At 72.1% G+C, this 96,865-nt stretch carries 97 protein-coding genes, 1 tRNA gene and 1 riboswitch; of the genes, 42 read left to right on the forward strand and 56 right to left on the reverse strand.

From position 1 onward, the window contains the following. From AC162C_RS04100 to AC162C_RS04130, 7 genes are all read left to right on the forward strand, one after another. Nucleotides 1-788: dihydroxy-acid dehydratase domain-containing protein (locus AC162C_RS04100; protein ID WP_484096439.1), on the forward strand; the 788-nt coding region annotated here is incomplete at its 5' end. 93 nt (nucleotides 789-881) lie between these two features. Then, nucleotides 882-973, forward strand: a riboswitch (SAM riboswitch). Nucleotides 974-998: 25 nt separating this feature from the next. After that, complete coding sequence (gene thrC / locus AC162C_RS04105; RefSeq protein WP_484096440.1) at nucleotides 999-2,216, forward strand: threonine synthase; 1,218 nt, start codon at nucleotides 999-1,001, stop codon at nucleotides 2,214-2,216. Between the two features lie 69 nt (nucleotides 2,217-2,285). Beyond that, nucleotides 2,286-3,695, forward strand: coding sequence for a 3-isopropylmalate dehydratase large subunit (leuC, locus tag AC162C_RS04110; RefSeq protein WP_484096441.1), 1,410 nt, complete (start codon nucleotides 2,286-2,288; stop codon nucleotides 3,693-3,695). Then, the gene (leuD, locus tag AC162C_RS04115) at nucleotides 3,692-4,285 is read left to right on the forward strand and encodes a 3-isopropylmalate dehydratase small subunit (RefSeq protein WP_462972284.1); all 594 of its coding nucleotides are present in this window, start codon (nucleotides 3,692-3,694) and stop codon (nucleotides 4,283-4,285) included. Before leuC ends, leuD begins: the two co-directional genes overlap by 4 nt. Nucleotides 4,286-4,316: 31 nt before the next feature. Beyond that, nucleotides 4,317-5,309: a 3-isopropylmalate dehydrogenase gene (gene leuB / locus AC162C_RS04120; RefSeq protein ID WP_484096442.1), complete on the forward strand. Its 993-nt coding sequence runs from the start codon at nucleotides 4,317-4,319 to the stop codon at nucleotides 5,307-5,309. Between the two features lie 144 nt (nucleotides 5,310-5,453). Next, complete coding sequence (locus AC162C_RS04125) at nucleotides 5,454-6,317, forward strand: prephenate dehydratase (protein WP_484096443.1); 864 nt, start codon at nucleotides 5,454-5,456, stop codon at nucleotides 6,315-6,317. Nucleotides 6,318-6,328: 11 nt separating this feature from the next. After that, nucleotides 6,329-7,234, forward strand: a complete 906-nt coding sequence (locus AC162C_RS04130; RefSeq protein ID WP_484096444.1) for a hydroxymethylglutaryl-CoA lyase — start codon at nucleotides 6,329-6,331, stop codon at nucleotides 7,232-7,234. 25 nt (nucleotides 7,235-7,259) lie between these two features. On the opposite strand, the gene AC162C_RS04135 is transcribed toward AC162C_RS04130, so the two are convergent. The 3 genes from AC162C_RS04135 to AC162C_RS04145 form a co-directional block, all read right to left on the reverse strand. Continuing rightward, nucleotides 7,260-7,787 (reverse strand): HNH endonuclease, encoded by a 528-nt coding sequence (locus tag AC162C_RS04135; protein ID WP_462972288.1) that lies wholly within the window; start codon nucleotides 7,785-7,787, stop codon nucleotides 7,260-7,262. A gap of 95 nt (nucleotides 7,788-7,882) precedes the next feature. Continuing rightward, complete coding sequence (locus tag AC162C_RS04140) at nucleotides 7,883-8,353, reverse strand: DUF4446 family protein (protein ID WP_462972289.1); 471 nt, start codon at nucleotides 8,351-8,353, stop codon at nucleotides 7,883-7,885. A 6-nt stretch (nucleotides 8,354-8,359) separates the two neighbouring features. Then, a complete protein-coding gene (locus tag AC162C_RS04145; protein ID WP_484096445.1) occupies nucleotides 8,360-9,505 on the reverse strand; it encodes a hypothetical protein in 1,146 nt (381 codons plus the stop codon). A 150-nt stretch (nucleotides 9,506-9,655) separates the two neighbouring features. On the opposite strand from AC162C_RS04145, the gene AC162C_RS04150 reads away from it, so the two are divergent. The 9 genes from AC162C_RS04150 to pdxH are packed head-to-tail and all read left to right on the forward strand — an operon-like array spanning nucleotide 9,656 to nucleotide 19,947. After that, nucleotides 9,656-11,320, forward strand: a complete 1,665-nt coding sequence (locus AC162C_RS04150; RefSeq protein WP_484096446.1) for a serine/threonine-protein kinase — start codon at nucleotides 9,656-9,658, stop codon at nucleotides 11,318-11,320. Between the two features lie 29 nt (nucleotides 11,321-11,349). Continuing rightward, nucleotides 11,350-12,180, forward strand: coding sequence for an FhaA domain-containing protein (locus AC162C_RS04155; protein WP_484096447.1), 831 nt, complete (start codon nucleotides 11,350-11,352; stop codon nucleotides 12,178-12,180). Further along, nucleotides 12,177-12,656 carry an FHA domain-containing protein gene (locus AC162C_RS04160; RefSeq protein ID WP_462972293.1) on the forward strand — a complete coding sequence of 160 codons (480 nt, stop codon included), beginning with the start codon at nucleotides 12,177-12,179 and terminating at the stop codon, nucleotides 12,654-12,656. Before AC162C_RS04155 ends, AC162C_RS04160 begins: the two co-directional genes overlap by 4 nt. Nucleotides 12,657-12,670: 14 nt before the next feature. Continuing rightward, complete coding sequence (locus AC162C_RS04165) at nucleotides 12,671-13,567, forward strand: Stp1/IreP family PP2C-type Ser/Thr phosphatase (protein ID WP_484096448.1); 897 nt, start codon at nucleotides 12,671-12,673, stop codon at nucleotides 13,565-13,567. Further along, nucleotides 13,564-14,871, forward strand: a complete 1,308-nt coding sequence (locus AC162C_RS04170) for an FtsW/RodA/SpoVE family cell cycle protein (protein ID WP_484096449.1) — start codon at nucleotides 13,564-13,566, stop codon at nucleotides 14,869-14,871. The genes AC162C_RS04165 and AC162C_RS04170 overlap by 4 nt, the downstream gene beginning before the upstream one ends. Next, nucleotides 14,868-16,346 carry a peptidoglycan D,D-transpeptidase FtsI family protein gene (locus AC162C_RS04175; protein ID WP_484096450.1) on the forward strand — a complete coding sequence of 493 codons (1,479 nt, stop codon included), beginning with the start codon at nucleotides 14,868-14,870 and terminating at the stop codon, nucleotides 16,344-16,346. Before AC162C_RS04170 ends, AC162C_RS04175 begins: the two co-directional genes overlap by 4 nt. Nucleotides 16,347-16,356: 10 nt before the next feature. Continuing rightward, entirely contained in the window at nucleotides 16,357-18,327 is a 1,971-nt protein-coding gene (gene pknB / locus AC162C_RS04180) for a Stk1 family PASTA domain-containing Ser/Thr kinase (protein WP_484096451.1), read from the forward strand. Continuing rightward, complete coding sequence (locus AC162C_RS04185) at nucleotides 18,324-19,352, forward strand: D-alanine--D-alanine ligase family protein (protein ID WP_484096452.1); 1,029 nt, start codon at nucleotides 18,324-18,326, stop codon at nucleotides 19,350-19,352. The genes pknB and AC162C_RS04185 overlap by 4 nt, the downstream gene beginning before the upstream one ends. Before the next feature lies 1 nt (nucleotide 19,353). Further along, nucleotides 19,354-19,947 (forward strand): pyridoxamine 5'-phosphate oxidase, encoded by a 594-nt coding sequence (gene pdxH, locus AC162C_RS04190; protein ID WP_484096453.1) that lies wholly within the window; start codon nucleotides 19,354-19,356, stop codon nucleotides 19,945-19,947. Here pdxH and AC162C_RS04195 read toward each other — a convergent pair. Then, nucleotides 19,937-21,133: a putative glycoside hydrolase gene (locus AC162C_RS04195; protein WP_484096517.1), complete on the reverse strand. Its 1,197-nt coding sequence runs from the start codon at nucleotides 21,131-21,133 to the stop codon at nucleotides 19,937-19,939. The genes pdxH and AC162C_RS04195 overlap by 11 nt on opposite strands. A 128-nt stretch (nucleotides 21,134-21,261) precedes the next feature. Here AC162C_RS04195 and dcd point away from each other — a divergent pair, with 128 nt between their 5' ends. After that, nucleotides 21,262-21,834, forward strand: a complete 573-nt coding sequence (gene dcd, locus AC162C_RS04200; protein ID WP_484096454.1) for a dCTP deaminase — start codon at nucleotides 21,262-21,264, stop codon at nucleotides 21,832-21,834. A gap of 360 nt (nucleotides 21,835-22,194) precedes the next feature. On the opposite strand, the gene AC162C_RS04205 is transcribed toward dcd, so the two are convergent. From AC162C_RS04205 to sufC, 11 genes are all read right to left on the reverse strand, one after another. Further along, entirely contained in the window at nucleotides 22,195-22,794 is a 600-nt protein-coding gene (locus tag AC162C_RS04205) for an O-methyltransferase (RefSeq protein ID WP_484096455.1), read from the reverse strand. Between the two features lie 74 nt (nucleotides 22,795-22,868). After that, nucleotides 22,869-23,189 carry a Rieske (2Fe-2S) protein gene (locus AC162C_RS04210; protein WP_484096456.1) on the reverse strand — a complete coding sequence of 107 codons (321 nt, stop codon included), beginning with the start codon at nucleotides 23,187-23,189 and terminating at the stop codon, nucleotides 22,869-22,871. Nucleotides 23,190-23,269: 80 nt separating this feature from the next. Then, nucleotides 23,270-23,704 (reverse strand): Fe-S cluster assembly sulfur transfer protein SufU, encoded by a 435-nt coding sequence (gene sufU, locus AC162C_RS04215; protein ID WP_462972303.1) that lies wholly within the window; start codon nucleotides 23,702-23,704, stop codon nucleotides 23,270-23,272. A gap of 88 nt (nucleotides 23,705-23,792) precedes the next feature. Next, nucleotides 23,793-25,037, reverse strand: a complete 1,245-nt coding sequence (locus AC162C_RS04220) for a cysteine desulfurase (protein WP_484096457.1) — start codon at nucleotides 25,035-25,037, stop codon at nucleotides 23,793-23,795. Between the two features lie 21 nt (nucleotides 25,038-25,058). Next, entirely contained in the window at nucleotides 25,059-27,401 is a 2,343-nt protein-coding gene (locus tag AC162C_RS04225; protein WP_484096458.1) for an HAD-IC family P-type ATPase, read from the reverse strand. 3 nt (nucleotides 27,402-27,404) lie between these two features. Continuing rightward, a complete protein-coding gene (locus tag AC162C_RS04230) occupies nucleotides 27,405-28,022 on the reverse strand; it encodes an LON peptidase substrate-binding domain-containing protein (RefSeq protein WP_484096459.1) in 618 nt (205 codons plus the stop codon). 83 nt (nucleotides 28,023-28,105) lie between these two features. After that, entirely contained in the window at nucleotides 28,106-28,840 is a 735-nt protein-coding gene (locus AC162C_RS04235; protein ID WP_484096460.1) for a hypothetical protein, read from the reverse strand. Nucleotides 28,841-29,075: 235 nt separating this feature from the next. Then, nucleotides 29,076-30,251, reverse strand: a complete 1,176-nt coding sequence (gene sufD / locus AC162C_RS04240) for a Fe-S cluster assembly protein SufD (RefSeq protein WP_484096461.1) — start codon at nucleotides 30,249-30,251, stop codon at nucleotides 29,076-29,078. Continuing rightward, the gene (locus AC162C_RS04245; protein ID WP_462972309.1) at nucleotides 30,248-30,616 is read right to left on the reverse strand and encodes a VOC family protein; all 369 of its coding nucleotides are present in this window, start codon (nucleotides 30,614-30,616) and stop codon (nucleotides 30,248-30,250) included. The genes sufD and AC162C_RS04245 overlap by 4 nt, the downstream gene beginning before the upstream one ends. Further along, nucleotides 30,613-32,025 (reverse strand): Fe-S cluster assembly protein SufB, encoded by a 1,413-nt coding sequence (gene sufB, locus AC162C_RS04250; protein WP_484096462.1) that lies wholly within the window; start codon nucleotides 32,023-32,025, stop codon nucleotides 30,613-30,615. The genes AC162C_RS04245 and sufB overlap by 4 nt, the downstream gene beginning before the upstream one ends. Further along, a complete protein-coding gene (gene sufC, locus AC162C_RS04255) occupies nucleotides 32,022-32,804 on the reverse strand; it encodes a Fe-S cluster assembly ATPase SufC (RefSeq protein WP_484096463.1) in 783 nt (260 codons plus the stop codon). The genes sufB and sufC overlap by 4 nt, the downstream gene beginning before the upstream one ends. 170 nt (nucleotides 32,805-32,974) lie before the next feature. On the opposite strand from sufC, the gene tatA reads away from it, so the two are divergent. From tatA to AC162C_RS04280, 5 genes are read left to right on the forward strand one after another with little or no spacing between them, the layout of a single operon-like run. Further along, entirely contained in the window at nucleotides 32,975-33,223 is a 249-nt protein-coding gene (tatA, locus tag AC162C_RS04260; RefSeq protein ID WP_484096464.1) for a twin-arginine translocase TatA/TatE family subunit, read from the forward strand. 12 nt (nucleotides 33,224-33,235) lie between these two features. Further along, the gene (tatC, locus tag AC162C_RS04265; protein ID WP_484096465.1) at nucleotides 33,236-34,006 is read left to right on the forward strand and encodes a twin-arginine translocase subunit TatC; all 771 of its coding nucleotides are present in this window, start codon (nucleotides 33,236-33,238) and stop codon (nucleotides 34,004-34,006) included. Continuing rightward, nucleotides 34,003-35,280 carry an amidohydrolase family protein gene (locus tag AC162C_RS04270; RefSeq protein ID WP_484096466.1) on the forward strand — a complete coding sequence of 426 codons (1,278 nt, stop codon included), beginning with the start codon at nucleotides 34,003-34,005 and terminating at the stop codon, nucleotides 35,278-35,280. The genes tatC and AC162C_RS04270 overlap by 4 nt, the downstream gene beginning before the upstream one ends. Further along, nucleotides 35,277-36,062, forward strand: coding sequence for a tetratricopeptide repeat protein (locus AC162C_RS04275; protein WP_484096467.1), 786 nt, complete (start codon nucleotides 35,277-35,279; stop codon nucleotides 36,060-36,062). Before AC162C_RS04270 ends, AC162C_RS04275 begins: the two co-directional genes overlap by 4 nt. Before the next feature lie 12 nt (nucleotides 36,063-36,074). Further along, nucleotides 36,075-36,830, forward strand: a complete 756-nt coding sequence (locus AC162C_RS04280; RefSeq protein ID WP_484096468.1) for a c-type cytochrome — start codon at nucleotides 36,075-36,077, stop codon at nucleotides 36,828-36,830. 38 nt (nucleotides 36,831-36,868) lie between these two features. Here AC162C_RS04280 and AC162C_RS04285 read toward each other — a convergent pair whose 3' ends face one another. The 5 genes from AC162C_RS04285 to coxB are packed head-to-tail and all read right to left on the reverse strand — an operon-like array spanning nucleotide 36,869 to nucleotide 41,976. Then, a complete protein-coding gene (locus AC162C_RS04285; RefSeq protein WP_484096469.1) occupies nucleotides 36,869-37,513 on the reverse strand; it encodes a hypothetical protein in 645 nt (214 codons plus the stop codon). 9 nt (nucleotides 37,514-37,522) lie between these two features. Then, on the reverse strand, nucleotides 37,523-38,167 hold the full coding sequence (locus AC162C_RS04290; RefSeq protein ID WP_462972317.1) for a cytochrome c oxidase subunit 3: 645 nt from the start codon (nucleotides 38,165-38,167) through the stop codon (nucleotides 37,523-37,525). Further along, nucleotides 38,164-39,021: a hypothetical protein gene (locus AC162C_RS04295; RefSeq protein ID WP_484096470.1), complete on the reverse strand. Its 858-nt coding sequence runs from the start codon at nucleotides 39,019-39,021 to the stop codon at nucleotides 38,164-38,166. The genes AC162C_RS04290 and AC162C_RS04295 overlap by 4 nt, the downstream gene beginning before the upstream one ends. After that, nucleotides 39,018-40,964 (reverse strand): cytochrome c oxidase subunit I, encoded by a 1,947-nt coding sequence (locus AC162C_RS04300; protein WP_484096471.1) that lies wholly within the window; start codon nucleotides 40,962-40,964, stop codon nucleotides 39,018-39,020. Before AC162C_RS04300 ends, AC162C_RS04295 begins: the two co-directional genes overlap by 4 nt. 4 nt (nucleotides 40,965-40,968) lie before the next feature. Continuing rightward, complete coding sequence (gene coxB, locus AC162C_RS04305) at nucleotides 40,969-41,976, reverse strand: cytochrome c oxidase subunit II (RefSeq protein ID WP_484096472.1); 1,008 nt, start codon at nucleotides 41,974-41,976, stop codon at nucleotides 40,969-40,971. Nucleotides 41,977-42,304: 328 nt separating this feature from the next. Between coxB and AC162C_RS04310 the strand changes: the two genes are divergently transcribed. After that, complete coding sequence (locus AC162C_RS04310; RefSeq protein WP_484096473.1) at nucleotides 42,305-42,574, forward strand: hypothetical protein; 270 nt, start codon at nucleotides 42,305-42,307, stop codon at nucleotides 42,572-42,574. A 298-nt stretch (nucleotides 42,575-42,872) separates the two neighbouring features. Here AC162C_RS04310 and AC162C_RS04315 read toward each other — a convergent pair. Beyond that, nucleotides 42,873-42,945: transfer RNA gene (locus AC162C_RS04315), tRNA-Lys, on the reverse strand. A gap of 51 nt (nucleotides 42,946-42,996) precedes the next feature. Here AC162C_RS04315 and wecB point away from each other — a divergent pair. The 4 genes from wecB to AC162C_RS04335 are packed head-to-tail and all read left to right on the forward strand — an operon-like array spanning nucleotide 42,997 to nucleotide 47,035. After that, a complete protein-coding gene (gene wecB / locus AC162C_RS04320; RefSeq protein ID WP_484096474.1) occupies nucleotides 42,997-44,028 on the forward strand; it encodes a non-hydrolyzing UDP-N-acetylglucosamine 2-epimerase in 1,032 nt (343 codons plus the stop codon). Nucleotides 44,029-44,070: 42 nt separating this feature from the next. Next, on the forward strand, nucleotides 44,071-45,381 hold the full coding sequence (locus AC162C_RS04325; protein ID WP_484096475.1) for a nucleotide sugar dehydrogenase: 1,311 nt from the start codon (nucleotides 44,071-44,073) through the stop codon (nucleotides 45,379-45,381). Next, on the forward strand, nucleotides 45,378-46,379 hold the full coding sequence (locus tag AC162C_RS04330; RefSeq protein ID WP_484096476.1) for a Gfo/Idh/MocA family protein: 1,002 nt from the start codon (nucleotides 45,378-45,380) through the stop codon (nucleotides 46,377-46,379). Before AC162C_RS04325 ends, AC162C_RS04330 begins: the two co-directional genes overlap by 4 nt. Next, nucleotides 46,376-47,035 (forward strand): acyltransferase, encoded by a 660-nt coding sequence (locus AC162C_RS04335; protein WP_484096477.1) that lies wholly within the window; start codon nucleotides 46,376-46,378, stop codon nucleotides 47,033-47,035. The genes AC162C_RS04330 and AC162C_RS04335 overlap by 4 nt, the downstream gene beginning before the upstream one ends. Here AC162C_RS04335 and AC162C_RS04340 read toward each other — a convergent pair. From AC162C_RS04340 to AC162C_RS04380, 9 genes are all read right to left on the reverse strand, one after another. Then, nucleotides 47,027-48,673, reverse strand: a complete 1,647-nt coding sequence (locus AC162C_RS04340) for a S8 family serine peptidase (protein WP_484096478.1) — start codon at nucleotides 48,671-48,673, stop codon at nucleotides 47,027-47,029. The genes AC162C_RS04335 and AC162C_RS04340 overlap by 9 nt on opposite strands. Next, a complete protein-coding gene (locus AC162C_RS04345) occupies nucleotides 48,670-50,046 on the reverse strand; it encodes a SpoIID/LytB domain-containing protein (RefSeq protein ID WP_484096479.1) in 1,377 nt (458 codons plus the stop codon). The genes AC162C_RS04340 and AC162C_RS04345 overlap by 4 nt, the downstream gene beginning before the upstream one ends. Nucleotides 50,047-50,078: 32 nt before the next feature. Next, nucleotides 50,079-51,068, reverse strand: a complete 990-nt coding sequence (gene rfbB / locus AC162C_RS04350) for a dTDP-glucose 4,6-dehydratase (protein ID WP_462972328.1) — start codon at nucleotides 51,066-51,068, stop codon at nucleotides 50,079-50,081. Nucleotides 51,069-51,106: 38 nt separating this feature from the next. Next, a complete protein-coding gene (gene rfbD, locus AC162C_RS04355) occupies nucleotides 51,107-51,949 on the reverse strand; it encodes a dTDP-4-dehydrorhamnose reductase (RefSeq protein WP_484096480.1) in 843 nt (280 codons plus the stop codon). After that, a complete protein-coding gene (locus AC162C_RS04360; protein WP_462972330.1) occupies nucleotides 51,898-52,377 on the reverse strand; it encodes a dTDP-4-dehydrorhamnose 3,5-epimerase family protein in 480 nt (159 codons plus the stop codon). The genes rfbD and AC162C_RS04360 overlap by 52 nt, the downstream gene beginning before the upstream one ends. Then, nucleotides 52,364-53,140 carry a sugar phosphate nucleotidyltransferase gene (locus tag AC162C_RS04365; RefSeq protein ID WP_484096481.1) on the reverse strand — a complete coding sequence of 259 codons (777 nt, stop codon included), beginning with the start codon at nucleotides 53,138-53,140 and terminating at the stop codon, nucleotides 52,364-52,366. The genes AC162C_RS04360 and AC162C_RS04365 overlap by 14 nt, the downstream gene beginning before the upstream one ends. A 12-nt stretch (nucleotides 53,141-53,152) precedes the next feature. Then, nucleotides 53,153-53,818, reverse strand: a complete 666-nt coding sequence (locus tag AC162C_RS04370) for a YczE/YyaS/YitT family protein (RefSeq protein WP_484096482.1) — start codon at nucleotides 53,816-53,818, stop codon at nucleotides 53,153-53,155. 28 nt (nucleotides 53,819-53,846) lie between these two features. Then, entirely contained in the window at nucleotides 53,847-56,018 is a 2,172-nt protein-coding gene (locus tag AC162C_RS04375) for an MMPL family transporter (protein ID WP_484096483.1), read from the reverse strand. Between the two features lie 81 nt (nucleotides 56,019-56,099). After that, nucleotides 56,100-56,246, reverse strand: a complete 147-nt coding sequence (locus AC162C_RS04380; RefSeq protein WP_462972334.1) for a hypothetical protein — start codon at nucleotides 56,244-56,246, stop codon at nucleotides 56,100-56,102. A 71-nt stretch (nucleotides 56,247-56,317) separates the two neighbouring features. On the opposite strand from AC162C_RS04380, the gene AC162C_RS04385 reads away from it, so the two are divergent. Further along, nucleotides 56,318-56,812, forward strand: a complete 495-nt coding sequence (locus AC162C_RS04385) for a hypothetical protein (protein ID WP_484096484.1) — start codon at nucleotides 56,318-56,320, stop codon at nucleotides 56,810-56,812. Here AC162C_RS04385 and AC162C_RS04390 read toward each other — a convergent pair. The 6 genes from AC162C_RS04390 to polX all read right to left on the reverse strand — a co-directional run bounded on the left by AC162C_RS04390 (nucleotide 56,809) and on the right by polX (nucleotide 63,626). After that, nucleotides 56,809-58,224: a choice-of-anchor P family protein gene (locus AC162C_RS04390; RefSeq protein ID WP_484096485.1), complete on the reverse strand. Its 1,416-nt coding sequence runs from the start codon at nucleotides 58,222-58,224 to the stop codon at nucleotides 56,809-56,811. The two genes, AC162C_RS04385 and AC162C_RS04390, sit on opposite strands and share 4 nt — an antisense overlap. Continuing rightward, the gene (locus AC162C_RS04395) at nucleotides 58,221-58,616 is read right to left on the reverse strand and encodes a sulfite exporter TauE/SafE family protein (protein ID WP_484096486.1); all 396 of its coding nucleotides are present in this window, start codon (nucleotides 58,614-58,616) and stop codon (nucleotides 58,221-58,223) included. Before AC162C_RS04395 ends, AC162C_RS04390 begins: the two co-directional genes overlap by 4 nt. Then, nucleotides 58,613-59,176: a sulfite exporter TauE/SafE family protein gene (locus AC162C_RS04400; protein WP_484096487.1), complete on the reverse strand. Its 564-nt coding sequence runs from the start codon at nucleotides 59,174-59,176 to the stop codon at nucleotides 58,613-58,615. Before AC162C_RS04400 ends, AC162C_RS04395 begins: the two co-directional genes overlap by 4 nt. Further along, nucleotides 59,097-60,530 carry a DHA2 family efflux MFS transporter permease subunit gene (locus AC162C_RS04405; protein WP_484096488.1) on the reverse strand — a complete coding sequence of 478 codons (1,434 nt, stop codon included), beginning with the start codon at nucleotides 60,528-60,530 and terminating at the stop codon, nucleotides 59,097-59,099. Before AC162C_RS04405 ends, AC162C_RS04400 begins: the two co-directional genes overlap by 80 nt. Nucleotides 60,531-60,597: 67 nt before the next feature. Then, complete coding sequence (locus AC162C_RS04410) at nucleotides 60,598-61,911, reverse strand: pyridoxal phosphate-dependent decarboxylase family protein (RefSeq protein ID WP_484096489.1); 1,314 nt, start codon at nucleotides 61,909-61,911, stop codon at nucleotides 60,598-60,600. Then, nucleotides 61,908-63,626 carry a DNA polymerase/3'-5' exonuclease PolX gene (polX, locus tag AC162C_RS04415; RefSeq protein WP_484096490.1) on the reverse strand — a complete coding sequence of 573 codons (1,719 nt, stop codon included), beginning with the start codon at nucleotides 63,624-63,626 and terminating at the stop codon, nucleotides 61,908-61,910. Before polX ends, AC162C_RS04410 begins: the two co-directional genes overlap by 4 nt. Before the next feature lie 61 nt (nucleotides 63,627-63,687). On the opposite strand from polX, the gene AC162C_RS04420 reads away from it, so the two are divergent. The 4 genes from AC162C_RS04420 (at nucleotide 63,688) to AC162C_RS04435 (ending at nucleotide 67,426) form a co-directional block, all read left to right on the forward strand. Next, on the forward strand, nucleotides 63,688-64,413 hold the full coding sequence (locus tag AC162C_RS04420; RefSeq protein ID WP_484096491.1) for a polyprenol monophosphomannose synthase: 726 nt from the start codon (nucleotides 63,688-63,690) through the stop codon (nucleotides 64,411-64,413). A 61-nt stretch (nucleotides 64,414-64,474) separates the two neighbouring features. Next, a complete protein-coding gene (locus AC162C_RS04425) occupies nucleotides 64,475-64,816 on the forward strand; it encodes a thioredoxin family protein (protein WP_484096492.1) in 342 nt (113 codons plus the stop codon). Beyond that, nucleotides 64,800-65,189, forward strand: coding sequence for a nuclear transport factor 2 family protein (locus AC162C_RS04430; protein WP_484096493.1), 390 nt, complete (start codon nucleotides 64,800-64,802; stop codon nucleotides 65,187-65,189). Before AC162C_RS04425 ends, AC162C_RS04430 begins: the two co-directional genes overlap by 17 nt. Further along, nucleotides 65,186-67,426 (forward strand): DEAD/DEAH box helicase, encoded by a 2,241-nt coding sequence (locus AC162C_RS04435; protein ID WP_484096494.1) that lies wholly within the window; start codon nucleotides 65,186-65,188, stop codon nucleotides 67,424-67,426. Before AC162C_RS04430 ends, AC162C_RS04435 begins: the two co-directional genes overlap by 4 nt. Nucleotides 67,427-67,514: 88 nt before the next feature. Here the strand turns inward: AC162C_RS04435 and AC162C_RS04440 are convergent, their stop codons facing one another. The 14 genes from AC162C_RS04440 to AC162C_RS04505 form a co-directional block, all read right to left on the reverse strand. Continuing rightward, the gene (locus AC162C_RS04440) at nucleotides 67,515-67,967 is read right to left on the reverse strand and encodes a TIGR00725 family protein (protein ID WP_484096495.1); all 453 of its coding nucleotides are present in this window, start codon (nucleotides 67,965-67,967) and stop codon (nucleotides 67,515-67,517) included. A 64-nt stretch (nucleotides 67,968-68,031) separates the two neighbouring features. Continuing rightward, complete coding sequence (ligD, locus tag AC162C_RS04445; RefSeq protein ID WP_484096496.1) at nucleotides 68,032-70,329, reverse strand: DNA ligase D; 2,298 nt, start codon at nucleotides 70,327-70,329, stop codon at nucleotides 68,032-68,034. Nucleotides 70,330-70,455: 126 nt separating this feature from the next. Further along, a complete protein-coding gene (locus AC162C_RS04450; protein ID WP_484096497.1) occupies nucleotides 70,456-71,388 on the reverse strand; it encodes an acetyl-CoA carboxylase carboxyltransferase subunit alpha in 933 nt (310 codons plus the stop codon). After that, a complete protein-coding gene (accD, locus tag AC162C_RS04455; RefSeq protein ID WP_484096498.1) occupies nucleotides 71,385-72,239 on the reverse strand; it encodes an acetyl-CoA carboxylase, carboxyltransferase subunit beta in 855 nt (284 codons plus the stop codon). The genes AC162C_RS04450 and accD overlap by 4 nt, the downstream gene beginning before the upstream one ends. Before the next feature lie 17 nt (nucleotides 72,240-72,256). Then, entirely contained in the window at nucleotides 72,257-73,057 is an 801-nt protein-coding gene (locus tag AC162C_RS04460) for an arginase family protein (RefSeq protein ID WP_484096499.1), read from the reverse strand. Nucleotides 73,058-73,084: 27 nt separating this feature from the next. Then, on the reverse strand, nucleotides 73,085-73,606 hold the full coding sequence (locus AC162C_RS04465; RefSeq protein ID WP_484096500.1) for a GNAT family N-acetyltransferase: 522 nt from the start codon (nucleotides 73,604-73,606) through the stop codon (nucleotides 73,085-73,087). Then, nucleotides 73,582-74,019 (reverse strand): N-acetyltransferase family protein, encoded by a 438-nt coding sequence (locus AC162C_RS04470; protein ID WP_484096501.1) that lies wholly within the window; start codon nucleotides 74,017-74,019, stop codon nucleotides 73,582-73,584. Before AC162C_RS04470 ends, AC162C_RS04465 begins: the two co-directional genes overlap by 25 nt. A 51-nt stretch (nucleotides 74,020-74,070) precedes the next feature. Further along, nucleotides 74,071-75,324, reverse strand: a complete 1,254-nt coding sequence (gene fabF / locus AC162C_RS04475; protein WP_484096502.1) for a beta-ketoacyl-ACP synthase II — start codon at nucleotides 75,322-75,324, stop codon at nucleotides 74,071-74,073. 11 nt (nucleotides 75,325-75,335) lie between these two features. Then, on the reverse strand, nucleotides 75,336-76,064 hold the full coding sequence (gene fabG, locus AC162C_RS04480; protein ID WP_484096503.1) for a 3-oxoacyl-[acyl-carrier-protein] reductase: 729 nt from the start codon (nucleotides 76,062-76,064) through the stop codon (nucleotides 75,336-75,338). Further along, nucleotides 76,061-76,984, reverse strand: a complete 924-nt coding sequence (fabD, locus tag AC162C_RS04485) for an ACP S-malonyltransferase (protein WP_484096504.1) — start codon at nucleotides 76,982-76,984, stop codon at nucleotides 76,061-76,063. Before fabD ends, fabG begins: the two co-directional genes overlap by 4 nt. Nucleotides 76,985-77,005: 21 nt before the next feature. Next, on the reverse strand, nucleotides 77,006-78,010 hold the full coding sequence (locus tag AC162C_RS04490) for a beta-ketoacyl-ACP synthase III (RefSeq protein WP_484096505.1): 1,005 nt from the start codon (nucleotides 78,008-78,010) through the stop codon (nucleotides 77,006-77,008). Next, nucleotides 78,007-78,447, reverse strand: a complete 441-nt coding sequence (gene fabZ, locus AC162C_RS04495; protein WP_462972356.1) for a 3-hydroxyacyl-ACP dehydratase FabZ — start codon at nucleotides 78,445-78,447, stop codon at nucleotides 78,007-78,009. Before fabZ ends, AC162C_RS04490 begins: the two co-directional genes overlap by 4 nt. Beyond that, on the reverse strand, nucleotides 78,444-78,968 hold the full coding sequence (locus AC162C_RS04500; RefSeq protein WP_484096506.1) for an RNA polymerase sigma factor: 525 nt from the start codon (nucleotides 78,966-78,968) through the stop codon (nucleotides 78,444-78,446). The genes fabZ and AC162C_RS04500 overlap by 4 nt, the downstream gene beginning before the upstream one ends. Nucleotides 78,969-79,091: 123 nt before the next feature. After that, complete coding sequence (locus tag AC162C_RS04505; RefSeq protein ID WP_484096507.1) at nucleotides 79,092-81,209, reverse strand: N-acetylmuramoyl-L-alanine amidase; 2,118 nt, start codon at nucleotides 81,207-81,209, stop codon at nucleotides 79,092-79,094. Between the two features lie 121 nt (nucleotides 81,210-81,330). Here AC162C_RS04505 and AC162C_RS04510 point away from each other — a divergent pair, with 121 nt between their 5' ends. Both AC162C_RS04510 and AC162C_RS04515 read left to right on the forward strand, forming a co-directional pair. Continuing rightward, nucleotides 81,331-82,593 (forward strand): NfeD family protein, encoded by a 1,263-nt coding sequence (locus tag AC162C_RS04510; RefSeq protein ID WP_484096508.1) that lies wholly within the window; start codon nucleotides 81,331-81,333, stop codon nucleotides 82,591-82,593. Between the two features lie 10 nt (nucleotides 82,594-82,603). Beyond that, the gene (locus AC162C_RS04515; RefSeq protein ID WP_484096518.1) at nucleotides 82,604-83,359 is read left to right on the forward strand and encodes a slipin family protein; all 756 of its coding nucleotides are present in this window, start codon (nucleotides 82,604-82,606) and stop codon (nucleotides 83,357-83,359) included. A gap of 33 nt (nucleotides 83,360-83,392) precedes the next feature. On the opposite strand, the gene gyrA is transcribed toward AC162C_RS04515, so the two are convergent. From gyrA to dnaA, 6 genes are all read right to left on the reverse strand, one after another. After that, the gene (gene gyrA / locus AC162C_RS04520) at nucleotides 83,393-85,909 is read right to left on the reverse strand and encodes a DNA gyrase subunit A (protein WP_484096509.1); all 2,517 of its coding nucleotides are present in this window, start codon (nucleotides 85,907-85,909) and stop codon (nucleotides 83,393-83,395) included. Continuing rightward, entirely contained in the window at nucleotides 85,902-88,292 is a 2,391-nt protein-coding gene (gene gyrB, locus AC162C_RS04525) for a DNA topoisomerase (ATP-hydrolyzing) subunit B (RefSeq protein WP_484096510.1), read from the reverse strand. The genes gyrA and gyrB overlap by 8 nt, the downstream gene beginning before the upstream one ends. A gap of 48 nt (nucleotides 88,293-88,340) precedes the next feature. Next, nucleotides 88,341-88,805 (reverse strand): DciA family protein, encoded by a 465-nt coding sequence (locus AC162C_RS04530; RefSeq protein ID WP_484096511.1) that lies wholly within the window; start codon nucleotides 88,803-88,805, stop codon nucleotides 88,341-88,343. Continuing rightward, nucleotides 88,802-89,896: a DNA replication/repair protein RecF gene (gene recF, locus AC162C_RS04535; RefSeq protein WP_484096519.1), complete on the reverse strand. Its 1,095-nt coding sequence runs from the start codon at nucleotides 89,894-89,896 to the stop codon at nucleotides 88,802-88,804. The genes AC162C_RS04530 and recF overlap by 4 nt, the downstream gene beginning before the upstream one ends. Continuing rightward, complete coding sequence (gene dnaN, locus AC162C_RS04540; protein ID WP_484096512.1) at nucleotides 89,860-90,984, reverse strand: DNA polymerase III subunit beta; 1,125 nt, start codon at nucleotides 90,982-90,984, stop codon at nucleotides 89,860-89,862. Before dnaN ends, recF begins: the two co-directional genes overlap by 37 nt. Nucleotides 90,985-91,152: 168 nt before the next feature. Next, the gene (gene dnaA, locus AC162C_RS04545) at nucleotides 91,153-92,514 is read right to left on the reverse strand and encodes a chromosomal replication initiator protein DnaA (protein WP_462972364.1); all 1,362 of its coding nucleotides are present in this window, start codon (nucleotides 92,512-92,514) and stop codon (nucleotides 91,153-91,155) included. Nucleotides 92,515-92,822: 308 nt separating this feature from the next. Between dnaA and rpmH the strand changes: the two genes are divergently transcribed. The 8 genes from rpmH to AC162C_RS04585 form a co-directional block, all read left to right on the forward strand. Then, the gene (gene rpmH, locus AC162C_RS04550; protein ID WP_462972365.1) at nucleotides 92,823-92,957 is read left to right on the forward strand and encodes a 50S ribosomal protein L34; all 135 of its coding nucleotides are present in this window, start codon (nucleotides 92,823-92,825) and stop codon (nucleotides 92,955-92,957) included. An 11-nt stretch (nucleotides 92,958-92,968) separates the two neighbouring features. Continuing rightward, nucleotides 92,969-93,319, forward strand: a complete 351-nt coding sequence (rnpA, locus tag AC162C_RS04555; RefSeq protein WP_462972366.1) for a ribonuclease P protein component — start codon at nucleotides 92,969-92,971, stop codon at nucleotides 93,317-93,319. After that, complete coding sequence (gene yidD / locus AC162C_RS04560; protein WP_462972367.1) at nucleotides 93,316-93,579, forward strand: membrane protein insertion efficiency factor YidD; 264 nt, start codon at nucleotides 93,316-93,318, stop codon at nucleotides 93,577-93,579. Before rnpA ends, yidD begins: the two co-directional genes overlap by 4 nt. Further along, on the forward strand, nucleotides 93,576-94,421 hold the full coding sequence (locus tag AC162C_RS04565; RefSeq protein WP_484096513.1) for a YidC/Oxa1 family membrane protein insertase: 846 nt from the start codon (nucleotides 93,576-93,578) through the stop codon (nucleotides 94,419-94,421). The genes yidD and AC162C_RS04565 overlap by 4 nt, the downstream gene beginning before the upstream one ends. Next, nucleotides 94,418-95,107, forward strand: coding sequence for an RNA-binding cell elongation regulator Jag/EloR (gene jag, locus AC162C_RS04570; protein WP_484096514.1), 690 nt, complete (start codon nucleotides 94,418-94,420; stop codon nucleotides 95,105-95,107). Before AC162C_RS04565 ends, jag begins: the two co-directional genes overlap by 4 nt. Nucleotides 95,108-95,113: 6 nt before the next feature. After that, nucleotides 95,114-95,710, forward strand: coding sequence for a 16S rRNA (guanine(527)-N(7))-methyltransferase RsmG (locus tag AC162C_RS04575; RefSeq protein ID WP_484096515.1), 597 nt, complete (start codon nucleotides 95,114-95,116; stop codon nucleotides 95,708-95,710). 37 nt (nucleotides 95,711-95,747) lie between these two features. After that, nucleotides 95,748-96,503 (forward strand): ParA family protein, encoded by a 756-nt coding sequence (locus tag AC162C_RS04580; RefSeq protein WP_462972371.1) that lies wholly within the window; start codon nucleotides 95,748-95,750, stop codon nucleotides 96,501-96,503. Then, nucleotides 96,487-96,865, forward strand: a 379-nt coding sequence (locus AC162C_RS04585) for a ParB/RepB/Spo0J family partition protein (protein WP_484096516.1), incomplete at its 3' end; no start/stop codon positions are given. The genes AC162C_RS04580 and AC162C_RS04585, both read left to right, overlap by 17 nt.

Genomic DNA, 96,865 nt, shown 5'->3' on the forward strand with positions numbered 1-96,865 from the left:
GGACGCCGATCGTCGCCGACATGAAGCCATGGGGACGGTGGCACGCGAACGACATGTACCGCGCCGGGGGCGTCGCCCTCGTCGCCCGCGAGCTGAAGAAGGCCGGCCTCTTGCACGAGGAGGCGCGGACGGTCGACGGGCGGACGGTCGGCGAGATCGCCGACGGGGCCGTCGAGACCGAGGGCCAGACGGTCGTCGTCCCGATCGAGTCCCCGCTCAAGCCCCGCGGCGGCGTCGCCATCCTCTACGGCAACCTCGCTCCCGCCGGCTGCGCCGTGAAGCTCGCCGGGCACGAGCGCACGGTGCACCGCGGGCCGGCACGCGTCTTCGACTCGGAGGAGGAGACGTTCGCGGCGGTGAAGGCCGGCGCGATCCAGCCCGGCGACGTCGTCGTGATCCGCTACGAGGGGCCGCACGGTGGCCCCGGGATGCGCGAGATGCTCCACGTCACCGCGGCGATCGTCGGTGAGGGGCTGTCGGAGTCGGTCGCGTTGATCACCGACGGCCGCTTCTCCGGCGCCACGCACGGGTTCATGGTCGGGCACATCGCCCCCGAGGCGTCCAAGGGCGGCCCGCTGGCCGCGGTGCGCGAGGGCGACACGATCGTGGTCGACGTCGAGCGGCACCGCCTCGACGTCGAGCTCGCGGACGACGAGATCGCCGCGCGCCTCGCCGACTGGGTCGAGCCCGAGCCCCGCTACCGGCGCGGCGCCCTCGCCACCTACGCGACGCTCGTCGCCTCGGCGTCCGAGGGCGCGGTGACGGTCTCGGCGTACGAGAGCGCCTAGGGCCGTCCGGGCGGGGGCCGTCCGGCGTGCACGGCGGCTTTGCGCCAGACGAGCGATCAGGTACGCTGCGTGGCGGCGCGGGACTCGTCCCGCTCCACATCGAGAGAGGCTGAGGGACCGGCCCTGTGAAGCCTCGGCAACCCCCCTCGAGAGAGGGCCCGGTGCCAATCCCGGACGGATGTGTCGAGCGAGACGAAGGAGGTTCCACCCGTGTCAGCCGTATCCCTCTCCTGTCGCGTCTGCGGCACCGAGCACCCGCTCGACGTCGTCGGCACCTGCGCGCAGTGCTTCGGCCCCCTCGATCCCACGTACGACTGGGAGACGCTGCGGCAGACCGTGACGCGCGACCGGATCGCCTCCGGCCCCTCCTCGATCTGGCGCTACGCCGACCTGCTGCCCGTCGAGGCACCGGCGGAGGCGCGGCTCGCCCCCGGGCTGACGCCGCTCGTGCCGGCGCCGCGGCTCGCCGCCGAGCTCGGCGTCGCCGAGCTCTGGCTCAAGCTCGACACCGCGAACCCGACGCACTCCTTCAAGGACCGCGTGGTCGCCGTCGCCGCGCGGAAGGCGCAGGAGGCCGGGCTGGAGACGCTGTCGTGCTCCTCGACGGGGAACCTCGCAGGCGCCGTCGCGGCGCGAGCGGCGGCGGAGGGCATGAGCGCCGCCGTGTTCTGCCCTGCCGACCTCGAACCGGAGAAGCTCGCCGCCGCCGCGGTCTACGGGCCGACGATCTACGCCGTCGACGGCACGTACGACCACTGCTCGCGGCTCTCGGTCGAGCTGTCGTTCGAGCTCGACTGGGGCTTCGTGAACGTCAACCTCCGCTCGTACTACGCGGAGGGCTCGAAGACGATCGCGTACGAGCTCGCGGAGCAGCTCGGATGGACGCTGCCCGACGTCGTCGCGATCCCGATCGCGTCCGGCGCCCTCTACCACAAGGTGGGCCAGGGCTTCGGCGAGCTGCTCGCGCTCGGGCTCGTCGACGGGACGCCCCCGCGGCTGGTCGGCGGGCAGGCGGAGGGCTGCGCCCCGGTGGCGACGGCGTTCCGCGACGAGCAGGCGGTGGCACCGGTGCGGCCCGACACCGTCGCGCGCTCCCTCGCGATCGGCAGCCCTGCGGACGGCGACTTCGCGGTCGCCACGGCGCGGCACACCGGCGGCGCGATCCACGCCGTGCCGGAGACGGAGATCGGCGAGAACATGGCCTGGCTCGCCCAGACGACCGGCGTCTTCGGCGAGACGGCGACGGGGGTCACGCTCGGCGCGCTCCACGCAGCCGTCGAGGCAGGCGAGGTCGAGCGCGACGCGCGGGTCGTGCTCCTCGTCACCGGTGACGGGCTGAAGACGCCGCAGGCGGTCGCGCACACCTTCACGCCGGTCCACATCGCCGCCGACGCCGACGCCTTCGTCGACGGGCTCGTCGTCGCGTGATCGTGGGAGGCCGTGGACCGTCGGTGGGCGGGGCGTCGCGACGACCCGGCGCGCGATAGCCTTGGGCGCATGAGCCGGACGCTGTTCGAGAAGGTCTGGGACGAGCACGTCGTCCGCGTGGACGAGGACGGCGTCGCCCTGCTCTACGTCGACCTCCATCTCATCCACGAGGTGACGTCGCCGCAGGCGTTCGACGGGCTCCGCCTCGGCGGGCGCGGGATGCGTCGCCCGGAGCTCACGGTCGGCACGATGGACCACGCGGTGCCGACGACCGACGGGCCGGTGACGGACCCGATGGCGCGGGAGCAGCTCGACGCGCTGCGTCGGAACTGCGCCGAGTTCGGCATCGAGCTCCACGCCACGGGGTCCGGCAGCGAGGGGATCGTGCACGTGATCGGGCCCGAGCTCGGCCTCACGCAGCCCGGCATGACGATCGTGTGCGGCGACAGCCACACGTCGACGCACGGGGCGTTCGGCGCGCTCGCCTTCGGCATCGGGACGTCCGAGATCGAGCACGTGATGGCGACGCAGACGCTCCCGCAGCGCCGGCCGCGGACGATGATCATCGAGTACACGGGCGACCTGCACCCCGGGCTCACGGCCAAGGACGTGATCCTCGGCACGATCGGCGAGCTCGGCGTCGACGGCGGCGTCGGGCACGCCGTCGAGTACAGGGGCGACCTGATCCGCGGGCTCTCGATGGAGGGCCGGATGACGATCTGCAACATGTCGATCGAGTGGGGAGCCCGTGCCGGGATGGTGTCCCCCGACGACACGACCTTCGCGTACCTGGAGGGTCGCCCACAGAGCCCCACCGGCCGCTCGTGGGAGGAGGCGCTCGACCGTTGGCGCGCGCTCGCCACGGACCCGGAGGCGGAAGTCGACGTCCACCACGTCGTCGACGTCGACGCGCTCGCCCCGCAGGTGACCTGGGGGACGAACCCCGGGATGGTGGTACCGGTGACCGGCCGCGTCCCGGACCCCGCGGACTTCGAGGGGGACGACCGGGTCGCCACCGAGCGGGCGCTCGAGTACATGGGCCTCCGGCCAGGCACCGCGATCGAGGACATCCGCATCGACCGCGTGTTCCTCGGCTCGTGCACGAACTCGCGGATCGAGGACCTCCGCGCGGCGGCTGCCGTCGTCCGCGGCCACCGCGTCGCCGACGGCGTCCAGGCGCTCGTCGTCCCGGGGTCGGCGAAGGTGCGGGCGCAGGCCGAGGAGGAGGGCCTCGACGCGGTCTTCCGGGACGCCGGCTTCGACTGGCGCCGCGCCGGGTGCTCGATGTGCCTCGGGATGAACCCCGACATCCTCGCGCCGGGCGAGCGGTGCGCGTCGACGTCGAACCGCAACTTCGAGGGTCGTCAGGGCCGCGGCGGGCGGACGCACCTCGTCAGCCCGCAGATGGCGGCAGCCGCCGCCCTCCACGGTCACTTCGTCGACATCCGCGCCCTCGAGATCGCAGAGGCCGTCGGATGAAGCCGTTCGTCCGCGAGACGGGACGCGTCGCCGTGCTCGACCGGCCAGACGTCGACACCGACCAGATCGTCCCCAAGCAGTTCCTCAAGCGCATCGACCGCACCGGCTTCGGCGCGTACCTCTTCTACGACCAGCGGCACGACGAGGACGGCGACCCGCTCCCCGGCTTCCCCCTCGACCGGCCGGAGTTCGCCGACGCGAAGGTGCTGCTGACCGGGCGCAACTTCGGCTGCGGGTCGTCCCGCGAGCATGCGGCCTGGGCCCTGCAGGACTTCGGGTTCGACGTCGTGATCGCACCCTCGTTCGGTGACATCTTCCGCACGAACGCCTCGAAGATCGGGATGCTCGTGGTCGAGCTTCCCGAGCAGGAGGTGAAGCAGATGATGGAGTCGGTCAACCTCGATACGGGCTCGGAGGTCACCGTCGACCTCGAGCGCGGCGTGATCGTGGCGCCCGACGGGCGCGAGGTGCCGTTCGCGATCGACGAGGCCGTCCGGCACCGACTGCTCAACGGTCTCGACGACATCGGCCTCACCCTCCAGCACGAGGACGAGATCGCCGCCTACGAGCGCTCGCACGGGATCGGATGATCACCGAGCCCTCGCGCGGGGACGACGCGCGGTGACACGGGTCGCCGTCCTGCCCGGCGACGGGATCGGGCCGGAGGTCGCGGCCGAGGCCGTGCGGGTGCTGGACGCGCTCGGGATCGACCACACGGAGCACGTGTTCGGCGGCGCGGCGATCCTCGCGCAGGGGACGCCTCTTCCCGACGAGACGCTCGCGGCGTGCCGCACCGCGGACGCCGTGCTGCTCGCGGCCGTCGGGCTGCCCGAGCTGGAGGGCGCGCCCGTGCGCCCCGAGCAGGGGCTCCTCGGCCTGCGCCGCGAGCTCGGCGTCTACGCGAACCTGCGCCCGGCGCACGGCGACGGCATCGACATGATCATCGTCCGCGAGCTCACCGGCGGGCTCTACTTCGGCGCGCGGGGCACGCGCGACGACGGCACGTGGTACGACACGTGCGAGTACACGCGCCCCGAGGTGGAACGGATCGCCCGCCGCGGGTTCGAGATCGCCCGCGGGCGCAGAGGACGGGTCACGTCCGTCGACAAGGTGAACGTGCTCCACACGTCGCGGCTCTGGCGCGACGTCGTGACGGAGCTCGGCGCGGCCGAGTACCCCGATGTCCCGCTCGATCACGCGCTCGTCGACTCGTTCGCGATGACGATCGTGGAGGCCCCGCAGTCGATCGACGTCGTGCTCACGGAGAACACGTTCGGCGACATCCTCTCCGACGTCGCCGCAGCGGTGACCGGAGGGCTCGGGCTCGCCGCGTCGGCGAGCCTGGGAGACGAGGGCCCGGGCATCTTCGAGCCCGTGCACGGCTCCGCACCGCAGATCGCCGGGCAGGGGATCGCGAACCCGGCGGCGATGCTCCGGTCGACGGCCCTCCTGCTCCGGCACGCACTGGGCCGGGACGACGACGCGGCCGCGCTCGAGCAGGCGGTCGACCTCGCGCTCGTCGAGGCCCCGACCCCCGATCGCGGGGGCACCGCCACGACCCGCGAGGCGGGGGACGCCGTGTTGCGCGCGCTCGGCGCGGCCCCTACCCTGTAGCGACCATGAGGAGCGCGCTGCCGCCAACCCTTTCCGGCCCCGCGCCCTTCCGCTTCGCCTTTACCGGCTAGCCGGCGCCTCTTCCGCCCATCGCCGGCTAGCTGACCACCGCGGCGGCACCACCGACCAGGAAAGGCGAAGCGCATGACCACGAACGAACTGACCGTCGCGTACCCGGGCCGAGAGGGAGCGCACAGCGCCGCGGCGTGCGACCGGCTGTTTCCGGCGGCACGCCTCGTCGCGGCGCCGTCGTTCGAAGACGTCGTCGGGGCCGTCGCGGGCGGCCGGTGCACCTACGGCGTGCTGCCGATCGAGAGCTCGCTCTCGGGGCCCGTCAACGAGACGCACGACCTGCTGTTCGACTCCCCGCTGTCGATCGTCGCCGAGGCGATCCTCTCCATCAACCACTGCCTCGTCGGGACGGAGGAGGTGCCGCTCGCGGAGGTCCGGGAGATCCACTCGCACCCGGTGGCGCTCGACCAGTGCCGGAAGCTCCTCGCCTCGATGCCGTGGGCGACGGCGATCTCGTCGGCGACCACCGGGGACGCCGCCGCCGCGATCAGGCAGCTCGACGATCCCGGGATCGTCGCGATCGCGAGCGCCCGCGCGGCCCGGATGAACCAGCTCGTCGTGATCGCGGATAACGTCGGCGACCACCCGGAGGCGTACACCCGGTTCGCCGCCCTCGCCCCCTACACGCGGCTCGATCGACGACACGGGGCGTGGCGGACGGCGTTCTCGTTCGTCACCGACCACCGGCCGGCGGCGCTCCACCGGGCGATCGAGCCCCTCGCCCGACGCGGGATCGACATGGTGCAGCTCGTGTCGCGACCGATTCCGCAGACACCGTGGCGGTACCGGTTCGACGCCGTCCTCGGCGGACACCCGCTCGACGACGAAGTCCGTGCGGCGCTGCACGACATGCAGGCCCAGACCGCCTACCTGCGCGTCTTCGGCTCGTACCGCGCCGACCTCGAGGACGAGGGCGCGACGACCGTCGCCGCGTAGAGTCAGGGGCGATGGCCGAGCTGCGGGTGACGCTGTGCGACGTGGCCCCGCGAGACGGGCTCCAGAACGAGCCCGAGGTGCTCGCCCCCGCCCGGCGCGCCGAGCTGGCGGAGCGCCTCGCCGCTGCCGGGCTCCCGCGCGTGGAGGTCGCGAGCTTCGTCCGCGACGACCTCGTGCCGCAGATGGCGGGGGCGGAGGAGGTCGTCGCGGCACTCCCCGTCGCGCCCGCCACGACCTTCGCCGGGCTGGTGCTGAACGAGCGCGGCTACGAGCGCCTGCGGGCGACCGTGCTGCAGGAGGCCCACGCCTCCCTCGCCGCGACGGAGTCCTTCCAGCAGCGCAATACGGGCAGCACGGTCGAGGCCGGCCTCGAGGCGGTGACGAGGATCGTCGCGGCAGCGAAGCGCGACGGCCGCCGGGCGACGATCACGCTGAGCTGTGCGTTCGGCTGCCCCTTCGACGGCGAGGTCGACGAGGGCGTCGTCTACGACCTCGTCGGGCGGATCGCGGCGGCGGGAGCGGACGAGGTGATGCTCGCGGACACGATCGGCGTCGCGACCCCGACCCGCGTGGCGCGGCTCGTCGACCGCTGTCGGCGGACGCTGCGGGAGCCGATGGGCGTCCACCTCCACGACACGCGCGGGACGGCGCTGGCATGCGCGTGGGCAGCGCTCGAGGCCGGCGCGACGGTGCTCGACGCCTCGGCGGGCGGGATCGGGGGGTGTCCCTTCGCGCCCGGTGCGGAGGGGAACCTCGCCACGGAGGACCTCGTGTACCTGCTCGATCGAGAGGGCGTCGAGACCGGCGTCGATCTCGACGCGCTGGTGGCGACCGTCGGCTGGATCGCCGGCGTGCTCGGGCGCACGCTTCCCGGTCGGGTCTCGCGCGCCGGTCGGTGGCCCGCGCCCCGAGCGTAGGAGGCAGGGCGGGGGCGGGTGCGGCTCAGGCCGCCTCGACTGCGAGCTCGCCGTCGAGGCCGGGGAGGTAGGGGGCCCAGATCTCCGGCATGCGGTGCAGCGCGAGACGGATGAACAGCACGGGGGCCGGCGCCCGCGGCGCCCGCGCGAGGTGGAGGCTGGCCTCCTCCGGTGTCCGGTCGCCCTTCCGCAGGTTGCACGGCGCACAGGCGGTCACGACGTTCTCCCAGGTCGAGTCGCCTCCCCGCGAGCGCGGGATCACGTGGTCGAGCGTGAGCCGCTGGCTCGCGGTCCCGCAGTAGACGCAGCGCCAGCCGTCCCGGGCGAAGAGCACCCGCCGCGAGATCCGACGCTTCACCGTGCGCGGCACGCGCACGTACTGCAACAGGCGGATCACGAGCGGCCGGAGGAACGAGGCCGCGGCCGAGCGCAGCGGCTCGCTCGCGTGCTCGACGATCTCCGCCTTGCGCTTGTCGACGAGCACGTGTGCCCGCCGCACCGAGCAGGTGTTCAGGGGCTCGTAGCTCGCATTGAGGACGAGGACTTCCGCCACGCGGGCTGAGCGTACCAGCGCGCTTCCTCCCGGCGAGGGACGCGCGAGGGTCGGTCGCACCGCCGTGCACGGGCTGCCGACGGGCGTCCCGCGGCTCAGCGGGCCATCGCGCGCTGGACGGCCTCCTGCTCCTCCGGCGAGAGCGCCACCGCCGCCTTGCCGCGATCGAGCTCCTTGACGTAGATGCGGGCGTAGTCGCGGCCCTGGATCGCCGTGATCACCGTCCCCGTGCGATGCGAGTCGAGGAACGCGAACGAGGCCGACTGCTGGCCACCGGTGTCCTCGTACGCGTCGTAGCGGACGACCGACGTGTTCGTGATCGACGCGTCGACCCGCCGGTCGACCCGCGTCAGCCCCGCCGCGACCTCGTCGACCGCCCGGTGGAGGTCGTCGATGCGACCCTGCAACGAGACGGCGAAGTCGACGACGTCCGCGGCCGAGCCGCCGAGGATCGCCTTCTGGCCCCGGCCGAGGAGGCGCACGCGGCGGGCGAGGACGGCGGCGGCGGCGAGAGACAGTGTGGCCACCGCGGCCGCACAGATCGCCACGACGAGCGCAAGGTCCACGGCCGACTACCCGAGCGAGAAGATGACCGGGTACTCGGCGGAGTTGTTCGACGTGTTCGACTCCCCGGGCACGGGCTTGACGCCCACCTGCACGGTCGTGTTCTCGCCGAACTCGAGCTCGCCGAAGTTCTTGAACACGACCGACTTCGTCTCGCCGGGGTCGATCAGCTCGATCGTCGCCTTCTTCACGATCGGCGTCGTCTGCCGCGGGATCGTGAGCGTGACCTCGACCTGGACCTCCTGGTTCTCGCCGGTGTTCGTGACGCCGACCTCGAACCCGAGCTGCGTGGAGACCTGAATCGTGGTCTCGGTCGACGGCGAGAGCTGCTGTCCCGACGGGAGCACCTTCGTGTAGGCGAGCCCCGAGCCGTGCAACCCGGTCGGTGTCCCGCCCGTCGAGGCGCCGTGCACGCGCTGCCAGATCGCGGTCATCGACTGCGCCGTGTAGAGGTCGGTGTTCGCCACGAAGACCGACCCGGGAGCCGCGTTCGCACCGTCGACGCCCTCCGCGGCGGCCGTGTTGTCTGCCTGTGCCTGGAAGAGATCGGCCCAGACGACGTCGCTCGCCTCGAGCCGCTTCGCACGGGCGGCGAGTTGCTGGCCCGCCGCTGTCGCGTCGTTCGAGGACGCCGTCTCCTTGAACGTGTCGAGCAGCCCCTGCATGCCGTTGACCCGCAGCTGGAGCGCCTCGACCGCGTGCTCGTGCGCCGGGGTGAGCGGGCCCGGGGAGTCGACCTCCTGCGCCTGCTTCACGCCGAGCTGCTGCTGCTGGACGAGCCCGCCGAGCTTCTGCTCGAGGTCGGCCTGCTTGAGCCCGGGGGTGGTCAGCAGCGCGGCGAGGTCCTTGCCGATCTTCACCGAGTTCGCGCCGACGGCGCCGATGTCTTCGTAGAACGCGTTGTAGCCATCGCGCTGCTGGTCGTTCTGACACCCGTCGACCCACACGACGAGGAGGACGACGACGAGGATCGCGAACGCGATGAGGGCGACGAGGCGCAGGAGCGGCGTGACGTTCTGGTTGTCGCGCCGCAGGTGGGGCCGGCGTGGCCCGCCGCCTCCGCCGCCACCTCGACCGCCGGACGACGGCTGCACCTCGCGCGTCGCGTCCTCGACGAAATCGAAGTCGAGGACGTCGTCGTCGTGGGCGCTCACGCAACGCTCCTCGTGGTCCCGGCGGCCAGGGGCGTGGGTGCGATCGGCATGTGCATCGTCACGTTGGGTCGGTGCGTTCCGATTCGGCCAGTGTACGGGATCGCCCCGTCGCGAAAGGACCAGCGGTCGTCACGGCGAAGGTTCGTGGACGTGTCGACCGCGGCCTCCGTCCTCACCGACCGCGAGCTCGTCCTCGACCGGTATCGACCCCTGCGGCCGATCGGCCGGGGCGGCTCCGCGTCCGTCTGGCTCGCCCGCGACGAGCGCACGGGGCTCGAGGTGGCGCTCAAGATCGTCCCCCGCGAGGGGAAGCGCGCGGCGCGTGCGATGCGCGAGATGGAAGCCGCCTCCCGCCTGCGGCACGAGCGGTGCGTCCGGGCCTACGGGTTCGGCGGGGACGACGGTCACGTCTACATCGCCTACGAGTACGTCCGGGGGACGACGCTCCGGGACCTCCTGCGCCAGGGCCTCGTCACCGACCGCTCGGCCGTGGAGATCGCAGCGCAGGTGCTGGACGGGCTGGCACACGCGCACCGGACGGGGATCGTGCACCGCGACGTGAAGCCGTCGAACATCCTGGTCGAGGAGGGGACGCCGGTCTCGGTGAAGCTGCTCGACTTCGGGCTCGCCCAGTTCGACGACGCCGACACGCTGACGGCCGTCGGCGACGTCCCCGGGACGCTCGCCTACATCCCGCCGGAGCGCCTCCGGGGACAGGACGCGTCGAACAGCAGCGACATCTGGGCCGTCGGAGTCATGCTCTGGGAGGCGCTCGTCGGACGGCATCCCTTCTGGGGCGTCCCGCTGCCCCAGGTCGCGGCGGCGATCGAGGCCGGAGCGCCCCCGCTCTCGGCGGAGCGCCCGGACCTCCCGCGTCGGCTCGTCGCCGCCGTCGCGTCCGCCCTCCACGTCGACCCGTCGAAGCGGCCATCGGCCACGAGGCTCGCGCAGGAGCTCCGGGAGGCGTACGTCGCCGCACGGCCGAGGAAGCAGCGGCGCGCGGCGACGTCCCGCACGATCACCGCGCGACGCCCGGCGACCCGTGCCGTCCCGGCGACGCCGTCGGCGGCCGCCCTCGTCTCCGGCGGCCTCGTGGCGCTCGCGGCCGGTGGCGGGACGCTGATCCTGCCGTTCTGGCCGCCCCGTGTCGGATTCCTGCTCGCGGTCGTCGTCGGCGCGATCGCCGTGCGCCGCCCACGGCTCGGCCTCGCGGCCGCTCTCCTGCTCCCGGCGCTCGCGCTCGGGAACGAGGCGCAGGCGGCAGCCGTCTGCTGGATCGCCGTCGCCGCCGCGTTGTTCGCCGTCTCGTGGCGACAGCCGCGCGCGGGTGTCGCGTTCGTCGTCGGGCCCCTGCTCGCCTCCGTCGGCCTCCTCGCGCTCGTCCCGCTCGCCGTCCAGCCGGTGCGCGGAACAGCGCTCCGCGCGCTCCATGCAGCCCTCGCCGTGCTGGCGGCCGCGCTCGTGGCCGGCCTCCGCGGCGTGCCGTTGCCCCTGACGGGCAACACCATCGGCGATCTCGGCGTCGCGGGCTCCGAGCGGCCTGCCGACGTCGTCCACGCGCTGACGGGAGTGCTCGGCGAGAACACGGCACTCCTCACGACGGCGCTCGCCTTCGCGCTCGTCGCCGCGCTCCTCCCGCGTGCGATCGCTCGCGGCCTCTGGGGGATCGCCGCCCTGGGCGCACTGCAGATCGCCCTCGTCCTCCTCTGGGCGCCCGCGATCCCGTGGCTCGGCGTCGTCGTGGGCACCTGGGTGCTCTGTCTCCTCCTCGCAGCCCGACCCGCGCTCGCCCGGACGGTCAAGCGCGGCAGCTAGACTCGCCCCGTCGGAGGCTCCCCCCGCCCATGAGCGTCCTGCGCACGATCGAGAGCAAGATCGAAGGCCTCTTCGAGGGGGTGTTCGGACGCGCCTTCCGCACCCACGTCCAGCCCGTCGAGCTCGCACGGAAGCTCGCCAAGGAGATGGACGAGCACCGCTCGGTCTCGGTCTCCCGCGTGTACGTCCCGAACGAGTACACCGTGTACCTCTCCCCCGCCGATCGCGAGCAGTTCGCGTCCTACGAGGCCTCGCTGATCGGAGAGCTCCAGGAGTACCTCTCCGAGCACGCCCGGCGGGAGGGCTACTCGATGCTCACCCCTCCCCGCGTCGAGGTCACGACCGACGACGACCTGGCGGTCGGGGAGTTCGGGATCGCCACCCGGGTCGTCGACTCCGGCCCCGGCGCCCCGTCGCTTCCGGAGGCGCCGGAGGCTCCGGCCCCCGCCCCCGTCGCTTCCCCACCGACGCCACCCGCGGAGCTCCCCGTCGCCGCGGCCGCCGTTCCCGCCGCGACCGTCGTCTACCGCCCGGCGGACGAGGGCCCGGCGGAGGCGCCCGCGCCCGTCGCACGCGAACGCGTGACGCTGACGGTCGACGGGGCCGTCCATCCGGTCGAGTCGCAGCGTGTCGTGCTCGGTCGCTCCCGTGACTGCGACCTCCCGGTCGCCGATGCGAACGTCTCGCGCCGCCACTGCGAGGTCGTGCAGGAGGGTGCGACGACGTGGGTCGTCGTCGACCTCGGCTCGACGAACGGCACCGAGCTGAACGGACAGCGCATCACGCGGGCAGAGCTCGCGGAGGGCGACCGGATCACGCTCGGCAGCACCGACGTGATCTTCGACCGCGTGTCGACGTGACGGTAGCCCTGTCGACGGACGAGACGCTCCTCGCGCTGAAGATCGGGTTCCTCGTCCTCCTCTACCTCTTCATCTGGCTCGTCGTGCGGAGCGCCACCCGGGACCTGCGCACGAGCCCGCAGGAGAGCATCGTCGTCCCGGCCGCGGAGGCGGCGCGCCTTCGCGCGCAGCTCGCGCCCACTCCGGGGCGGCTCCGCGTGCAGTCGAGCCCCGTCCTCCGCCAGGGCTCGACGATCGACGTCGCCGGGCAGACGCGGATCGGCCGGGGCGCCGAGAACGCCGTGCGGCTCGACGGCGACGAGTTCGTCTCGTCACGCCACGCGCTCGTCGAGGCCAACGGCGACGGCCTCTGGGTCGAGGACGTCGGCTCGACGAACGGGACGTTCGTCAACGGCGCACGGCTGACGAGCCGCAGGCTGCTGCAGGCGGGCGATGTCGTCCGGATCGGGCGCACCGACCTCGAGGTCGTCACGTGAGGACCGGCCGCGTCGTGGGACGCACGGACACCGGGCGCCGGCGCGTCCACAACGAGGACGTCTTCCTCTGCGACCCGCCGCTGTACGCCGTCGCCGACGGCATGGGCGGGGCGCAGGCGGGCGAGCTCGCGTCGCAGCTCGCCGTCGCCGCGCTCGCGGAGCGCCCGCACGGGGCCGCCGGCGAGGACGCCGTCGCGGCGCTCGTGCGGGAGGCGAACCGTCGGATCTTCCGCCGTTCCCTCGAGGATCCCGCCGCCGCCGGGATGGGGACGACGGTGACCGCCGCCCTCGTGGACGAGGACGCGGGCACTGCCGCGCTCGGACACGTCGGCGACTCGCGCGCGTACCGGATCCGTGGCGGGGCGCTCGAGCAGCTCACGACCGACCACTCCGTGGTCGCCGAGCTCGTCCGGGCCGGCAGGCTCACGGAGGAGGAGGCGCTCGAGCATCCGTACCGGTCCGCGATCACCCGCGCGCTCGGGACCGAGGAGGACGTCGACGTCGACACGTTCACGGTGCCGCTGCAGCCCGGAGACACCTACCTGCTCTGCTCGGACGGGCTCACGTCGATGATGCGCGACGAGGAGATCCTCGGGCTCGCGTCCGCGTACGGCGATGACCCCGATGCCCTGGCAGACGCCTTGATCGACGCCGCGAACGCCGCGGGCGGGGAGGACAACATCACCGTCGTGCTGTTCGAGATCGTCGCGGGCGAGCCCGTGTCCGGGGACGGCCGCGGCGCGCCGGTTGTGCCGGTACCGGCACCGGTGCACGCGGCGGCGCCGGAGCCGCGGCCCACGAGCGTGCGACGCTGGGGCGCCGCAGCCGGGAGCCGGTGGCCGGCGCTCCTCCTCATCGCCGTCGTCGCGATCGCAGCAGCGCTCCTGATCCTGCTCGGCTTCACGCGATGAGCACACGGAATCGCGAGCTCGCCGCACTGGTGTTCGTCGGCGTCGTCGCGTCGACCGCGTTCGCCGCGACGTGGATCGCCTCCACCGACGCCGTCTCCGCCGACTGGGCCGTGTGGGCCGGGATCCTCGCCGGCCTCTACCTCGTCGCGCACCTCGTCGCGCGGCGCACGGTGCCGTTCGCCGACCCGATGCTGCTGCCGCTCGCCGGGCTCCTGACCGCGCTCGGGCTCACGGTCATCTACGGCCTCGACCCGGTCGACGCACGCAAGCAGGTCGTGTGGGTGGCGATCGGCATCGGGGTGCTCGTCGTCACGCTGCTCTGGCTGCGCAGCGACTACCGGGTCCTCGAGCGGTACAAGTACCTGTTCGGGGTCTCCGCGATCGTGCTGCTGCTCCTGCCCTCCGTCCCGGGGCTCGGCGAGCGGATCAACGGCGTCCGGCTCTGGGTCGAGGTCGGGCCGATCCAGTTCCAGCCCGGCGAGCTCGCCAAGGTGTTCCTGATCATCTTCCTCGCCGCGTACCTGCGGGACAAGCGCGAGTCGCTCGCCCAGGGGCGCCTCAAGGACCTCGGCCCGCTGCTCGCGATCTGGGGTGCGGCGATGCTCGTCCTCGTCCAGACGAGCGACCTCGGGTCCGCCCTCCTCAACTTCGGGATCTTCCTCGCGATGCTGTACGCGGCGACCGGCCGTGCGCTCTACGTCGGTGCCGGACTCGCACTGTTCGTGGCCGGCGCCGCCGGCATCCACAGCGCGCTCACGCGCGTGCAGCAGCGCGTCACCGTCTGGCTGCACCCCTGGACGGACGAGAAGGTCTACTGCGGGCTCAACGGGCAGTTCGAGTACCGGCAGAACTGCGACTCCTACCAGCTCGTGAAGAGCCTCTACTCGATCGCGAACGGCGGCTACGGGGGCACGGGGCTCGGCCGCGGCACGTTCGAGACGCTCGACGGCACGCCGCTGATCCCGTACCTCAGCACCGACTTCGTCTACTCCGCGATCGCGCAGGAGCTCGGGCTCGTCGGCGCGGCCGGTGTGCTCCTCGTCTACCTCGTCCTCGTCGCGCGCGGCATGAGGATCTCGCTCGTCGCCCAGGACGGCTTCTCGAAGCTCCTCGCGGCCGGTCTCACGTTCGGCCTCGCCCTCCAGACCTTCATCATCGTCGGTGGCGTCCTCCGTGTCGTCCCGCTGACCGGGATCACGCTTCCGTTCGTCTCCTACGGCGGGTCGTCGATCCTGTCCAACTTCGTCGTGCTCGCCCTGCTCATGCTCGTCTCCAACCGGGCCGTGGCGGCCCAGCGCCGATGAACCGCCGGATCACGCGCGTGGCCGGCGTCGCGATGGGCCTGCTGGTCGTCCTCGTCGCGGCCACCACGTACTGGCAGACGTGGGCGCGGCCCTCGCTCGCCGACCGGCAGGACAACGAGATCCAGCGGGTGGCGCAGTTCGAGATCAAGCGCGGCCCGATCCTCGACGAGGGCAGGGTGCTCGCCCGGAACCGTGAACGCGACGTCGCCGGGCGGACGCTCTACTTCCGCCGCTACCCGCAGGGCGGGCTGACCGCCCACGTCGTCGGCTACTCGACGGCCGGGCGCGCACGGGCCGGCCTCGAGCAGTCGATGAACGGCGTGTTGACGGGTGCCGACCGCGACCTGGGGTCGCTCGTGCAGCAGTCGCTCGACGAGCTCGGCGGGAAGCCGATCGTCGGCGACACGGTCGTGACGACGATCGACCTCGACGCACAGCGGGTCGCCTACGAGCAGCTCGGGCGTCAGTGCGGGGCGGTCGTCGCCCTCGATCCGCGCACCGGCCGGCTGCTCGTGATGGCGTCCTCCCCCACGTACGACCCGAACCTCGTCGAGGAGCGCTTCGGGGAGATCGAGGCGATCACCGCGGACTGCGCGCCGGCGGCCCCCCTGATCAACCGCGGCAGCGCCGGCCTCTACCCGCCCGGCTCGACGTTCAAGGTCGTGACCGCCGCCTCCGCGCTCGACTCCGGCGACTACGAGCCCGGGTCGACGTTCTACGATCCCGGCTACTGCATCGCGTACGGGAAGCGTGTCAACAACTTCGACACGTCGCGCCCCTTCGGCAACATCGACCTCGCGACGGCCCTGCAGTACTCGGTCAACTCCGTGTTCTGCACGATCGGCCAGCGGCTCGGGGCGCGGAAGATCCTGCGCACGGCGGAGCGGTTCGGCTTCTACGAGCGCCCGTCGCTCGAGACGCCCGCCGGCGAGCGAATGCCGAGCGGGCTGTACCGCGACGGAGACCTCTGGTTGCCGGAGCGAAACGACGCCGTCGACGCGGGGCGGATGGCGTTCGGCCAGGAGCGCCTGCTCGTGACCCCGCTGCAGATGGCGATGGTGGCAGCGGCGATCGGCAACGGCGGGCTCCAGCGGCGCAACTACGTCGTCGAGAAGATCGTCTCTCCGTCCGGCAAGACCACCTCCCGCACGAAGCCCGAGGTCGTCGAGCGCGCGGTGAAGCCGACGACGGCGCGCGACATCCAGGAGATGATGGTGCGTGCGGTCGCGGCGGGCACCGGGACCGCGGCCCAGATCGCCGGCTACCGCGTGGGGGGGAAGACCGGCACCGCCGAGACCGGCGTCGAAGGCCGGAACACGACGTGGTTCATCGCGTTCGGCGGGCCGGAGGGCAAGCGGGCGAACGTCGCGATCGCCGTCGTGCTCGAGAACCAGGCCTCGACGGGCGGCGCGACCGCTGCTCCGATCGCACGTGCGGTGATGCAGGCACTCTTCGCGTCGGGGGCGAATACCTAACGTTATTGAGATGACGACCACCGACCGCACCGAGGGAACGCTCTTCGCGGGCCGCTACGTGCTCGAGCGGAAGCTCGGCACCGGGGGCATGGCCGACGTCTGGCTGGCCGAGGACCGGGAGCTCGGCCGTCGGGTCGCGGTCAAGATCCTCCACGAGCGGTACGCGACCGACGAGCAGTTCGTCGAGCGCTTCCGGCGCGAGGCGACCCACGCCGCGGGCCTCTCGCACCCGAACATCGTCTCCATCTACGACCGCGGCACCGCCAACGGCTCGTACTACATCGTCATGGAGTACGTCGAGGGCCGGACGCTGAAGGAGCTGATCGTGACGCGCGGCCCGTGCCCGATCCCCGTCGCGATCTCCTACACGCGCCAGGTGCTCGCCGCGATCCGCTTCGCGCACCGCAACGGGATCGTCCACCGGGACATCAAGCCGCACAACGTCATCGTCGACGGCGAGGGGCGCGTCAAGGTGGCGGACTTCGGGATCGCGCGGGCCGGAGCGAGCCAGATCACCGAGGCGGGCTCGATCATCGGCACCGCGCAGTACCTGTCACCCGAGCAGGCACGCGGTGCCCCGGTCGACGAGAGCTCCGATCTCTACTCGACCGGGATCGTCCTCTACGAGCTCCTGACCGGCACCGTGCCGTTCGGGGGCGAGACGCCGGTCGAGATCGCGATGAAGCACCTCTCGCAGGCGCCGGAGCCGCCGTCGACGCTCCGTCACGAGATCCCCCGCGATCTCGACTTCGTCGTCCTGCGGTCGCTGGCGAAGGAGCCCGTGGATCGCTACCGCTCGGCGCAGGAGATGGATCGCGACCTCGAGCTCGTCGCGCGCGGCGAGGAGGTCGGCCGAGAGACCGAGGAGGCGGCGACGATGGTGCTCGCCGGCACCGGCACCTCGACGACGGGCGTCACCGAGCGGATTCCCTCACGCGCGCCGATCACGACCGCGTACGGCGGCGCGGAGCGCTACCGCGCCTACGAGGCGCCCGTCGCCCGCGGCCGTGCCTGGTGGCCCTGGCTCCTGGCGGTGGGCCTGGCACTCGCCCTCGGCGTCGGCGGCTACTTCCTCTACGAGCGCGTCCAGGACCAGATCGACTCGAACACGCCGATCGCGGTCGGCGACTACCAGGGGATCAAGGAGTCGCTCGCAGTCGAGGCGATCCTCAACGACGGCTTCGAGCCGAAGGTGAGCAAGCTCCCGAACAGCGAGGTCGAGGCGGGCATCGTCTACGAGCAGGATCCCGGGCCCGGGTCCCGACTCGCCAAGGGAAGCATCGTCACCGTGCTGGTCTCGACCGGAAAGCCGGAGGTCCGCGTCCCCGACGTCGTCGGCAAGACCGAGGCCGACGCCGTCGCGGAGCTCACACGCGCCGGGCTGGACGCGAACTCCGTCCAGATCAACTCGAGCGAGGACGCGGGCACCGTGACCGCCCAGTCGCCGGCTGCGGGCACCGTGCTCGTCGAGGGGTCGGAGGTGCGCATCAACGTCTCGAAGGGCCCGAGGCCGATCGCCGTGCCGTCGGTCGTGGGGCTCACGTACGAGCAGGCGTCGTCGCAGCTCCAGACGGCCGGCTTCGCCGTGCGGCGCATCGACGTCGACTCCGAGCAGCCGCTGGGGGTCGTCGTCGACCAGAGCCCCGCGGGGAACTCGACGGCCGCGAAGGGCGCGATCGTCGTGCTCTCGGTCTCGAAGGGCCCGAAGACGGTCGAGGTGCCCGACGTCACCGGCCTCGACCAGCAGACCGCGCGGAGCGCGCTCGTCGCAGCGGGCTTCAAGGTGACCGTCGTGAGCGAGGTCTTCGAGGACCCGGCGTTCGACGACGTCGTCCTCTCCCAGTCGCCGATCGGAGGCGCGCAGGCCAAGCCGGGATCCCTCGTCACGATCACGGTCGGCACCTACGTCCCGCCGCCGGTCGACACGACGCCCACGCTCCCCGCCGAGACGACGCCGACCGACACCACGCCTGTCCCGTGAGTCGCCGGCTCAAGGTCGCGGTGCTCGCCGGCGGCCGCTCGAGCGAGCACGAGATCTCGCTGGCGTCCGCCGCGTCCGTCGTGGCCGCGCTCGATCCGGCTCGGTACGAGGTGACGACCGTCGAGATCGATCGCGACGGACGCTGGGCACTCCCGGCCGGCGAGAGCCCCGGCCTCGAGCGGGCGAGCACGGTCGAGACCCTCCCCGTCCCGGCCGGATCGGCACCCGCGACGCTCGCCGGCGTCGACGTCGTCGTGCCGATCCTGCACGGGCCGTTCGGCGAGGACGGAACCGTGCAGGGGCTCCTCGAGCTCGCCGACGTCGCGTACGTCGGGCCCGGGGTGCTCGCCTCCGCGCTCTGCATGGACAAGGACGTCTTCAAGCAGGTGATGCGCGCCCAGGGGATCCCGGTGACAGGCCACGTCCTGCTCCGGCCCGGTGACCCGATCGCGAACCCGTTCGGCTACCCCGTGTTCGTGAAGCCCGCGCGCCTGGGCTCCTCGATCGGCATCTCGAAGGTGCGCGCGCAGCCGGAGCTCGAGCGAGCGGTGACGCTCGCCCGCCGGCACGACGACAAGGTGCTGGTCGAGGAGTTCGTGGCCGGAATCGAGATCGAGGTCGGCGTTCTCGGAAACCTTCCCGCCGCAGTCGCCTCGGTGGCGGGCCAGGTCGTCTCGCACCACGCCGACTGGTACGACTACGCGTCGAAGTACGACGCGGGCGGGTCGGACCTGCTGATCCCTCCACCGGGGCTTCCGGCGGCCACGATCGAGCGGGCACGCGAGCTGGCGCTGCGCGCGTTCGCCGCCACCGAGTGCGAGGGGATGGCGCGGATCGACTTCTTCGTGCGCGACGCCGACGGCGAGGTGGTGATCAACGAGCTGAACACGATCCCCGGGTTCACACCGACGAGCTTCTACAGCCGCCTCTTCGACGCGTCGGGGATCGCGTACGACGAGCTCCTCGACCGGCTCGTCGCCCTCGCCGTCGAGCGACACGAGCGGCGCCGGGCGCTGGAGTTCTGACATGCACGAGCACGACCTCGACGAGGACCCGAACAGGCAGTTCGCGGCGTGGCTCCAGGAGGCGGCGGCGACCGACCTCGAGTACCCGGAGTCGATGACGCTCGCCACGGCCGACGCCTCGGGCCGCCCCACTGCGCGCATGGTGCTGATGCGGGGCTTCGACGACCGCGGCTTCGTCTTCTACACCAACCGCGAGAGCGCGAAGGCCGCCGACATCGCCGTGAACCCGCGGGCGGCGCTCGTCTTCCACTGGCCGCCGCTCGAGCGGCAGGTCCGGGTCGAGGGAGCGGTGGAGGCGCTGCCCGTGGAGGAGTCGGCGGCCTACTTCGCGACACGCCCCCGCGGCAGCCAGCTCGCGGCCTGGGCGTCGCCGCAGTCGCACGCCCTCGACGACCGGGTCGATCTCGAGCGCCGCTACACCGAGGTCGAGAACCGCTTCGCCGGGGCGGACGTGCCGCTGCCCCCGTTCTGGGGCGGCTACCGGGTCGTGCCGACCGCGATCGAGTTCTGGCAGGGCCGTCCGAGCAGGCTCCACGACCGCGTGCGCTACGAGCGCGACGGCGACCGGTGGCGGCGCTTCAGGCTCAGCCCGTAGGCGGCGCGGCGAGGGCCGACGTCGTGTAGCGGCCCGCTGCGTTCCAGAGCAGGTACCCCTTCGCGCCCATCAACCGCACCGCCTCGATCTGCTGGCGCACCTCGCGGGGCGAGTAGTTCCAGTCCTGGATCCAGGGCACGAGCTGCGGACCCGAGCTCCCGACGGCGCGGCGGAAGTCTCCGAGGGTGCGGAAGACGGTCTCCCCCGGCTCCGTGCTCGGGCTCTCGATGCCGAGCTCGCCGTCGTTGTACAGCGCCGGGTACGCCATCGGCGAGATCGTGTCGACGTGCTCCGCGATCAGCTTCGGCGCCTGGCCGAGACCCATGTCGCGGGAGGCCGAGAGCCCGAACAGCGCGGTCGACACGCGCACGCCGAGCGGCTCGAGCCGCCGCGACGCGTAGGCCACGAAGTCGGTGATCAGCTGCTTGCGCTTCTGGGTCGTCCGGCCCGGGTACACGGCCCGCGAGAGATCCCCGTCGGACGGGAAGCGGACGTAGTCGAACATGATCTCGTCGAACCCGGCCCGGCCCGCCGCCTCCGCGATCGCCACCGCGTACTCCCAGACCCGTCGGTCGTACGGGTTCACCCAGGCGAGCCCTCCACTCGTCTGCCACACGCCGCCCTCGGGCGTGCGGATCGCGAGATCGGGCCGGGCGCGGGCGAGCACGGGGTCCTGGAACACGACGACGCGACCGATCAGGTACACGCCGTGCCTGCGCGCGAGACGCGCGACCTCGCGCGGCTTGAAGTGCTGTCGGGAGGCACCGATGCGCTGGGCGAGCGGAACGGACGACGGCCGGAAGTTCACGATCCCGCCCTCGTCCTTGACGTCGAGCTCGATCGTGTTCAGCCCGTACCGCGTGTAGCCGGCGTATTCCTCCAGCTTCCCCGGCAGCGATGCGAGCGCCCCCGTCACGTGCACCCCTCGCACCTCGACGGGCAGCGGCCGTGGGCGTGCGGCCGTCGCCGGCGCAGGGGCGGGCGTCGGGTCGGACGCGGCCGCCTCCGGGGTCGCCGCCCCCCGCTCGCCGCCGCTCTTGCCGGCGAGCGTCATCCCGGCGGCCAGTGCGATCACCACCGCGAGCGCGACGGCGAACGCCGCAGCCCGGCGGAAGCGCTTGCGTCGGCGTTCCTGCGACCGCCGGGCGCGGAAGCGCTCGTTCGGATCCATCGACGGGTACAGCATGGACACCGGGCCCGGGACCTTACCGTATGCAGGGAGATCGCCACGTCACAGGCCCCCCGTGAGCCCCGCCGGACCGGTGCGGGCGCCTGTGCTGCGGGGCGTGACGGTCAGGCCTCTAGGATTGCGGTGTGGTGCTCTCGGATGGAGCGATCCGCCGCCTGGTTGCGGACGGCCGCATCGGGATCGATCCCTACGACGAGTCCCTGCTCCAGCCGTCGAGCCTCGACGTTCGCGTCGACCGGCTGTTCCGCGTCTTCCGGAACAGCCGCTACCCGTACATCGACGTCAAGGCGGAGCAGGACGAACTCACGGAGCTGGTGGAGGTGGCCGACGACGAGGCGTTCATCCTCCATCCGGGCGAGTTCGTCCTCGGCTCGACGCTCGAGCGCGTCTCGCTCCCGGACGACCTCGTCGCCAGGTTGGAGGGCAAGAGCTCGCTCGGGCGGCTCGGGCTCCTCATCCACTCCACGGCCGGCTTCATCGACCCGGGCTGGGACGGGCACGTCACGCTGGAGCTGTCGAACGTCGCGAACCTGCCGATCACGATCTACGCGGGGATGAAGATCGGTCAGCTCTCGTTCGTGCAGCTCTCCGAGCCGGCCGAGCGACCCTACGGCGCGGGCGGGCTGGGCTCGAAGTACCAGGGGCAGCGCGGCCCCACGCCGAGCCGGTACTGGAAGAACTTCACCGCCGACGCCTGAGCGGCTCACGGACGCGCGCGGCCGCGGGACGGACGACCGGCGCTCCGCGTCCTCGTGGCGCGGCGGCGCCGTCCCTCACGGCTGCGTGACGAGGCCCACCGACGACGAGGGCCGCCCGTCGGGCGGCCCTCGTCACGGTGACCAGCGGTGGATTGGTAGAGGCGCTTCCGGCCCGACCCCTCGGGTCGAGCGGCGCGGAACGCGAGCCCCCCACGCTGGCTAGGCGATTCCCGGTGGTCCCGGGGGCACGCCTCTACCCGCTGGTACCTCCGCTGCCGGTACTGCAGGAATCTGTCACGTCCGGACCACCTCCTTTCCGCGGTGTCCGGACTCTAGCGGCCCGAGCGGTCGGGGGAAAGGTCACGGAGCCGGCGGCCCGAGCACGGTCGTCACCTCGAGCCCGCTCCCGATCGGCACCGTCACGGAGACGAGCGTCGGGTCGGCATGCCGCGCCTCGACCCATCGCGCGAGGTCGTCGGCGTGCGAGACGACGTTGTCGGCGACGATCACGCCGCCCGCGTCGACCTTCTCGCGGGCGAGGGTGAACAGCGTCTCGTAGTCGGGCTTCCAGGCGTCGAGGAACACGATGTCGAACGCGTCGTCGAGCGCCGGCAGCGTCTCCCGCGCGTCGCCCGCAACGAGCTCCGCGTGCTCGAGGAGACCCGCCTCCTCGACGTTCCGTCGCCACGCGTCGCACTTCGCCGGATCGGACTCGAGCGAAACGACACGACCCCCGAGGATCCGCGCCGCCGACGCGAGCCACAGTGTCGAGTAGCCGCGCGAGGCGCCGATCTCGAGCACCTCGCACTGCGGATTCGGCGCGACGAGCGCGAACAGCAGGCGGCCCGCGTCCGGGCCGACGGCGAGCGCGCGACGCTCCGGAGGCAGCCCCGCGGAGCGCTCCGCCTCGTCCTCGGCCTCGAGCCGTCCGATCACGGCCAGCACACGATCGTCGAGCACGACGGCACCCTAGACGATCGCCGCCGGACGCCCCGCCGACGGCCGGGCACGTGGACGGGCGACCGGCCGCGTCGTCAGTCCGGCAGCTCGACGACGACCATGCCGTCGTCACGGACGCGCGCCGGATACGTCTCGACCGGGATGTAGGCGGGCAGCGTCAGCGCCGCTCCCGTCCGGACGTCGAAGCGGGCCCCGTGCCGGGGGCAGATCACCTCGCAGGTCTCCGGCTCCCAGTCGCCCTCGCAGAGCTTCCCGTCGTCGTGGGTGCAGCGATCCTCGATCGCGTAGACGGTGCCGTCGCAGTTGTAGACGCCGACGCCCTCCGGTCCGGCGTCGACCACCCTGGACGCCCCGGGGGGGAGCTCCGCGAGCGGGCACACCTCGATCTCGGCCACTAGGCAGCCGACCCGTGGTCGACGCGCACGCGTGGGTACCCGGCTCCGGGCGCCGCGGTCCGGAGCCGTCGCCCGCTCATCTACGAGAGCGAGATCTCCGACGCGGACGTCCCCCACTCCTCGGGGAGCGGCGTCCCCTTCGCACGGTGCAGGGCGACCTTGAGCACGCCCAGCCCGAGCAGCGCACACTTCAGGCGCACGGGGGTGAGCGGGATCCCGATCTCGTCGAGCAGCTCCTCCTTCGGCATCACGGCCACCTCGGCCGCCGGGCGACCCTTGACGAGGTCGGTCAGCATCGAGGTCGCCGCCTGGCTGATCGCGCAGCCGCGCCCCTCGAACCCCACCTCCTCGATCACGTCACCCTCGCCGAACCGCACCGTGACGGTGACCTCGTCGCCGCACAGGGGGTTCTGCCCGTCCGCGCTCGCGTCGTTCGGGTCGAGGAGCCCGAAGTTCCTCGGCGCCTTGTAGTGGTCGAGGATCACCTCGCGGTACAGCTGCTCGAACTCGCTCATGCGGCCGCACTCCCGGGCCGAACGCCGGCGCGGGCGCTCGCGCGGCGGGTGCCGGCTCGGAACGCACGACGGCGTGACACGGGCTGGCTCAGGCGAACACCTTCCGCGCCTTGTGCAGCCCGGTGACGAGCCGGTCGATCTCCTCGGGCACCGTGTACAGGTAGAAGCTCGCACGACTCGTCGCGGTCACCCCGAGGCGACGCATGAGCGGCTGGCAGCAGTGGTGCCCTGCTCTGATCGCGACCCCTTCGAAGTCGAGCACCTGTGCGACGTCGTGCGGGTGCACGCCGTCGACGTCGAACGAGACGATGCCCGCGCGTCGATCGGCGGGCGGGCCGTAGGTCGTGACCCAGGGCAGCTCGGCCAGGCGGCCGAGCGCGTACGCGGCGAGCTCGTGCTCGTGCCGCTCGATCGCGTCCAGGCCGACGCCCTGCACGTAGTCGACGGCGGCGGCGAACCCCACCGCCTCCGCCATCGGCGCCGTCCCGGCCTCGAACTTGTGCGGGAGCTCGGCCCAGGACGAGGCCTCGTCACCGACCGAGCGGATCATGTGCCCACCGAGCAGGAACGGCTCCATCCGCTCCAGCAGCTCCGCGCGGCCCCACAGCGCCCCCACGCCGCTCGGGCCGCACATCTTGTGTGCGGAGACGGCGAGGAAGTCACAGCCGAGCGCCTGCACGTCCACGCGCCGGTGCGGCGCCGCCTGGGCTGCGTCGGCGACGACGATCGCTCCGCGATCGTGCGCCCACGCGGCCAGCTGCTCGACCGGGTTGACCGTCCCCAGCGCGTTCGACACGACGCCGACGGCCACGACCTTCACCCGACCGTCGCCCGCGAGCCCGTCGAGGGCGTCGAGGCGCAGCTCGCCTCCGTCGTCGAGCGGCAGGATCCGGAACGACGCGCCGGTGCGACGCGCGATGTACTGCCAGGGCACGAAGTTCGAGTGGTGCTCGAGCTCGGTCGCGATCACGACGTCACCGGGGCCGAGGTTCGACAGCCCCCAGGCGTACGCCACGAGGTTGATCCCCTCGGTCGCGTTGCGGACGAACACGACCTCGCGCGGCGACGACGCGTTGAGGAACCCGCGCACCGTCTCGCGCGAGTTCTCCAGCGCCTCGGTGGCCATCTCGGCGAGCTGGTAGACGCTGCGGTGGACGTTCGCGTACGAGGTCTCGTAGAACGTCGTCATCGCCTCGAGCACGGCACGGGGCTTCTGTGCGCTCGCGGCCGAGTCGAGGAACGCGAGCGGCTTCCCGTGGAAGCGCTGCTCGAAGATGGGGAAGTCGGCGCGCAGTCGATGCGCGTCCAGCGACGGCATGGTCGTCACGGCCACCGTCCCATCGTACCCCGGTTGCTAGCCGACGCCGGCACCTCGGAGCGGGACGAAGCGGTCGTCCGTCAGCCGGAGGAAGCCGATCGCGAGGCTGGCGCCGACCACGATCATGATCAGCGTGGCGAACTCGGGCACGGCGAGCGCGTAGAACGACCGCAGTCCCGGACTCGCGAGCACGGCGACGTAGGCACCGAGCAGCGCCGCGCAGAGCACGCCGACCCACCGTGCGCGACGCGGTCCCGTCGCCTCGAGCGCGAGGACGAGGTAGAGCCCGATCACGATCACCGTGGACGTGGCGGCAGTGCGTGCCTGCAGCAGGCCGCTGTCGAAGACGTTCAGCGTCACGAGGTACGACACGATCGTCCCGAGCCCGGCTGCGATCCCGGCGGGAACCGCGAAGCGGCCGACCTCGCGCAGGAACCCGGTCGTCCGCCACGGCCCCTCGCTCGGCGCGAGGGCGAGGAAGAAGGCGGGGATGCCGACCGTGACGGCACCGATCACGGTCAGGTGGCGCGGCAGGAGCGGGTACTCCGTCGGGGTGAGCCCGATCGTGAGGATGAGGAACGCGGCGAACACCGACTTCGTCACGAAGAGCTTCGTCACGCGCTGGATGTTGCGGAGGATCTGCCGTCCCTCGGCGACCATGCCGGGCACGGACGCGAAGTCGCCGGTGACGAGGATCACGTCGGACACCGCGCGCGCCATCTCCGTGCCCGACCCCTGGGCGATCGCGAGGCGGGCGGCCTTCAGCGCGGGCACGTCGTTGACCCCGTCGCCGACCATCGCGACGTAGCGGCCGCTCTCGCGGAGGGCCTCGACGACACGGCGCTTCTCCTCCGGGGCGACGCGCCCGACGACACCGGCCTCGGTGACCGCCCGCGCCAGCTCCTCGGAGCCGAGCGGGAGCTCGCGGCCGTCGAGCGGGGTCGCGCCCGACGGCACGCCGACGTCCGCCGCGATCGCCCCGACGGTGACCGGGTCGTCTCCCGACAGCACCGTCAGCGAGACACCCTCCCGCGCGAGGAACGCGACGGTCTCGGGGGCATCCGAGCGGAGCTGCTCCGCGAGGACGACGACCGCGAGCGGGCGGAGGCGCGGGGGGCCGGCGTCCGGGTCCGGACGTGTGCCGCCGTCGGTCGTCCCGAAGGCGAGCACGCGACGACCCCCGGCCTGCTGCTCGTGCGCCAACTCGCCGAGCCCGTCGAGGGGGAACAGCTCCGGAGCGCCGAGCACGTACCACGTCGAGCCGAGACGGAGCGCGCTCCAGCGACGGCGCGAGGCGAACGGCACCTCCTCCGTCGCGGACTCCGCCGCACCGGGGAGCGCCGCGGCGATCGCGTCCAGCGTGGCGTTGCGGGCGGGCGACGAGGCTGCGAACCGCCCGAGGCCGTCTGCCGCCTCCTCCCGGGCGACGCCCGCCGCGGGGAGGAGCGACACGACGCGGAGCTGCGGCTCGGTGAGCGTTCCCGTCTTGTCGAGGCAGATCATGTCGACCGAGGCGAGGGACTCGATGGCGTTCAGCTGCTGTGCGAGCGCACCGCGCCTGGCGAGACGGATCGCCGCCGCCGCGAACGTCATCGAGAGCAGGAGCACGAGGCCCTCCGGGATGAGCGTCACCATCCCGGCGACGGCCGTGTCGACCGCTTGCCGCGTGCCGACGTCCTGCTTCGTGAAGGCGACGACGAGCATCACGGCGAGCGGGATCATCGCCCCGACGAGCACGTAGAGCAGGCGGTTGACCGCCCGCTCGAGGGGGGAGCGCGGGTGGCGGAACTCGCGGGCCGTGCCCGTGATCCGCTCCGCGTAGCTGTCGGGCCCGACCGCGGTCGCCTCGTATGCGCCGACGCCCTCGACCACGAACGACCCCGACCGGACGTCGTCGCCGTCGCCGCGCAGGACCGGCGCCGACTCGCCGGTGAGGATCGACTCGTCGAGGAGCAGGCCGGCGCCGACGACCACGACACCGTCCGCGACGACCTGATCGCCGGGCTCCACGCGCACCAGGTCGCCCACGACGACCTCGCCCACCGCCACCTCCCGCTCGATGCCGTCGCGGACGACCGTCGCCCTGGGCGCCACGAGGGCAGCGAGCGCATCGAGCTTTCGCTTCGCCCGGAGCTCCTGCCAGATGCCGATACCCGAGTTCGTGACGACGATGCCCAGGAAGAGCGCGTCCCGCCAGTCCGAGAACGCGAGCGTCAGCACACCGAGCGAGAGGAGGATGACGTTGAACGGGGTGACGACGTTCGCGCGAACGATGCTCGCGGTCGAGCGACTCGTCTGCGACTCGGGGAGAGGGCCGCGCTCGTCGAGCCGGCGCCGGGCCTCCTCGTCCGTCAGGCCGGAGAAGACCTCGGGCGCCATCGCTCAGGAAGGCGGGTACTGAACGCGCCCGTTCCGTCCCGCGCGCGCGGCGATCTCGCGCTGGCGCTCGACGGCGGCCGCTGCCGCTTCGAGGATCTCGCACACGCGTGCGAGCCGCATCCGCTCCGACGTCGCCTGGAGCAACTCCTGCTTCAGGCCCGCGGCCAGCTCGAACCGCCCCGCGAGCACGAACGACAGCCCCTCGGCGTCGGCGGGGGGCGGCTCCGCCTCCACGCCCGTCAGCTCGAGGAGCCGCGCGTAGAGGGACAGCGCCCGCTCCACCTCGTCGGGCGCGGCCGGGTCGTGGCCGTCGACGAGCTCCTCGACGGTGCCCGTCTGGAAGCTCCGGCCCTCCGTGAGCTCGACGAGACGGAAGCGGTCGTGGCCCTCGACGACGACGTTCAGTCGCCCGTCGGGCAGGCGGTCGACGACCTCGACCACCGCCGCGCGCGTGCCGATCTCGTGCAGGCCGTCGTCGTCCGCGAGCACCAGCCCGAACTCCGTGTCGTGCTCGAGGCACTCGCCGATCAGCTCCCGGTAGCGCGGCTCGAAGATGTGGAGCGGCACGAGCTCGGAGGGCAGGAGCACGATGCCGAGCGGAAAGAGGCCGATCTCCTCCATCGCCAACAGCCTACGTCACCGCTGTCCGCTGCAGCAGCAGCCGGAAGCCCCGGATGCCCGGCGGGACATCCGGGGCCACGGGCTCAGTGCGTTGCTGCAGGCCTGCCCGGTGTACCGGTCGTGCCCGTTCCGCCGCCGCGACGATGGATGAACGCGAACGCCACCGCCGCCGCCACACCGGCGACGACTGCGACGAGCGCTCCGACGACGAGCGGGTCGTCCCATGTGGTGCCCGTCGTCGCCGTGGGCGTTGCGGCAATGGGCTCTGCCGCCGAGCCAGGAGTGAACCGCTCGGCTCGGTCGTCAGGCCGAACCGGGGCGGGCTCTCCCATCCCGGGGGTGAAGCGGTCGGCGCGATCATCGGGCCTCACGGCCACGATCTCGGTGCCGAACGCGTCGAATCCCGCTGCGATCCGTGCCTCGACGGTGTCGGCGGTCCCGTACGGCTCGAACCGAACCGCAACGGTCTGCGCGACACCACCGACCCCGAGGGGGCCGGCGCGATCATCGGGCCTCACGGCCACGATCTCACTACCGAGGGCGTCGAATCCCGCCGCGATCCGCGCCTCGATGGTGTCGGCGGTCCCGTAGGCCTCGAACTGCACGACCTGGGACTGTGCGACACCACCGACCCCGAGGGGGCCGGCACGGTCGTCGGGTCGCTCGGCGGCGAGCCCGGCGGGCACGAGCATGGCTACGGACAGCACTACAGCCCCAGTGAGGAGCGTGCGCACCGTCACAGTGATCACTTCCTTCGTCCGGTCGCTCCCTTGCGACCGGGAGCAGGTGAGCCCTGCTCGTCTCGCCACCTGCACCATTGCACGCGGCCCTGCACGCGACATCCGCGGATTCACCGATCCGCCTTCCTCGATCCCTCCACCGCGATCCGCCCGCCATCCGCCGTGTGCGTGGCTCCACGGCGGATGTGACCGCCTAGAGGAGCAGCACGGCGATGGCGAGGAGGAGTCCGCCGATGGCGATCAGTCGCATGCCCTCAGCGTGACACCGACTGATGTGGCGGGCGAGAGGGCCCGGTAAGGAATGGGTGAACTCTCAGGCGTGCGGGATCCGGGCCTCGAGCGCGTCGCCGAGCGCCGTTCGCACCGGCTCGAGCTCGACGCGGTCGAGCACGTCCTGGAAGAACCCGCGTACGATCAGGCGCTCGGCCTGCGGCCGCGACAGGCCGCGCGCCATCAGGTAGAAGAGCTGCTCGCGGTCGACCTGGCCGAGCGTCGCCCCGTGCGTGCAGCGCACGTCGTTGGCGAGGATCTCGAGGCCGGGGATCGAGTTCGCGTTCGCGTCGCGTGACAGGAGCAGGTTGCGGTTCTCCTGGTACGCGTTCGTCTTCTGTGCCCCCTGCTCGACGCGGATCATCCCCCGCCACACCGCAGTCGCGTGGTCACGGAGCGCACCCTTGAAGGCGAAGTCGCTCGTCGTGGACGGGGCGAGGTGGAGCTGGTACGTGTCGTAGTCGAGGTGCTGCGTGCCGTCGGCGAAGTACGCCCCCGTCACGCGCGACGTCGCGCCCGGGCCGGCGAGGTCGTTCTGGATCCGCACCTTGCCGTTGGCGGAGCCGAAGCCGCCCGCGACCCAGTCGAGCTCGGCGTCGCGCTCGACGCGGGCATGGCACGAGGCGAACAGCCACGTCTTCTGCGAGAGGTTCTGGACGTTCACGTACTCGACCTTCGCGCCTTCGCGGACGACGATCTCGACGGCGGCGTTCGCGTACCCGGAGACGTCACCCGTCGCCGACGCGAGCTCCTCGACGAGCGTGAAGCGACTGCCGGGCTCGGCGACGACGAGGACGCGCCAGTGCAGCGCCCCGCCCTCGGCGCCGTTCCCGACGCGGAGGTACAACGGACGCTCGACCTCGACCCCGGCGGGAACGTGCAGGAGGAGCCCGTGCTGCCAGACCGCCGCGTTGTGGGCGCTGAACTTGTCGTCGGCGCCGACGAGCGAGCCGAGGAGCGGGTGGTCGTCGGTCAGCGGCTCGAAACGGATCCCGTCAGGGGCACGCTCCAGCGAGATGCCGGCCTCGTCGAGGGTCGCGACGCCGGCGACGTCGAGCTCGAGCATCGAGGCGGCGCCGGACGGCCCTCGCGCGGCGGGCGCCGTCCCCTCCCAGGCGTCGGGGTCGAACCCGGACAGGTCGGTGAAGCGCCAGTGCTCGTCGCGCCGCGTGGGCAGCGGGAGCTGGCGGTAGCGCTCGAGGAGCGCCTCCCTCGTCACGGCACGTACCTCCGGTGGAGCATGAGCGCGTTGCCGTCGGGGTCACGGAACAGCGCCATCAGGCACACGCCGGTGTCGAAGGTGTCGCCCTCGAACGCGACGCCGGCGGCCTCGAGGCGCGCCCGTGCCTCCGCGACGTCCGGGACGCGCAGGGCGATCGACGCCGTGTGTGGGCCCTCGAACTCCCTGCCGATGTTCCGGGGGTCCATCAGGTAGAGGCTGACGTTCGCCCCGAGCCTGAACTCCGGCCAGCTCCCGTCGCCCTCGACGCGGGTCAGGCCGAGCGTCTCCCCGTAGAACCGCGTCGACCGCTCGAGATCGGTGACCGGCACGGAGACGAAGTCCGTGCGCTCGACCTGGATCACCCGACGGAGCCCTCCATCTGGAGCTGGATCAGCCGGTTCATCTCCACCGCGTACTCGAGCGGCAGCTCCTTCGTGATCGGCTCGACGAACCCCGAGACGATCATCGCCGACGCCTCCGCCTCCGAGAGGCCGCGGGTCATCAGGTAGAAGAGCTGCTCCTCGCCGATCTTCGAGACCGTCGCCTCGTGCCCGAGGTCGACGTCGTTCTCCTTCACGTCGATGTAGGGATACGTGTCGGAGCGGGACTCCTCGTCGAGGATCAGCGCGTCGCAGACCACCTTCGACTTCGCTCCCGTCGCGCCCTTCGCCACCTCGAGGAGGCCGCGATAGCCGCCGCGACCGCCGTTCTTGGAGATCGACTTCGACGTGATCACGCTCGACGTGTTCTTGGCGACGTGGACGACCTTGCCGCCGGCGTCCTGGTGCTGCCCCTTGCCGGCGAAGGCGATCGAGAGCACCTCGCCGTGGGCGCCCTCGCCCATCAGCCAGATCGCCGGGTACTTCATCGTCACCTTCGAGCCGAGGTTCCCGTCCACCCACTCCATCGTCGCGCCCTCGTGCGCGACCGCCCGCTTGGTGACGAGGTTGTAGACGTTGTTCGACCAGTTCTGGATCGTCGTGTACCGGCAGCGGCCGCCCTTCTTCACGATGATCTCGACGACCGCCGAGTGCAGCGAGTCGCTCGAGTAGATCGGGGCGGTGCAGCCTTCGACGTAGTGGACGTACGCGTCCTCGTCGACGATGATCAGCGTCCGCTCGAACTGCCCCATGTTCTCGGCGTTGATGCGGAAGTACGCCTGCAGCGGCATCTCGATGCTGACCCCCGGCGGCACGTAGATGAACGACCCGCCCGACCACACGGCCGAGTTCAGGGCCGCGAACTTGTTGTCGTTCTGGGGGATGACGGTGCCGAAGTACTGCTTGACGAGCTCCTCGTGCTCACGCAGGCCGGAGTCCATGTCGAGGAAGATCACGCCCTTGCGCTCGAGGTCCTCCTGGAGCTTGTGGTACACGACCTCGGACTCGTACTGGGCGCCGACGCCGGCCAGGTACTTCTTCTCCGCCTCGGGGATGCCGAGCCGGTCCCACGTCTCCTTGATCTCGGACGGCAGGTCCTCCCACGACGCCGCCTGCTTCTCGGTCGGCTTGACGTAGTAGTGGATGTTGTCGAAGTCGATCCCCGAGAGGTTCGCTCCCCAGCCCGGCATCGGGCGCGCGAGGAAGTGGTCGAGGCTCGCGTGACGGAACGTCTGCATCCACTCCGGCTCCGACTTGTGCTCGGAGATGACGTCGATCAGCTCGTGCGAGAGGCCCTTCGGGGCCTTGTAGATCGGCTTGTCGTCGACGTGCCAGCCGTAGTCGTACTCGGCCCGGATCTCGCGGATGACGTCGGTCTCGGACTGGCTCATGATGCCTCCCGGGCCGCTCCGGCGGGCAGGAACGGGTCGTAGCCCTCGGCCTCGAGGCGCTCGGCCAGCTCCGGGCCGCCCTCGGCGACGATGCGCCCGTCCACGAAGACGTGGACGAAGTCGGGCGTGACGTAGTTGAGGATGCGCTGGTAGTGCGTGATCACGAGCGCGCCCATCTCCGGGCCGACGAGGTCGTTCACGCCGCCGGCGACGATGCGCAGGGCATCGATGTCGAGCCCCGAGTCGGTCTCGTCGAGAATGGCGATCCGCGGCTTCAGGAGCGCCATCTGGAGGATCTCGACCCGCTTCTTCTCACCCCCCGAGAACCCGTCGTTCAGGTAGCGCTGTGCGAGCTCCCGCGGCACGCGCAGGCGCTCCATCGCCCCGAGCAGCTCCGTGCGGAACTCGGGGATCGGGATCGGGTCCTCCTCGCCGCCCGCGCGCGCCTTCCGGAGCGCGTTGATCGCGCTGCGCAGGAAGCTGGTGACGGTGACGCCGGGCACCGCGTGCGGGTACTGGAAGGCGAGGAACAGGCCGCGCTGCGCCCGCTCGTTCGCCTCGAGCTCGACGACGTCCTCGCCGTCGAGGCGGATCTCGCCCTCGGTGATCTCGTAGGCAGGGTGCCCCATCAGGGCGTAGGCGAGGGTCGACTTGCCCGAGCCGTTCGGGCCCATGATCGCGTGCGTCTGATTCAGGTCGACGTCGAGGTCGACCCCTTTCACGATCTCCGTGCCGTCCTCGAGGGCGACGTGGAGGTTTCTGATCTCGAGCAGTGCCACAGGTTTCCTTCGGTCGCGAGCGTGAATACAGAAGTCTGCTTCAGGAAAGGTGAAGTTGGCTTCCTTGATGCTAGCGGGACCGTCGCGGTTCGCCACCGGGACAGCGATCGTTCGCGCGCTGCGACACCGCCGCGACTTGTACGACGCCGTCCGGCTGCTACCCTGCGCACATGCCTTTCGGCATCGGCATCTGGGAAATGCTCATCCTGCTCCTCGTCCTCCTGCTCGTCTTCGGACCGAAGCGGCTGCCGGAGATGGGCCGTCAGCTGGGGCGCGGCATGCGTGAGTTCAAGGACTCCGTGACCGGGACCGGCAAGGACGACGACGACGACGCAGCCGAGCTACCGCCGCCCGAGCCCGTCGAGGCCGAGCCAGCCGAATCGGCTTCCGCGACGCGCGAGCGCGACACCGTCGCCTAGCGGGGGCCACTCGTGGCCCGGAGGATCGTCCCCCGGCGCCTGGCGCCGGAGGAGGAAGCAACGCTCGTCGAGCACCTCGGGGAGCTGCGGCACCGGCTCTTCATCTGCATCCTCGCGATCATCCCCGCGTTCGCCGTGGCGTACGTCTTCCACGACCGGCTGATCGGCTGGCTGAAGGATCTCCTGCCCGCCGGCACGCCCCTCGTCACGCTCGGCGTGACCGAGCCGTTCATGACCTCGCTCAAGGTCAGCTTCTACGCCTCCCTGGGGATCGTGCTGCCGATCCTGCTGTGGCAGGTGTGGGCGTTCCTCGCCCCCGCCGTCGGGGAGTCCGTGCAGCGCGTGATCGGCACCTTCGTCTTCCTCGCCACCGGCCTCTTCCTCGGGGGCGTCGCCTTCTGCTACTTCGTGATCCTGCCCAAGGCGCTGAAGTTCCTCGTCAACTACGACAACGAGCTCTACGAGGAGCAGATCCGCGCCAGCTACTACCTGTCGTTCGTGTCGGTGACGCTCCTCGCCACCGGCATCGCGTTCCTGATGCCGATCTTCATCCTCGGGCTCGTGCGCCTCGGCGTCCTCACGTCGTCGCAGCTGCGCCGGAACCGACGCTACGGGATGGTCGGGATGCTTGTGTTCGCCGTGCTGCTGCCCACGATCGACCCGGTCTCGCTCGCGCTCGAGGTCGCACCGCTGCTCATCCTCTTCGAGCTCTCGATCTGGCTCTCCGTGCTCATGGAGCGGCGCTGGGAGCGCTCGCTGCTCCGCTCCTACGAGCTCTCGTGAGGACGCTCGCCGCCGACTGGGTCGTCCCGGTCGACGGCGACCCGATCCCGCAGGGGGCCGTCGTCGTCGGCGACGACGGGCGGATCCAGGCCGTCGGCCCGGCGGCGGAGCTCGGCGCCGACGAGCGGTTCCCCGGCGCGGTGATCCTCCCGGGGCTCGTCAACGCCCACTCGCACATCGAGTACGCGACGTACGCGGGCTTCGGTGACGGCCTCTCGTTCGCGCCGTGGATCGCGATGCACATCGAGCGCAAGTCGCGGCTCGACGCCGAGGAGATGCTCGCGATCGCACGGCTCGGTGCGGCGGAGTGCCTCCGCTCCGGCGTGACGACCGTGGGCGACTGCAGCTTCGTGGGCGCGACCGCCCCGGCGTGTGCCGAGCTCGGGCTGCGGGCGATCGTGTACCTCGAGGTGTTCGGCGGGCCCGACGCGATCGAGCGCCAGTTCGAGCCGGCACGGGAGCGGATCGCCGACTCGCTCTCGAGCCGCGTGCTCCTCGGGATCTCGCCCCACGCGCCCTACACCGTGACACCGGAGCTCTTCGAGGCCGCCGCCGGCCTCGGGCTTCCCGTCGCGACCCATCTCGCCGAGAGCGCCGACGAGGCCGCGTACCTGCGCGACGGCAGCGGCGCGTGGTCGGCGCTCGCCGCGTACCTCGTCCCGCCGCTGGGCCGCAGCGGGATCCGCGCGCTCGCCGAGCGGGGCGTGCTCGGGGAGCGCCTGGTGGCCGCCCACTGCGTCACCGCCGACGAGGAGGAGATCGCGCTGCTCGCGGCGCACGACGTCGCGGTCGCCCACTGCCCGCGCTCGAACGCCCAGCTCGGGTGCGGCGTCGCCCCGCTCCAGGCGCTGCGCGCGGCGGGGCTGCGGGTCGCGATCGCAACCGACAGCCCGGCCTCGACCCCGTCCCTCGACCTGTTCGAGGAGATGCGCGTCGCCCTGTGGCTCCAGCGGTCCCACAGCGCCGACCCGACTGCCCTGACGGCCGCGGACGCACTCTTCCTCGCCACCCTCGGCGGTGCGCAGGCGCTGGGCCTGGACGCCGAGGTCGGCTCGCTCGCCCCCGGGAAGTGGGCCGACCTGACGGTGCTCTCGCTCGACGGAACGCCGTTCGACCCCGTGGAGGACCCCGCCGTGGCGACGGTTCTCGGCGGCTCATCCCACCGAGTCCTCGCTACTCTCGTAGGAGGCGAGGACCGTTATCGACGTGACGTGACGACATGGCGCGATTTGACAAGAGCAGGACGAAGAGCACGAAGCCGCATGCTGGCGTGAGCACGCGCCCCCGGCGCGAGACGATGAGTCCCGCGATCGAGGACACGATGTTCTTCACGCGCCTGCGGCGCCACGCGAAGTGGATGTTCGTGTTCCTCGCGCTCGTGTTCGCCCTCGGCTTCGTCGGATTCGGCGTCGGCGCCGGCGGCGTCGGGATCGGAGACGTGTTCAGGGGGTCCGGAGGCGGCGGGACCTCCGTCTCGGACGCGCGCAAGGCGACCGAGGAGCGGCCCGCCGACCCGGACGCCTGGCAGGAGCTGGCCACGGTGCTGCAGGCGGACGGTGACGTCGCCGGCGCGATCGCGGCTCAGCAGCGCGTCGTCGAGCTTCGGCCCAACGACCCGGACGCGCTCCGCGAGCTGGCGGCGCTGCACTTCGCGGTCGCCGCCGAGAAGCAGCAGGAGCTGCAGCAGCTGCAGGCGGAGGCCGCGGTCGCCGGGGCCGGGCAGAACCTCCCCCGGCCGAGCGTCGGCGGCACCCAGATCGGGGGCGACGCGGTCGGGCAGGCCGTCAACGCGACCGCGAGCGAGGAGATCGCGACCGTGGCGACCGAGGGGCAGGCCGCGCTCGCGGCGGCGCTCGACGCCTACGGGCAGCTCGCCGCGCTCCAGCCGAACGACCCCAGCGTCCAGCTCGAGCTCGCCCAGGCGGCGATCCAGGCGGGTGAGCTCGACACGGCGATCGCCGCGTACGAGCGCTTCCTCGTGCTCGCGCCCGACGATCCGAGCGCGACCGACGTCAGGCGACAGCTCAAGCAGTTGCGCGCCGCCGTCGCCGGATAGACTCGCCCCACCGTGCAGACCTCCGTGCCACTCGGCAGGCCGCGACTGCGGCTGCTCGCGCTGTCGCTGGCGACGCCGATCGTGGCGGTGGCGCTCGCCGGCTGTGGCGACACCGTCGGCTTCGACGAGGGCGGTGGCGACAAGATCAGCGGCAAGGAGCTCTTCACCCAGAGCTGCGGCGCGTGTCACACGCTCGCGGATGCCGGCACCACCGGCGAGATCGGCCCCAACCTCGACGACGCCTTCTACCAGTACCGCGTGGACGTCTCGGGGGCCGATCCGGACGACGCCAAGTTCCAGGAACAGCTGGCGGCCCCGGGGATCGAGAGCGGCGTGCGGCAGGTCGTCCGCGGTCAGATCGCGTACCCGGTCGTGAACCCCGTCTCCGGTGCGCCCGGGATGCCGGCGGACATCGTCACGGGCGACGACGCCGCCGCCGTCGCCGCGTACGTCGCCGACGTGGCCGGGCTCGGCGGCGACGACGGCCCGCCGCGGGCCGCCCCGGGGGGCGGAACGGATGCGGGCGGCGGCGCGCCGGACGGCGCGGCGATCTTCGCGAGCGCCGGCTGCGCCGGGTGCCACGCGCTCGCCGCAGCGGGCGCGTCCGGCACCGTCGGCCCGAACCTCGACGAGACGATGCCGACGAAGGAGCTCGCGCTCGACCGGATCACGAACGGACGCGGCGGGATGCCCTCCTTCTCGGGCCAGCTCTCCGAGGACGAGATCGACGCCGTCGCGCAGTTCGTGGTCGACAACGCCGGGAAGTAGCGCCTCCGCCGAGACGCCCGTCGTCGCGGGTCGTCGGGCTACGTCGCGTCGGGCTCGGCGGCGAGAACGTGGTCGACCGGCACGTCGAACCGCTCCCGGAGAGCGTCGACGAAGCCCTTCTCGGCCCAGTTCTCGCTGGTGCGCGAATGGGTGACGACCACGATCTGGTCGGCTCCGAAGACGTGGATCGCGTCCTCGGTCGCCTCGAGCGGCTCCGGCGAGCCGACGGAGCCCTCGGCGGTGATGCCGGCACGGCCGAGCGCGTCGACCGTCTCCTGGACGCGGCGCTCGGCGGCAGTGCGGTCGGCGTCGGTGTCGTCGGTCCAGCGGTGGCCGTGCGAGGTGAGCGCCGGGGCGACGACGAGCACCCGGTCGTCGCTGCTGCCGCGGAGGTGGGGGCGGACATGGGCCGCGAGCACGTCGCCGGCGATCGTCTCGTCGACGACGACGAGGATGCGGCGCGCGGCCGCGGGGCCGGTGTGCGGGACGTGCTGGCGGGGCGGTGGGCCGGAGCCCCGCTGCACGAGGTAGTAGCCGATCGCGACGCCGGTGAGCACGAGCCACGCGACGAGCGCCGCCCACCCGTTGATGAGCACGCCGGCCAGCACGATCACCGCGAACGCGGCGAGCGTGAGGAAGACGAGCCTGAACGCGCTCGCCTCGTCCTTGAAGGGATTGTCCATGCGGCCCCCTTAGAGGAGGTAGACCGTCGCGTAGACGACGATCCACATCACGTCGACGAAGTGCCAGTAGATCCCCGGGATCTCGACACCGTGGTAGTGCTCCGGGGAGTAGTGACCGCGGAACGCCCGCACCGCGGCGATGATCAGCAGCGACAACCCCACCGCCACGTGCGCGCCGTGGAGCCCGGTGAGCCCGAAGAAGACGGAGGCGAAGGCGCCGTCGCCGGTGTTGAAGCCGACGTGCGCGTACTCGACCGCCTGCGTGAGCAGGAACGCGAGACCGAGCGCGATCGTCGCGACGAGCCCTGCCTGCAGCCCACGCCGATTGCCGCGCCGGATCGCCTGCACCGCCCAGTGGATGGTGAAGCTCGACGTGACGAGGATCGCGGTGTTCACGCCCGCCACGAAGACGGGGAACTCGAAGGGCTCCGGCGGCCAGCTCTGCCACCGCTCGGGCTCGATGATCGTCGCGTCCGGGTTCACGACCCGGACGAAGAAGTACGCCGCGAAGAAGCTCCCGAAGAGCATCGCCTCCGACGCGATGAAGAGGAGCATCCCGAGCGTCGTCGGGTCGAGCCGCGAGCTCTTGTTCGCCGGCGGCGGCCCGTGGTGCTCGCCGTGCCCGTGGGCGGTCGCCTCCGCATGGGCGGTCATGCCGTCACCTCCGCCGCAGTCGCCTCGACGACGACGTGCTCGACGGGCACGCCCGCGTCGGCTTGCAGCCGCGCCACGAGATCGCGCCGGATCCAGCCGGATCGCTCGCCCGGGAACGTGGAGACGACGATCTCGTCGACGCGCTCGTCGTGGACGACCTGGATCGCGGCCGTGTAGGGATCGGGGTGCGCGATCTGGCCGTGCACCTCGATGCCCTCGCCGCGGAGCATCGACAGCGCCCGGCGCAGCCGCCGCTCCGCGTCCGGGTGCTCCGACTCGGTGGGGTCGCTCTGGGGGCAGACGACGAGGAACGCCGCGTCGCCCTGGCCGGCCCGCGATCGGATCCGGTGGAGCAGCGACGCACCGAGCACCGTCTCGTTCGCGACGACGAGGACGTTGACCGGGCCTCCGCGCTCGCCGTCCTCCGCGAACACGTGCTCGACGGGTCGGTCCCCGGCCGCCTTGCGGATCTCGTCGAGGAGGTTGCGGCGCAGCCAGCCCGACTTCGCCTCCGGGTGGGTGGAGACGATCAGCTCGTCGATGCGCTCGAGCGCGAGGATGTCCTTGACCGCTGCGAGAGGGCCGCCGTCGAAGACGCCGCCGTGGGCCGGCACGTCGAGCGCCCGGATCGCATCGACGGTTCGGTCGAGCCGCCGGCCGGCGGCGGCGCGGCGCGAGTCCTGGTAGACGACGTACCCTGCGCTGGGCTCGTTGACGGGGGCGACGACGACGACGCGGATCGGGCCGCGGGCCGCACGACGGCGCACCGCCTCGACGAGGACGTCGCCTCCGAGCGTCTCGTTGGCGACGACGAGGACGACGGAGCGCTCCACGGGAGAGCCGGGGTCGCTCACGCCCGCGCCCCTTCCGGCACCGGCTCGGGCTCCCCGAGCACGGCGTGCCGCGCGTCCGGGATGCCGTACTCGTACGGCCCGCCGACCACGGTCGGGATCTCGTCGAAGTTGAAGATCGGCGGCGGGGACGAGACCTGCCACTCGAGCGTCATCGAGCGCCAGGGGTTCGAGCCGGCGACGGGCCCGCGCGCCCAGCTGACGATCATGTTGTAGAGGAACACGAAGAACGACGCGCCGAGGGCGAACGACGAGACGGTGATGAACATGTTCACGGCGCCGAACTCGGCCGCGTAGTCGGCGACGCGGCGCGGCATCCCCCGCAGCCCGACCCAGTGCATCGGGAAGAACGTGAGATTGAGGGTGACGAAGGTCAGCCAGAAGTGGAGCTTCCCGAGCCGCTCGTCGTACATGCGGCCGGTCATCTTCGGGAACCAGTAGTAGACGCCCGCGAACACCGTGAGCAGGGAGCCGCCGAAGAACACGTAGTGGATGTGGGCGACGACGAAGTACGTGTCGGAGGCGTGGATGTCCATCGGCACCGAGCCGAGGTAGATCCCGGAGAGCCCGCCGATCACGAACGTCGAGACGAAGCCGAGGGCGAACAGCATCGGCGTCGTGAGGCGGATTCGCCCCTCCCACATCGTCGCCAGCCAGCTGAACACCTTCACGCCCGTCGGCACGGCGATCAGGAGCGTCGTGATCATCATCGGCACGCGCAGCCAGTCCGCCATCCCGGCGACGAACAGGTGGTGCGCCCAGACGGAGAAGCCGAGCACGAGGATGCCGACGAGGGAGATCGCCATCAGCCGGTAGCCGAAGATCGGCTTGCGGCTGAAGACCGAGATCACCTCCGAGATGATCCCGAAGCCGGGCAGGATCATGATGTAGACGGCCGGGTGGCTGTAGAACCAGAAGATGTGCTGGTAGCCGAGGACGTAGCCGCCGCCGGACGGGACGAAGAAGTCCGTGTCCATCACGCGGTCGAAGAGCACGAAGAACTGCGACCCGGCGATGAACGGCGTCGCGAGCACGACGAGCAGCGAGGTCGTGAAGTTCGCCCAGACGAGGAGCGGCATGCGCCAGAAGGTCATCCCCGGCGCACGCATCGTGATGATCGTGACGAGGAAGTTGAGCGCGGTGAGGATCGAGGACGCGCCCGCCCACTGCACGCCCATGTTGAAGAACATCGAGCCGACCGGCAGGTCGCTCGAGAGCGGCGCGTACGCCGTCCAGCCCGCCGCGAACGCGCCGCCGGGGGCGAGGAAGCTCGCGAGGAACATCACGCCCGCGATCGGCAGGAGCCAGAAAGAGAGGGCGTTCAGGCGCGGGAACGCCATGTCGGGCGCGCCGATCATGAGCGGGATCACGTAGTTCCCGAGCCCGGCGAAGACCGGGACCATGAAGGTGAAGATGAGCAGCGTCGCGTGGACGGAGACGAGCCCGTTGTACGTCTGCCCGTCGAGGAACTGCATCCCCGGCTCGGCGAGCTCGACGCGGAAGATCATCGCCGTCAGGCCGCCGACGAGCAGGAAGACGAAGGTCGTGACCGTGTACTGGACGCCGATCACCTTGTGGTCGGTGTTGACGCGGAAGTAGTCCTGCCACCGCGTCGCGCCGTGCCCCGAGTGGTCCTCGGGGAGCGTCGGTCGGCCGCTCACCCAGTACAGCCAGTAGTCGAACGCGCCGAGCCCGAGCAGGAAGCCGATCGGCGCGGCCGTCAGCGCGCCGACGAGGACGATGATCGTCCAGTCGTACGGGTCTCCCCAGCCCGCCAGCCAGCGCAGGCCGACGACGATGTACATGCCGACCAGGAAGAAGACGGCGGAGCACCAGGCGGCCCGTACGAACCCGGGGCGCATCAGGATCCCGCGCTTCCGCGGCGGGTAGGGCCCGGGCTCGTGGCCCGCGCCGTGGTTCGCTCCGTGCTCGGTGACCGCCGTCACGCGCTCACTCCTTCGTCTCCGTCAGGTACGCGACGAGGGCGTCGAGCTCCTCGCCGGTGAGGGAGTCACCATAGTCGGCCGGCATCACTCCGGGCCCATAGCCGTCGGCGACGTAGGCGTTCGGGTCGACGATCGACGTGCGGACGAACTCCTCGAGCGGCTGCCCGGCGGCGTCCGCCGCCGCCTGCAGCCCGTCGAGCGAGGGGCCCACCGCGCCGGTCGAGCCCGCCGGCGTGAACGCGTGGCACCCTCCGCAGCCCGCGCTCGCGAACACGGAGGCGCCGTCCGCCTCGCCCTCGGCCTCCGCCTGGCGCTCGGCCACCCAGTCGTCGAAGGCGCTCGCGGAGACCACCTTCACGGGAGCCCGCATCGCCCAGTGCCCGAGGCCGCAGAGCTCGGTGCAGACGAGCGAGAAGCGCCCCTCGCGCGTCGGGGTGACGACGATCGACGTCTCGACGCCCGGCAGCACGTCCTGCTTCTGCCCCATCTCCGGGATCCAGAACGAGTGGATGACGTCGGCCGCGGTCATCTCGAACTTCGTGCTCCGATCCTTCACGAGGTAGAGCTCACCCGAGCGCAGACCGCCCTGGTCGGGGTACTCGAAGCGCCATGCGAACTGTTGCGCGTAGACCTTCACCCTGAGCGCATCCGTCCCCGCCTTGGCGTTCTGGGAGAGGACGACGGCGCTGAGCACGCCGATCGCGATGACGATCAGCGCCGGGATCGCCGTCCAGACGACCTCGAGGCGCGTGTTGCCGTGGATCGGCGGCCCGTCGGAGTCGTCGTCCGGCTGCGCCCGGAACGCCATCACCGAGTAGACGATGACGGCGACGACGAGCGCGAAGATGCCGATCGAGATCACCGTCGTGACCCAGTAGACCATCGTGATCCGGTCCATCTCCAGGGACGCGGACGACGGCAGCCAGGGGATCAGGACCGCGACCAGCGTGACCAGGATCGCCGTGACGATCCCGATCGCGACCATGCGTACGACGGCGCCCCTGCGAACCACCGCGCGCGAGACTACACGACCGACCCGACCTGCGAGTGTCCAAGTGCCGACGCACGACCCCTCCCGGGGCGCGCCACGGCGGCGGCACGCCCCCCTTCCCGCCGGGAGGGCTCACCGCGAACGACGGCCCGCAGGCGCGGGAGCCCAGTAGCCGGGATCGGCGACCGCCCCGATGCGGCTGGCGGCGGATGGTGGCACCGTGGGGTTGGGTGAGGTGCCCATTTGTGCGGGAGGCTGAGGCGGTGGGGGTCGCCGTCGATGCAGCGGAGGCGCTGTTTGAACGGTTGCGTCGAGAACGCGAAGTGGGTCAGCGAGGGAGCGATGTGGCGTGCCACCGATCGATGAGCGGCTCGAGCGTGCGTTCGATCTGATTCTCGGGATCGTGCTGACCGTCGGAGGCAGCCTGATCGTGCTCGCGGCAGTCGGGGCAGTGATCTTCGCCGTGGCCGCCGCCGCCTTCCCTGGGCCGATTTCCTACGAACCGTCCGTGGAAGAAGCGCTGGCTTCCGCCGTGTTCTTCTGCCCGGCCGCAGCATGGGCCGTCTACAAGGGTGTGGCGTTGGTACGAGGTCGGTGGAACTGGGACGACGACGATTAGGTGCCGACGGTCAAGTGCGCCCACTCGAACGTAGTCGGCTCAGCGGCGGGGTCGGACTAGGGTCGCGAACGGCTCGACCTGCCAATTCACTTGCCAAAGCGCCTGTCCCGCACTCCTCCGACGGCCTCAGAAACGAAGAAGCCCGCCAAGCAAGCGGGTTTCAGAGACAGGAGCGGCGGGACTCGAACCCGCGACCTCCGGCGTGACAGACCGACGGTCGGACGCGCTCCTTGCGACCCCTGTTGACCGTCTGCCCCCGCGGGGTCGGGCAACAGGCCCGAACCCGCATGAATCCTGATGGGCCGTGAAGGATTCGAACCTTCGACCTTGGGATTAAGAGTCCCCTGCTCTACCAGCTGAGCTAACGGCCCGCGGGCGTCCAAGGATAGCGCGCGCTCACATGCAGACTACGCTGCGGGTCGATGAAGGTCCTCGCCGTCGTCGGCAACCGCCCCCAGTTCGTGAAGGCGGCCCCGCTGTCCGTCGCGCTCCGCGACGCCGGGATCGCCGAGGTCGTCGTGCACACGGGCCAGCACTGGGACCCCGAGCTGTCCGCCGTCTTCTTCGACGACCTCGGGCTCCACGAGCCCGACGTCGAGCTCGACCTCCGGACCGCGGACGTCGACGCCCTCACGCCGGCCGTCACGGAGCTCGTGCGGAGCGCGCAGCCGGACGCGGTGCTCGTCTACGGGGACACGAACTCGACCCTCGCGGGCGCCCGGGCGGGGGCGGAGAGCGGGACGCCCGTCGTCCACGTCGAGGCGGGTCTGCGCAGCGGCGACCTGTCGATGCCGGAGGAGCGCAACCGGATCGAGGTCGACCGGATCGCGACGCTCCTCCTCTGCCCCGACGAGCGCTCGGCAGAGACGCTCGCGACAGAGGGAGTTCCCGGCCGCGCGGTCGTCGTCGGCGACGTGATGGCCGACGCGGTCCGGCTGTTCGCGCCGCTCGCCCGCGAGCGCGTCCAGCCGCCGCATCCCCCGGGCTCGTACGTCGTCGCCACCCTCCACCGCGAGGCGAACGTCCACGGGCCACGGCTGGCGCGGATCGTCTCCGGCCTCAACCGACTCGAGGAGCCGGTCGTCTTCCCCGCCCACCCGCGGACGCGCGCGACGCTCGAGCGCGAGCACATCGAGGTCGCCCCCCACGTCGTCCTCACCGAGCCGCTCGGCTACCTCGTCTTCGCGTCCACCGCCTCGCAGGCGCGCGTGATCGTGACCGACTCCGGCGGGCTCCAGAAGGAGGCGTACTGGTACGGCGTCCCGTGCGTGACCGCACGGCCCTCGACGGAGTGGACGGACACCGTCGCGATCGGGGCGAACGTCCTCGTCGACGACGACCCCGATGCGCTCGTCGCTGCGGTGGCGGCGGCGCGCTTCCCGGCCGATGCGCCGGCGCTCTACGGCGACGGGCACGCGGCGGAGCGGATCGCGGAGGCCGTCCGCACCTTGTGACAGGTCGTTACAAGGCCAGTCGCACCGCTAGCATTCGCCGCCATGAGCGCACCCGAGACGACATCGTCCGCAGCCGCCGTCGAGCCACCGGCGGTCGACGTCGCGATCGTCGGCGCCGGCTACGTCGGCGTCCCGCTCGCGCAGGTGTTCGCGGAGGCCGGTCGCTCGGTCGTGCTCCTCGACGTCGACGCGGAGCGCGTGGCGCAGATCAACCGGGGCGAGAGCGTGATCGAGGACGTGCCGTCCGAGGTGCTCGCCCGCCTCGTGTCCGACCACGGCCTCCGCGCGACCACCGACTACGACGTGCTCCGCGGCGCCGGGGCAATCCTGATCGCGCTGCCGACACCGCTCTCGAGCCAGCGCGAGCCGGACCTCTCGATCCTGCTCGGCGCGGCGCGCGAGATCGCGACCCGACTCCGCCAGGGCCAGCTCGTCGTGCTCGAGTCGACCACGTATCCGGGAACGACGCGGGACGAGCTGCTGCCTCTGCTCGAGGAGGGCAGCGGGCTCCGCGCCGGCGCCGACTTCCACCTCGCGTTCTCGCCGGAGCGCGTCGACCCCGGCCGCACCGACTGGACGACGAAGAACGTGCCCAAGGTCGTCGGCGGCATCGACGAGGCCTCGACCGAGGCTGCGGCACGGCTCTACGGATCGGCGATCGACGAGGTGCACACGGTCTCGTCGCCGGAGGCGGCAGAGCTCACGAAGCTGCTCGAGAACATCTTCCGCACCGTGAACATCGCGCTCGTGAACGAGCTCGCGCGCCTCTGCCAGCGACTCGGCATCGACGTCTGGGAGGTCGTCGAGGCCGCCGCGACCAAGCCGTTCGGCTTCATGAGCTTCAGGCCCGGCCCCGGCCTCGGGGGTCACTGCATCCCGATCGATCCCTTCTACCTCACGTGGAAGGCGAGGGAGGTCGACTTCCAGACCGAGTTCATCGAGCTCGCCGGGCGTGTCAACCGCTCGATGCCCTACTACTGCCGGTCGCTCATCTCGCAGGCGCTGAACCACGGCGCCGGCAAGGCGCTCTCGCAGTCGCGGGTGCTCGTCCTCGGCATCGCCTACAAGCCCGACATCGCGGACGTGCGCGAGTCGCCGGCGCTGAAGATCATCGAGCTCCTCCAGGGAGCGGGCGCCACCGTCTCGTACCACGACCCCCACGTCGCCGCGGTCACCGAGCTCGGCCTGGAGTCGGTCCCGCTCGAGCCGGCCGCCTACGACGCGGTCGTGATCGTCACCGACCACTCGGGCATCGACTACGCCGCGCTCGTCGAGGAGGCCGCGCTCGTCATCGACCTGCGCAACGCCACCGGCCCGGCCGGCAACGGCACCGCGAAGGTCTGGAAGCTGTGACACCGCGCGTCGCGCACGCCGGGCTCGGGCAGTGGGGCGCGAACGTCGTCCGGGTCGCCGGCGAGCTGGCCGATCTCGCCTGGGTCTGCGACCGTGACGAGGCCGCGCTCGCCCGGTTCGCCGGCCGCCACCCACAGGCGAGGGCGACGACGTCGTTCGACGACGTGCTGGGCGACGCGTCGGTCGAGGCGGTGATCGTCGCGACGCCGGTGCCGACGCACTTCGACCTCGCGCGCCGCGCCCTCGAGGCCGGCAAGCACGTCTTCGTCGAGAAGCCGCCGGCGATGCGGTCGGCGGAGATGGAGGAGCTCGTCGCGCTCGCCCGCGATCGCGACCTCGTGCTCATGCCCGGCCACCTCCTCCTCTACCACCCCGGCGTGCGCATGCTGAAGGAGCTCGTCGACAGCGGTGCCCTCGGCGACGTCCTCTGCGTCTACGGGAACCGCCAGAACCTGGGGACGATCCGATCGCACGAGAACGCACTCTGGTCGCTCGGCGTGCACGACCTGTCGGTGATCCTGTGGCTCCTCGGCGAGGAGCCGTCCGAGGTCGTCGCGCACGGCAGCGCCTTCCTGCAGGCCGGCGTCGAGGACGTGGTGTTCTGCTTCCTCCGCTTCCCGTCGGGGAGGGTCGCGCACATGCACCTCTCGTGGCTCGACCCCCACAAGATGCGGAAGATGACGGTCGTGGGCCGCGAGAAGATGGCGGTCTTCGACGACATGGAGCTCGAGCGCAAGGTGACCGTGTACGACAAGGCGCCCTGGGAACCGGCCGAGACGTACGGGGAGTGGCGGACGCGCACCGGTGACATCTTCAGCCCGAAGGTCGCGACCGACGAGCCCCTGCGCCTCGAGCTCGAGCACTTCCTGCGCCTCGTCGCGGAAGGCCCGGGAGACCACCGGGAGGCGCTCGACGGCCTCATGGTCGTCCGTGCGCTCGACCGGCTGACCGACTCGCTGCGAGCGCAGGGAGAAGCGACGCTCCCGGCACGGGCGTGACGGTGCCGGCCGACATCCATCCCACCGCGGTCGTCCACCCGGGCACCGTCCTCGGCGACGGCGTGCGGGTGCTCGAGCACGCGGTCGTCGGCAAGCAGCCGACGCTCTCCCCGCGGTCGACCGCGAAGCGCGAGCCGCTGCCGCCGACGGTGATCGGGGCCGGCACCGTCGTCTCCTCCGGTGCGATCGTGTTCGCGGGGTCGACGATCGGCGAGCGTGTCATCCTCGGCGACCAGTCCTGCGTGCGCGAGCGCGTCACGATCGGGGACGACGTCGTCGTCGGTCGCGGCACGCTCGTCGAGAACGACACGACGATCGGGGCGATGACGCGGATCCAGGCCGACGCCTACATCACCGCGTACTCGACCCTCGAGGAGCACGTGTTCGTCGCCCCGTGCGTCGTGACGACGAACGACAACTTCATGGGTCGTACCGAGAGACGCCTCGAGCTCCTCGCGGGGCCGACGATCCGGCGCGGCGCGCGGGTGGGCGGCGGGGCCGTCCTCTGCCCGGGGGTCGAGATCGGCGAGGAGGCGTTCGTCGGCGCCGGCGCCGTCGTCACGAGGGACGTCCCGTCGCGGGTCGTCGTCGTCGGCAGCCCGGCGCGGGTGCTCCGTGACGTGCCCGACGAGGAGCTGCTCCAGCCCTCAGCCTGAGCGCACGACCGTCAGTCGATAGGCGCCCGCGCCCTCCGAGCCCAGGCGCACCTGCACCGCGTACCAGCCGTCCGCCACCGCGCGGCCGCCCACGTGCTCGCGCCACCCCGGCCGCGCCGAGAAGTCGAGGCGCCTCCGCGCCTCCGCAACGCCCGTCACGGACGAGACCCCCGGGCGCCACAGGACGAGACTGGGGTTGGTCTCGGTGGGGCCGTCGAGGGAGGCGTCGAGCCGCTGACCGGCGCGCAGGTACACCGGGTACACGTCGTCCTGGTCGTCCCAGTAGTCGACGGTCGCGCGAACCACGCGCTTCGACCACCGCCCGTAGAGCCGGTACCCGCGCGGGTCCGCGCCGTCGTTCGGCTCGTAGGCGTCGGCGGGGGGGAGCGATGTCTCGAGCGCGGCGAGCGCGGAGGCGACGTCGAGCGTGCCCCAGCCGGTGTGCGCGTCGCGGCCGACACGGCACGCCCGGCACCCCGTGGACGGCGCGGCGTCGGCCGCCGACCGCTCGAGGAGCGCCGCGACCTGCTCCGCGCGGAGCGTCGGCAGCGTCCCGAGGAGCGTCGCCGCCGCCGCTGCGACCTGTGGCGCCGCGAAGGAGGTGCCCTCGGTTCCCCGGTACGCGGCCGTCGCGCACGGGGTGTACCCCTGCTCCACACATCCGGGCCGACGCGCGGTGAGGGCGCGGGGGAAGGTCGAGACGATCCTCTCCCCCGGCGCGGCGAGATCGTTGTAGACGTCGTCCCGGTTCGAGTAGCGCGGAGCGGCCCCGCCCCGCGTCACGGCGCTGACACCGACGACGTGCGGGAGCGCGGCCGGGTAGCTGGCGTACGGCCACGGCTGCCGCGGTGCCTCGTCGCCGTTCCCGACCGCAGCGACGACGAGCACGCCCTTCGAGACCGCGTACGCGACGGCGTCCGCCTCGAGCTGGGAGTACGTGTCGCTCGCAGGTCGTATGGGGTCGCGGAGGCCCCCGAGGCTCATGTTGATGACGCGGGCGCCCTCCGCGACCGCCCACCGGATCGCACGCACCTCGGCCTCGACCGAGATCGACCCCGTCTGGTCGACGACCTTCGCGACGAGCAGCTCCGCCGAGGGCGCGAGACCGGCGATCCCGGTGGCGTTGTCGGCCTCCGCGGCGATGATCCCGGCGACGATCGTCCCGTGGCCCTGTGCGTCGCCCGGGCCGCCGCCGACGAAGCTGCGCGCGCGGGCGACACGGTCGCGGAGGTCGGGGTGACCGAGGTCGACGCCCGAGTCGATCACCGCGACCCGAACGCCTGCGAGCGGTGGACGCTCCGTCCATGCGGCGAACGCGTTCACCCGCGAGAGGTACCACTGGCGTGGGAAGAGCGGGTCGTTCGGCACGTACGCGAGCGGGCGCGAGCGCAGTCGCTCGACGTAGCGGACACCCGCCACGGACCGAAGCCTGGCGGCCGCACCGGTCTCGACGACGAGGGCCGGCAGGGGAGCGAGCGACTCGACGCGGGCGCCGGTCGCTCGCTCCACCGCCGCGAGCACGCGGCCAGGATCGGCTCCGACCTCGAGTCCGACGGCGAACCGTGCGGCCCCGGCCGCCGCGGGCACGACGAGCGCCGCCGTCAGCGCGGCGAGGAAGCTCGCGGTGCGTCGCGTCACTCGGACGCCTCGACGACCGCGAGCGTCAGCGGTGGGCCGGCCAGGCCCGAGGCGGAGAGCCGGTAGGTCGTCGTCGTGCTCGGCCGGACGACGACGCTGAAGGCCCCGTCCGTCTTCGGCCTCACGAAGGCGGCACGCTTCCACGATCCGTCCTGCATGCGTCGCTCGAGCTGCGGCCGATCGACGTCACGGGCGATGCCGGTGAGGGTGACCCGCGCCCCGCTCGACGCCGGCTCCGACGGGCGGGCGAGGCGGAGCACGCCGATCCGGAACGACGGCGAGCGGAGGCCGAGCCGGTACCGGAGCTCCGAGATGCGCTGGTCGAGGGCGGCTCCGGTCTTCGTGACGAACCGCATCGAGGCCGGGCTGCCCTGCTCGCCGGGGCGGTACACGACGTCGACCACCGGTGAGGAGAGCTTGAGCGCCCGTGCCAGCTGCCGACCCGTGAAGGCACGTGGCTCCCAGCGGTGGTTCGGGTTGCCGACGACGTCGTCCCACGGGTCGTCGACGCCGACGAGGTACGCGAGCTCGTTGCCGAAGACGTCCACGGCGCTGAGCGTCCGACCGCCGGAGGACGAGAAGTACAGCGCCTGCGCGGGCTTCCCGTCGAAGGAGAGGACGAGCCCACGGGTCTCCCGCACGGCCCGCGTCGTCGCCGGGGCCTCACGGCCGACGCCGTAGTAGACCTGGCTGGTGACGTCGGAGGAGAGGTCGTACGCCTTCCCACGCACGAGGCCCGCGACGGCATACGTCCGGGCCGCGATCGCCTGGGCCTTCAGTGCCTCGAGCGGCCAGTCCTTCGGCATCTCCCCGGGGACGACGCCCTGCAGGTACGCCTCGAGCGCGACGACGTTCACGACCCGGAGCGCACCGTCCGCGAGGTCGACGCGGAGCGATCCGCGGTAGCGCGTGTCGCCGAGCTGCAGCAGCGCCCCGGGCCCCGGGAGCACCGTCACGGGGCCGACGAGCGCGACCCGGGCGCCGTCGACGAGGAGCCGCAGTCGCTTGTCGAGGTCGGCGACCCCCGGCGGCAGTTCGACGAGCGTCCCGTCGCCCGCACGGACGCGGAACGCGACCGGGGACTCGACCCGGACGGAGCCCGTGGCCGCCGCCACGAGCACGCGAACCTTGGAGGCCGCGGCCTTCGCGAGCTCGGTCCCCGGGTAGTACGTGGCGAGGATCTGCTCGGCCGTCCGCCCGGCCTGCGCCTGGCCGAACGCGCCCCACTGGCTCATCCCGACGCCGTGACCCCAACCGCCGCCGCTCAGCACGAAGACGGGCGCGGTACCGCCTGCGCCCGGCGCGCCGGACGACACCGCGACCGCGATCGCGGCGGCGAAGGCTGCGCCGGTGAGGGTGAGTGTGAGCCGCATGAGACCTCTAGAGGAGTTCTCGGCGGGCAGCGCTACGCCTTGAGTCGCTCCCCGTACTGCGCGTCGTAGTAGGCGCGATAGGAGCCGCTCTTGATCGGCTCCCACCACGCCCGGTGGTCGCGGTACCAGTCGACCGTCGACGGCAGCCCCGTCTCGCCGAACGAGTGCGACGGCACCCACCCGAGCTCGCGGAGCTTCGTGTCGTCGACGGCATACCGCCGGTCGTGCCCCGCCCGGTCCTCGACGTGCCGGACGAGGCCGGGGTCGGCCCCGGTGAGCTCGAGGATGCGGTTGGTCACCTCGAGGTTCTCGAAGTCCTCGCCGCCGACGTTGTACACCTCGCCCGGCCGCCCCTCGTGGAGCACGAGTTCGACCGCGGCGCAGTGATCCTCCGCGTGGAGCCACTCGCGCACCTGCTTCCCGTCGCCGTAGACGGGGAGCGGCTCCCCGTCGAGCGCGTTCGTGACGAACAGGGGGATCAGCTTCTCCGGATACTGGTTCGCGCCGTACGTGTTCGCGCCGCGCGTGATCGACGCCCGCACGCCGTACGTCCGCACGTAGGCGAGCACCTGGAGGTCGCCGCCGGCCTTGGCTGCGCTGTACGGGCTCGACGGCCGCAGCGGGTCGTCCTCCGCCGCCCGCCGTCCCGGCTCGAGGTCGCCGTAGACCTCGTCCGTCGAGACCTGCACGTAGCGGACGTCGTGCGCACGGGCCCACTCGAGGAGCGTCATCGTCCCGAGGACGTCCGTGTGGACGAACTCCTGCGGGGTGAGGATCGACCGGTCGACGTGCGTCTCGGCCGCGAAGTTGACGATCGCGTCGCACCCGGCCGCCGCCCGCTCGACCGCGGTCACGTCCGCGATGTCCCCGACGACGAGCTCGGCGTCGACTCCCTCGAGGTTCGCCGGGTTGCCCGCGTAGGTGAGCTTGTCGAGGACGACGACCTCGGCTCCGGCGCCCGCGAGTCGCTTGACGAAGTGGGAGCCGATGAAGCCGGCCCCGCCGGTCACGAGCACGCGCATCGCGACAGGGTAGCTCGCGTGGATCCCGCCGTCCCTCGTCAGCCCGACGCGAGTGCGTCCAGGCACGCCCGCAGCCCGTCGCGCCAGTGCGGCAGCACGGGTGCGTGCGGACGCTCGCTGCGCAGCACCGAGTACGCGGGCCGGGGCGCCGGACGGCCCAGCTCGGCGGTCGTGATCCTCCGGACGCGACAGGCGAGGCCCGCCTCGGCGAAGATCGCCTCGGCGAACTCCGCCCAGGTGCACTCGCCGCCCGCTGCGAGGTGCCAGACGCCGTAGGGCGCGGCGCCGTCGACGAGCGCATGCGTCGCCGCGGCGAGATGGGCGACGTAGGTCGGACAGCCTCGCTGGTCGTCGACGACCGCGACCTCCTCGCGCTCGGCGCCGAGGCGCAGCATCGTGCGCACGAAGTTGTGCCCCGTCGCACCGAAGAGCCACGATGCCCGGACGATCCACGCGCGCTCGCCGGCCGCCGCCTCGCCGTGGAGCTTCGTCCGCCCGTACGCCGAGCGTGGATGCGGCGCGTCCGACTCGACGTACGGGGACGCCTTCGTCCCGTCGAACACGTAGTCGGTCGAGAACACGACGAGCGGGGCACCGAGCGCGGCGACGTTCGCGACCCCGCCGACGTTGACCGCGGCCGCCGCCTGCGGGTCGTCCTCGGCGCCGTCGACGTCCGTCCACGCGGCTGCGTGGAGCACGAGCTCGGGGCGCTCGAGGTCCGGCGGGGCGGGCAGCGTGACGTCCCAGCGGGCGCGCGTGAGAGCGACGACGTCGTCGCCGGCGAACGCCGCCGTGAGCGCCGTGCCGAGCTGGCCGGCGGCCCCGGTGATCAGGACGCGGCGGCGTCCCTCGCGGAGAGGATCGGTGTCGTCGTGCTCCACAGGTGCCGAACCCGTGGGTCGTCCCACGGGATCCCGTGCTCGTCGGGGTCGGAGGCGTCGTACTCCTCGGTCACGTGGTAACAGAAGAGCAGGTCGGTCAGCGCCTCGAAGCCGTGTGCGTGGCGCCCGGGGATGTAGACGGCGACCGGGTTGTCGTCCCCGATGTCCTCGCAGAAGACCTCGCCGCTCGCGCGGTCGAGCACGACGACCCGCGCGGTGCCCGAGAGGCAGGCGAACAGGTCGTCCTGTCCGCGCTCGTGGTAGTGCAGGCCCCGGATCACGCCGCGCCGCGAGAACGAGACGTTGGTCTGGACGGTTCGGCGGGGCAGCGTGCTCTCCCGGCGGAGCTCCTGGAACCACCCGCGCTCGTCGGCGACGCGCACGAGGGGGATGCGGAGCACGCCCTCGACCACGTCAGCGGTTGACACCCGTCTCCTCGACGCGCCGGCCGATCTCCGCGAGGTGCTCCCAGTGCTTGCCGGCGTCCTCCCACCAGCCGTCGACCTGGACGACGTCGAGGCGACCCTCGTGCGCGTAGTGGCGGTTGACGTCCGTGATCTCCAGCTCCCCCCGCGCCGACGGCTCGAGCCGGTCGATCACGTCGAACACGTCCGGCGGGTAGCAGTAGAGGCCGACCACCGCGTGGCTCGTCGGCGGCGACGCGTACCGCGTGTCGACGACGCCGGCCTTCTCGACGATGTCGGCGACCCGCCCGTCGTCGCCGTAGACGACCACCCCGAACTGCTCCGGGTCGGGGACGTCCTTCACGAACACGAGCGCACCGTCGTCGCGGGCCCCCCACGCGGCGATCTCGGCCGCGTGGGCGTGCTCGAAGATGTTGTCGCCGAGGACGACGACGAGCTTCTCGTCACGCGCGAACTCCCGGGCCATGCCGACGACCTGCGCGATCCCACCGGGGCGGGTCTGCACCTTGTAGGTGAGGTCGAGGTCGAGCAGCGGCTCGTCGGAGCCGCGCGCGGTGAGGTGGCCGTCCCCGAGCAGGTCGATCATCTGGCCCGCGTGCCCCTTGCCCGTGACGACGAGCACCTCCCGCACGCCCGCGCGCTGCAGCAGCTGGAGCGGGTAGTAGATCATCGGCCACCGGCCCACCGGCAGCAGGTGCTTGTTCGCGACCCGGGTCAGCTCGCCGAGGCGGGTCGCCTCTCCTCCGGCGCAGACGAGTCCTCGCATCGCCGACGGATGCTACTCGGCCGGCCAGGCAGGCACGGGCGTGGGCTGCTGTGCCACGGTGAGCGACAGCCACTCCAGCGTCCGGAACGAGAGCTCGACGGCCGGGCCGATCCCCAGCGCGAACGCGATCGTCCCGACGCCCACCTTGCCGCCGAGAGCGAAGCCCACGATCGTGACCGCCAGTTCGAGCGCGGCCCGGACGACGCCGATCCGGACGTGGCTGCGCCGCGCGAGGACGAGCATCAGGGAGTCGCGGGGGCCGGCGCCCATTCCCGCCCCGATGTAGAGGCCGGAGCCGACGCCGATCACGAGGATGCCGCCGCCGAGCGCGACGGCACGCACCGGGAGCGCGCTCGCCGCGACGCCGTGCGCGACGTCGAGCCGGAGCAGGAGGTCGACGAAGAGCCCGATCAGGATCGCGTTCGCGACCGTCCCCGGGCCGATCCGGGCGCCGAGCAGCCAGGCGACCACGAGGACGACGAGGGCGACGGCGACGTTCGCGATGCCGAACGAGAGCGGCGTGTTGCGGCTGATCCCCTGGTTGAGGACGTCCCACGGAGGCAGGCCGAGCCGGGACTCGAGGATGAGCACGATCCCGAGGGCGAAGACGAACAGCCCGAAGCCGAGCGACACGGCGCGGACGACGACGCCCCCGCGGAGGACGGGCGCGGCGATCATCGGCGGAGCGCTGTCGTCGGCACACGGGTCATCTCCCCGTCTCCCGCGGCGCCGCGCGCCCGTCGAGCGGTGACGGCGCCACGCGGATCACGCGGGCGACGCCCTCCGGCAGCCACCAGTTCCAGCGCCCGAACAGGGTCATCGCGCTCGGGACGAGCAGCGCGCGGACGATCGTGACGTCGATCAGGATCGCCGCCGCGAGCGCGAACCCGAACTGCTGCAGGCCGAGGATCGACCCGGCGACGAGCCCCATGAAGGCGGCGAACATGATCAGGCCCGCCGAGGTCACGAGGCGGCCGGTCTTCGTGAGCCCGAGGACGACCGCCTCCTCGTTCGTGTGGCCCTCGTCCCACGCCTCCCGCATCCGGCTGACGAGGAAGACCTCGTAGTCCATCGACAGCCCGAACAGCATCGCGAACACCAACACCGGGATCCAGCCCTCGACCTGGTCGTAGGCGAGCAGTCCGAACGGCTCCCCCGCTCCCCACTTGAACACCACGACCGTCAGCCCGTACGCCGCCCCGATCGCGAGCAGGTTGAGCACGATCGCCTTGAGGGGGAGCAGCAGCGAGCGGAAGGCCCGCACCAGGAGGACGTAGCTCGCGGCGAGCACCGCGAGCACGAGCCACGGGAACCAGCCGTACGTGATGTCCAGGAAGTCGCTGCCGCCCGGCGGCCCACCGCCCGCATACACCGCCACGCCCGCTGGGAATGCGGCGGCCGGAACGATCTCACCGCGGAGCCGATCGACGAACTCGAGGCTCGCGGGAGTGCCGTAGTCCTCCGCTCCCACGACCTGCACGTTCAGGTAGCGGCCGGTGGCGTCCACGTGCTGCGGGCTCTCCGGATCGAAGTCGACGCGGGCCACCTGCTCGTCACGCCCGAGGCCGTCCTCGAGTCGCGCGAGGGCCGCCCCGACGCCCGGGTCGGTTGCCCCGTCGGGTCGTCCGGTGTCGATCACGATCGCCGTCGGGGCGGTCGCGCCAGCCCCGACCGCCTGGGTGAGGATCTCGCGTCCCTGCACGCTCTCCAGCTCCTCCGGCAGCCCGTAGTTGCTCCCGGGCCCGACCTCGAGGGCGAACACCGGCAGGGCCATCGCGATCAGGAGCGCCGACGCGCCGATCGCGAACGTCTTGGGATACGCCATGATGCCGCCCGCGAGTGACGCCCAGAAGCCCCGCTCGTGGTCGGCCCGGCGCCCGAGGAACGCCTTCGGGAGCAGACGGACGCGATCGAGAGACCGGCCGGTGAGGGAGAGCAGCGCCGGCAGGAAGGTGAGCGCAGCGACCACCGACACGGTCGGGATCAGGAGGCCGCCGACCCCGAACCCGCGCATGAACGGCAGCGGCATGAACAGGAGCAGCGCGAGCCCGATCGCCACGGCCGTGCCCGAGAAGACGACGGCCCGGCCAGCTGTCTGCATCGTCGTCACGATCGCGTCGTCACGGGCGGACCCGCTCCGCAGCTCCTCCCGGAAGCGGTAGACCATCAGCAGCGAGTAGTCGATCGCGATTCCGAGGCCGATCAGGCTGACGAGGTTCGTGATGTACGTCGTCAGCTCCATCGCGTTCGCGAAGACCCAGACGATCCCGAGGGTGGTCGGGATGGTCACGATCGCGAACGCGAACGGGAGCAGGAACGCGAGCGTCCCGAACGTCCAGACGAGCAGGATCAGCGCGACCGGCACCGCGATCATCAGCTCGCCCTTGCGGAGGTCCTCGTCGAACACGGGGTCGAGGTCGTGCTCGGTCGCCGCCTGGCCGGTGAGGAACGTCTCGGCGCCGTCGATCGTCCCGATCGCCGCACGCATCTCGCCCGTCCGCGTCTTCGCGTCCGCCGGGTCGAGATCGGACACGATCTGGGCCGCGACGACCGTGTCCGAAACGGGCTGCACGCTGGCGACGCGCCCGGTCGGCAACTGGGCGGCGGCGCGCTCCGCCGCCTCGGCGACCACCGGGACGAGGCTCTCCGCGTCGCCGTCGGTGCGGACGACGAGCGAGAACGATCCCGCCGAGCGCTGGCCGAAGTGGTCCTCGAGGATCGTCTCCGCACGCTGCGTGTCCGTGCCGGGGAGGGTGAACCGGTTCGTCAGCAGATCCGAGAGCTGCCACGCCGCGTAGGCCCCGACGGCGAAGACGACGAGCGAGGCCGCGAGCACCCACCAGCGCCTGCGCAGCACGAACCTCGTCCAGCGTTCCATCACGGTCTCCCTCGAGCCCCAGGCCCCGGGCGATCGTAACAACGCGCTATCACCCGGCGGCGCGCCGGAGCAGCGCGCCGGTCAGGCCGAGACGGAGCGGCGCGCGGCGCGGCGCTCGTCCTTGCGACGGCGCACCGCGGGGACGGCGCGCACGGCGGCGACCCATACGTACAGGAGCCCCGCGACGACCGCCGCGAAGGCGGCGAGGGCGCGTCGGAGTGCGAGCACGAGTGCATCCTAGTACGGCGGTCCAAGGCATACTGGTGAGGACGGATGCGAACGAGGAAAGGACGGCCGGAATGGCCAAGAAGAAGCAGGGCCCGAAGATCACGGACACCTTCGAGACGCTGAAGCCCTACATCGACCGGGCGCTCACGGACCCCGAGTTCCGGGCGGACGTGAAGGACGCCCTCGAGGCGGCGCGCGAGCTGTACGGGCCGCTCTCGCGGGCGAACGGCGACCTCTCCGCCACCGCCAAGCGCATGGCCACCGACAAGAAGGCGCAGAAGCAGGCGAAGCGCGCGCTCGAGGACCTGCAGCGGGCGAGCGCGACCCTCAAGGGCAAGAAGGCGAAGAAGAAGCGCCGCGGCCGCAAGATGCTGCTGCTGGCCGGCGTGATCGTCGGCGCCCTCTACAACCCCTGGACCGGCCCGCAGACGCGCGAGTGGCTGCTCGACCGGATCGCCGGGGACGACGACCTGCAGCCGCTCGTCGACACCGAGCTCGCCGAGGCCATGGCCGAGGCCGAGGAGGCAGCCGAGGAAGCAGCCGAGGAAGTCGCCTCGGAGAGCTAGCGGCCGGCCGGCGACTGCTGCTCGGCGACGACGGCGCGCCCGAGCGCGCCGGGGACGAGGCCGCTCCGGAGCGAGATGTCATCGGCCTCGAGCAGGACGGCGCCCGCGGGCGGGGCGACTCCTCGCACCTCCTCGCCGGGCAGATACCGGCGGCCGGCGGCGAACGAGACGTCGTCGGCTCGACGCCACGCGACGAGGAACGGGTAGGGGGCGACGACGCCGTTGTAGCCGAGCGAGAGCAGCTCGACGGGGTGGATCTCGAAGTGGAGGTGGACGATCCCCCCGTCGGCGTCCCCGGTGTTCCCCATGAACCCGAGCACGTCGCCCGCGCGCACGCGCGTGCCGTCCACCGCGAGCGGTGAGTACGCGGACAGGTGTGCGTAGTAGAACTCGTTCCCCTCGCGGTCGCGGAGCCAGAGGCGCCAGCCGCCGATCTCGTTCCAGCCGACGGAGAACACCGTCCCGTCGGCGACCGCGAGCAGCGGGGTGCCGAGGGGCCCGACGATGTCCTCCCCGTGGTGCCAGCTGCCCTCGACGTTGTACCGGGGCGCGCCGAAGGTGTCTCCGAACGACGCCGGGCCGAACACCGGGAACACGTAGCCGCCCCGCGACAGGCGGACCGTCACCGTGGGCGGCTGGCGGACGAGCTCCGGCGGCGCCCCCGGGATCGATGCGCCCGGCTCTCGCGGGCCCTTCGGGCGGGGTGGCGGCGGCGGCTTCTTCGGCTGGGGCTTCGGCGTCACCCGTGGGAGCGGAGAGGTCGCCGCGGCCACGGGCACCTTCACGAACGCCTCGGCGATGCCGACCGTGATTCGGGTGCCTGCGGGCAGGCCCGCGTGCTCGGCAGTGAGGGTGATCAGGAGACCCGTCACGGACGCGGACCCCGTCCGGGCCTCGTCGTCGACCGTGCTCGATGCCTCCGCGAGCACCTCCAGCGATCCCCAGTCGGCGAGGGGAAGGCGCCCGCGCACGTCCGATCCGATGGCCCGCCCGAGCACCTGGAGCCCGGATACGGTGCTCGGCGCGGTGCCCGCGCTCGCACCGGCAGCGCCGGCGGCGACGGTCGCCCGGAGCGTAAGCGTGTCGGCCGTGATCTCGCCGTCGAACAGCGTGATCCCCAGGAGGTCGAGGGCGGCCTGGGCGCTCGACGAGAGCCCCGGCTGGGCCGAGGTAGAGACGGAGGCGCTCCCGACGCGAACGACGGGAGCGTCGGCGGGAAGCGTGACCGAGCCCGCGTCCGTGGCGTTCGGCGGGGCGGCGAGCGCCTTCTCGACGACGACCGGCTCGCCCGGGACCTCGACCCGGGCCACGATCGCCGTCGACCGGGCCTCGGGAGGGTCGGACGCCCCGAGCGCCGCCCCGACGGCGATCGAGAGCGCGACGACCGCTAGCACCGCGAGTAGGCGTCTCACCGCTTCTCAGGGTAGCCGCGGGGAATGCGTCTCGAGCGCCAGGCGAGCTGCGCGGCGACGACGAGCAGCAGGATGCCGAAGAGCCGGCGCAGCAGCCCCTCGTCGAGGCGGGTCGCGATCTGCACCCCTACCTCGATGCCGGCGATCGACGCCACGCCGACGACGAGCGCCGCCCGCCATCGGAGGTTTCCGAAGCGCGCCTGCCGCCACACCCCGACGCCGGCGGTCGGCACGATGGCGAGGAGCGACGTCGCCGCCGCCTCCACCTGCCCGAGCCCGAGTGCGACGAGCGTGGGAACGAACAGGATGCCCCCGCCGACGCCGAACGTGCCGGAGAGCAGGCCGGCGGCCGCCCCGAGGCCCACGGCGAGCAGGATCGTCTGCGTGCTCATCCCGCGATCAGCCAGACGCCGATGCCCACGAGCAGTACCGCGAACGCGAGCGTCAGCGCCCGTCCCGAGATGCGCTGCTGGATCCCGGCACCCGCGAACGCGGCGACCGCGGCGGGCACCCCGACGAGCAGGGCGTAGTGGACACGCACCTCGCCCCGCGCCCCGTACGCCGCGACGCCCGCGAGAGCCGTGATCCCGATCGCGCCGAGCGAGGTCGCTGCCGCCTCGTGGGTCGACGCGTGGGCCAGGAGGATGAGCAGCGGCACGATCACGATGCCTCCGCCGACGCCGAAGAGCGCGCCGAAGACCCCGGCGACGACCCCGACGAGGATCAGTCGCGCCATGTGGAGCCCCGACCGTCTCGGACGCCGGTGGCCTGCGACGCGGCGGTGTCGGGGGTGCCGGCCATGGCCCGTATCGTATGGGGCCGCGAGGATCGTCCCCGCCGCACTCGCGGCGGTGACGTGTCGACGTCGCTCGCTACGAGGGAGTGACCGGCGCCGGCTCCGCGCTGGCCGCGAGCTCGTCCTGGCGCACGAAGACCGCGATCGCCACGACACCGACGGCAGCGGCCGCCGCGCCCACCCAGAAGGCCGCGGTGAACCCGTCCACGAGCGCCTGCGGCTCGCTCGCCCCCGTGTCGAGCGCACCCGTCGTCACGTTCGTGGCGATCGCGGAGAGGACGGCGATGCCGAGCGCGCCGCCGATCTGCTGGGAGGTGTTGATCAGCCCCGACGCGAGGCCGGCCTGCTCCTGGGTGACGCCGGCGACCGCCGCGATCGTCACGGGGACGAACACGAACGGCATGCCGAGGCCGATGATCAGGAACCCGGGGAAGAGGTCGGCCCAGTAGGACCCGCCGACGGACACCTGCGTGAAGGTCACGAGGCCGACGCCGAGGAGCGTCATCCCCGCGAGCAGGATCGGCTTCACGCCGACTCTGTTCACGAGCGCCGCCGCCACGTTCGCCCACAGGATCGAGGTTCCGGCGACGGCGAGGTATCCGACGCCGGTCTCGAGCGGTGACAGGCCGAGCACCTGCTGCATGTAGAGCGTGAGCAGCAGGAACATGGAGAACAGGATGAGCCCGAGGACGAACCCGGTGACGTTCGCGCCGAGGACGGTCCGGACGCGGAAGATCGACATCGGGACGAGCGGCTCCGCCCGGCCGCGCTCCCAGGCCAGGAACACGACGTGCAGGAGCGCCGAGGCCCCGAACGCGAGCCACGTCCTGGCCGACGTCCACCCCCACTCGTTCGCCTGCGTGATCCCGAGCACGAGCACGACGAGGGCCGCGGTGATCAGAACGGCGCCGGGGATGTCGAACGTCCTCGTGCGCAGGTCCCGGCTCTCCTGCACCCAGACGGGCGTGAGGACGAGGGCCGCGGCCCCGACGGGGACGTTCACGAAGAAGATCCACTCCCACGACAGGAGATCCGTGAGGATCCCGCCCATCAGCACGCCGGCGGCCGCACCGAACCCGCCGGTGGCGCCCCACACGCCGAGGGCGATGTTGCGCTCCCGCCCCTCGGCGAACGTCGCCGTCAGGATCGCGAGCGCGGCGGGCGAGAGCATCGCCGCGCCGAAGCCCTGGAGGGCGCGCGCCGCGATCAGGGACTCCTCCGACCAGGAGAGACCGGCGAGGAGTGAGGCGGCCGTGAAGACGGCGATCCCCGTGAAGAAGACACGCCGGCGCCCCAGGCGGTCGCCGAGACGGCCTCCGAGCAGCAGGAACCCGCCGAAGAAGAGCGCGTACGCGCTGATCACCCACTGCAGGTTCTCCTGCGAGAACCCGAGGTCGACCTGGATCGACGGCAGCGCGACGTTCACGATCGCGATGTCGAGCACGACCATGAACTGGACGACGCAGATCAGTGCCAGCGCGAGCCACTTCGTCTTCGCGGATGCGGTCATGGCGCTCCCTTCGGAGTCTCGGGGTCTCCCAGGCCTAACGTGGTCGAGCGCGATCGGATTCCCGGGGTCACGCGGGGTGGTCGCGGGCCTCGCGACGGAGGACGTCCCAGGCGCGCCGCACGTCGTCCTCCGTCGTACGGAAGTTCCCGATCGCGAGGCGGAGGACGTAGCTCCCGTCGAGCTGCGTGTGCGAGAGGAAGGCCTCCCCGGATGCGTTCACGCGGTCGAGCAGGAGCTCGTTGGCCGCGTCCGATCCCTCCCGCCGGAAGCAGACGAGGGAGAACGTCACGGGCGCGCACAACGTCCAGCCCGGCTCCGCCTCGACCCAGTCCGCGAACAGCCGTGCGAGCCGCATGTGCTCCCGGATGCGCTCCTGGAGCCCCGCCCGGCCGAAGCACCGCAGGACGGCCCAGAGCTTGAGCGCACGGAAGCGCCGGCCGAGGGGGATCGAGACCTCGCTGAGGCTCGTCGCCGCATCGGTCGTGCGCAGGTACTCGGGGACGAGGCTGAAGGTGCGGACGTAGTCCTCGGGCCGCCGGGTCCAGTGTGCGGAGCAGTCCATCGGCGTCGCGAGCCACTTGTGCGGGTTGACGACGAGCGAGTCTGCACGCTCCCAGCCCGCGAGCAGGCCCCGCAGCTCCGGGCAGACGGCGGCTGCCCCCGCATAGGCCGCGTCCACGTGGAGCCAGACGTCGTGTGCCGCACAGAGGTCGGCGAGGTCGTGCAGCGGGTCGACGGAGCCGCTCGACGTCGTCCCCGCCACCGCCACGACGGCGCAGGCGCCGTCGAGGTCGACGAGCTCCGGGCGCATCCGGAACGACGTGTCGACCGGCACCTTTCGCAGCTCGAGCTCGAGGATCCGACAGGCCTTGTCGACCGACGAGTGCGCGTGCTCCGAGCACACCACCGCGCGACGTCCCGGCGCGACGTGGCGGGCGACCGCGAGCGCCGTCAACGTGGCGGTGGAGGCGGTGTCCTCGAGATGTCCCGCGAAGCCCTCGGGAAGGCCGAGGAGCTGGCGGAGCCAGTCGAGCGTCAGCTCCTCGAGCTCCTGCAGGGCGGGTGAGGTGCGCCACAGGATGCCGACCTGGTTGAGCGACGCGGCGAGCAGCTCGGCGAGGATCCCCGGCTCGGAGGCGGTCGTCGCGATGTAGGCGAAGAACCGCGGGCTCTGCCAGTGCGTGAGCGCGGGCAAGAGCGTGCTCTCGAGGTCTGCGAGGACGGCGGCGAAGGGCTCCGGCTCGTCGGGCGGCACCGCGGGCAGCGACGCGCGCAGCTGGCCGGGCTCGACCGTCGCGAGGACGGGGAGCTCCCGGACCCGCTCGAGGTACGCAGCCGCCCACTCGAGGGCGGCCGCGCCGTCGTCCCGGAGCCCGGTCATCGCCGTATCTTGGCGATCTGCGCCCACGTGCGCGTGTTCAGCACCTGCTCGCGTGTGAGCCACGCCCGTCGCGCCTGCGCCACGCCGAGCTCCGCATAGGCGAGGGCGCCCGTCGAGTGCGCGTCGGTCGTCACGGGCACCGGCACGCCCGCCTCGCCCGCCAGCCGCGCATGCACGTCGCGGAGGTCGAGCCGGTCGGGCTGGGAGTTGATCTCGAGCGCCGTGCCCGTCTCGGCGGCCGCGGCGACGATGCGCTCGACGTCGACGGGCGCCCCCGCGGCGCGCTGGGGGCGCGACAGCCTCCGGCCCGTGAGATGCCCGATGCAGTCGACGTGCGGGTGCTCGATCGCGGCGAGGATCCGCTCCGTCGGGCTCCGGTCGAACGACGTGTGCAGCGAGGCGACGACCCAGTCCAGTGACGCGAGGTCGTCGTCCGGGACGTCGAGCGTCCCGTCGGCCCGGATGTTCGCCTCGATCCCCCGCAGGACGCGAAACGGCCGCAGGCGGGCGTCGACGTCCGCGATCTCCGCCCACTGCTCCTGCAGCCGTCCGTCGCGGAGGGCGTGCGAGTGGTCCGTGACGCAGAGGAACCGGTAGCCGCGCCGGCGGGCGGCGCGCGCCATCTCCTCGATCGTGTCCTTCCCGTCCGACGACCAGCTGGAGTGGCAGTGCAGCTCCCCGCGGAGGTCCGCGAGCTCGACGAGGGCGGGCAGGCGCCCCTCCCGGGCCGCTTCGAGCTCGCCGGCGCTCTCGCGGAGCTCCGGCGGGATGAACGCATACCCGAGGAAGGCGTAGAGCTCCTCCTCGGCCTCGAACGTGTGCGTCTCTCCCGTGTCGACGACCGTCACGCCGTACTCGGAGACGGACAGGCCGCGCCGCACGGCCTCCTCGCGCAGGGCGATGTTGTGCTCCTTCGAGCCGGTGAAGTGCTGGAGCAGGCTCCCGAAGCTCTCCGGCGGCACCACCCGCAGGTCGAGCCGCAGCCCCTGCTGCGTCGCGACCGTCGCCTTCGTGTCGCCGTGCGCGAGCACCTCGCTGACGCCGGGGAGCTCGACGAAGAACGCCGTCAGGGCCGCCGGGTCGGCCGCCGTCGCGATCACGTCGAGGTCGCGGAAGGTCTCGCGGCGCCGCCTGATGCTCCCGGCCTCGGAGACGCGGACGGCGGCCGGATGGGCGGCCAGCGCGGCGACGACCTCGCGGACCACCGGGAGGCCGCGGCCGAGGAGGCCGCGGGCCCGACGCTCGGCGGTCGGGTTCTCCTCGAGCGCGGCCAGGATCTTGCGCTCCGACGCCTCGCCCAGCCCCGAGAGCGCCCGCAGGCGCCCCTGCGCCGCCGCCTCGCGCAGGCCCGCCGTCGTCGTGATCCCGAGCTCCCGCCAGATCCTCGCGGCGGTCCGCGGGCCGACACCGGGGAGCTGCAGGAACGACGGGACGTCGTCCGGCACCTCCGCCCGCCGCTTCGCGAGCGCGGCGATCTCCCCCTCCTCGACCGCCTCCACGATCTTCGCCTCGATCGTGCGGCCGATCCCGGGAAGCTCCTTGGCCTCCCCGTCGAGCGCGAGCTGCGCCACCGAGACCGCGGTCTCCCGCAGTCGGGCGGCGGCCGTCCGGTACGCGCGCACACGGAAGCCGTCCTCGCCGAGGATCTCCGAGAGGTCGGCGAGAAGCTCGAGCTGGGCCGCGAGCGCCTCGTTGGAAGGGAGCGCCGGCGCCACTCCGCGATCATAGGCGCGGTCCTGCAGGCCGGTCGGCCGGGCGCTCGGGCACGATTGCCGGGTGACGCGCGCGGTCGTCTGTCTGCCCACCTACAACGAGCGCGAGAACCTCGAGCCGATGGTGCGGGCCCTCGGCGAGGTGCTCGACCCGTCACGCGACCGCGTGCTCGTGATCGACGACGACTCGCCCGACGGCACGGGCGTGGTGGCGGACGCGCTCGCCGGTGAGCTGCCATGGGTCGACGTCCTGCACCGCGCCCACAAGGAGGGCCTCGGCCCCGCGTACCTCGCCGGGTTCCGCCACGCGCTCGAGAGCGACGCCGGGCTCGTGCTCGAGGTCGACTGCGACTTCTCGCACGATCCCGCCGACGTCCCCCGACTGATCGCGGCCTGCGAGGAGGGTGCCGACCTCGCCCTCGGCTCGCGCTACGTGCCCGGCGGTGCCACCGTCAACTGGGGCCTCGTCCGGCGCGCCGTCTCGAAGGGCGGCTCCCTGTACGCGCGGGTGATCCTGGGCGTGCCGATCCGGGATCTCACCGGAGGGTTCAAGTGCTTCCGCCGCGACGTCCTCGAGCAGATCGACCTCGAGGACGTGACCGCCAAGGGGTACGCCTTCCAGATCGAGCTCACCTACCGTGCGCTGCTGGCAGGGTTCACGGTCGTCGAGCTCCCGATCCGATTCGTCGACCGCGTCGTCGGTGGGTCGAAGATGAGCCGCGCGATCGTGATCGAGGCCGTCTGGCGGGTGCCGCTGCTCCGGCTCCGGGCGCTGCGCGGCTCGCTGTAGGGCCCGCGCGAGAGCGCCCGCGCCGCGGCCGCGCGCCTGGCGCCTCGTCTAGCCTGTCCTCGTGGGGTTCCTCGACGTCACCGACACCACGTTCCCCGGCGCCGTGCTCGACAGCGAGGTTCCGGTGATCGCGCACTTCACCGCCCCCGGATGCCGGCCGTGCAAGGCGATCGAGCCGCACCTCGTGGCGATCGCCGACGACTACGGCGACCGCGTCCGCCTCGTGCGGGTCGACATCGACGCCAACCTCGACACGCCGGGCCGCTACGGCGTGCTGTCGATCCCGACCGTGATCCTCTTCGCCGCCGGCGAGCCGCGGGAGACCCTCGTCGGCGCCCACCCCCGGACGCGCTACGAGAACGCGTTCGCCTCCCACCTCGGCCGACATGACGCCGGGCACTGACCGGGTCGCCGGGTCCCTGCTCGCCGCGATCGCGGAGCGCGACTACGACGCAATCGCAGCGTGCTTCACGGCGGACGCGCGCTTCCTCGCCCTCACCCCGAAGCCGCAGCTCCGTGAGCACACGGGGCCAGCCGAGGTCGTCGACCGCTATCGGCGGTGGCTCGACGCCCTCGACCCGTTCGCGGTGACGGCGTCCGACTGGGAGCAGATCGCCGATCGCATCCGAATCCGCTATCGCTTCCGCGGGCGCGACCCCGAGCGGGGGTGGCAGGAGAACGAGCACACGGCGTACGTCCGCCTCGACCGGGACGGCAGGATCGCGCTCCTCACCCTGTCGTGCGCCGGCTTCCGGCCGATCGCAGAGCCGGTGTGACGCCCCGGCACTCGCCGTGGGACGCGCTCCTCGAGGGGGAGGAGGTCGTCCACCGGTCGGTGGAGCGGGCCCGGCGGGCGCATGGCGAGCCGGTTCCGTCGGGCCTCGACTCGCGCGCCGCCGCGGCCCTCGCGCGCAGGGGGATCGCGGCCCTCTACACGCACCAGCTCGATGCGTGGGAGGCGCTCCACCGGGGAGAGGACGTGATCGTGACCACCGGCACCGCGTCCGGGAAGTCGCTCGCCTACGCACTGCCGATCCTCGACGCCGTCGCCCGCGACCGGTCGGCGAGGGCGCTCTACGTCGCCCCGACGAAGGCGCTCGCCCGTGACCAGGCGCGCGCGTTCGCCGCGTACGGGTTGCCGGGGCTCCGGGTCACGACCTACGACGGGGACACCGCCCTCGACGAGCGCGCACGGGTGCGCCGCGAGGGGAACGTGATCCTCACGAACCCCGACATGCTGCACGTCGGGATCCTGCCGCGGCACGATCGGTGGGGTGACGTGCTCCACAACCTGCGCCTCGTCGTCGTCGACGAGGCGCACGTCTACCGGGGCGTGTTCGGGGCGCACGTCGCGAACGTCCTGCGCCGGCTCCGTCGCCTGGCGGCCGCCTACGACGCCGATCCCCGCTTCGTGCTCGCCTCCGCCACGATCGCGAACCCCGGGGAGCTCGCGGAGGCGCTCACCGGGCGTCCGGCGACGGTGATCGACACGGACACCTCGCCGCAGGCGGAGCGCGACGTCGTGATCTGGAACCCACCCCTCCTCGACCCGGTACTCGGCACGCGTGCGAGCGCGCTGGCCGAGGCGTCGCGCCTGCTCGCCGGGCTCGTCTCCCGGGGGCTGCGGACGATCTGCTTCACGAAGAGCCGACGGGCGGCAGAGCTCGTGCACCGGTTCACGTCGGAGCGTGTCGACCGTGAGCTCGCCGGCCGGCTCGCCCCGTACCGCTCGGGCTACACCCCCGAGCAGCGCCGGGAGATCGAGCGGCGCCTCGTCGACGGGGAGCTGCTCGGCGTGACGGCGACGGAGGCGCTCGAGCTCGGGATCGACATCGGGCTCCTCGACTGCGCCGTCTCGGTCGGGTTTCCGGGGACCGTCGCGTCGCTGCGCCAGCAGTGGGGTCGCGCCGGTCGCGCCGGGCACGGACTCGCGGTGCTGATCACCGGCGAGGACGCCCTCGACCAGTTCTTCGCGCGCGAGCCGGAGGCGTTGCTCGACCGGGTCGTCGAGGCGGCGATCGTCGACCATGCGAACCCTCGGATCCTCGACGCCCACGTCCTGGCGGCCGCATTCGAGGGCCCGATCCGGGCCGAGGACGCGGCGACGCTGGGCCCGGCGGCCGTCTCCCGCGCCGCGGTCCTCCCCGAGCTCGAGCACACGCGCGCGGGCGCGGTCTGGAAGGGGCGCGACTACCCCGCGGCACGGATCTCCCTGCGCTCGGGCGACACGGAGTCGTACGTCGTCGTCGATGCCGCGAGCGGCGCCGTGCTCGGTCTCGTCGAGCGCGAGCGCGCGTACTCGACCGTGCACGAGGGCGCGGTGTACCTCCACCTGGGCGCGCAGTACGTCGTCCGTTCGCTCGACCACCGGCTCCGCACCGCCCTCGTCGAGCAGGTCGACGTCGACTGGTACACGCAGGCGAAGCGCGATTCCGAGACCGTCGTCCAGGCCGAGCTGTCGCAGTCGCGCTCGTCGGGGGTGGACCTCCGCTTCGGCCGCATCGTCGTCACGGAGCAGGTCGTCGCGTACCACCGGAAGGCGATCGCCGACGGCGCGACGATCGAGGTCGTCCCGTTGGTGCTGCCGGAGACGACCTTCGAGACGGAGGCGATCTGGTTCTCCCCCGACGACGCGCTCCTCGACGGGCTCGACCGGATGCCGGCGCTCCTCGGCGCGCTCCACGCGGCGGAGCATGCCCTCATCTCCCTGCTGCCGCTCTGGGCGATGTGCGACCGCTGGGACCTCGGAGGGCTCTCGACGAACCTCCACCCGGAGACGGGGCGGCCCACGATCTTCGTCTACGACGGGCACGCGGGCGGCGCCGGGCTCGCCGAGCGCGGTTTCGGACGTTTCGACGGCTGGGTCGCCGACACGGCCCGCCTGGTCGCCGGATGCCCGTGCCGGGACGGGTGCCCGTCGTGCGTGCAGAGCCCGAAGTGCGGCAACCTCAACGAGTTCCTCGACAAGGCCGCCGCCGCCCGACTGCTCGAGCGCATGCGCGCAGCGGCGTGACGCCCTCCAGCGGCCACGCCGCCGGCACGTCCCGGGCACGCCACCCGCCCGGGCCGCAGATCGCCCGGCGCTGCCGAGCGGGCGGCGGCTAGCGCGTCGGCGCCAGGCCGGCGAGCGCGAGCTCCACGGCCTCCGCCGGCGTCGCCGCCCGCGGGACGTCGTCGACGGAGGGCCCTCCGGCCAGGATCACGACCGGGCGCCCGAGCCGCATCGCGAAGCCGATCTCGGTCAGCGTGCCCCAGCTCCCGCCGACGGCGATCACCGCATCGGCCGACGCGGCCACAGCGAGGTTTCGGGCGTGGCCGACCCCCGTCGCGACGACGTGGTCCGCCCACGGGTTCGCGTCCGCGCGTCGCTCGCCCGGGAGGACGGCGATCGTCGTGCCGCCGGCCGCCTTCGCCCCACGATGGGCAGCCGCCATCACCTCGTCGGTGCCGCCCGTGAGGACGACACATCCGCGCTCGGCGAGGAGGCGGCCGACCTCCTCCGCCGCAGGCTCGTGCTCGACTCCGGATCCGATCACCGATACCTGCACGGCCACGCCCGTGGATGGTACGGCTCGCGGGCACGTCGCCGCGTGCACACCCCGCACCCGCGGCGCGCGGTCACGAGAGCTCGCGGAGAGCCGCGGTGAGCGTCTGGCGCTGTGTCAGGACGCCGGCTGCGAGGTCGCCGTGCCGCGCGACGCGCTCGAGGGCGACGTCCATGGTGAAGGCGCCCGGCTCGAGGCCCGGCCGCACCTCGTCCCACCGCAGTGGCGTGGAGACGGGGGCTCCGGCGCGGGGCCGGACGGAGTAGGCGGACGCCGTCGTCCGCCCGGCCCCGTTCTGGTGCACGTCGATCAGCACTCCCCGGCGCTTGCGTCGCGCCCACTCGGTCGTCACGAGGCCCGGATGCGCACGCGCCAGCGCCGCCGCCACGATCGACGCGAAGCGGCGGGCGTCGTCGTGCGTGTGCCGCCGGGCGAGAGGGACGAGGACGTGCATGCCCTTCGCGCCGCTCGTCTTCGGGAAGCCCTCGAGGCCGAGGAGCACCAGCGCCTCGCGGACGAGGAGGGCAACCTCGCAGACCGCCTCGAAGCCCGTGCCGTCGGCGGGATCGAGGTCGAAGACGACCCAGTCGGGCCGATGCGGGAGGTCTGCACGCGACGTCCACGTGTGCAGGTCGATGCATCCCAGGTTCACGACCCAGAGGAGCGCGAGGAGATCGTCGACGAGTGCGTAGCTGATCGTGCGCGTCTCGCCCTCGCGCGTCGTCGCGGGAAGCGGCGCCGTGTGCAGCCACGTGGGCGCACGGGAGGGGACGTTCTTCTGGAAGAAGTGCCGCCCCTGCCAGCCGTCGGGGTACCGCTTCATCGTGAACGGCCGCCGCCGCAGGTGCGGGACGAGGACGGGAGCGACGTCGCGGTAGTAGGTGAGGAGGTCGCGCTTCGTGATCCCCTCGGCGGGCCAGAAGACCTTCTCCAGGTTCGACAGCGCGACGCTCCGGCGTCCGTGCCGGGCGACCCGCCCGATCGGCGCCCGCTCCTGGTGCACCTCCGCGACCGCCTTGTCGTCCCGGAGCCCGAGGTAGACGGGCGCGCGCAGCCGGCCCTGGGCCGTCCACTCGGCGAACTCGACCTCCGCGACGAGCGAGGGCTCGACCCAGTGGACGTCGCCGCGGCGTGTCCGGGGCATCCGCGGCGTGGTGGCGAGCGGCGACGTGCGGCGCTCGATCGGGCGGAAGCGCGCGTGCAGGCGGGCGAGCTCCGCGTCCGTGAACCCGGTGCCGACGTTCCCCACCCAGCGCAGCTCTCCGCGATCGACGACCGCCAGCACGAGCGCGCCGACGCCGCCGCTCCGGCGCCCGCGCCCGGACGTCCACCCGACGACGACGAACTCCTGCCGCTTCGTCGTCTTCACCTTCCGCCAGTGGTGCACGCGGCGGCCCGGCTCGTAGCGGCCTTCGAGGCGCTTTGCGACGATCCCCTCGAGCCCCTGGTCCTCCGCGGCGGCGAGCAGCGCGTCGCCGTCCTCGAAGGCCGGTGAGACGAGCACACGGTCTCCCGTCGCGTCCACGATCCGGGCGAGGCGCTCCCGCCGGTCCGCGAGCGGCAGGTCGACGAGCACCTCGCCCTCCTCCTCGAGGACGTCGAAGAGGACGAGCGCCGCGTGGCCCTCGCCCCGCTGGAGGAGGGAGAAGCTCGGGGCGCCTCGGGTGTCGAGCGCGACGACCTCGCCGTCGAGCACGGCGTCGGTGACGCGGACCGCCGCCTCCGCCGCGCGGGCGACGGCCGGGAAGCGCTCGGTCAGGTCGCCGCCGCGGCGACTCGACAGGGTGGCGGTGCCCCCGGCGACGGTGACGATCGCCCGGTAGCCGTCCCACTTCGGCTCGAAGCTCCAGTCGCGGCCGTGGGGCGGCTCGGTTGCGAGCGTCGCGAGCATCGGCTGGTAGGCGTGGCGCTCGAGGCCCTCGTCCTTCCGGATCAGCAGCCAGTTCTCGTCCTTCCCGTCGAGCGCCGCCGGCACGAGCGTCCACACGCCGGCGAGGCGCCGGCCGCGAAGGCGCACGGTGAGGCCGCCGTCGCGCTTCCGCTCGAGCAGCTCGTACGTCCCGCGGTCCCAGATCTCGACCGTCCCGGCCCCGTACACGCCGGCGGGAATCCGCCCCTCGAAGCTCGCGTAGCCGAGCGGATGGTCCTCGACCCGGACCGCCAGATGCCGCTCTCCCCGCGCGAGGGGCACTCCCTTCGGCACGGCCCAGCTCGCCAGGACGCCGTCGCGCTCGAGGCGGAGGTCGTAGTGGAGCCGTCGCGCCGCATGCCGCTGGACGACGAAGACGGGATCCCCGCCCGCGCGGCCGGCGGCGAACGGCTCGGGTGTCCGCCCCGGCCGACGCTTGCGACGGTACGCGTCCAGCGTCATCCGTCGATGATCCCACCTCGATACGTGTTCCTCACCTGGACATCACACGATCGCAATATTCCCTGCAGAGGAGGGGAATCGCGACCGGGGATAAGCCTGTGGAAAGTGTGGAGAAACGCCGCAGAGTCAGGCCAGCACGCCCATCGCGCGGAACTTCGCGCGGCGGGCACGCCGACGTGCGTCCGGATCGAGGTCCGCCAGCTCGTCGAGGTGCGAGAGGACGGCCTCCCGGAGCAGCGTCGCCGCCGCTTCGGGATCGGTGTGGGCCCCGCCCTCCGGCTCGGGAACGATCCCGTCGATGACGCCCAGCTCCAGGCAGTGGGCGGCATCCGGCTTGAACGCAGAGGCCGCCTTCTTCGCCTGTGACGCGTCACGCCACAGGATCGCAGCGCAGCCCTCGGGCGAGATCACGGAGTAGATCGCGTGCTCCTGCATCAGCACGCGGTCCGCGAGGGCGATCGCGACCGCCCCTCCCGACCCGCCCTCGCCGATGACGACCGCGACCGTCGGCACCCGCAGGCGCGCCATCGTCGCCTGGGACCGCGCGATCGCACCGCCCTGGCCGTGCTGCTCGGCGGCCACGCCGGGGTAGGCACCGGGCGTGTCGACGAGCGTGAGCACCGGGATCCGGTGGCGGTCGGCCAGCCCCATCACGCGCATCGCCTTGCGGTAGCCCTCGGGGTACGCCATGCCGAAGTTCCTGCGCGTCCGCTCCTTGATGTCGCGGCCCTTCTGATGGCCGACGACGGCGATCGTCCTCCCGTCGAGACGGCCGAGGCCGGTGACGACGGCGTGGTCGTCCATGCGCGTCCGGTCACCGCGGAGCTCGAACCAGTCGTCGAGGATCCGCTCGACGTAGTCCAGGGTGTAGGGCCGGTCGGGGTGACGCGCGAGCTCGACGGAGCGCCAGATCTCCTCGTCGCTCGTGTCCGAGCTCAGCCGGTCGAGCTGTCGCTGCAGTCGCTCCGTCTCAGCGGAGAGACGCGTCCCGCCGAGGAGCTTCACGCCCGACAGCTTGGCGAGGCGCTCCCTGATACCGAGCTCGGCGTCCGCGGTCACGACGCCTCCCCGAAGAGGCGCAGCAGGCGGGCGAGCGCGGCGCGGAGCTCCGGGCGCCGCACGATCGCGTCGACGTGGCCCAGGCGGAGGTTCGACTCGGCGAGCCCGAAGTCGTCCGGGAGCCGCTCCCGTGTCGTCTGCGCGACGACGCGGGGCCCCGCGAACGACATCAGCGCCCCGGGCTCGGCCACGAGCACGTCGCCCAGGCTCGCGAAGCTCGCGAGGAGCCCGCCGGTCGTCGGATGCGCCAGCACCGACAGCAGCACGCCGCCCTCGTCGTGGAAGTCCTCGACCGCGCAGACGGTCTTCGGGAGCTGCATCAGGGAGAGGATCCCTTCCTGCATGCGTGCACCGCCCGAGGCGGAGACGGACACGAGCGGGACGCCGTCGGCGACGGCGTCCTCGCACGCACGCACGAACTTCTCGCCGACGACGCTCCCCATCGACCCGCCCATGAACGAGAAGTCCATCACGGCGAGCCTGCAGGGGCTGCCCTCGATCGTCGCCGCGCCGGTGACGAGCGCGTCGCCGAGCCCGGTCACGACCTCCGCCTCCGCCAGGCGCTCGACGTACGGCTTCAGGTCGAAGAACGCCAGCGGGTCGGCCGAGCGCAGGCCCGCGTCCGCCTCGTCGAAGCTGTCCGGGTCCGCGAGCTGGGAGACCCGCTCGCGCGCCCTCACCGGGTAGTGGTGGTCGCACTGCGGGCAGACGTAGAGGTGCTGCCGCAGCTCGTCGTCGCGATAGTGCGATCCGCAGCCGGGGCAGGTGTTCGGATGGGCTTTGCCCTTCGTGTCGTCCGGCGCCGCCCGCTTGTGCTCGATCGAGACGTCGATGCGTTCGGAGGCCGCCATGGGGGCCATCTTAGAGCTCACCGGGTGGTTCGACCGTCGGCAGCCCGGGACGGTTGCAGGCAGGCCTCCGCGAGACGCGCCACCGCTGCGGGGTCGGCCTCCGGTCTCAGCCCCGTGAGCCCCAGCCCGGCGACGGGAACCGGGCCGAGCGACAGCCGTCGCAGCACCGCGGCGAGCTCGTCCGCGGTCGGGCCACCCGGCTCGGGCATGAAGCACGCGAGCTCGCCCGGCGCGAGCACGTCGGCGTCGACGGCGACGTACACGCACTCCGCGCCGGCGAGCGCGCGGTCGATGTCGTCGTCGATCCCGGACGCGGACATGAACGCGACCTCGGGCGGGTCGAGCGCACGGGTGCCGACGAGCGCGACGTCCTCCGCCCCGACCGACCCTTCGTCGATCGCACGACGCAACGGCATCCCCCATGCGTTCCCGGACGGGGACGTCTCCGGCGTGTTCAGGTCGCCGTGCGCGTCCAGCCAGACCACCGCGAGGCGCCCGACCCTCCGCGACAGTCCGCGGATCGCGCCGGTGTGGGCGCAGCAGCAGCCGCCCAGCACGACCGGCACCCTCGGGAGCGCCGCCGCGAGCGTCTCGGTCTGCTCCTCGAGCGTGTCGCGATCGACGACCGTTGTCTCCGGGTAGGGAAGCTCGAGCCACGCCGCCTCCGCCATCGCCGCCCCCCCTGCGCCCCAGGCGCGGGGCACGCGGACGAGGCCCGCGTGGAAGACGGCGCCGCAGCTGTGGCACTCGTAGTCGTCGTCCACGGCGACCGCCGTCATCGTGCGGCAGACGGGGCACCGGGCGCGAAGGACGCTCACGGACGCCCCTCCCGGTAGCCGACGGGGTCAGACACCACGCCGGAGCCCCTTCTCCCACACGACGGCGCGCCAGAGCACCCGCATGCCGGCGCGCTCGTGGAGACGCGTGGCGCCCGTCGGGCTCTCCGCGTCCACCCCGAGGGCGATCCGCCGCTCACCCCGCTCCCACAGCGCCCGGAACGCCGCCGCGAGCAGCGCGTGGCCGACGCCGCACCTGCGCCACGCCCGCCGCACACCGAGCACGTCGATCACGCCCCAGCCGCCCTCGCGGTTGCGCGAGCAGAGAGCCGCGCCGACGACCTCCGGCCCGTCGCGGGCGACCAGCCACAGCGACGTGTCGCCGTCCGCCTGCTCGAGACGCTCCCGCTGCCATTCCTCCCACGGCACGGGTCGATGCTGCCAGTGGTCGCGGAAGGCGTCCTCGATCACGTGGTGCACGCCGCGCGCGTCCTGCGGGTGCCGGTACCGCTCGATCGCGGTCCCCGCCGGTGCCTCTGGAGGGGCCGGCTCGGCAGTGAGGTCGCTCACCATTCGCCAGACGTGACGCACGGGACGTAGCCGTCCGTCGTATAGAGGTCGTCGACCGCGGCGGCGTCGCCCGCCAGCAGCGTCGCGTTCTGGAGCACGACGCGCCCTGGAGCGGCCATCGACTCCAGCTCCTCACGGGCGCGCGCCTCGGTGACGGCGAGGATCGCCGACCCGGCACCCCTGTCCGTCGCCTCGGGATGCACGTCGCCGTCGCCGACCAGACGCCCTGCACCGCGGTCCGAGAACGTCCCGTAGCCGGCGATCCTCCCGTCGTCCTCGACGACCCAGGCGTCGCGCCCGAGGTCCGCGCGCTGCCAGTCCCGCCGCAGCTCCGTCGCCGTCCAGTCGGTGCTGCCGATCACCGCGACGTCGGCCGCGCGCACCAGTGCCAGCACGTGTGGGAAGTCCTCGGCGACCGGGTGTCGGACGACCATGCCCGCAGCGTAGTCCTCCGGCTGGCGGCGCCTGTGCTCAGCGGAGGTCGTTCACGACCAGCGGCGGAACACGACGCACGCGTTGTGGCCGCCGAAGCCGAACGAGTTCGAGAGACCGATCTCCACCTGCTGCGCACGGGCGGTGTTCGGCACGTAGTCGAGATCGCACTCGGGATCGGGGACCTCGTAGTTGATCGTCGGCGGCAGCACTCCCCGGTCGAGCGCGAGGATCGTGAAGATCGCCTCGACGGCGCCCGCGGCTCCGAGGCAGTGCCCGGTCGCGCCCTTCGTCCCGGACACGGGCGTGCGGTATGCGTGCTCCTCGCCCAGCGCCACCTTGAGCACGCGGGTCTCCGCCGAGTCGCCGACCGGCGTCGACGTGGCATGGGCGTTGACGTACCCGACCTCCTCGGGCGCGACGCCGCCGTCTGCGAGTGCCATCCGGATCGCCCGTGCGGGGTTCTCGCCCGTCGGATCCGGATCGGACACGTGCGCCGCGTCGGACGAGACCCCGTACCCGAGCAGCTCGGCGTAGATCCGGGCGCCCCTCGCTCGGGCGTGCTCGAGCTCCTCGAGCACGAGCATCGCGGCCGCCTCGCCCATCACGAAGCCGTCCCGCTCGAGATCGAACGGCCGTGACGCACGAGCCGGGTCGTCGTTGCGGCGGGAGATCGCGCGCATCGCGTTGAAGCCGGCGATCCCCACCCGCGTCACCGGCGACTCCGTCCCGCCGCAGATCATCACGTCGGCCCGTCCGAGCCGGATCGCGTCGGCGCTGTCGCCGATCGCCATGTTCGACGCCGCGCAGGCGGTGCACTCTGCGAGCAGCGGACCGCGGGTGCCGAGCTCCATCGAGACCCAGCCCGCGGCGAGGTTCGGGATGATCTGGACGATCGCGAACGGGCTCGTCCGGTCGGGGCCGCGCTCGTAGAGGTTGTCCATGCAGGACTCGAACGACTTGAGCCCCCCGATCCCGGTCGCAACGGCCGCGCCGACGCGCTCGGACTCCGGGGCGATCTGGAGGCCGCTGTCCGTCTCGGCCTGCCGTGCGGCCGCGAGCGCGAGTTGCGTGTACCGGTCCATGCGGCGCGCCGACTTGTGCTCGATCCACTGCAACGGGTCGAAGTCCTTCACCTCGCACGCGAAGTGCACGCCGTAGTCGGTGGAGTCGAACTGGGTGATCGGGGCGGCCCCCGACTCGCCGGCGACGAGGCTCGCCCAGGTGGACTCGACGTCGTTGCCGAGCGGGGTGACCATCCCGAGCCCCGTGACGACGACGCGGCGTCTGCCGTTCTCAGCGCCCACGGCCCCGCAGGCTACATGCCGAGCCCGCCGTCGACGAGGACGACGGCACCGGTGATGAAGGCGGCGGCATCGGAACAGAGGAAGCGGACGGCGCCGGCGACGTCCTCCGGGTCGCCGAGACGGCCGAGCGGCGTCGCCTGCAGCATCGCGGCCGTCGCGTCCTCCGGCAGGACGTCCGTCAGCTGTGTCCGGACGTATCCGGGAGCGACGACGTTCGCGCGAATGTTCCGGCTGCCGAGCTCCCGCGCGAGCGACTTGGTGAAGCCGATGATGCCGGCCTTCGAGGCCGCGTAGTTCGTCTGCCCCCAGTTGCCGTGGACGCCGACGATCGACGACACGTTCACGATCGTGCCGGAGCGCCGCTTCATCATCGGACGGGTCACGGCTCGGCACGTGTAGAAGACCGACGAGAGGTTCGTCTCGAGCACGGTCCGCCAGTCGTCGTCCGACATGCGCGCGAGCAGGCCGTCCCGTGTGAGGCCGGCGTTGTTGACGAGGATGTCGATGTCTCCCGCCGCTTCGACGAGGGCCTGCGCGGAGGCCGGATCGGACACGTCGGCCTGGACGGCGCGGCCGCCGACCTCGGCGGCCACCGCCTCCGCCTCCTCACGACCGGATCGGTACCCGACGACGACCTCGGCGCCGGCGCGGCCCAGCTCCAGCGCGATCGCACGGCCGATGCCGCGGGAGGCGCCGGTGACGAGCGCGGACTTCCCCTCCAGCCCCGCGAAGCCCGTCACTGCGCGAGCGCGTCGCGCGCACGGTCGAGGCTCGCGAGATCGTTCACCGAGAACGTGCGAACCGAGCGGTCGATCCGCTTCACGAGACCCGAGAGGACGTTGCCGGGGCCGACCTCCACGAACGTCTCCACGCCGTCCTGGACGAGGGCGCGGGCCGCCTGCGTGAACCGCACGGGCGCGGTCAACTGGTCGACGAGGAGCGAGCCGACGCGCTGCGCGGGCTCGACCTTCGCCGTCACCGTCGACATGAACGGGGCGATCGGGTCCGAGATCCGCACCCGCTCGATCGCCGGCTTCAGCCGGTCGGCGGCCCGGGCGACGAGCGGGCTGTGGAAGGCCCCCGACACCTTGAGGCGGATGGCACGTCGAGCGCCGAGGCCTTCGGCCTCGGCGCAGCACTCCTCGACGGCGTCGTTCTCACCCGAGACCACGATCTGTCCCGGGCAGTTGTAGTTCGCGGGCCAGACTCCCAGGATCTTGCGGCACAGCGTCTCGACCTGCTCGTCCTCCAGGCCGAGGATCGCCGCCATCGAGCCGGGATGCCGTTTCGCGGCCTCGGCCATCGCCAGTCCGCGTTCCCTGACGAGTGCGATCGCGTCGGCCGTATCCAGCGCCTCGACCGAGGCCAGCGCGGCGAACTCGCCGACCGAGTGGCCGACGACGACATCGGGCCGGATGCCCTCGCGCCTGAGTGCGGCGAGAATGGCCAGGCTCGTCGCGACGAGCGCCGGCTGCTGTACCTCCGTGTCGACGAGCTCGACGAGCGACGCCTCGAAGCACAGGTGCTGCAGGTCGAGCCCCGATGCGTCGCTGCCGACGGTGAACACCGCCATCGCCTCCGGGATCGCCTCTGCGATCTCGCGCCCCATTCCCTCGGACAGCGAGCCCTGCCCGGGGAAGCAGAAGGCGATCTTCGACATCCGTTCCTCCTCGTGTGCGTTTCAGCGGCCTGCCGCTGCGGTTGCGTCCGTCCATTCAAGCAGCGCGGACCCCCACGTGAGGCCAGCACCCATCCCGGTCATCAGCACGAGCGACCCGTCGTGGAGCCGTCCGTCGGCGCGCGCGTCGGCGAGCGCGAGCGGGATCGAGCCGGACGACGTGTTGCCGAAGCGGTCTACGTTCACGACCGTCCGCTCGGAGTCGACGCCGAGCTTCCCCGCCGCGTAGTCGATGATCCGCTTGTTCGCCTGGTGCGGGACGTACACGTCGACCTCGTCCATCGTCTTGTCGCACTGCTCGAGGACGGCGACGGCCGACGAGACCAGCACCCGCGTCGCGAACTTGAAGACCTCGCGCCCGTTCATCTTCACGAGGCCCTCCGGGTCGTCGAACCGGCGAGAGCCGCTTCCGGGAAGCCGGAGGTGATCCCCTCCGCCGCCGTCGGCGCCGAGCTCGAAGCCGAGGAAGCCGCCGCGCTGCACCGGCTCCATCACGACCGCTCCCGCCCCGTCGCCGAAGAGGACGAGCGTCGAGCGGTCCTCCCAGTCGAGGATCTTCGAGAGCACGTCGCCTCCGACGACGAGAGCGCGGTGGGCGAGCCCGGAGGCCAGCATCCCGTAGGCCTGTGCGATCGCGTACACGAACCCCGTACACCCGGCGAGCAGGTCGTAGGCGGCGGCCTTGGGCATGTCGAGCGTGTTGGCGAGCAGCGCGGAGCTGGTCGGGAACATCATGTCGGGCGTCACCGTCGCGCAGATCAGGAGGTCGACGTCCGCGGGCGCCAATGCGGCCTCGGCGAGCGCGGCCCGCGCCGCCGGAAGCGCGACGTCGGTGAGTGCCTCGTCGTCGCGCGCGATCCGGCGCTCGCGGATGCCCGTCCGCTCGACGATCCACTCGTCGGACGTATCGACGATCTGGGCGAGGTCGTCGTTCGTGAGCACGCGCTCGGGGACGTTCACGCCGAGGCCGGTGATCCCGATGCGGCGCGCACCGGCGGAGCCGATCATCGCTCCACCGCGAACGTGAGCGTCCCCCGTGCCGCGAGCGCGTCTCCGACGTGCGCCGTCGCCTTGCCGCGCCCGATCGGCCCGCGCACCTGGTCGATCTCGCAGGTGAGCGTGAGCACGTCGCCGGGCTCGACCACGCGCTTGAAACGGCAGTCGTCGATCCCGGCGAAGAACGCGATCCGCCCCCGGTTCTCCTCCTCCACGAGCACGGCGACCGCGCCCGCCTGCGCCATCGCCTCGACGATCAGCACGCCGGGCATCACGGGACGCCCCGGGAAGTGCCCCGCGAACCACGGGTCGTCCGCCCGGACGGCCCGTGTGGCGACGACTCTGCGTCCCGGCTCGAGCTCGACCACCTCGTCGATGAGCAGGAACGGATCGCGATGCGGGATGATCGACTCGATCACGTCCCGGCCGAAGGGGACGGTGAGGTTCACGTGGTCGGCTCCCGGGGCCCGAGGCGCTCCCGGAGGCCGACCCTCCCGCGGTGCGCGTAGCACTTGGCGGTCCCGACCGGCATGCCCGACGCGTCGCTGATCTCACGGAACGTGTACCCGAGGGCGTCGGCGAGGAGGATCACGTCGGCCTGCGCCCGGGGCAGCATGGCGAGCCCCTCGCGGAGCTCGGCACGGAGCTCCGACAGCTCGGCCGCGCGCGCGGGCGAGGGATCGGGCGAGACCCGCGAGTCCTGGTCGAGCGTCTCCCACGGGCGGCGCAGCCGACGCTGTGCGACGTCACGGCACGCATTGATCGTGAGCCGGTGGAGCCACGTGGTGAGCGCAGCGTCGCCGCGGAACTGGCCGAGCTTGGTGCAGAGAGAGGCGAGTGCCTCCTGGGAGGCGTCACGAGCGTCCTCCTCGTTCCGGAGGACGTGGCGGGCGGTTCGCTCGACGCGGGGCGCGTGCCGCTCGCACAGGGCCGCGAGTGCCTGCGGGTCGCCGTCCTTCGCGCGGGTCACGAGAATCGGATCGCTCAGTCGCTCGTACTGCAGGGGCCGGCCGGACCGGAGTCGTCGCTCGATTCGAGGCCGGGGACGGCGCGACGGTTGCACCGGGCGAGTCTACTCGCCGCGTGCGACCGCTCAGCGAACGGTGAGCACGCGGGAGCGGTTGCCGACGGCGTCCTGGGCGCTCGCGATCAGCGTGCGCACACCGCGGATACCCGGAATCGTCACCGTCCCCGCCTCCGTGACGCGGAGTCGCCGCACCGCACCGTTGACGCGCAGCCGAACCGATGCCGGCTCACTGACCGCGATCCGGGGCGGTGTCCGCGAGACCAGGCGCAGCCTGGGCGCCGTCGTGTCGCTCGTCACGGGGAAGGCGATGCGGGTCGTCGCCACCTCGTCCGTGACCTCGAGCACGAGGGTGTAGTCACCGTCGCGGAGCCTGCCGACGCGCTTCGACCCGTCCCAGAGGACGGTGCGGCGGCCAGCCTTCAGCCGCGCGTCGAACGGCGTCGCCACCCAGCGCTCGCCGCGGAGGACCCGCACCCGCACGGCGGCCTCCCGTCCGAGCGTGAGCGACACGCGCGCCCGATCGACCCGTCCGTCACCGTTCGGCGAGAACACCGCGGGAACGAGCGACGCGAGAGAGAGCGTTCGCGTGATCGAGACGGGCACGCGGGCCTCGACCTCGACGCCGTCGGCGGACCGGGCGACGAGCCGGACGGCGTAGCGGCCGTCGGGGAGATCGCCGCCGTCGAAGTCGACGGTGTGCTGCCCCGCGCGACGCCAACGCGCCGGCTCGAGCTCGGCGAGCTCCCAGCCGGCCTCGTCGAGGACGGTCGCGGCAACCGTCGCGTCCACCGACAGCGTGTACGCGACGACCGTCGCGTCGGCCTCGCCGTCCCCGTTCGGGCTGATCGTGGGCGGGTCGGCCGACACGCCGAGGAGCTCGAGCGGACCCGGCTCCACCGCCGAGCCCAGCGTTCCCGACGCGGGGCGCACCGACCGGTCGCCGCTTCCGGCGCCGATCGTCCAGCGGAACTCGCCCGGCGCGGCCGCCGACGAGTCCCACGTCCAGTCGATCGCCGTGGACGACCCGGTGCCGCGCGCCACCTCCGCCCCATCGGCGCCTGCGACGACCACCTGCCAGCGGAGGGGCTGCGAGAGACGGGCGGTGAACCGGATCGGGCCGCCGAGGACGCCGTCGGCGAACGGGTAGTAGAGCTTCGGCCCGCCCGCCGCCGCGGCCTGCGCAGCCAGCGCGCCGAGCCTGGCGTAGAGCGCGTCGCCCGGGCACGCGGTGAACCCCGTGTCACGGTGACCGGAGACCGTCCGCAGTTGCACGGCCACGCCGGCCGGATAGCGGTCGCTGCCGCCGGACGGCACGGTGATCGTCGCCAGGGGATCGATGTACGCGAGGTCGAGCCGCCACGAGAGGAGCGTGGCGATCGCCTTCTCGGCGGCGGCGGACGGACGCGGGCTCGTGTAGGTCCCCAGCAGGGCGACGCCGACCGACCCGGTGTTGAATCCCAGCGCATGGGCGCCGACGACGTTCCGGTCGATGCCGCCGTAGCGCCCCTCGTAGATCGTGCCGAAGCGATCGACGAGGAAGTTGTAGCCGATGTCGTTCCAGCCGTTCGAGCGCACGTGGTACGTCTGGATGCCCCTGACGATCGCCGCTGCCTCCGACCGCGAGTAGTCGTTCGACCCGGCCGTGTGGTGCACGATCGCGTACCGGAGGTCGGGCGCGTACGTCGGCTCTCCGCGCCGGATCGACTCGTCGGCGCTCCACGTGGAGCGCGACACGATCGCGGGGGCACCGGTCTCGGCCAGCGCTCGCAGCGGTATGCGCACCTCTGGGCTCCGGACGAAGGTCGCCCGCGCCGACCGCACCGCGCCCCGCGCGCGCACCTGGAGCCGGTCCGACGGGCCGACCCACCACGGGTTGCCCACCGTCCATCCCTCGAGTCGCCTGCCCTCGCCGGCGCCGACGTCCGGCCGGTCCGTCCGCTCGGGCGCTGCGTCGCGCCAGGGCGTCCACGCTCCGTCGGCGGAGCGTGTCCGCAGCTCGACCCGCCCCGATCCGCGCCAGCGGAGCCCGACGAGGTCGAACCGGGGCGGCGCAGGGACCTCGGTCGCCTGCAGCGTGATCTCGCCGACGGGGCGCGTCGACGACGTCACGAGGCCCGCCGAGGCGGCGGGTGGGACGGCCGCCGCGACGGCGAGCACCGTGAGGGCGAGAAACGTGCGAGTCATGACAGGCAACACCAGCGTGCCCTTCTCAGCGTTCGCCGACAAGGGTGCCGACCCCTCCCCTGATAGTCTCCTTACAGTTGTGAAGGGCCGGAGTTTGCGGGGTTTTCTGCTCCTCGCGGCCATGTTCGGGGCGGCACTCGTACTCGGCTCCCCGGCCGCCGCGGACGATGCGCGCGTCCTCGTCGCCGAGTTCGACAACGACGTCAACCCGGTGACGCAGGACTTCCTGCAGGACGTGATGGAGCGCGGCGTGGACGAAGGGTACGACGCGGTCGTGATCGAGATGGACACGCCCGGCGGGCTCTCGTCGTCGATGCGCGAGATCGTCAAGAGCATCCTCGGCCTGCCCATCCCCGTGATCGTGTACGTCTCCCCGCCCGGGTCGAGCGCCGACTCCGCAGGCGCCGTGATCGGCCAGGCCGCCGACGTCCTCGCCATGGCTCCGCAGACGAACATCGGCTCCTCGACGCCGATCTCGACGAGCGGCGAGGACCTCTCCGACGACCTCCGCAAGAAGGTCGTGAACGATGCCGCTGCGTACGTGTCGGAGCTCGCACGGGAGCACGGCCGCAACGCCGCCGCAGCCGAGGCGATGGTGCGCGACGCCGCGAACTACGGCGCGCGCGAGGCGCTCGAGCGCGGCGTGATCGACGAGATCTCGGCCACCCTCCCCGAGCTGCTCGAGACGATCGACGGGCGGGAGACACAACCCAAGGGCCTCACGCTGGCGACGGCCGGCGCGTCGATCGACACGGTGCGGATGTCGTTCTGGCAACGCGCGCTCGACATCCTCATCGACCCGAACATCATCGCGCTGATGCTCTCGATCGGCCTCATCGGGATCGTCGTCGAGCTCTGGAACCCCGGGCTGATCTTCCCGGGGACGGTCGGGGCGATCTCGCTCCTCGTCGCGCTCTACGGCCTCCAGGTGCTCCCGGTCTCCGTGGCGGGAGCGCTGCTGATGGTGCTCGCGATCGCGTTCTTCGTCGCCGAGCTCTTCGTGCCCAGCCACGGCGCGCTGACGGTCGCCGGTGCGGTGACGTTCGTCGTCGGCGCGCTCATGCTGTTCGATCCGGCCGGAGAGGCATACCAGGTCTCGCTCTGGGTGGCGATCACGATCGCCGTCACGCTCGCGCTGATCGTCGGCGTGGGCTTCACGAAGGCGATGGCCGCCCGGCGTCGTCCACCCGAGGTCGACGTCCACCGCCTGATCGGCGGCGAGGGCGAGGTGCGCCGGCAGGGCTACGTTGCCGTCGGCGGCGAGTTGTGGCGGGCACGCAGCGTCGACGGCCGACCGCTCGTGCCCGGAGATCGTGTGTCGGTCGATTCCGTTGACGACGACCTCGGGCTCGTCGTCTCCTCACCCGCGAACGAAAGGGGCTGACGTGGCCGTACTGATCGTCGTCGCCGTCGTGGTCATCCTCCTCGCGATCGTCCTCTCGGCCGCCGTCAAGGTGGCGCGGGAGTACGAGCGAGGCGTCGTCTTCCGGCTCGGCCGGTTGCTCGCCGAGCCGAAGGGGCCGGGGCTCTTCCTCCTGATCCCGATCATCGACCGCATGGTCCGGGTCGACCTGCGCACGGTCACCCTCAACGTGCCGCCGCAGGAGGTGATCACGAAGGACAACGTGCCGGTCCGCGTGAACGCGGTCGCGTACTTCCGGATCGTGGAGCCGAAGGCGGCGATCGTCCAGGTCGAGAACTACATGGTCGCGACGTCCCAGATCTCGCAGACGACCCTCCGCTCGGTCCTCGGCCAGCACGTGCTGGACGAGCTCCTCTCGGAGCGGGACAAGATCAACGAGATCCTGCAGAGGATCATCGACGACGCCACCTCGCCGTGGGGGATCAAGGTCACCATCGTCGAGGTGAAGGACGTCGAGATCCCGAGCGACATGCAGCGCGCGATGGCCCGGCAGGCGGAGGCCGAGCGGGAGCGGCGCGCGAAGGTGATCTCCGCCGAGGGCGAGTACCAGGCGTCCGAGCGGCTCCGGGACGCGGCGGCCGTGATGGCGCAGGAGCCGATCACGGTGCAGCTCCGCTACCTGCAGACGCTCCTCGAGATCGGCGCGCAGAACAGCTCCACCGTCGTGTTCCCCATCCCGATCGAGTTCCTCGACACCCTGGGGAGGACGCGCGGCCCGTCGTCCTGAGCGGATCGCCGGCGGACGGCCGCCGCGGGCGCCCTAGGCGCCGTCCGCCGGCGCGTCGGCCGCCGGCGCGTCGGTGCCGTCGCCTCCCGCCTCGTCGCCGGAGACCACGGGCGCGAGGCTCGAGACCTGCTCGCCTTCCCGGAGGCGCATGACGATCACGCCCTGCGTCGCCCGCCCGGAGCGCTTGACGTCGTCGACGGCCATCTTGATCACCGTGCCGCCGTCCGACACGAGCATCACCTGGTAGCCGTCGCGGACGACACGGGCGCCGGCGAGCTTGCCCTTGCCCTCGACGAGCTTCGCCGTCTGCACCCCGAGGCCGCCGCGCCCCTTCACGGGGTACTCGGAGATCCTGGTGCGCTTCCCCCAGCCGTTCTCGGTGACCACGAGGAGGTCGGCGTCGTCCTTCGCGATGTCGACGGCGATCACCTCGTCCTCCGCGCGCAGGCGCATCCCCTGCACCCCCGAGGCCGGCCGCCCCATCGGCCGCACGTCCTGCTCCCGGAACCGGATCGCCTGCCCGGCCCGCGAGACCATGAGCACGTCGTCGTCGCCGTCCGAGAGTCGCACGCCCACGAGCTCGTCGTCGTCGCGCAGCTTGATCGCGATGATCCCGTCGGCCTTCAGAGGGGTGTTGTAGTCGCCGAACGCGGTCTTCTTGACGACACCGCGCTTCGTCGCGAACACGAGGAAGCGCGCCTCCTTGAAGTCCCGCGTCGCGATCACGGCGCGGACGAGCTCTCCCTGGCGGAACGGCAGGAGGTTGACGATCGCGCGGCCCTTCGACTGCCGGGAGCCGAGCGGCAGCTCGTGCACCTTCAGCCGGTAGACCTTCCCGACGGTCGTGAAGAAGAGGATGTAGTCGTGCGTCGAGGCGACGAAGAGGTGCTCGATGTAGTCGTCCTCCTTGAGGTCCATCCCCATCACGCCGATCCCGCCGCGGCGCTGCTCGCGGTACGCGGTCACCGGGAGACGCTTGATGTACCCCGACCGCGTGATCGCGATCACCATGTCCTCCTCGGCGATCATGTCCTCGAGCTCGAGCGCGTCCTCGCCGGCGACGATCTCCGTACGGCGGTCGTCCTTGCGGGCGTAGATCTCGCTGATCTCGAGGAGCTCCTCCCGGATCAGCGCGTCCACGCGCGCCGGGTCACCGAGGATCGCCCGCAGCTCGCCGATCCGCTCCTGGAGGTCACGGTACTCGTCCTCGACGCGCTTGCGCTCGAGCCCCGTGAGGGCGCGGAGACGCAGGTCGAGGATCGCCTGGGCCTGCTCCTCCGAGAGGTCGAACTGCTCCTGGAGCGCGCTGCGGGCGCTCTCCGTGTCGTCGGAGCCGCGGATCAGCGCGATCACCGCGTCGAGGTTGTCGAGGGCGATCAGGTAGCCCTGGAGGATGTGCGCCCGCCGCTCCGCTTGGCGGAGCTCGTGCTTCGAGCGTCGGACGACGATCTCGCGCTGGTACTCGAGGTAGTGCCGGATCAGCTCGAGCAGCGAGAGCGTGCGCGGGACGCCGTCGACGAGCGCGACGGCGTTGTAGCCGAACGTCGTCTGCAGCGCCGTGTGCTTGAACAGCTTGTTGAGGACGACCTGCGGGATCGCCTCGCGCTTGAGCTCGATCTGGATCCGCATCCCGCTCCGGTCGGAGTGGTCGGCGAGGTCGGAGATCTCCGTCAGCACCTTCTCGTGGACGAGGTCTGCGATCTTCCGGATCACTCCGGAGTCGCCGCCCTTCTTCACGCCGTAGGGGAGCTCGGTGACGATGATCGCGCTCTTGCCGCCCCGGAGCTCCTCGACGTGAGCGCGGGCGCGCATCACGATCCGGCCGCGGCCCGAGCGGTATGCGTCGCGGATCCCCGCGCGCCCGACGATCAGCGCGCCCGTCGGGAAGTCCGGGCCCCTCACGTCCTTCATGAGGTCGTCCACGCTCGCGTCCGGCTTGTCGATCAGGCGCACGACCGCGTCGATCGTCTCCCCGAGGTGGTGCGGCGGGATGTTCGTCGCCATGCCGACGGCGATCCCCGCGGAGCCGTTGACGAGCAGGTTCGGGAACCTGGACGGCAGGACGGACGGCTCGCGACGCGACTCGTCGTAGTTCGGCGCGAAGTCGACGGTGTCGGCGTCGATGTCCCGGAGCAGCTCCGTCGCGAGGCGCGTGAGCCGGCACTCCGTGTACCGCATCGCGGCCGCGGGGTCGTCGTCGACCGACCCGAAGTTCCCCTGGCCGTCGACGAGCGTGTACCGGAGCGAGAAGGGCTGTGCCATCCGGACCAGCGTGTCGTAGATCGCGGAGTCGGTATGGGGGTGGTACTTGCCCATCACGTCCCCGACGACGCGGGCGGACTTCACGTACGGCCGGTTCGGCTGCATCCCGGCCTCGTGCATGCCGTAGAGCACGCGTCGGTGCACGGGCTTCAGCCCATCGCGGACGTCGGGCAGCGCGCGGCCGACGATCACGCTCATCGCGTAGTCGAGGTAGCTCGAGCGCATCTCCTGCTCGAGCTCGCGGGCCTCGATACGGCCTGGGCCGAGCGGCTCGACGAGCTCAGACATCCAGGAACCTCACCGCTGCCGCGTTCTGCTCGATGAACTCGCGGCGGGGCTCGACGGCGTCGCCCATCAGCATCGAGAACACCCGATCGGCGGCGGCGGCGTCCTCGACCTCGACCCGGAGGAGCATCCTCCGGGCGGGATCCATCGTCGTCTCCCACAGCTGCTCCGGGTTCATCTCTCCGAGCCCCTTGAACCGTGACAGCTGGATCCCGTCCTTCGCGAGCTCGACGATCCTGCTGCGGAGCTCGGCGAAGGTCGCAGCCTGTGCGGACTTCTTCCCGTACGCCACCGTGAACGGCGGGTGGCCGCCGATCGCGTCCGCCACCCGTGCGTACGCCTTGCGGACGTCCTGCAGCGTCGTGGAGCCGAGCATCGCCGTCGGCAGCTCGACGAATGCCGCTGCGCCGGTCTCGGTCTCGACGACCTTGATCCGGAGCCGGTCGTCAGCGCGCTCCGTCACGGTCAGCTCGTGCCCGTTCGGCGTCAGCGAGACGATCAGCGCCTCCGCGTCGTCCGTCGAGGTCGCGGTCGCCTCGACGAGCCCGTACGCGAGGGCGAAGTCGGCGGCCTGCGGGAACTCGCTCGCGAGCTTCTTCGCCCACGCCTCGAGCCTCTCCAGCTCGCGGTCGAACTTCCAGAACCGGGTCTCGGTGAGCGGAGCCGCAGCGGAATCCCGCGCCTCGACGGTCACGTCCTTGGCGCGCTCGCGGAGCAGGAGCTCCTCGAGCTGGTGGTCCTTCTCGAAGTAGAGCTCACGGCTGCCGAGCTTGACGCGGTAGAGCGGGGGGACGGCGATGTAGATGTGCCCCCGCTCGAACAGCTCCGGCATCGTGCGGAAGAGGAACGTGAGGACGAGCGTGCGGATGTGGGCGCCGTCGACGTCCGCGTCCGTCATCACGATGATCCGCCCGTAGCGGAGGTTCTCGATCGCGAACTCGTCCCCGAACCCGGTCCCGATCGCGGTGATCATCGCCTGGATCTCGGTGTTCGAGAGCACCTTGTTGATCCGGTTCTTCTCGGAGTTGATGATCTTGCCGCGCAGCGGGAGGATCGCCTGGTAGGTGCGATCCCGCGCCTGCTTGGCGGAGCCGCCCGCCGAGTCACCCTCGACGATGTAGAGCTCGGCCGACTCGGGGTCCTTGATCGTGCAGTCCGCGAGCTTGCCGGGCAGGGCGGAGTTCTCGAGCGCGCTCTTGCGTCGGGTCAGCTCGCGGGCCTTCCGCGCCGCCTGTCGCGCTCGCGCTGCGGAGATCGCCTTCGTGATGATCTGCCTCGCCTCGGTCGGATGCTCCTCGAGGAACTCCGCGAGTCGCTGGTTGACCGTCGTCTTCACGAGGCTCTCGACCGGCGGGTTCCCGAGCTTCGTCTTCGTCTGTCCTTCGAACTGGGGGTTCGCGAGCTTCACGGAGATCACGGCGGCGAGGCCCTCGCGGACGTCCTCCCCCTCGAGGTTGTCCTCCTTCTCCTTGAGGAGGCTCTTCTCGCGGGCGTACTTGTTGAGCGTTCCCGTCAACGCCGACCGGAACCCGGAGAGGTGCGTCCCGCCCTCCGTCGTGTTGATGTTGTTCGCGAACGAGAACACCGACTCGACGTACGAGGTGTTCCACTGCATCGCGACCTCGACCTGGCCCTCCTCGTTCTCGCCCTCCAGGTACACGACGTGCTTGTGCACCGCGTCCTTCGCCTCGTTGATGTGGCCGACGAAGTCGCGGATGCCGCCCTCGTAGTGGAACTCGTGGCTCTCGCCACCGGCGCGCTCGTCACGCAGCGCGATCCGCAGGCCGCGGGTGAGGAACGCCGTCTCCCGGAGTCGCTGCGCGAGCGTGCCGGCGTTGAACTCGGTGTCGTCGAAGACCTCGTCGTCCGGCAGGAAGGAGATCGTCGTCCCGGTCTCCGCCTTGGAGCACTTCCCGACGGTCTCCATGGCGCCCTGCGGCACGCCGCGGGCGAACTCCTGCCGGTACTTCGTCCCGTCGCGACACACGGTCGCGGTGAGCCACTCCGAGAGGGCGTTGACCACCGAGACGCCGACTCCGTGGAGGCCGCCCGAGACCTTGTAGCCCTCTCCCCCGAACTTGCCGCCGGCGTGGAGCTTCGTGAGGACGACGGTGAGCGCAGGGAGCTCCTGGTCGGCGACGACGTCGACCGGGATCCCGCGCCCGGCGTCTCGGACAGTGATCGAGTTGTCCGGGTGGATCGTGACGTCGACGTGGTCGTTGTGGCCCGCGAGCGCCTCGTCGACCGCATTGTCGACCACCTCGTACACGAGGTGGTGGAGGCCCCGCGACCCGGTCGAGCCGATGTACATTCCCGGCCGCAGCCGGACCGGCTCGAGCCCTTCCAGGACCGTGATGTCCTTGGCCGTGTAACTCGTCTCTGTCATAGAAAAAAGCCCTGCAAAACATGTGTTTTGCGGGCTGCGGTAAGTCTATCAGAACGAGTGGTCGGAGCGGCGGGCTGCGAGGCTTGCGGCGGCGGCTCGGCGGACGAGCTCACGGAGCCGCTCGTCGTCCACCCCGCAGGCGATCGCATCCGCCTCTCGCTCCTCCTCCGCCGACGGGCGAGGAGGCACGGGGTCGCCCTCCTCCTCGGCGCCCGCGGCGGGGACGGGGCCCGGCGAGAACCGGAGCGTGGAGGGGGCGTCCGGGCCGACCGCGGCCGTCAGTTTCGCCTGGATCTCCCCGGCGAGATGTCCGAGCTCGAAGGCCCACGTCGCAGACACCGTCGCCACGTGGAGCGTCCCGTCGCGGCCGATGCGGGACGGCCACGCCGACCGCGCGATCGCCGGGCCGACCGCGTCGGGCCACGCGTCCACGACGGCCGCCAGCACGCCGGCGTCGGGCACGCCTGCACCGCCGAGCGAGCGTCGTACCTCGCCGCCGATCCGTTCCATCATGCGGCCCGCACGCTGCCGGGCGTGACGACGAGGAGCTGGGCGGGTGCGAGCGGCATCGCCTCCGCGCCGGTGGCGGTGACGATCGCCTGGCCGACGTGCCCGAGCCGGGCGCTGAGGATCCGACGCCGATCGGCGTCGAGTTCGGAGAGGGCGTCGTCGAGCAGGACGAGCGGCGGCACCCGTGCCCGGTCGGCGAGCAGCTCCGCCTCGGCCAGCAGCAGCGCGAGCACTGCGAGTCGCTGCTCGCCCTGTGAGCCGAGCGTGCGGAGGTCGCGGCCGCGGGACCGGATCGCGATCTCGTGCAGGTGGGGCCCGAGCCCGGTCGACCCGCGCTCGAGGTCGCGGTCGACCCGCGCGTCCAGCTCGTCCACCGACGGCGGGTCGCCCTCGTACGCGAGCTCCGTCTCGGTGAGGCCGAGCTCCTCCGCGCGCTCCGCGAACGGTCGTGCGAGCAGTGCCAGCGTCTCGAGACGCGCGGCGACGAGGGCCGCGCCCAGGACGACCACCCGCTCCGTCCACGGCGACAGGGAGTCGCGCGTCGCGTGACCGGTCGAGATGCGGCGGATCGCCGCGTTGCGTTGACCCAGCGCGGCGCCGTACTCGAGCGGCAGCGGCGCCCGCGACGGGAGCAGGCGGCCGAGAGAGCGGTCGAGGTACGCACGGCGGACGGCGGGACCACCCTTGACGACCGCGAGCCGGTCGGGGGTGAAGACGAGCGTCGTGAGCTCGGTTCGCAGGTGCTCCGCGGAGCGCACCGGTGCGCCGTTGAGCCGCGCGCGCTTCGGCGCATGGCGGGCGAGCGTCACGTCGACCGTCGTCGGGACGGCTTCGCGGCGCCCGGCCACGGTGACCCGGGCGTGGTCTGCGTCGTGGTGGACGAGGTGGGCGTCGGATCGCGTTCGCGGGCTGAAGCCCTGGGTGCCGACATGGAGTGCCTCGAGGAGGTTCGTCTTACCGGCGCCGTTCGCGCCGGTCACGAGCACGAGGCCGGGCTGGAGCTGGAGCTGGAGCTCGCGGTAGGAGCGGAACTCCCGGAGCGTGACCCCGTCGACGATCAGCCTGCGAGGCGGATCGGCATGATCAGGTACCAGAACGCATCGCCGTCGGCGGTGAGGAGGCCCGGCCGCAGGGGGTTGATGAGCTTCATCTGCACCGTGTCGGCATGGATCGACTCGAGGCCCTCGCGGAGGAAGTCGGCGTTGAACCCGATCTCGAGCGCCTCGCCGGTGTAGCCCGCCGGGAGCGACTCGGACGTCTCGCCGACGTCCTGGCTCTGGGCGCCGACGGTCAGCGCGCCCTCCGCGAACCGCAGCCGGAGCGGCGCGTTCCGCTGCGCCATCACGGCGGCACGGCGGACGACGTCGAGGAGTTCGGCGCGCGGCAGCTCCAGCTCCACGTCGAACGACTCTGGCAGCAGCTGCTGCACGTTCGGGAACTGGCCGTCGATCCGGCGTGTCGTGAGCCACAGGTCGCCGACACCGAAGATGACGTGGTTGTCGCTCGTGCCCAGGCGAATCGTCTCCGCGCCGGCGGCCAGGCGTGCGAGCTCGCCCAGGGCGCGCGCGGGGATGATCGCGTCGAGGTCGGGGCCGGGCGTGTCGAGCGGGGTCTCTTTCAGCGAGAGCCGGTAGGAGTCGGTCGCGGCCATGGTCAGGGTCGCACCGTCGAAGCGCACGAGGATGCCGGTGAGCACGGGGCGCGACTCGTCGCGCGATGCCGCTCGCGACACCCGCTCGATCGTGTCGAGCAGCGATGCGGCACCGACCTCGTGGAGCCCCACGTCGACCGACGGCAGCCGCGGGAAGTCGTCCGCCGCGTACACGTTCAACCGCGATGCGTAGGCGCCGCTGCGAACGGAGGCTGCGCCGTCCTCGGCCCGGTATCCGAGCACGACCTCGTCTGCGGGGAGCAGTCGCGCGAGGTCGACGAGCAGGCGGCCGGGTGCGACGAACGCGCCCTCTCCGTCGACGTCGGCGGCGAGCGACGTCCGGATCGACAGCTCCATGTCGGTCGCTGAGAGCTCGAGACGGCCCTCTCGGGCTTCGAGGAGCACGCCCGACAGCACCTGGACTGCGCCGCGGGTGGAGACCGCGCGGGCGACAACGCCCAGCGCAGCGGTCAACTCGTCGCGCGAGCAGCGGACGGAGAGATCGTGGGCGAGTGCGGTGTCGACTTCCATTGCTGTTCTCCTACCTAAGAACCTTTCATAGACGTAGTAAGGAGTGTGGACGATGTGGATGACGGTCCCGACCCCGCATGAGCACGGCGATCGGGGTTGGTGACGACCACACCGCAGTCGTCCACCGGACCCCCATGTCGACGTGTGCCCGCGTTGCCGATCCTCATCTCACCGGGTCTGTTTGATGCGGGCTGTGAGGTCCTGGACGAGGTTGTACACAGATCTGTCCTCACTGATGAGCCGCGTGATCTTCGTCGTCGCGTGGATCACCGTCGTGTGGTCTCTCCCACCGAACTCCTTGCCGATCTTCGGCAGCGACGCATCCGTGAGCTCGCGGGACAGGTACATCGCCACCTGTCGCGGATAGGCGACGGACTGCGACCGGCGCGGGCTGACGAGCTCGACGACGCTGAGCCCGAAACGGTCCGAGACCGCCTCCTGGATCCGCGCGATCGTGACCTCGGGGGTGGCGTCACCGCCGGGGAAGACGTCCCGCAGCACCTGCTCGGCGAGATCGACGGTCAACGGCAACCCTGTGAGCGACGAGAAGGCGACCACGCGCGTGAGTGCACCCTCGAGCTCGCGGATGTTCGTGGAGACGCGGCCGGCGATGAACGTCAGCACCTCTGGATCGGTGACGTCGATCCCGTCGGTCGTCACTCTCTTGCGCAGGATCGCGATGCGCGTCTCGAGGTCCGGGGGTTGGATGTCGGTGATCAGCCCCCACTCGAACCGCGACCGGAGCCGGTCCTCGAGTGTTGCGATCTCCTTCGGCGGCCGGTCGGAGGAGATCACGATCTGCCGGCCCGCCTCGTAGAGCGAGTTGAACGTGTGGAAGAACTCCTCCTGTATCCGCTCCTTGCCCTCGAAGAACTGGATGTCGTCGACCAGGAGCACGTCGTACGTCCGGTAGCGCTGCTTGAAGCCTTCGATCCGCTTGTCGCGGAGCGAGTTGATGAAGTCGTTCATGAACGTCTCGCTCGTGACGTAGCGCGTCGTCAGACGCCGGGTGTGCTCGCTCACGTACGCCCCGATCGCCTGCAGGAGGTGTGTCTTCCCGAGGCCCGTGCCCCCGTAGATGAAGAGCGGGTTGTAGGCCTGTGCGGGGGCCTCGGCCACGGCAAGGGCGGCGGCGTGCGCGAAGCGGTTCGACGAGCCGATGACGAAGTTGTCGAACGTGTACTTCGGGTTCGCGCCCGGTTGCGGCGCCGGGTCGGGTTGCGGCGATGGATCTCCCTCCGCTGACGGGGTCACGATCGCCGGCGGCTGCTCCGACACCACGAGCTGCACCCTGACGTCGCGCCCCAGGGACTCCGAGACCGTGGCCTTCATGAGCCCGAGGAAGTGCCCCTCCACCCATTCGCGGGTGAAGTCGTTGGGGACGACGACGACGAACGTGTCCCGCCGGAGCTCGCCCGGGCCGGCTTCCGAGAACCACGTCGTGTAGGTGGTGTCGTTGAGGGTCTCCCGGAGGCGACGCGAGAGCTCGCTCCAGAGGGACTCAGCGGTGGGCTCGACGGCGTGCTCCACGCGGGCGCAGGACTCCTTCGGGGGTCGGAGAGGGCGCGAGCATATCACCATCCCGGCCTCCCGTCCGCCAGTGCTGCGACGCCGTTCGTGGACAAAAAGAGTGCAATTTGCAGGAACTTTCCGATCTCCACACGATTCTCCACAGGTGTGGAAACCAGCCGGTGCGGTGCCCGTGCAGACGACGGCCGCACCCCGCATGCAGCGCTTTCCGCGAATCATCCCCGGCCACGGGCTGTGGATAAGCGGCCGCCGTCGATGCTCGTCTATACTGCCCGCTCGGCCCGCCGCCGACCGCCTTCCCGAGCACCGTGAAACGCACCTACCAGCCCAACGTTCGCCGCCGCAAGCGCAAGCACGGGTTCCGCGCGCGCATGTCGACCCGTGCCGGCCGCGCGATCCTCAAGCGCCGCCGCGCGAAGGGGCGCAGCCGGCTCTCGGCCTGACCGTCGTCCCCGTGGAGCGCCGCCAACGATTGTCCCGCTCGCGGGACTTCGACGCGGTCTACCGCAAGGGCCGCTCCGTCTCCACGCGGTACGTGACCCTGCACGTGTTCCCGCGCGAGGACGACCCGCACGGCAGCCCCCGCCTGGGCCTCGCCGTGCCGAAGACCGTCGGCTCCGCCGTCGAGCGCAACCGCGTCAAGCGTCGCCTCCGCGAGGCGTGGCGCGAGCTCGGTGACGAGGTCCTGCCCGGCCGCGACTACGTGCTCGCCGCCCGGCCGGGGCTCGCCGAGCCCGTCGCGACGCGCGACCAGGCCTGGCTCGTCGAGCAAGTCGCGGATGCGCTGAGAAAGGCAGGGGAGTGAAGGGCCTCGGCGCGATCGGGGTAGCGGGCGTGTGGGCCTGGCGGCGGACGTTCGGGCTCCTCACCCCGCCGGGGACGTGCAAGTACCACCCTTCGTGCTCCCAGTACGCGGTCGACGCCTTCCGGGAGTACGGCCTCGCCCGCGGCGCCGTGCTCTCCTGCTGGCGCGTGCTCCGCTGCAACCCGTGGTCGCACGGCGGCGTCGACTACGCGCGCGACCAGCGGCTCTTCGGGCGCGGACGGAGCGCTGACGCGCGGTGATCGTCGGCGGCCTCCTCACGCCGATCGAGGACGTCCTCACCGCCGTCCTCGAGTGGTTCCACGCGTCCGTCGGCCTCACCTGGGCCTGGTCGGTCGTCGCGCTCGTCGTCTGCGTCCGCATGTTGCTCGTCCCCGTGACCGTCCGCCAGATCCACTCGATGCAGAACCTGCAGGCCCACATGCCGGAGATGAAGGAGATCCAGCAGCGCTGGAAGCACGACCGGCAGCGCCAGAACGAAGAGCTGATGAAGTTCTACAAGGAGAACAAGATCAACCCGGCGTCGTCGTGCCTGCCGATCGTCCTCCAGATCCCGATCTTCATCTCCCTCTTCTACGTGCTCCGCGACTTCGAGAAAGAGGTCTTCGTCAAGTACCCGGAGTCCGCGCTCGACTTCCTCGGCCTCGTCGACATCACGGAGCCGACGAAGAACGGCTGGGGCCCGCTGCTCCTCGTGATCTACGTCGCGAGCCAGCTGTCGTCGTCGTACTTCATGTCCGGGACGATGCAGAAGGCGCAGCGGATCCTGCTGATGGTGCTGCCGATCGTCTTCATCCCGTTCATCATCCAGTTCCCGAGCGGCCTGATGATCTACTGGTTGACGACCAACCTGTGGACCACGGGCCAGGGGCTGGTCACCCGGCGGATGATGCCGAAGCCGGATCTCTCGTTCGCGAAGGACAAGACGAAGCCGGCGGCGCCGGCCGAGGAGAAGGCCTCCGCCACGAAGAAGACGTCCTCGAAGCCGCCCGCGGGGCAGCCACCGCGCGACGGGAAGGGCCGTGCGGTTGCCGGGCCTCCCCGCCGCGTTCGCCGCAAGCGCGGCGGGCACGGCCGCCGATGAGCGACGACGTCTCCGTCGAGGCCGCCGGCGAGACCGTCGGCGAGGCGAAGTGGGCCGCGCTGCGCGAGCTCGAGGCGCTCGTGCCCGGCCTCGACCGGGAGACGGTCCGATTCCAGGTCGTCTCGGAGGGGGAGCGCGGCCTCCTCGGCGTCGGCTACACGCCGGCACGCGTGCTCGCGGTCGCGGCCGCTGAGCCGTCCGTCACCGGCGAGGAGGCGCCGCCGCTGTCGCCCGAGGCTGCGCTCGTCCAGGAGCTGCTCGACCGGACGATCGCCGCGCTCGACCTCTCCGCCCGCGCGCGCGTGGACGAGGACGACGAGACGATCCGCGCCACGATCGTGGGTGGGGACGTGAGCGTGCTGATCGGGCGGCACGGCCACACGCTCGACTCCCTCCAGCATCTGGCGACCTCGCTCGTGCGGCGGTCCGCGGACGCGCCGCGCCGCGTCGTCGTCGACGGGGGCGGCTACCGGCAGCGACGCGCGTCGACCGTCGACGGGATCGCGCGGCGTGCCGCGGAGCGCGCGACGGCGACGGGCCAACGCGTCGCCCTCGAGCCGATGAGCGCCGTGGAGCGGCGCCTCGTGCACGAGGCCCTCAAGGACGACCCGAGCGTCGCGACGGCGAGCGAGGGCGACGAGCCTCACCGGTACGTCGTGGTCTCGCCGCGCCGCGTCGCGGACTGACGCCCCGTGACGCCCTCCGCCGGCGTGCTCGACCGCTGGCTCGAGGCGGTGATCGCGACGCCGGGCCTGACCGCGCTGGCCGACCCTGCCGATGCGCGCCGCATGCTCCTCGAGGACGCGCTCCGCGGCGTGCCCCTCGTCGAGGGGTTCGCCGGGCCGCTCGTCGACGTGGGCTCGGGAGGGGGCACGCCGGGAATCCCACTGGCGGCGTCGCTCCCCGGCCGGGCGGTCACGCTCCTCGAGGCGGAGCGCCGCAAGTGCGCATTCCTCGAGCGGTGGACCGACGACCTGCCCAACCTCACGGTCGTGTGGGGGCGGGCGGAGGAGCAGCCCCTGGAGACGTTCGGCGTCGCCGTCGCGAAGGCGCTCGCCGAGCCCGTCGTCGCGGCGGAATGGTGCCTGCCGCTCGTCCGCGAGGGGGGTGGAGCGTTGCTCTGGGTGGGGCCGAGCGCGGACGCCGCCCGCGTCGCCGCCGCCGCGAGCAGGCTCGGTGCCGAGCTCGAGCGGGACGCAGCGGGCATCCTCGTCCTGCGCAAGACCGGCCCGACGCCGCCGGGCTTCCCGCGACGGACGGGCGTGGCCAGGAAGCGGCCGCTCGCCTGAGCGAGCGGCGTCCGCCGCCAGCGCGAGAATGTCGGTCGTGCCCGCCCGGGTCTACGCGATCGCGAACCAGAAGGGCGGCGTCGGCAAGACGACGACCGCCGTCAACCTCGCCGCCTGCCTCGCCGAGGCGGGAGAGCGCACGCTGCTGGTCGACCTCGACCCGCAGGCGAACGCGACGTCCGGCCTCGGCACGCGCGCGAACGGCACCTCCACGCTCGACCTCCTGGACGGGGCTCCACTCGCCGACCTCGCGAAGGAGTCGGGGCTCGACAACCTCGACCTCGTGCCGGCGAAGCCGGCGCTTGCGGCGGCAGCCGTCCATCTCTCCGCGCTCGAGGGCGGGGAGCGGTACCTCGCCGATGCGCTCGCCGGCACGACCGACCCGTACACGTTCGTCTTCCTCGACTGCCCGCCGTCGTTCGGCCCGCTCACGGTCAACGCGCTCGCCGCCGCGGACCGGGTGATCGTCCCCGTCCAGGCCGAGTACTACGCGCTCGAGGGGCTCGCGCAACTCCTCGGGTCGATCAACCTCGTCAAGGCGCGGCTGAACCCGCGGCTCGCCGTCGCGGGGATCCTGCTGACGATGGTGGACGCGCGAACCCGCCTTGCGGCAGAGGTCGAGGCGGAGTTGCGGCGGCACTTCGGCGACCTCGTGTTCACGACGACCGTCCCGCGCTCGATCCGCCTCGCGGAGGCGCCGAGCCACGGGCTCCCTGTCATCGCCTACGACCGCCGTTCGGCGGGCGCACAGGCCTACTGGAAGGTGGCGATGGAGCTTGTCGACCGTTCCTGACTCCCCGCGCCGCGGCCTCGGACGCGGTCTCGAAGTCCTCATCGGCGGAGCCGGCGAGGCAGAGCTCCTCCACCTTCCCGTGGAGGCGATCCACGCCAACCCGCGGCAGCCGCGGAAGCGCTTCGAGCCGGATGCGACAGCCGGGCTCGCGGCTTCGATGCGCGCACAAGGGGTGTTGCAGCCGGTGGTCGTGCGACCACGAGCGGAAGGGGGCTACGAGCTCGTGGCGGGCGAGCGCCGCTGGCGGGCAGCGCGTGAGGCCGGCCTCCCCACCCTGCCGGCGGTCGTCCGTGAGACGGACGACCGCGACACGTTGCTCCTCGGCCTCGTCGAGAACGTCGCCCGGGAGAACCTCTCACCGG

This window comes from Gaiella sp. (assembly GCF_057140465.1).

Bases quoted from the DNA above. Each gene is read 5' to 3' on its own strand.
- leuC (WP_484096441.1), top strand. From the start codon at position 2,286: ATGAGCCGGACGCTGTTCGAGAAGGTCTGGGACGAGCACGTCGTCCGC.
- leuD (WP_462972284.1), top strand. From the start codon at position 3,692: ATGAAGCCGTTCGTCCGCGAGACGGGACGCGTCGCCGTGCTCGACCGG.
- AC162C_RS04125 (WP_484096443.1), top strand. From the start codon at position 5,454: ATGACCACGAACGAACTGACCGTCGCGTACCCGGGCCGAGAGGGAGCG.
- AC162C_RS04130 (WP_484096444.1), top strand. From the start codon at position 6,329: ATGGCCGAGCTGCGGGTGACGCTGTGCGACGTGGCCCCGCGAGACGGG.
- AC162C_RS04155 (WP_484096447.1), top strand. From the start codon at position 11,350: ATGAGCGTCCTGCGCACGATCGAGAGCAAGATCGAAGGCCTCTTCGAG.
- AC162C_RS04170 (WP_484096449.1), top strand. From the start codon at position 13,564: ATGAGCACACGGAATCGCGAGCTCGCCGCACTGGTGTTCGTCGGCGTC.
- AC162C_RS04175 (WP_484096450.1), top strand. From the start codon at position 14,868: ATGAACCGCCGGATCACGCGCGTGGCCGGCGTCGCGATGGGCCTGCTG.
- pknB (WP_484096451.1), top strand. From the start codon at position 16,357: ATGACGACCACCGACCGCACCGAGGGAACGCTCTTCGCGGGCCGCTAC.
- pdxH (WP_484096453.1), top strand. From the start codon at position 19,354: ATGCACGAGCACGACCTCGACGAGGACCCGAACAGGCAGTTCGCGGCG.
- AC162C_RS04195 (WP_484096517.1), bottom strand. From the start codon at position 21,133: ATGCTGTACCCGTCGATGGATCCGAACGAGCGCTTCCGCGCCCGGCGG.
- sufU (WP_462972303.1), bottom strand. From the start codon at position 23,704: ATGAGCGAGTTCGAGCAGCTGTACCGCGAGGTGATCCTCGACCACTAC.
- AC162C_RS04225 (WP_484096458.1), bottom strand. From the start codon at position 27,401: ATGGCGCCCGAGGTCTTCTCCGGCCTGACGGACGAGGAGGCCCGGCGC.
- AC162C_RS04230 (WP_484096459.1), bottom strand. From the start codon at position 28,022: ATGGAGGAGATCGGCCTCTTTCCGCTCGGCATCGTGCTCCTGCCCTCC.
- AC162C_RS04235 (WP_484096460.1), bottom strand. From the start codon at position 28,840: ATGGTGCAGGTGGCGAGACGAGCAGGGCTCACCTGCTCCCGGTCGCAA.
- sufB (WP_484096462.1), bottom strand. From the start codon at position 32,025: ATGAGCCAGTCCGAGACCGACGTCATCCGCGAGATCCGGGCCGAGTAC.
- tatA (WP_484096464.1), top strand. From the start codon at position 32,975: ATGCCTTTCGGCATCGGCATCTGGGAAATGCTCATCCTGCTCCTCGTC.
- AC162C_RS04285 (WP_484096469.1), bottom strand. From the start codon at position 37,513: ATGGACAATCCCTTCAAGGACGAGGCGAGCGCGTTCAGGCTCGTCTTC.
- AC162C_RS04290 (WP_462972317.1), bottom strand. From the start codon at position 38,167: ATGACCGCCCATGCGGAGGCGACCGCCCACGGGCACGGCGAGCACCAC.
- wecB (WP_484096474.1), top strand. From the start codon at position 42,997: ATGAAGGTCCTCGCCGTCGTCGGCAACCGCCCCCAGTTCGTGAAGGCG.
- AC162C_RS04325 (WP_484096475.1), top strand. From the start codon at position 44,071: ATGAGCGCACCCGAGACGACATCGTCCGCAGCCGCCGTCGAGCCACCG.
- AC162C_RS04345 (WP_484096479.1), bottom strand. From the start codon at position 50,046: ATGCGGCTCACACTCACCCTCACCGGCGCAGCCTTCGCCGCCGCGATC.
- rfbB (WP_462972328.1), bottom strand. From the start codon at position 51,068: ATGCGCGTGCTCGTGACCGGCGGGGCCGGCTTCATCGGCTCCCACTTC.
- AC162C_RS04365 (WP_484096481.1), bottom strand. From the start codon at position 53,140: ATGCGAGGACTCGTCTGCGCCGGAGGAGAGGCGACCCGCCTCGGCGAG.
- AC162C_RS04370 (WP_484096482.1), bottom strand. From the start codon at position 53,818: ATGATCGCCGCGCCCGTCCTCCGCGGGGGCGTCGTCGTCCGCGCCGTG.
- AC162C_RS04375 (WP_484096483.1), bottom strand. From the start codon at position 56,018: ATGGAACGCTGGACGAGGTTCGTGCTGCGCAGGCGCTGGTGGGTGCTC.
- AC162C_RS04385 (WP_484096484.1), top strand. From the start codon at position 56,318: ATGGCCAAGAAGAAGCAGGGCCCGAAGATCACGGACACCTTCGAGACG.
- AC162C_RS04395 (WP_484096486.1), bottom strand. From the start codon at position 58,616: ATGAGCACGCAGACGATCCTGCTCGCCGTGGGCCTCGGGGCGGCCGCC.
- AC162C_RS04405 (WP_484096488.1), bottom strand. From the start codon at position 60,530: ATGACCGCATCCGCGAAGACGAAGTGGCTCGCGCTGGCACTGATCTGC.
- AC162C_RS04410 (WP_484096489.1), bottom strand. From the start codon at position 61,911: ATGACCGGGCTCCGGGACGACGGCGCGGCCGCCCTCGAGTGGGCGGCT.
- AC162C_RS04430 (WP_484096493.1), top strand. From the start codon at position 64,800: ATGACGCCGGGCACTGACCGGGTCGCCGGGTCCCTGCTCGCCGCGATC.
- ligD (WP_484096496.1), bottom strand. From the start codon at position 70,329: ATGACGCTGGACGCGTACCGTCGCAAGCGTCGGCCGGGGCGGACACCC.
- accD (WP_484096498.1), bottom strand. From the start codon at position 72,239: ATGGCGGCCTCCGAACGCATCGACGTCTCGATCGAGCACAAGCGGGCG.
- AC162C_RS04470 (WP_484096501.1), bottom strand. From the start codon at position 74,019: ATGGTCGTCCGACACCCGGTCGCCGAGGACTTCCCACACGTGCTGGCA.
- fabD (WP_484096504.1), bottom strand. From the start codon at position 76,984: ATGTCGAAGATCGCCTTCTGCTTCCCCGGGCAGGGCTCGCTGTCCGAG.
- AC162C_RS04490 (WP_484096505.1), bottom strand. From the start codon at position 78,010: ATGATCGGCTCCGCCGGTGCGCGCCGCATCGGGATCACCGGCCTCGGC.
- AC162C_RS04505 (WP_484096507.1), bottom strand. From the start codon at position 81,209: ATGACTCGCACGTTTCTCGCCCTCACGGTGCTCGCCGTCGCGGCGGCC.
- AC162C_RS04510 (WP_484096508.1), top strand. From the start codon at position 81,331: ATGTTCGGGGCGGCACTCGTACTCGGCTCCCCGGCCGCCGCGGACGAT.
- gyrA (WP_484096509.1), bottom strand. From the start codon at position 85,909: ATGTCTGAGCTCGTCGAGCCGCTCGGCCCAGGCCGTATCGAGGCCCGC.
- gyrB (WP_484096510.1), bottom strand. From the start codon at position 88,292: ATGACAGAGACGAGTTACACGGCCAAGGACATCACGGTCCTGGAAGGG.
- AC162C_RS04530 (WP_484096511.1), bottom strand. From the start codon at position 88,805: ATGATGGAACGGATCGGCGGCGAGGTACGACGCTCGCTCGGCGGTGCA.
- dnaN (WP_484096512.1), bottom strand. From the start codon at position 90,984: ATGGAAGTCGACACCGCACTCGCCCACGATCTCTCCGTCCGCTGCTCG.
- jag (WP_484096514.1), top strand. From the start codon at position 94,418: ATGAGCGACGACGTCTCCGTCGAGGCCGCCGGCGAGACCGTCGGCGAG.